Genomic DNA, 111,369 nt, shown 5'->3' with positions numbered 1-111,369 from the left:
TCAATGAGAATCGTCCTTGAGGGGTAAACGCGCTTCATTAAGGCAAACGAAGGCTCGCGTTACGGAACATCACTACTCAGTTCCTGATATCAGCATAGCTCAACGCCGCAGGCCCGCCACATTCATAACATATTGATTTAATGAATGATTATAAACTCTTTTCCGCCGGCGACCATTGTTGTGATAAATGAAGCGACTTTCCATCAGTAATGGTGACAACGATTTTTACCGTATCCCCCGCGTCAATATTTAAACTCAACCGCATTAAATCAATCGTCTGATTAGCGGGTATAAAAAGTGTATTTTGCTGTCGCGAAGAGCTTTGCCCGCCCTGCCCTTCTCGCTCAGAGACTATCTGAACCTGGCAATTGCACGGCTCCGTCAGAGTGACCTGTGGAATAATAGTGGTCATATTTTCCTGCTGTGACGTTTTAAACGTGATTTGGCTGGAAAGTGCGGCGAGGAGAATTAAGGTATTCATGATGAACTCCCGAAAAAAAACAGGGCGGATGCCCTGTTTTTTTGTAGCACAGATTTAAGTATCAGTACTGATGAGCTGTCGCGTGGTTACCAAAACCAATCTGGGTAACGTTGACAGTTGAGTTAGAAGCAGTCTGGTCGACCAATGCGCCGTTAAGGCCACCGTACTGGCTAACATTCATAGTAGATTTTTTACTGTTCCACTGATCAAGTGTTGCACTGTTGCCGAAACCGTTCTGGGTCAGGTTAATTTTACTGTCATCAGACCCCTGACCAACATCAGCACCGTTACCGCCACCGGTCTGGCTAATATTCAGAACTGAATTTCTGGCATCTGTCTGCAAAGCTACAGCAGAGTTACCGCCACCGTTCTGGTAAATATTCAGGGTAGAATTTGGGCCACCGTATCCGCCATGGCCATGTCCATGACCCCATCCGCCCTGATCAATCAGACCAGCCATTGCACTACCAGAAACTACGATTGCTGCGAGTGCTGCCACTTTGATAAATTTCATGGTAAACCCCCATCGGATTGATTAAAGTCGTCGCGAAATAGTTAGCGCTGGATAACGCGAATTGCCATTTGCGACTGTTTCTGCACTACAACTGCGGTTTTCTGTGTACCGTACTGCGTAATGTTTGCTCTATTACCCGACCCTTTCTGGATAATTTTCGCACTATTACCATATCCATCTTGCGTAATACCTGCATCGTTCCCGTTGCCGCTTTGATCGATCCAGGCCATATTGTAACTCCCTGATTGATCAACTTTCGCTCTGTTACCTGCCCCATCCTGGGAAACTATGGATAATAGTTTTGAACCGTCCTGGTGAACCTGAGCGTCATTTAGAATGCCCCGTTGACCAATAATGGCTGCCTGATTTAAAGATGAAAGACTTAATTCGTTAACCGCGAAATTATATTCAGTATTCGCCATATCTGAATTAGCCGCGGTTACAAATCCAGGCGCACCCAGCAATGTAAACATCATAAATAACGATATGTTTTTCATGTTGTCACCCTGGACCTGGCTATTTAAGTACTCCATAACCGTGTAACAATGATATTGTTAAAACGACTCGTGATGTGTTAACGCGTCGTTACGGTGAAGAGTATGTCCGCTGAAACATTTTAAATATCTCACCCACGCGGCTTATTTTTATTTGTCGGATCACCACAAAGTCGTAATTTAAGGAAAAAATTGCTTTAAACAGGACAGCTTATTTTTTTATTAAACATTTCTTCTCGCCAGCTTGTACAACATCGCGAGGGCTGTCCACGCTTCATCCCGCCTTGTTTAAACGGAACGGCAGGATGCCATTTTTCTCATCGCGTGACACGAGGCGTGTTTTCTTAAGACAGAAGCATCGTCATTCCATGACTTAGAAAAAATCGGCACCTCATACCTCTCAGCAATCATTAAAAAATAATAAATAAACAATAAAATCAATTAATTATAAATATTTGTATGATTTTTAAAATCTGTGCACACATATTTGCATGTACAACTTTATTATCAAAATTCGGCATTCAATACCGCCAAATATCACAAATTAATATTGATTTTTACATTTGGTTACATGATTAACACTTGCTTTAAACTTCGTAAAAGCTAGATTGAAATTAGATGCACGAAATTGGTTTTATATTTACCTCCCTGTGGAGGTTATGGTCTGATTCTACACACAGCAGTGCAACATCTGTCAGTACTTCTGGTGTCCTCTTTTTACAGGAGGACAGCTGTCAGGTGCCAAAAAAAAGTGGGGTTTCATCATGTATAATGAAGTCCATAGTTTACATGGTCATACATTACTGTTGATCACAAAACCTTCTTTGCAAGCGACAGCTTTATTACAACATTTAAAGCAATCTTTATCACTGAGCGGGAAATTGCATAATATTCAACGTTCTTTCGATGATATTGCACCTGGCAGCATTATTCTTCTCGATATGATGGAAGCTGATAAAAAGCTTATCCATTACTGGCAGGATATTTTAAGCAGGAAAAACAATAATATCCGCGTGCTATTGTTGAATACGCCTGATGAGTATCCTTTCAGAGATATTGAAAGCTGGCCGCATATCAATGGCGTGTTCTACGTCACGGAAGAAGAGGACCGGGTGGTAGAGGGGCTGCAAGGTATATTGCGCGGAGAGTGTTATTTTTCGCAAAAACTTGCCAGCTACCTCATCACACACTCCGGAAATTATCGCTATAACAGTTCAGAGTCAGCACTGCTAACGCACCGTGAGAAAGAGATCCTGAACAAGTTACGCATTGGTGCTTCAAATATTGAAATCGCCCGTTCGTTATTTATCAGCGAAAATACGGTAAAGACGCACCTTTATAATCTTTTCAAGAAGATAGCTGTGAAAAACCGAACTCAGGCGGTTTCGTGGGCAAACGATAACCTCAGGCGTTAATCACATGAAGCGCACGTTGAGTTGGATCGCCGCAGCGAGTTTCCTGCTCGCTGCCGGGAATCTGAAGGCCGTCGAGGTCGAAGTTCCCGGATTGTTAACAGACCACACCGTCTCATCGATCGGGCACAGTTTTTACCGTGCCTTCAGTGATAAATGGGACAGCACATACACTGGAAATATAACAATCAACGAGCGGCCCAGTGCACGATGGGGAAGTTGGATAACAATAACGGCTAATCAGTACGTTATTTATCAAACGTTTTTATTCCCCACAAAAATGGACTTCGACAAAAACGTATCCTTAGCACTGGCACAATCAGAAGACGCTATTAATCGCCTGCAAATAGATAAAGCCCTATTAAGCACCAGCGATTTAGCAAAAGACGAGTTCTAGCGAACCGATATGCGGAGGCTGTCATGCGTATTGCATATGCAGTTGTTTCGATAATGCTGATCACCCCCATAAGTTGGGCCGGGAACATGACGTTCCAGTTCCGTAACCCTAACTTTGGCGGTAACCCTAACAACGGTGCGTTCCTGCTGAATGAAGCTCAGGCGCAAAACTCTTATAAGGACCCGAGTTATAAGGATTTTAGCGTTGATACCCCGTCTGCTCTGGACAACTTCACACAGGCTATTCAGTCGCAGATTTTAGGTGGGTTACTGACCAACATTAATACCGGTAAACCCGGTCGAATGGTCACCAACGACTTTATTGTCGACATCGCCAACACGGACGGACAGCTCCAGTTGAATGTTACCGATCGTAAATCAGGAAAAACCTCAACGATCCAGGTTTCCGGTCTACAAAGTAATTCAACTGACTTTTAAACAACAGCAAAATAAGGACAATGATCATGCAGCGCTTCCTGATATTTGTTGCAGTGTGCTTATTGAGCGGTTGTTTAACTGCTCCACCTAAAGAAGCTGCAAAACCTACTTTAATGCCTCGGGCCCAAAGTTATCGTGATTTAACACATTTACCGTCACCAACCGGTAAGATATTTGTCTCTGTTTACAACATTCAGGATGAAACCGGGCAATTTAAACCTTACCCGGCAAGTAACTTCTCCACGGCGGTGCCGCAAAGCGCCACAGCCATGCTGGTTACCGCACTCAAGGATTCACACTGGTTTATTCCTCTGGAACGCCAGGGGCTACAGAACCTGTTGAATGAACGAAAAATTATTCGTGCAGCACAGGAAAACGGCACCGTCGCGGACAATAACCGGACGCCTCTGCAATCTCTGGCAGCCGCGAATGTCATGATTGAAGGTTCGATTATCGGTTACGAAAGTAACGTTAAATCGGGTGGTGTAGGAGCACGTTACTTCGGTATCGGCGCTGATACCCAGTATCAGCTCGACCAAATCGCCGTTAACCTGCGTGTGGTTAACGTCAGTACGGGCGAAGTGCTCTCTTCGGTGAACACCAGCAAAACCATTCTGTCTTATGAAGTACAGGCTGGGGTATTCCGCTTCATCGACTACCAGCGTTTGCTGGAGGGTGAAATTGGTTACACCTCTAACGAACCGGTCATGATGTGCCTGATGTCTGCCATTGAAACCGGCGTTATCTTCTTAATTAACGATGGTATCGATCGCGGGTTGTGGGATTTGCAAAACAAAGCAGACGTGCAGAACCCGATACTGGTGAAATACCGCGATATGTCAGTTCCTCCGGAATCCTGACAGGAAGCGCATAAAAAAGGCGAGATGATTATCTCGCCTTTTTTTATTCACTCACCGCAGTGATGCTTTGCGCTTTTTCCCGCCGCGCCGCCAGCCAAAGACCGCTGTTCTTCATGGCGTAGCCAAACAGCAACCCCAGCGCCAGCGAGGGGACAACCAGTTTCCAGTCACCCTGCCCTGCAAAGGTCGCACACGCCCCCATAAAAGTTCCCGGCACGAACGAAAGCAACAGATGTTTTGCCTGGATGCACATCAAAAAAGCAACCACGCCCGTCATGACATACCCCAGCATCTCCAGATGCGGGGCCAGCGCGCTGCCTTTCATAATCACCAGCGCCCAGATAACACCGCTCATCAGGGTGCAGCCTGAAATAAAGAGACCTTTAACACCCCCCTGCGGGCAGGCGAAATAGGCCGTGCAGCCAAGAAACCCAGCCCAGCTGAGCAGCCCGAGAGACACAGCTACCCATCCCCAAAGCCCGGAGAGAATACCTGTGGTTAATGCGATACAAAGTAATATGTTCATGGTGCGCATCTTAGCAGAAGCGCACCATAGAAATGAGATCGCTAGCACATTACGTGCAAGTTGAAATGTATAGTTGCAGAGTTAATGTGATCCAGATCACTCTTCGTGTTCTTCTTCCAGCTCATCCCACATTGCCGCGATGGCGTCTCGAGTCAGCGGAGCCAGCGTTCTCCAGAATGGCGAAGTCGCATGTGCTTCGACTTTGCCAAGGAACGTTCCGACCCATGGCAACAGATACGTTTCGAACAAGGTTTCGATAGCTTCATTCTCATCATCACCTGCGTTGTCTTCGATCCAGGATGCAGCCAACAGCAGCGTACCAATATGGTCGGCTGGTGTATCGCTCAGCGGCATACCGCGAGTGGAGAGGAAAGCACGGACTTCCGCTTCTGTCGCCCCTTCCTGCCAGGCAGAACGGTATGGCGAAACGCGGCATTCATCACCCACGAACAGCGCATTGTAGTCGGTCGCTACCTGCTGCATATCGCAGCTTTTTTGCAGACGCTCCAGTAACTCATCCTGTTCCAGCGGCCAGTTCTGCGCCAGTTTACCTTCACGAATTAACGTAAAGAGTGGAACCAACAGCGGGTCTTGCGGCTGGCGATAATAGAGCGTACCCAGCACGCGACAAAGGATGGAGAACTCGTTCATTTTTATTATTCCATTACACAATTAAAGATCGGCAAATTCGTCAATCGGTTCCATGCCGCGCGACTCGAGGAAATCGAGCAGGCGGCGTGGGGTCACGTTCAGGATTTGCGCTTCCGGGAAGTTAACGTCATTAAGCACCTTCAGGCACTCACTAAAATCACCCAGCGTAAACGCGGTATGGGAGTCAGAGCCCAGCGCCACCATACCTCCGGCATCCCGCACGGCAGCGGCCACTTCACGGCAGTTTGCTTCACTGCCCTTACGCGAGTGAACAAAGGAGGAGTTGTTAATCTCCAGCGCCACGCGGTGTTTCGCTGCCGCCTGGGCGACAGCCTGAATATCAATCGGATATTTTGGATTACCCGGGTGGCTTATAATATGCACATTGCCGCTGGCAATAGTGGCAATCATCGCCGCGGTGTTGGTCTCTTTATCCTGGGGAGGGAAAACCGGCTCATGGAAACCGGCGAGGATAAGGTCAAGAGACGTCAGCATCGGGCCGGTGCAGTCGATCTCACCGTCGGTATTTTTAATATTCGCCTCAATACCACGCAGTATCCCAATGCCGTCAACCAGACGTGGCCAAATCCGCATATTCACAAAATGCCAGTAGTGCGGCGCATCCGCCATGTCCGGGCCATGATCGGTTATCGCGAACAGCTTGATGCCTTTAAGCTTGGCCTGGGCGATATAATCGTGGAGATTGCTATACGCGTGGGTGCTGGCGACGGTGTGCATATGCAGGTCAACGGGATACATCTCTCTCTCCTCTGCGGTTTTTCCAAAGGATAGCAGTTATCAGCGGCGAATATTAGCAAAAACCCGGCGAACGCCGGGTTTCTCTCAGTAGCCGCGCTGCCTGTCGACCTGTCCGGTGACTGCATTACCCTTTTCCATTTCGCTGATGGTATGGGATATATACGCCACCGCTTCTGCCGGACGCGTCACGGCAGCCACGTGCGGGGTCATGGCCACGCGCGGATGCGCCCACAGAGGGCTTTCCGCAGGCAGCGGCTCGCGGCTGTAGACATCCAGCATGGCGCCTTTTAGCTTTCCGCTGTCCAGGGCCTTCAGCAGATCGGGCTCGACCAAATGCACCCCGCGCGCCAGATTCATCAGGTAGCTCTCATCGGCTAACAGGTTGAGCAGGGCCTCATTGATAATACCTACCGTTTCCGCCGTATTAGGCAGCAGGTTAATCAGCACGCGCGTGCCTTTCAGAAAGGCCGGCAGTTCATCTGTTCCGGCAAAGCTCTCTACGCCCGGATAATCTTTGCGGGTGCGGCTCCAGCAGCGCAACGGAAAGCCCCACGGTGCGAGCGCTTCAGCCACTTTTGACCCCAGCACACCAGCACCGAGGATACCAATGGTAAAATCTTCGCGCTGATAATCAGGCAGCGGTTCCCAGTGGGATTGCTGTTTTAATACCTGATAGTCATCAAAGCGACGGAACCAGTGCAGAACCTGGCTCACGGCATACTCCTGCATTTGCTGACCCATACCGGTGTCTTCGAGGCGGAAAAGAGGAATATCTTCCGGCAGCATTTCCGGGTGAGCCTTCAGCTTGCTCAGAATGGAGTCCACACCGGCGCCCAGGGCAAAGACAGCTTTCAGTTTACGCCCCTGCAGCATTTCTACCGGCGGATGCCAGACCAGCGCGTAGTCAGCATGTTCGTTGTCACCCCGCTTCCACTCGCGAACGCGTGCGCCGGGTAACGCCGCGGTAAGCGCCTTGATCCAGTATGCCGCATCAAACGTGGGGTGATAGAAGAGTATATCCATAGTCATTCCTGCCTTTTATTGCGCTGAATTATTTTGATTTTCAACTGGATTGCCAGCATAACAAATTTATTGCGCGACTGTGCTGCTGATAAAAAAGACGCTTTCAGCACATTTAAGAATCAGGTTGCCTGAAGTTTGTCTAAACACGCTAAATTACTGAAAAAGTGAGTTGACGGCAGTTCGGCTTTTCCTTACATTAGCGCCCGTCCCGACAACAACGGGATGACAATATGGTGAGGTGTCCGAGTGGCTGAAGGAGCACGCCTGGAAAGTGTGTATACGGCAACGTATCGGGGGTTCGAATCCCCCCCTCACCGCCATATTTAAAGAAGAGCTCGCATGAAAATGCGGGCTTTTTTTTCGCATGTTGCACTCATGCAGGGGGGATGAGAATCCCCGACCGGGGTTCGACAACTGGCGACAGCCAGTTGGACAGACTGAGAGCGCAGCGAACAGGCTGCCCGCAGGGCGAGCAAAGCGAGTCAATCCCCCCCTCACCGCCATATTTAAAGAAGAGCTCGTACGAAAGTACGGTTTTTTTTTTCGCATATTGCACGCTGCGGGGGGATGAGAATCCAGAGACTCGCTGCGCTCTTTATGTCGGGTGGCGCTGCACTTACCCGACCTACAAAAAACTATTCTTCAACCATCTTCGCATATTCTTCAGTCAGAAAATCCACCAGCGTCCTGACAGAAGGTAACAACCCGCGTCTTGATGGATAAACAGCGTGAATCACTTCCCGTCGGGGTTCCCAGGCCTCAAGTACCCGAATCAGTTCACCTGACGCCAGCTGATCCTTCACCATCAAAATCGGCAGCTGCACCACGCCGATGCCAGCCATGGCAGCTTCACGTAGCGCAAGCATATCGGTGGTGATCAATCGAGGGTGATAATGGATCTCCGCTTTAGCACCTCCAGGCCCGGACAGTGCCCATTTATGAATATGTTTCCCCTCGTTCATGCTTAGCCCGGGCCAGGCACTGAGTTCAGACGGGGCTATCGGTTCTCCCATGCATTGAATCAACGCCGGACTCGCGACCAGACAATGCCCCCTGTCAGCCAGCACCCTTAACACCAGATCGCTGTCATCAAACGGGCGAGGGCGGACGCGGATCGCGATATCCACGCCCTCTCCCACCAGGTCTACCCGTCGATTGGTCGCCTCAAGCTGAAGATTGATGCCGGGATAACGCGCCATAAATCTTGCCAGCATCGGACCAACATGGACATGCAACAGGGTTATCGGGCAGGTGATCCTGACAATGCCGCGCGGTTCTGCCTGCAGTGCCGCCACGGCCTCTTCTGCCGCCTCCGCCTCCACCATCATCGCTTTACAGTGCTGATAGAAGGTCTGCCCGACCTCAGTCACCGTAAATTGCCGGGTTGTTCGGTGGATGAGCCGCACGCCAAGGCGCTCTTCCAACTGCGCGATCCGGCGGCTTAGCCTGGACTTTGGCAGGTCAAGCGCCCTTCCCGCCGCCGCAAAGCCACCGTAATCCACCACCTTCACAAACCAGACGAAGTCATTGAGATCCTGCATAAATCCTCATCGTTCCATTATTAGAACAGTGAATGCCATTTTCACTATCTACCGGGATATTAAACCTGAATATAAGCTAATTGCATCAACAGAACATCAGGAGTTCATCATGAAAAACGTAACAGGTATTTATACCGCTCCCCGACAGCACTGGGTGGGCGACGGTTTCCCGGTCCGTTCAATGTTCTCTTATCAGACGCACGGGGAGCCTCTCAGCCCGTTCCTGCTGCTGGACTACGCGGGCCCATACACCTTTCCGGCAGATGGTGCGAAACGCGGCGTAGGCCAACATCCTCACCGGGGTTTCGAAACGGTCACTATCGTCTATTCCGGTGAAGTCGAGCATCGTGACTCCACGGGCAAAGGCGGTGTAATTGGCCCCGGCGACGTGCAGTGGATGACGGCAGGCGCAGGCATTTTGCACGAGGAGTTCCACTCCAGCGCGTTCTCGCAGAAAGGCGGAGAACTCAAAATGATGCAGCTTTGGGTCAACCTTCCGGCGAAAGACAAGATGGCGGCACCGGGCTACCAGAGCATCACCAAAAGCGACATTCCAGTCGTGACGCTTTTGGATAACAGCGGCACGCTGAGGGTTATTGCCGGTCGCTACCAGGATGTGACCGGCCCGGCTCACACCTTTTCACCGCTGAATGTCTGGGATATGGCGCTGAATCAGGGAAGCCATTTGACGCTCAATCAGCCAGAAGGCTGGAGCACCGCACTGGTGGTACTGGAAGGCAACGTCACGGTAAACGGCACGGCTGAAGCGGGTGAAGCGCAACTGGTCGTCTTAAGCCAGCAAGGCGACAAAGTGCATCTGGAAGTCAGTAGCGATGCAAAAGTGCTGCTGATGGCCGGTGAGCCACTGAACGAACCCATTGTGGGCTACGGCCCGTTTGTCATGAACAGTAAAAGCGAAATCAACGAAGCCATTCGTGATTTCAACTCCGGCCGCTTCGGCCAGATCTGAACGTAATAAAGGAGAAGAAAATGTCCACACCTGCAAATTTCAACGGAGCGCGTCCGGTTATTGATGTGAACGATGCGGTGATGTTGCTTATCGATCACCAGAGCGGTCTGTTCCAGACCGTTGGGGATATGCCAATGCCGGAACTGCGTGCCCGTGCGGCAGCGCTGGCAAAGATCGCTACCCTGGCGAAGATCCCGGTGATCACGACAGCGTCCGTTCCCCAGGGGCCGAACGGCCCGCTTATCCCGGAAATCCACGCCAACGCGCCGCATGCGCAGTACGTACCACGTAAAGGAGAGATTAACGCCTGGGATAACCCGGAATTTGTGGCAGCGGTAAAAGCCACCGGTCGCAACACGCTGATTATCGCGGGTACCATCACCAGCGTTTGCATGGCTTTCCCGTCAATTAGTGCGGTTGCTGATGGTTATAAAGTCTTTGCGGTGATCGATGCGTCTGGTACCTACAGCAAAATGGCGCAAGAGATCACCCTGGCTCGTGTCGTCCAGGCTGGCGTAGTGCCAATGGATACAGCGGCAGTCGCCTCAGAAATCCAGCGAACCTGGAACCGTGAAGACGCGGCCAAGTGGGCCGAGGTGTATACCCACATCTTCCCGGCTTATCAGCTGTTGATCGAAAGCTACGGCAAAGCACAGGAAGTGGTAAAAAACAGCGAAGTGCTCGATTCACAGCGTTAATCCGGCTCTAAGCGACATGAGCTGATTAAGGCTTAACCGAACAGGCACTAAAGCAGAAAATCTGCTTGACCGTTTTAGCGCAACTCCCTATAGTAGCGCCCCGTTGCCCCCCAAGCGGTCAGGCAGCAAAACAATATGGTGAGGTGTCCGAGTGGTTGAAGGAGCACGCCTGGAAAGTGTGTATACGGCAACGTATCGGGGGTTCGAATCCCCCCCTCACCGCCATATTTGATACAAAATCAATTAGTTACGATACATATTTGGTTTTGTCCTGCATAAAATGCTGCATAAAGAAGCTCGTGTAAACGGGCTTTTTTTGTATCTAAACTTCTTGTTTTTGCTGTGATTTTCCTGATGAAAGGTTTGTTTTTGGACCTTTGGTTGCGACACCAAACTTACTATAGATTGTGTAAAAACAGCCCCACTCCCCTACCTGAAACGCTTTAGAAAAGTTTGCATAAGTATCTCTCGGCAGCAAAAGAACACCGGGTTCCTCTATCTGAAGCTGTTGTTGCTCTGTTAAAAGATTTACCACGATTAAAAGATAACAATCATGTATTCCCTGCCCCTCGCGCTGAAACGCTTTCTGATATGTCGTTATTGGCTGTATTGAAACGAATGGGCCATAGTGACTTAACGCAGCATGGCTTCCGTTCTACTTTCCGTGAGTGGGCTGGTGAAACAACGGACTATCAACGTGAGGTTATTGAACATGCGTTGAAAAAAGATTCATTAATTCAAGACACAAGGATATGCCTTGGTGATATCCTTTGTCGCAGGAAATCATTACATAACTACTTGTTGAGGAATCTATGAGTATTAGTGTTTTTTTAAGCCATAATCACAATGACAAACCATTTGTCAGAAAGCTAGCACGAGACCTTGAAAATCATGGTGTTCGTTATTGGCTTGACGAAGCAGAAATGAAAATTGGCGACTCTCTGATTCAAAAAATCAGGGAGGGAATTGATGGTGTTGATTACTTTGCTGTTGTTCTATCACCTGACTCAATTAATGCACCTTGGGTAGTAAATGAACTTGATATAGCAATGAATTATCAAATAAGCGGTAAAAAAATAAAAGTATTACCTATTATGCTGAAAGAATGTGAGCCTCCGGGTTTTCTAATTGGGAAACTGTATGCAGATTTTAGAAATGAAGATAACTATGTTGAGGCGTTTAAAAAGTTAATTCAAAGCATAGGGGTGGTTTTTAATAAAAACGTCATGAGCGACAAGAACACATCTAATAATCTTGGTACCGCTTTAGATAAAGCATCTCATGCAAATATCCCTATGATGTGTAAACCATTTCATAGACCGTTTCAATACATGGGAATGCAAGTTCCACAAGCAGAAAAAATCTTTGAATGTAAAGGCAATGAAGTTGGAAGCATTATTATTGAAGACGATGATTGTCGTATGTACCTTGAAGCAGAAGGTAATTTCATTAGTTATATAGAAGTTGATTTCAAAAAAACCGCCCCACATTATCAAAACAAAGAGTTCGATTCAGAAATTTTCCTTGGCGCGCTGAGCATAGGCTTATCAGAACTAGATCTAGTCGGCAAGAAAACACATAGTCATGCATATTATGATCATCGACGGAAATTAAAAATAACTGTAAGTTGTTTATACGATGAAGCACCAATAACCGTATCCTTTAGTTCTAAATATTATGGAATGTAATATTTAGCATGTAGGCATTCAATTTTGCAATTGGATGCCATTATATTTACATACAAATATTAGAACTCTTATACCTTATGCCCTATAGATTAGATGTTTCATATAATGTATCGTTGAATACTATTTTTAAATACAATAGCGATGAGGTATATTAAATGAGTATTACCATTAGAGGTGAAGATGCAACATGTTTATTTGAAATGTTATCTAATCCTAAAGCGATTTGTATCGAGGGACATACAGGCTCCGGGAAAACAACGGCTGGAAAGAAAATAGCAGAAAAGTTTGGAGCCAAATTTTTCGATACAGATAGCTATATAATTAAAGATCCAGCTTCAGATGTTATTAAACCATATGAAGATATGGTAGACATCGCAAAGCTATCAAAAGAACTAAATGATGAAAAAGGTAAAAAGATCATTGCTGGTATATGTCTTCGGAAAATATTAAGATTAGCTAAAACATCTGAACAACCAATATTTATTTACATAAAATGTATATCAAGAACATCATCTCAATGGATAGAGGAAAATATATTAGAGGATCTTAGGGAGGGAGTCATTGGCATAGACAACATCCCTGAGCCTCATGCAAGTGATTATCGATATATTTTGGAAATGAATCCTCAGCATAATGCAGATATTGTTTTCGAACGATTGGAAGAAAATAGCTAACCGCATATAATACATACTCATGCTTGGAAAGGGGAATATATATCCCCTTTATAACCATCACTAATACATTGATTTAATAGAATATCCACATGTGCGAAGCTCTTTTGAGACACTCATTTTCCAAGCACCATAAGGAGGGAATATTTTGGAAAGATTACTTAGCGCTCTGTTCTTTTATATAGATAACGGATATTAATTAGATATCAACCCCTGTCATAAAATTTTTTTAATCTTTTTTATTTCTGCCTCCCATCCATTTGAGCAAGAAACCACCTCCCTACTTTTATATATTTTATTCTTTCAATATCATTCAACTCAGATACTGAAAGTAAAATCCCCATAACAAGTTCTTTATCCACCTGTTCGATACTACAATTCATAGCCTTAGCTACTTCCGCCCCAAGAATAATCTTGAGCTTTGTTTCGACTTTCTTTTGCTCTGATTTTTCCATTGACTTAAGGCGGTTAAGTTCAAGTTGAGCAAATGCCACTTTTTGCTTTAATGTTTTTTCTGTTCTTGATCTTTTACTTTCATTATCCATACTACCTCCTTCGATTGTTATATCTTATTTTAATTATCACAAAAGTAAATAACGTCAAATTTATACCATTTTGTCAGAGACAATGATTCTGATACGTCTCTTTATAAATACATGCAACACATGTGATAGTATTTAATAACTAAAAACATCTGAAACTCTCCGCGTTACTTATTTTTGTGCATTCGTGTTTTTATTTTCACCTATCAATTTTAAACTCTATTTTTCAATTTCAACCTGTGAATTGTGCAACACATAACACTCTCTGTTTTATTAGCTTTTCTCTTCAATTTTAGCTATCCCGCCTTACGGCGGGAACAATTAATACTTCTTTTGCCCTTACGGGCCTTTTCTTTACTCTTTTTGTCCTACGGACGTGAAACCTACACCTTTAATCCAGTTTGCACCGCTTAATCCGGCGTTTTGTTTTACAACAATCAGTATATTTCGTATTAATTAACTAAGGAGAAGTTTTTACATTGGCTTATTTTTTAAAGACAATGCCCACCTATACACTGCGTAGCAGTGTGGGGTCTACCGACGGTTGCCTGCCGCAGGCTAACACCGTTTCCTTCGGAAACAAGGTCAACGTCAACACCAGAGTTTTTCTTGCGAAAAACTAAAACCAGCATAGTCGCATTAAATATTTATATTTTGGTTTGATATTTAAATTTATATTGAGGTTCTTTTTATTGTATGGCTATTTTTCATCTTGATTTTAAAATTGTGAAACGAAGTGAGGGCAAATCTTCCGTTGCGAAAGCTGCCTATCATGCTCGTTGCAGAATCACAGATGAAAGAACAGGTGATACCTATGATTATAGTCGCCGTACTGATTTGTACGGGCATTTCATATTAGCACCTGTTAATGCTCCAGAACATATTGTTAAAGATTCTACAGCATTGTGGAATGAAGTTGAACGGGTCGAGCGTCAGCAAAATGGTCAAACAGCTCGTTATTTCGATGTTGCCATTCCTGCCGAGTTAAACAATGACGACAAGAAAAAACTTGTCCTTGAGTATTGCCAGAAAAATTTCGTTGATAAAGGTATGATTGCCGACATCGCTTTTCATGATCTTGATAGCGACAACCCACATGCTCACGTTATGTTGACATTAAAAACTATAGGACCAGAAGGTTTTGGTAAAAAGGAAAGGAGCTGGAACGACAGAAAAATGTCTGTTTTATGGCGTGAATCATGGTCAGCTATGGCTAACAGCTACCTTGCTGCCGCTGGTTCGTCAGAACGTATTGATCATCGTTCCCTTCAGGCCCAGCACGAGGAAGCTTTAGAAAAAGCAGCAGTAGCTTTAGATAATGAAGAAAAAGCGCTATGGCTTGCTAAAGCCACTGAAACGAACCGCCCTGCAATGAAACGTATCCACAGTGCCATATGGCGTAGTAAGGCGGCTCAGGAACAAAGAGCCACAGAACAAGCTGTACGTGATGCTGCCAAGCAGGAAGCAGTTGAAGTCTACAAAACATTCAGCGAACTTGATCTTGAAATCGTCGTTGATGTCAGAAGCTTTACGATTACACATCTTGCTGAACCAGAAGAGATTGTATTACCTAAAACACACCCCGGCTCTTCTACTGATGAGAATCAAAGACCTGTATTGGTAGCACCAACTCCTCATACTCGTATGCGTGGCGTTAAATCTTACCGTGATAAAACAAAAGTCAGTAAGGTCGTTGCTGGTAAGAAACCATCAGTCAGTATTTCTGATTCTGGAACAAATACTATCCTGAAAACATCCTCCTCTCAAAACCCAAACAGGGCATCCAGAAGCGCCCCTGAACGTGTTAAGAGGACACAGGCTATTCCACGTCAGGATAATATTTTTAAACGCTTCACAACTCTTGTCATAGATTTTTTCAAGCGAAAGTTTGTATGGGCTAAAGCAAACAAATCCCAAATTGATCTTATCAGTGAAGAACATGATAAACGTATTGCTGAAAACTACGTCTTTGACGAGGTATTAGGCCGTCATATCTCTCGCACTGAATATGAGAAAAAAGCCAAGTTTAACCAAGATGGCTATAAACCAACACCGGATGAAATCAGCCGTTTCCCAAGTCGTCCTAAGCAGGAGCAGGCAGAACACAATCAAAGTGAGAATCTCACCCCGTCTGTACCACTTGAGCAGATGGGAAAAGATAGCTATCCAAAGTTCAGACCACTGTGATTACGAGGTATAGATTCGTAGAGCTATAACAGAATGAAACTATAATATCATTTACCAGTTATAGCTTTGATTAGTTTACCAAAGCTGATAAGCCCACCTCGAGAAGACAAATGATTAGGCAACTCTCTGGTTTTGGGGAATTTACGGTGTTTCGGACCAAAAGATAGTATTATTAGCTTTTTCTTAGTTGTAGGGTCATACCATCTGTAATGAATAACTGCTGCAGATGTTGCCCCAGATATATTTAAATCACGGATCTTTGCTTGAGTAGATGTTGAGTTAGGATCATATGGTCCAATATGATAATGCCAATGACCGCCTGATTTATATCCTATAAGGGTTGATATTTCATCACCATTAGTATCAGTCCAAGACGGCTTATTTTTCCCTCTAAAAAGTTTTCCATCTTCAACATCAAGAACAAATAGTGATAAAAGAACAGCTTCACAATTAGAAGTAAGATCATTAGTTAAGAGAGAGAAATCACAAAATTTCTCTCCTCGATAACTACCACTAATAAAATCAGGATGATAATAAACGATAGCAGGCATAGTTAATTAGCATCTAATCCATTATTTATAAAGAAGGTGAGGGACAGCCTCTTGCTCTTCACCAAGAACTGTTTTTGCAACCTGACGTTGCCACTCTAAAAGAGACTGTAAACGCTCTTCTCTCGTGCCATCACAAACAGGTGCTTTGATCAGGTCAGACTCGTCAATGTGCTCACCACGCTTGAGCAGCATTTCATGTTCTTTGGCCTTTAAACTCAACATAATAACCTCCTATCACTCTTGAAGAAATTTAAGCCAAAAATACCTTTTTGTCAATTATTTATACAGTTTTCATGCTAAGGGAAGATGACACTATATAATTGATTTTAAAGCTATTTCATATGAGAACGCTTGTTCTCAAGTTATACTATGCATGGTTCAGCAAGGCCGTAGTGTGGATCTTACACCATCCATGCCACATTCCAGCAAAGCTCAGTAATCCCCGAGAATGATACCGCCATGATAATCTTTTCATACAAATTGAAATTTTTTTTCATATCCAACCTTGAAAAACGTTTAACTGACCCTATCTGAAATAAATCAGGCACGACCTGTGTGTCCTGATTAAAACATTAAATACCCGGAGGATTTATGGGATTGTTAGTCAAATCAGACCTTCAATACGAAGATGAATATAGCTGGACCGCGATAGATGGTGATAATCCAAAAATAACAGGTATTCCCGATAGCACACTGTTGAACCGTGAAGAAGGCTATGAAGTATTAGCATTCATCAATCGTTTTGCTAAAAAACATTCACTTAAACAAAAAGATAGTGGTCTGAAAGTTGAGAGCATGATTCATGATCACTTACCCGGTGATGTTCGCAGCCATGCTAATGTTGAAAAGTGGCTTGTAGAAAACTGGAAAAAATATTAATAAATTAGTAGGCGGTTATTACATTAACCGCCTTTAATAAATATTGGTCCATCTGAAATTTTCATTTTTAACCGAACTCATTTTATTTAAAAAACATATAGACTGGGATAATTCAAGATAACAACCTCACTGGTACTTTATTTAAATCTTTCTATTCAATGTTGTGGATATTCATCTTTGCATTCGTCAATATATCCAATCTGTTTTAATAATGACAGAGCCACAATCAACTCATCCACAATTGCATAATAAATTCTTTTCCGCTTATCCAGAATATCTATTTTAAGTAGACCAAAAAGATCACAGCTGAAATATCTTCCATTTAATTTATCCACGTCTGGATTTATTATTTTACATAGATACCTCCAGTCCATATGAAAAACGCATACCTAAATAGATTCCGGGATTTCTATCCTATTGAACTCAAGGGAAAAATCAACATCACTCAACTTACAAGAATAAATGTTATTTTTTAAATTATCAAACATACATAAACCCTCATGATTTATATCCTTTTCATTAAATCGTGCACCTAAGTAAACTCCAGTCAAAACACTGGGATTAACCTTAATCATTGGATAAAACACGACGTTATTTTTGACCAATCTATTTAATGCCATCATTGAAAATATAACATTATCATCACTTAATTTAATTTCAAACACTATATTTCCCCCTGAGAAAATAAATGATTCTATACATTCTTCACTCATTATATTAAAAAATACATCTTGGATTTTTTTAGGCCTTAACGATAATTTGTTATCGTCATAATCTTGATAGATAAAACGCACGAAATCATTATCTATCGTGTAATCTACGATAACATCAATGCGAGAGATATAATAGTCAAGAAGAGATTTAATTGGCATTATAAAATAATCCGCTCGCCGAAAGTCAGCAACGTATCGGATCTCTTCTTCTATCTTCCACTCATCACCTTTCTCAAAAAATGATTTTTTAAGAGCAGCTATGTTAGCTGCCGAGTATAATATCCCTCGTTCATTATCGCCAGCGTATATTACTAGTCCACAATTGTAATGATTACTATCTCTCTGATTGAATAAGTTAATTTTATTATTTATACCATCTTTTATTTCATCAGAGACTGTAAACTCCAGAAAACCTCCACGATGATTATTTGCATAATGCGACATCATCATTGAACTACCTTTCCTTGTTGTTAAAGACACAATTCCAGAATACGCGCCATTATTATCCAAATCCTCTCTAAATCTCTTTGAAAAACGTTCTCGATTGTGTTCCTTTAAAATTTTCGCATATGCTGATACAGCATCATCTTTATACTTCCTTGTAAGTTTTGCTTCGAATGGATCATTTAAATAGCATGCGGGAGTAAGTGCCAACGCAGGTTCTTTCAAAAAAAGAGATATATGCGGTGTATATTTGTAAATTTTCATATGCTAAAATTTCATCATTATATATTTATATGTAAAATACCTATTCCAAAAGCATAAGTCAAGAGAATATAAATAGAGCATTAGGAATAAATACACCAAATCAGTCTTATTCAACAATTGCTATTAATTTATAAGTTCATAGCCTAGATGATTAAATCTGCGAACTTTCATATGATAACTGATATTGATTTAAACCATGCCAACTAATTTATATAATAATAAACCCTGTATCAAACAGGGCTATATGAATTAAAAACTACAGATTAATACAGCTTACCAGCTATCATTATTCCGCTTTTCAATAGCATCCCGATAACGCTGTTGTTCCACAATATCCAGATTTGGATCGAATAACACACTTGATCCCTTCACAGCAATATCGGTATCAATCTCAGATTGGGGAGCATAGACTTTATGACAATTCGGCTGCACAGTGGCTGGAGGAATATATGCCCCACAGTTTTTGCTATTCCCGGAACAACCGATATAAGCTAACAGGCAGGCAAGCAGGAAGAAGAATGTCCATACTGTATTGTAGCCGTTAATCGTATATCCACTTCCATTAACATCTGAAAACACGCCATGAAACCTCACGGCATAGACAATCAGGAATGATGAGAGGATAACAGCCCTGCTTTTACCTACGGTTAAATGCTTACGAATGAATTTCACCGTTGGAAGCAGTGTGACCAAAAACAGCCCAATAGCAACAACGACCAGCCATACAGGAAACAGCCCGTATTTTTGCGTGGTGTTCTGCGATAGCGTCACAAGGGACAGCACCAAGGAAGCGTTAAGCAGAGACAGTCTGAATACCAGCGATACCTTCACCTTCTTTGATATCTTATGTAGAAACAGCATCGGAGTCAGTGATGGTATGTTCATCAGCAGACCGATGATAAGCACCCAATAGATAGAGTTCATAGCGTTCTTCCTGTAATTACCGGGCTTGCCAACCGTTATTGGTTTTCACCAGAACAATTTTGGATTCTTCGGGTTCAGCCATCCCCTTAACGCCAGAGAAAGCTTTTTTATCCACCCAGCCCGGAACGTCATCGAGTTTCCACGTATAGGTCACTTGCGTCATTTTAACGCCGTTACCCTCACTCGGTTCAGTCCAGCTTTTAACCTCAGCAAGGCTTTGTTGAATAAATCAGATTTCGGGTAAGTCTCCCCCGTAGCGGGTTGTGTTTTCAGGCAATACGCACGCTTTCAGGCATACCTGCTTTCGTCATTTTGTTCAGCGCTCGTACCAGGGCCATAGCCTCCGCAACCTGACCATCGTAGTCACGCAGCATCAGTGAACCCCCGAACAGCTGTTTTACCCGGTACATTGCCGTTTCCGCTATCGAGCGACGGTTGTAATCTGTTGTCCATTTCCACCGCGCATTACTCCCGGTCATTCGCTGATTAGCCACTGCACGGTTACGGTCTGCATATTCACCGGGCCAGTAACCCGCACCTTTTCGGGGAGGGATAAGCGCGCTGATTTTCTTACGCCGCAGTTCATCGTGACATAGCCGGGTATCGTAAGCGCCATCGGCGGCGGCTGACCTGATTTTCCGGTGGGTTTGCCGGATTAACCCGGGGAAGGCCTCTGAGTCCGTAACGTTGTTCAGCGACAGGTCAGCGCAGATGATTTCATGTGTTTTACTGTCAACGGCGAGATGCAGCTTACGCCAGATACGGCGGCGTTCCTGGCCATGCTTTTTGACTTTCCACTCGCCTTCACCGAAGACCTTCAGCCCGGTGGAATCAATTACCAGGTGTGCGATTTCACCCCGGGTGGGCGTTTTGAAACTGACATTAACCGACTTTGCCCGCCTGCTGACACAGCTGTAATCCGGGCAGCGTAGCGGAACGTTCATCAGAGAAAAAATGGAATCAATAAAGCCCTGCGCAGCGCGCAGGGTCAGCCTGAATACGCGTTTAATGACCAGCACAGTCGTGATGGCAAGGTCAGAATAGCGCTGAGGTCTGCCTCGTGAAGAAGGTGTTGCTGACTCATACCAGGCCTGAATAGCTTCATCATCCAGCCAGAAAGTTATGGAGCCACGGTTGATGAGGGCTTTATTGTAGGTGGGCCAGTTGGTGATTTTGAACTTTTGCTTTGCCACGGAACGGTCTGCGTTGTCGGGAAGATGCGTGATCTGATCCTTCAACTCAGCAAAAGTTCGATTTATTCAACAAAGCCCCTCAGCAATTGCCCGATGACCGACACAGGCACCTTTCTCACGGTCCCAAAACTCAACCTCTTGGCCTTTGTCTGTTACTTCCAGAACATCAACACTACTGAAACCATTAGCTTGTTGAGAAACATCAAGCAGTCCCTGATTAGCCAGACCTTTTAAGATTTCATCACTGGCACTGTATCCAGCAGAACGATAGCCGTGATTAACCCGGATGGGGAAACCTTTATTGAACACAATGTCATTGTCCTGCAGTGAGTAGCACAGCTTTGATTGTGATATTTTCGCGTTGATCGCTTTCTCAAAATCGCCTTTTTCACCGCATCCCGATAAAAGAGCAGCAAGACCTGCCACGAGTAAAAATTTACGCATCGTGTTATCCCAGAGTTAATGGTTAATCGTACCGTTTCTCAGAACAACCAGACGAACTGGCATATCGGCGTTGTTGACGGTAGCGAATCCACGGACTTCGAAATTGTTTACCGTTCCGGTGACGCTGACTTTCTGGCCTTTCTTATAGGTAAGAACTGCATCATCAATACCAGAGTAGTAATCCAGCCAGACTATCCCGCCGCAGTAGCTTGTATCGGCTGTTTTAAAGAGCAGATAATAGTTAGGGGCTGATTTGGGCATTCCCGTCATCATATCGCTGGCACTTCTGCCCTTCGTAACTTCAAGAACAGTGGCATTGGTGATAGAGATCCTTTTGCCAGTCCATTTCTTTTCTGCTGCCATCGCATTTTCTTCATAGTCTTTGCAGACAGCACCAAGGCCAGATACAGACGATACCGGGCCAAGGCTTTGAGTGGTGGCAGTTCCCCCCAGCGCTTTACCTACTGAAGACAACGAAGAACTGATTGCTCCATTAACTGTATTCACGCCATCGTTGAGCTGCTGGCAGCCAGAAAGAAACACCAGAGAGACCGCCAGTGGTAAGAAGTTATGTCCTTTCATTTATTCCTCAAGGATTTAGTCAGATTCGTATACCCCAATCCCGGCGCACTGGCCTATAGATCAGGAGCTATCGTCTAATCAATTGATAGAATTGAATTATTTTTAGTGTTCGTCACATCGTTTAAATCGATCGATACAAAACAAACGATAGCCAAAGACTATCATAATAAAAATATCGATCGATTAAATCAATTAAAAAACCGATCGATAAATCTTATTTAATCGTTAATATCTATCAATATAAATTTATCGATCGATTTTACAGATCATTTTGCTTGAGTATGCTGGCACTGGCGACTATGCTGGGCTGAGATAAAGCAGTAAAACAGCGAGGGATGAGCATGGAAAACAACAACGAGCAAAGCTCTATGGAAATCTTCGAAAAAGATCAAAAAATCGCTTTTGTTGACTCGTTCAGCGATGCTGTTTTGTCTTACGAATACGAACAGGCGGGTTTCACCATAAACTTACTGAAGCGCTCTGTTCTTCTCTTTAACCATAATATGAAGAAAAACGTAATGTCTTCGACATTGCGTAAAAATATGAACAGCATATTTATATATTCATATAGCAACATCAGGGAAATCAACTACTCGCTGCCTGATTGCAGATCCGATGATGCCGAGATCTGTATTATGACTGATGATGTATTAAATTCAGTCTGGACGTTCAGGGTTCCATCTCACGCACATTATATTTGCGAGAAATGGATGGAAGTATTTAATAACCGTATTTTCTTTGACCCATAAACAAAGTATTAAACAAAAGGAAAATAAATATCTGACTAATGATTCTAATTAATAGAATTATTTGCTTTTTAGTAAATTAATGTTTAATTATATACACATAGAATAATTGATATCGAGGTATATTTATGTCTGGAAAAAATCCGTTTTGGAATTATGATTATAATGCGGCGCAACGTAATAGAGAAATTGTAGACTCTTACCAACAGGCAAATGAGGCAAGGCTGGATTCTCAACAGTCGCAGTTTGAAGCGTCTATGGCTAATGACAGGGTTAGTAGAATACAGATGCAGTTGAATAACACAATCAATAGCCATAAGAAGGTTGTCGCTGATTACGAGCAACGTCTGGAAGGGTTTAGGCTTAACTTCTTCAAAATAATGATGCAGTCGAATATTTTCTACAGAACGATAAACAGATTGCAAGAAGAATGGCCTGACCAAAAAGACCATATTCTTGATGAAATTCAACGGCAGCGAGACTACTGTAATCATCCAGAATATCGCGAAAAATGGTGGAACGCCGTATCTAAAAACAATATAGGTGAAAGTGTTTTGGCGTTTCCTTATCCGCAACGCGAGCTAAAAAAGAAACCATAAAAAGAGCTTTGGCTTCTTCATGATTTATAATTATTTCCTATAAGATACTATTCGTTGTGTCTCCTATAGACACGTCTAAATATTAATCATCCATTTTATGGAATACTCACCATGACAGCTATTTTGCATCCAAATTATGTTGTTGTATCAAAGCTAATATCTAAGTTTGACATTACACATGACAGTAGAGATGAAAATATTAATATCTTGATTTCTGTCATTTATGACTTGGATAACGGCAATACAATTGAATACTACATTAATAATCAGGAAGAGGCTGAGAAAAAATGCATTGAGAAAAACAGATTTTCAAGAAAATTTAAAAATCGCATTGATAATATATCATCTGAAGAAACCCGCTCGGCTAAAGATAATCACAAACTCAAATAAAAAATTTGAACTCAGGATGGAACTAATGTCTATACCATATAATGTATTGATTTTGTGCACAGGAACGATTAAAACTATGATGTTATTGCTTGTATTCTTTACCACAAACATTAGGGAAATCGCATGTCTGATGCTTTAAAGATCATCAACAATATTCGCACTCTCCGTGCTCAGGCTCGTGAACTGACACTCGATACTCTGGAAGAGATGTTAGAAAAACTCACTATCGTTGTAGAAGAACGTCGTGAAGAAGTAGCCTCATTTCTCAAACAGCAGGAAGAGAAACAGGCCAAGCTGGAAGCATTCCGTCAAAAGTTGCTGGAAGATGGCATAGACCCGGCAGAGTTGCTTTCAACTGTCAGCCCATCGTCTTCCAAGACCGGAGCGAAACGCACCCCACGTCCAGCTAAGTATAAATACATCGATACCGATGGTTCTGAAAAGACATGGACAGGTCAGGGCCGAACTCCTCGTGCTATCGCTTCTGCACTCGAAAGCGGTAAGACGCTGGAAGATTTCGAGATCAAGTAATCTTCAACAATGATTATCAAATCCGCTCATTTTTCTTGGGCGGGTTTGTTGAACCAACCTACAGGGATTAACATGCCAATAAAAGAGTTCTTAATTATGAAATCAAAAGCCTTTATTAACTTCATGCGCACTGAACTAAAAAACACATTTACAACACCTCCTTGCGAAAATAAATTAAGAAAGGTTATTTTTATTTTTTCTTTATTAAATGCCTTAAATATCATAGGTTATTACATCCTCACATATAGTATGCAAATCCTGTTCTTGTTGCCTATTATTTGGGGAGGGTTATTAGCACACGGAACTTACAAGCGCTATGGAGATTTGCTTAGATCTGGTTCTGATTGTGCTCTTTTTCTGGTGGCTACTATTACATCAGCATATCTCGTCATTAACACAGCAAGTGATGATGTCGATTTTTTTGAAAAGCATATGATAAATGGATTAGGTTTTTTGATTACATATGTTTTTGCTGTAGCTGCATCCGTTCGTTTTTATATCAGTGCAATAGATTTATATAATAGCTCTATTTCTTTTAAAAAATTAAAAGAAAAATGAAATCACTCATCCTTAGAGTCCATATCTGCCCTGAGGATGATATACCAAAATACATATATAAAGGTAAACAATAAATTAAATGCATAAACCTTTTGATTCATTGCTATTAAGTTCACAAAAACACTCACAATAAGAAATAAATAGTTCTTTTTTCTATGTTCTTGTAGATACCTGATGAATGACATAATAACCTCCATATTGAAAACATAGCAATTATTTAACATCTATCATTAATAAGTCAAGGCCGTCTACAGGAATTTATTCACTTGCCTGTGTCGCTCTTGTAGCATTAGTTTTTAAATTATTCAGCATTTGCTTATCAACCGGTTGCAGTTGTTGTCCTAACAGAGCCGCAAGCAAAATATTTGTGTCTTCTGTTCTTTCGATTTGAAGCATTTGTAATCTTAAATCAAGTGCCTGCATTCTTGCCTGCTCATGCGCAGTTTCTTTTTCATCAGCACTACTGATTTTTACCTGCCAAGCGTCAGCACCTGTTGTATCCGCATAGCGTGAATAGATCTCATATCTTAACATTTCCCATTCAGAGGGATTATCCGGGAATGTTGTGCCGGGGAATAGCGTCGCATACTTGCTTTTTACGGAAGCATCTGACCAAGCAAGGTTTGCTCCCTGCGTAGAGCCTAATGTGGATCCTATTTTGGCCCCTCTGGAGTTCACTGATACATTACTTGCTTTTTTCATTGCCAGTACGGAATCAATAGCATTTGTTCCAGCAGTGCTTCTGGAGACAAAGCTCGAAAAGGCGGATAAATATTCTCGACCTTCATTTGTGTCTTCTAATCCTTTGTTCTTCAATGGTTCAACGGGCAAGTTCCCTATAAGATTTCTTTTTGCCGCTTCAGCAACCTCAATCTGCTCAACAGAATAGGACTGATTCGAAACCTTATTAGACAATGCTTCGGATTTAGATAATGGTGGTGTAATTAGGCTTGATGCCGACTTATCTTTATCAGGATACTGACCTATAGTATTGCACCCGCCTCTGTTATATTTCACATCATCTTCAGAGCAAACATTTATTGATACTCTGCCCATGATGTTTTTCTTGGCCTCATTTATTCCGGTATTTGCTTGTGTAAACATCTTAACGCTGTTTTCAGATAAAGCCTCTTTCGCTGAGCTTGTATTTGATCCTGCTGCACCACGACCACCTGCGCTCGTGACTTCTTCACAGGCATTGGCATCAGGTATCCTGTTTAAGATATTTTTCATGCGCTGTTCTTGGATTGCCTGACTGGCATTACTGACAACAGCATTCTTCTGATTCTCATTTGCTGTTATTGTTGCTTGTGCCAGCTTGTCGTTCATTGAAACTAATGTTTCAATTATTCCATTGCCCATAGATTGAGGTGAAGCCCCCATAAGATACGGTGTCAAAATCTCTTCTGTGACGGGCCAGACAGCAAAAGCTGTATTTGTATATAACACAGAAAAACACAAAGCCGAAACCACTGTTATTCTCTTTAATTTAAATTTATTATTCCTCATCACAACACTCCTATCAACTTATTACCTTCTTTATTATTTAACCAATTAAATATAAGCTGTCAATTTTGAAAAAAATAATTTATTGGCATTGGTGCGGAAAAGTAGTATAACCAGAGTGTTATAAATTAAACGGAGTGAGTGTCATGGTTGAGGAAGTTATTTTCCCGCAAGAAAAACAACAGATTCTGGATGAAATAAACGGATGGCTTACCACTGTCTATCCTTATAAAAAATCACCCGCATATCTTTGTGACCCGATTGATAGAGCCAGCAATTTTTTCCGTATTGATACTCACAGGAAAAAGTTCAGTATTTATCTCAGATTTGGGAAGACATGGGCATCCTCTCAGAATAAATCTATCGTCATCGCAAAAATCCGCTTTGAAAAGGAACGTTCAGGTCATGGTTCAACGTTGCTAAATTTATTGGCAGTTATAGCACAAGAATATAATTATGAAACGATTGCCATTGAATCAGTTAATGATAATAGTAGGAATTTTGCTTTGAAATTTGGTTTTTCAGAATATCAAACCGATAATGATTATATCATTACAACTGACAAACTTGCCACTGTACTTAAAAAATCACATGAATCAACGCTTACCTTGGGGTAGAATTCATGAGTCATACAGTGTTATGGCTGTTTCAAATTAGGGTCCTATCCCCCACACGAAATATGATAACATTTCTTATACAATATATTCCCCTGAAAAATAAGGAGTTGCTGATGCTAAGAATTGAAGTAGAAACAGCAAAGTTGATTGTTGGAAACAGTGAATTTTTAATCGAAATACCGAAATCATTATATGAAGTAATTTCAAGTCAAAATAAAAAGGACCAATTAACAACGATAAAAAATAATGAAGCAGAAAAAATAGAGTTTTTTTTAAGAGATAGATTATATTTTGACATAAGGCCACCAAGTAAAAGACAAATGGATTACATAATAGCAATAGCAGAAAAATTAAAAATAAAGATTAATAAAAAAGTATTCGAAAGCACATCCATAGCAAGTTCCTTTATCGATAAGTATAAAGATGCTTTTGATAAAAAAGTAGAAGAAGAACAACAAGCATGGGTTGAGTATCAAAAAAGTGATGAATATAAAATTCTTCAGCAAGTTGAAAAAGCAATAAAACGACATTTTATAAGATATAACACAACAAGAAAAAAATTAATTGCAAAGCAGCTGGTTGAATCTGGTTTATCTATTAATGACGTCGCGGAAAAAATAGGTGTCACAACAACCACCATTAATAAATATTTGTCTGAGGTGGCAGATATAACTGATAAAGCTATCACCAATGTTAGTTCATGGATAACATTCCATTATTTATTATCAGGAATGGTATTCTCTAACAAAGAAAAATTAACCCCTAGCGAATGGAGAGACACTTTTATAAATTTATCAATGAAAAATAGATGGTATGAAGAAGCTTGGTTTTTTACAGAAGAATAAAACCATATCAGAGTAATATCTTTATTAAAACAGGCTGTGGCGATATTTTATTTTCGATGCAGCCATTTCAACTTTGTTTATAAGGGAAAATATAAAGTGAGTTTCATTGCAGATAATAATCAGTTAGAAAGAGGACCGAAGCCCTCTTAATATCACATTATCTGTCATTACTTTCAGTGGGTGATGAACTACCACCGGAAGATCCACTACCGCTCCCTTTCTCTGGAGCCTTAAAGCTTTCAATTGGTGAAGCTTGGGCCTGTAAACTTACAGGCAGCAACGGTCTGTTATGTTCACCAAACGATACCGCTCTGTTAGCAGCCTTTTGAGCTACATTCATATAACCCGCTGCGCCTGTTGTATCACCAACAGCATCTGCTGCCTCAGCCGCATTGTAAGCCGAGTTAGCACTTTCAAGAGACTGATATTCATCCTGCTGATCCAGTGGGCCAGCATTACTCATATGAGTTCTGAATGCAGATCCCGTATCATTGGCTTTATTAGCTGCCTGTGCTTTCCCCTGTTTAGCCTGTTGCTGTTGTTGAAGCTCACGTTGCTGTTCACGGTCTTTGTTGATTTGCGCATTCCTGATCTGATTACCCATCGCATTTGAGGTATGAGAAACCTGATCCAACACGGTTTTGGTGAACATAGCACCTTCAACACCTTTTGATGCCGACTGAGCGTAACCCGACATGCTCTGACCACCATGAACACCAAGCCACTTCATAATTTCATCAGGGATGATGTGAATCAGTGAAAGTGATTTCTTCACTACCGTGAACATCATGGCAATATACACAGCAATGAGGGCCAGTGACTCGATGATACCTATCCCGGCATTGGCTGACATCATGCCAAACGCGCCGGAGAATGTTTCATTGACGATCCCACCAAGGATAGGGAGCATCGTATAGGCTGCTATTAATCCTGTTATCATTAGCGCTGGTCGCATGGTCAACGATAAAACCAGACCATAACCAGCGCCACCACGACCCACTACGCCATCACCATCTGGATGTAAATGTGTTATTACCCATAACGGTGCTGCAACCATTGCTTCAAGGCACAGGATCATCCAGCCTACACAAACACCAAACCACATAACATAAGGTAGCATAGGAATAACGACGGCTAAGGTATCACCTGCTATCCATAAAGGGATAACCAGTGGCATAACAATCCCCATAGCGCCAAATGCACCTGATACCCAGCTTGCAGTCCATGATGTCCATGCGCCAAGGCCCGCGCCAACAACCGCAGAACTCCCTAATAGCGTCCAGCCAGCGGCACTGATCGTATCCCCAAGTCCTTTAACAGCCAGTAACGGGTTTATCGCCTGTAAATTGGCAGCGGTTGTGTCCGTCGAGAATGCGACAATTTTTCCCTGCTTTCTGCCATTAATAACGCTGGAGCTGAGAAAACCCGCCATTGCACCAGAAATGCTCTTATTCGCTTCACTCTGAAGAGACGAAACAATTTTACCGGCATCTGCTGTTTTCGGACCTTTACCACTTTTACCACTGGTATTGGCTTCTGTCTGGTTTTGCGCATCAATCCCATTAGCATATCTTGAAGCTGTCGTTGATCTCGCCATATCCTGAGCCACTTTAGCCATAATCGCATTCAGGGTATTATCGAATATATCGCCGTATTCCATAGTCTGTTGTCCGGCGACAGGAAGGTTATGTGCAGCGCCGTTAATCGCGTCCTGAACACGGATAAGCTTCATACTCCATGCGCCAGCCATAAACCATCCATCTTTCTGGACATTCTCCTTGAAATCATCCCACTGGTCGCCAGTGGAGAAAACTGTTCGTACTGCAGTATCAATAATGGATACATATGAGGCCGTTGCGCTGTTTATTCCGGTCTGAATATCAATATTATTATCGGCCACATACTGTTCAGCCAGCGTTTTCATACTATTATCAAGACCGATGAATGCGGCATTGTGTGCCTCAATAACATCTGAAATATTCGTCTTTATATCCTGTGGCATATAAGCCATATACATGCCGCCAGCAGCAATGGTAGCCTGAGCTTTAGCCTGTTCGTCATAAGAAGCTTTGGCCTTGGGGTCTGTAAGCGTGATGCTTCCACATGCAGCCTTGGATACCAGTAAATTTTTATTCATATCATTACCGGCATTGCTGGCTCCATAACTGTATGTGTATAAATAGGCACCTTTCTCCGGCGTCATTTCAAACGCAGGCGTGACGTGCGGGAAGGGATCGGCTGCTGCTGATTTCTTCCATAATTCACCCGCCTTCAACATACAGACGTTATTGATAAACGCAGTTTTCGCTATACGGTCAAGTTCCTGATAAGACGCTGATGTTGTGATAACAGCCCCATCTGAGGGGTTGGATGCATAGGTATTCCAGACGGTATCTGCCAGACCGACTCCCTGATTAATCATCCACAGAACCATAACCTGAGCGGCACAGAAACCCCCTGCTGCCGGGAGTATCATTGCCGTGCCTAATGCAGTTCTTACGGGCAACCACATGGAAGACCATTTCTTACCCAACATTTCTCCGTCATGTGCCGTTGACATGGTTCCGGCAATCAGCGTATATGCAGCTAAAATGCCTCCAACCAGTAAAACAGCGCTGTTGAGGATTGTCATTGTGCTCGCTAAAGGACTCTGGGCTAAATTGTCAGGAAATAAGATATCCAGAAACCACAACTTTGACTTATCAGTATCCGGGACGGTAAATAAATCTGCGGCATAAGCTGACTGAGTTAAGAACAGGCAAACTAATATTGCTAATAATATCAACACTTCCTTTTTCTTTATATTTATCATTATCATATTCCTTTGTTGCTTACTTCATTGAGTTACTGATGCTGTTCCAAACATCGGTTCCGTTGACAGTTGCTCCCGATCCTGATGAAGAGCTTGTTCCTGTAGAAATACTTCCACTTGCGACATTCCCAAGGACGGGCATATCAATGGAAATGCTTTCGGATATATTTCCGGTCAGTTGACTGACTTTTTCTCTCGCAATCGAACAGGCTTTACTTATTGCCGCTTCCTTAGTTTTTTTAATTATTGAATCCACAGAGGGAAGATTAATGCCGAGGTTTCCGGCGGGCCATGCGTCCGTGCAGCCAATAGTCTCAAGCGACTGATTGATGTTATCCATGAAATTCTTCGCTACCGGCTCTAACTGAGCCGCATCCTGCTTCATTGCGTTATATTGCGCTTGTTTTAATGATGAGCTGACATCCGGGCTACAGACTGCTGAGTTAGCTGTGGTTGCTGAAATTAATATTGTTGCGGGAAGGATTATTTTGAAAATGCGGACACATACATTTGTTCGCCATTTATTTTTACTAAGTTTATTCATTTGATACTCCTTTGATTTATTACATTTTATTCACCATATTTTCTTCTTCTGATTAAATAAAAACACAATGCCTTATTAATATATATTAAATAAAATAGAATTAATCAAGAGAATGATAATTTAATTTGACAATGACTTTATTTTTGATTATTGTTTAAAAGTAAATAAATGACTACTCCAAAAATTTATTACAATACTCTGAAGAGGCCAGTTTATCTGGCTTCTTTTAATTTAATAAGGATTTCATCTTCCACATCCCAACGTTTAAAATATGAATATATGTGTATAAAAAGTTCAGAGAAGTCGCGTTAATGGATCACTAAATATTATCCCAATCTAACGGTTCTTCTGGTGGCACAAGACTTGTGTACTCTACAGAAGGGATTTTATTTATACTTTCACTCTTCACTAACCCTTGAGACTTTTTAGCCTGCAATCTTGCGATTAACAAATCTATGTCATCTTGGTTATTAACTTCTTGTATAACTGCTTCAATTGACCTGTTTTTATCTTTAAGTGTGCTATTGCCGCCGCCATTGACGACTATGCTTTCGGGTTGTTCTTCCATTGCTTCTTTCTTTTTTATAATCTCTGAAACAAAGCGAGCACGATCACCATTGAAGACAATAGCAGGGTTTATGAAATACCAGTTTTTCTCATTGGTTTTAGCAATAATACGTTTTTCGATGAGTTCTTTTATCCCTCTGTAAAAGATAGATTCAGACAAGACAAAGTGATCTATCTTTTCCGCAAGAGACATTGCCTTTTTACAGCTCAGGTAGAAATGATCTTTGCCTATCGCATCCTGATATATTCGTAAAAATATGAAAAACACTTTGTATGCAGTTTTCGTGAGATCAAAGTATGCTTTTATCTGAGAGGTATAGAGTTTAATGAACTCTTCTTTATCGACCTCTTGCGTATGCACGATATTGGCGAAGTAGCTTTTACCTGTATCTTTTTTTTCGATAAGTTCTGTGCCTCTTAAAACGGTCAGATTTTTCTTTCGTATTTCAATCTTTAGCTCTGTCTCAAAGCAAAAAGGATTTAATCCTAAATCCAAGTCAACGTCTATTTCATTCATTTCAGTATTACCTCTTGTTATTTTATTTATAATTAAATACCATGCACAAAATAGATATCAAGTTTTTTGCATATTTTTTTGCGAAAATATTTTAGAAATCGCAAGTATTCCAGTGACTAGAATTTAAAACACAGTCATTTTTAGTTTATAAAATGACATAGAAACTGACTACAGAGTCAGGAAAGCTCACTGTACAGTCAGGAATACTGACTACAGAGTCAGGGACACTGACTGTACGGTCAGTCGTATATTTTCGTTCTAAGCCTTATGCCGTAAGGGCTACAGGCCGTTTTCTTCTTAATTTAATTTTGCAAGAAGTAAGAGATAATACTTAATAGGATTAAAAGAAACCGGGCGATTTTATGATCACCATATGGGGTTTCAAGCTCAAAATGATTAGCCATTTATGAATGAAGTTTATATTTTTATTGTAAAGCGTTCCTCTCTGTTTGATTAAAATCCTTTTTTGATAATATCCACCATCTATGAGCTAACGCTCATGTGCTGACGCACGGCTACGCCCTGACTCTGACATTAATATATTTTCTCTTGATAAAGTAGTTCAATATTTCTAGTAAAGACGTAAAAGATCGGTTTTAGATCGTTTTATCATTCAGTTATAAAAAAATGATCCTATGTTTGAACATAGCATTACTGTGATAAAATATAACATTCACTCTTGATCGTATAGGAAAACTATATTCATAAAAGCAGCACTTAGTGATTGTTCAAGACAATCACATTGCTGGAGCAGGGTTCATCCCTGTTAGTGATGGATTTATCCAAAAAAGATCGCGTCGAAGACGCACACAAAGTAAAAGGCAAATTAATTAATCTCTCACAATAAAAGCAGCGATTCGTGATTGTAGAAAACAATCACTCCGCTGTAATAACAGAATAAGAAAAATAAACAGATTACACCATTGGTGCCATTTTCATAAGGCACAAATAAACTTCATCGCAAAACGTTTCTGGACAGATCAATTAAGAAATATTTCAATACAATTCATCCTTCATTGCTGAAAACCTCCAACGCCATTCATAAAACAGCAGGTGCCATTCAACAGGCACACATTCCCTTTTACTATATTAAACTTATTACTATATTACAGCTGTTATTTCTCATATAAAACAATATATTACAGAATAAAGGTTATAGGTTCCTATAACTATGGTTATCGATATCTATAACTCTGATTATAGTTTACTATAACCATAGTTAGCAAAAACTATAACTATAGTTCCGCACTAAAACTATTATTCAATAACTGGCGGACATTCCACTCTAAGTAAACTTATTCCAGCCAGAAAGTAATAAGCTTTTTATCCATCATACTCAATGGATAGCTCTCCACTATTTTATAACTTTTTCCACTTATTTTTGACTTTGTTATTGACGATAGTGTTTAATCTGTTATGTATTAATAAAAAACAATAAAAGGAAATATACGATGACACAGATAGATTTCAAATCCCTTAACGACTTATCACCTTTTGAGCTAAAGCAGTATATTGATGATCACCATTTCACCAATGAACAGAAAGTACAGATATTCGAACATTATTACAGCACACATAAAGACATTACCAATATCTATTCAAGAAAAGAAAACATTAAATCTATCAAAAAGGATGTTGATTATGTCCATATGTTCACAAAAAACTTTCAGCAACTCGCAGAACTTGATATTTCAAAGAATGAACTGAAAGTTATCGCAAGGATCTTAAATATCATGGAGTTTGGAAACTGCTTTCATATCTCACAAGCAAAGTTATGCCGCGATTTAGACATTAAAAAATCAAATATGTCTCTTGTTTTTAAAAAGCTCAAAAAGAAAGGGATCATTATTGATAAAGATGGTGATCTATTTATGAACTCCAACATATTTCTTAAGGGACAAGCGCATTCTATCAATGCCAAACAACGCCCTAATGTCAAAAAGGCGCAGGGATTTGTTGTTGATGAAAAAGAACAATTTGAAAACGTTTATACTTTTCGAACAGGGACTGATGAAAGTAATAAGATGGACAATAATAGTAAACCGTCCACCGACAATGAGGATTTGATACTACAGTCCCCTGATGAGATGCCCGAATGTCTTTTTGAAGAGATAGAGTAATCGATATTTTACAAAAAATATTATATTAAATATTTCTCTTTAATTTGACACTTACACTACACCTCGTAATATAAATATATCCACTATTTTATAACGAGGTTTTATATGAGAAAAGTAAAAACAGACAACAGTGATTTAATCCAGTATTTAGCGACAATAAAAGAACTAAAAAATCATATTTTGATAGAACAATACAGGAATGAATACCGTAGGCTACGTTCCGATGATGTTCCTTTAATTAAAGCCCAAAAGTTTAAATCTGCACACACCGAACTTCGTAGACTTGAAAAAAAGAGAGAATCTCTTATTGAATACTTTATTGATGAGCTTAACCCAATAAGCAGTTCAAAAGCTAACACATCAGCAAAATCATCAGGTAATCTTGAACTGTTAAACGAACGTGTATTATACCGTAAAGCAATCTCAGAAAAGAGTGATGAAGAAATAATTGCCTTGGTCATAAAACAGCGTACAGAAGCCGCTGTTGAGTTCCAGCGTTCTATTGAACAAAGTCTTGAGCAACTCTCTCACATCTCGTCACAGTTCGAGCCATCAAGCCAAAAGCGTAGGAAAATGTCTCTTTAAAGAACTGCTCTATGTTATTCGTATAAAATGAGATTTATTATATTGCTTAACCGATAATATTTACTATATTATTTACGGGTTGTTTTTTGACTGTTCAACCATACCGCATACATTAGTTTTATTAAACGCCCATTTTAAAACACCGGATGACATACTATGAGTGAAGTTCTCAAGGCACTGAACAATATTCGTACACTTCGCGCGCATGCTCGTGAAACAGATCTGGCAACTATGTTAGGAACTTGATTATGCCTTCATTAAAAATAGAAGGCATTGGATGATTTCTCATTATAACTTTCATGTGAATTCATGATAAATAGTATTCAAACTTTTTGCTGCGTAAATTTCATCTCTGGTTGGTGTAAAATGAAGAGTAAATCGATTACCAACATACATTGGTAATTCTTTGTTTGAATAATAAGATAATTTATCAACGGCCTGAATCAGAATAGCAACCACATCACCTTCATGCAAAGTGTTTTTATTAGAGGAATCCAAAAACCTAATCAGTTCTCTTTCTAAGTATATGATAGCATCATACAATTTTAATTTATGAATATCAGGAATGCTCTTAATCTTTTGTATGTCGTCTAAATCCTCTCTTGCAATTTTAATACAGTATTCTAAAAAGGTTTTATTTGATTGACCGCTTAAAGGGAATTTCAATCCTAAACTGGTGAACATTGAATAATTCACCTGAAAATTATTTTTAAATCTTAATGAACTTAAAATATCCAGATAACTTTGCTTTGTTAGAAATCTATTAGCTGCATCAGAAAAACAATTATCATCGATACCCAGTAGATAAATGACAAGGTTCGCTCTTCTTGCTTTAATCTGACTTATTTCAATATAACAATTTTGGCCCAATCTAAACTTATCATAAATTTCAGGATACAAGTTAAATAAACTATAAAATATAGCTGCTGCTGTAATAGACAGATATAAAGCACCTATATTTGATTGCATATCTTGATAACTAAAAAATAGCATTGGTGATATGATCAATAATACAAGTAAAAATCTTTTATCAATACACATTAAAAACATGGCGGCAATGTGTTTGTTTTTAAACTTATGATCATACCATCTGTCATAAATTAGTTTACTGTATAAATCAAGGGTTTTTATTTTCATACGAGTTACCAATTGTTTTATCGCTATTTGATTATTTTGCATCTTATATACATTTCTATAGTCAATTTTTATTATATGTTTTTTTAACTTACGTGCTAATGTGATTTCCTTTTGTGCCCAAGGAGATAGGTGATAATTATCCGAAATTATAGCCATGAAATAATCAGATGATATTAGTTCATTAAATACCCGCTGTTGCTTGTTTTTACTAGTATTATGCAGTAAATCTATATAACAAGAATAACCCAGTTTCTTTATTTTCGCCTCAATGACCTTCAGGCTATAGATATCTAATTTATTATCTCGTGTCGTATAGCTTACGAATATTCTCTTTTTTTTTTACTTGAAACAAGAAGGACTACAATCGATGAAACGAATATAAATATTGACAGCAGCATTACTTCCATTGATGTTGTTAAATAAGTTAATGCTACATATGCTACAAATGCCATTAAATAAATAGTTATATACATGACCATACTAGAGTTAAAAAAAGAAGATACCCAGTTTGTATCTTTTAATGAAAATAACTCTATATTATTTTCAACGCATAAGAGTTGTTTGAATCTAGATTGACGTTCTCTATTCTTGCGCTGAAAGAAATACGTTGTCGCGTCAGTAATGTGAAATAGTATTGTTATTAATAAGGTTATACAAATCGATGTAAATATTATATCGATATCAGTATTTTTAACATCATTAGAAAAATTTAATTTAGATAAGAAAAAACCATTAAAAATACCTATAGTTGTTATACATAATTTCTTTATTTCAAAAGATGATTTGCTGATTTCTAATATTGAAGCATGAAGCTCTTTCACTTCATTCATTATTATATTGTTTTCTTCTTTATTATTACTCATTTTTCATATTATATATCTGTGTACAATACTATAATTATAATCTTTAAATCTAAAAAGATAAAGATCTTTTTGAATTTAAAAGTTACTGGTTCATCCCCAAAATTAATCGATGCAAACATAAGTAGGGTTTTCTCTTAATCTGAATTACGATACTTTCCATTAACTGCTCACGTTACGACCAATCGGAACACTGCCATTCTTCACGGCTTATTGGATCACTTGCGCTCTCGAACCAATTCTCTGTTCTTACTATGTGAAGCTCCCAGCCCATAACCACCTCCATGTTTTTGATGTAGATACATTATTATACAAAACTCTTATCAGTCAATGAGATCTTCTGGTGAAATTCGGTCACACGCCATTTTCTCAAGCAATCTTTGTGCTCTTTTCATTTTCAACTTATGAGCCTTCTTCTCACGAATCTCCTGATAGTATTCTTCACGACGTTCGTTGACTACGCTCCTGAACTTTTTCAAAAGCTGTTCCAGTGTTTTAATGTCAGTAGTTGCGGCTTCTGCTTGGATTTTTTTATACATATACATCACATGAAATTCATCAATCATTTTGACTCCTTGGATTGGGTATTTTTAACAGGATAATGTTTTCAAATATTTGTCAGAACATTTTCACTGTTAGTTTTTAGCCTTCATATCAGATTTTTTATCAGCCCCATGAAGGGGCAGATAAACGTCAGAACACATCAATATATTGACTCCGCCAGAACGGTGTAGTGCATTTTAGCTAATGCCTGCTTAACCTCTTTAAAATCCACCTCAGACAGTTTTTCAGCAGCATTCTTTTTCCATGCTTTTTTCAGAAGATGCTTCTCAGCATTTCTCATCGCCAGATCGATTAGTTTACAGACAAACTCATGATCCATTACATGTGTCATAATCATATTTGATGTCGTTTTGTCCTTTGAGTTAAAAAGCTCCGCGTAGATATGCAAGGACACAACATAAAAGATTTCAGTAGATTTATTTTTAAATATATTCATTTTTATTTCCTCTTTAGTTTAATGTTGGAATAGCAAAATGTTTGTATGAGTATTAGCGGTATACACACTTATAGACAATCCAAAGCTGACGAAGATGTTGCTTTACTTTCGCATAGTTAACACTCCCGGATATTCGATCTTTTTCTTGTTCACCTTCAGTCCCATAAAAACTTTTCTTTGTTTTATCGATAATATTTTCGATCACTTCGTTCATATCCTTCTTATTCTTCAGCAAGTGGTAGAAATGCACAGGCTGGTTTCGTAGTCGTTTATTCAGATAATGGTTATACAAACATTCGGCTTCACTGATAAACTGCTCTGTCGTATTAAGTTCTATTTTCATATATTGCCCTTTTATTATTTAAGATAATAAGAGTCCCTGAGCGAAAATCATCTATTCGCCCGGAAACGGTATTTATGTTTTATGCTGCGTTCTGGCGTGAGTTCCGAATAGTGGCTTCAATCCATTCATCTATCTCGCTTTCAACAAAAGCGACCGTCCTCGGCCCTATCTTCACCTGCTCAGGAAAGCGGCCCTGCCGGATAAGTTCATACAGCTTGGTTCGACCAAAGCCCACTCGTCTTAATACTTCCGGGACGCGGATAAATCTCTTCGTTGTGTTATTTTTCATCTTTATCTCCTGTTTTGTTTCAACAGGAGCTATGGTAGCCAGAACTGACATCGCCGGATGCAGACATCAGACAACTCTTTTCTTCGGGAAAATAGAAGGGTGCGGTTTTCGGGGAAAAATAAATTTTGTGGATTTCGCTGGGTTTGAAAAACGGGGCCAGCCTTCGTTGCTGACCCGTCGTGAAGCGGGATAAGCTCAGGCCGTCTCCTCCTCATCCATCTTCATCACATCAGCGATTTTCGTGTCCATAAGGTAGTCATTTTTGCTCAGCCAGAGGTTAAACAGACGGTCAAATTCACGCGTCAGCGCCCTTTCAGCAAGCGGCCTGTCGGTATCCTTAATCTGAGCTCCTCCCCTGATCACGTTCGAGTCATCGGGATAGAGCAGCCTCGACATCTGTTCATACGAGATCCGGGCACCATTGCGTTTTTCCCACAGCATCAGATCCAGCATCGGGATAATCCTGTAGTGGATCAGCTTCTTCACCGTACTGAGGCCAAACCGGGACGTGTTAATCGCCGGTTCGCCAGTGCCATACTCTTTTCGCCACTGGGGAAGCATTCTTTTCACATGCTCCACCACTTCCTCATCAGTCAGCAAGGCGATATTCAGCCACAGATACAGCGGGTGATCGGCGTTCAGCTCATCAATATCAGTCAGCCTGCGTCTGCCATCCTCTTTCGATACGGGTCCTGACGAGCCATCACCGCGCCGGAGTATATCCAGTTCACGCAGCCGGGCTTCATAGCGACCAATATCAGCGACCGTGATATGCCGGACATGAAGGCTGGCATCAGTGAGAGGATTGATTTTCCGGGCCGTTGGTGCTTTTGTCGTGGAACTGACCAGAAGGGGATTACCCGCCAGTATCCGGGCTTCATACTCCAGACATCGCAGGCGACGGGTATCATTCCCGTAATCGAAATCATACCGTAGCAGTGAAGCTCGCCGGTTGATTTCATCGCTCAGGTCGCCAGCCGTAATCTCCTGTAAAACATCATAATTGCGCAGGCTGAACCATCGTTTTACCGATACCATCACTTCACTTGCTTTCATTCGCATCCCTTCTGTTTATGCTGCCTTATCGACAGGCTCATATCCGCAATAATCGGTCCAGTCATCCATCAGCGCAACGCGTTTGGGCCACAGAGTGCCGCGCTGGTAGGCTGCTTCTGCTTTATCCGCTAACTGATGGGTCAGCGCATGTTCAATCACTTCCCTTTGGTAGGATGTGGTCTCCCCGGCCCATTCCCTGAACGTGGAGCGAAAACCATGCTGGGTTAAATCACTGCGGCCCATGCGCTTTAATACCGCTGTTAATGACATATCCGACAGTTGCCCGCCGCGCGGAGCAGGGAAAACAAGATTATTGTCCTTAAACCGGGGCAGCATTCTGAGCAATGCCACCGCCGCATCAGACAACGGAACACGATGTTCTTTACTGGCCTTCATCCTTTCTGCCGGAATAATCCACGTTTTTGCCGCCAGATCGATTTCACTCCATTCTGCTCCCCGAATTTCACCGGAGCGGGCCACTGTCAGTATGGAAAATTCCAGTGCTCTGGCCGATACGCCTGTCCGGGTACGAAGTTCAGCCATAAACGCACCAAGTTCACCATACGGCAATGCAGCATGATGTTTTTTGTTCTGCACCTTACTTGGCATTGGCAACAGCGGCTTCAGCATCCCCTTCCACGCAGCGGGATTATCCCCTTCAAGGTATTCTTTCGCTTTAGCGTAATCCAGCACAGTTTCAATACGACCACGCACGCGGCTGGCGGTTTCGTTTTTGGTTAACCAGATGGGTTCCAGTATCGACAGCAGATCGGTCTTGGTAATCTCACCCACCCTTTTCTGACCAATAACCGGATAAGCATAGGTCTCCAGTGAAGAGCGCCACTGTGCGACATGCTTTTTGCTCTTCAGTTCACGCCCCTTAATTTCCAGTACGGCTTCCGCACATTCGTGGAACGTCTTCTGTTTACGGGCTGTTTTTTCCTGATGTGCTTTTTGGGCATGTTTTTCTCTGAGCGGATCAATGCCATTACGGATCTGCCTGCGCAGTTCACGCGCCTTATCACGCGCTTCTGCCAGTGAAACTTCCTGATACGGGCCAAGACCCATATTCAGTCGCCGGGGAACGGTCTTACCTGCCCTGTTTATTCGGGTGCCCATCGCAACGCAAAGGACCCATGCGCGTGAGCGCCCGGCGATCCGCAGATACAATCCGTCAACACCACCCACCGCATAGCGACCTTCCGCTTTAAGTCTGGAAACGGCTAAGGCGGACAGTTCTCTGGCTTTCTTTGGCATAACCCTCACTCTTCTGTAATGCATCCTGTACTGCATAAAATGACGGATTTACGAAAAGATAGCAATACGTCAGCGAACAAAGAATAATGACAACACATTGTATATAAAGAAATAATCATGATTAATGCGAATGATAATGAACGTAAATATGGCAGACCCCCTCACCGCCATATTTAAAGAAGAGCTCGCATGAAAATGCGGGCTTTTTTTTCGCATGTTGCACTCATGCAGGGGGGATGAGAATCCCCGACCGGGGTTCGACAACTGGCGACAGCCAGTTGGACAGACTGAGAGCGCAGCGAACAGGCTGCCCGCAGGGCGAGCAAAGCGAGTCAATCCCCCCCTCACCGCCATATTTAAAGAAGAGCTCGTACGAAAGTACGGGCTTTTTTTTCGCCCAAAAGCAGAGCGAGTTTCAGCTAACTTGCAACCAATCTTAAACAAACATTTCACTCTCCAGACACAGTTTATCACCGCTGATAAACTAGGTGGTATCCCCCCTGGAGAGCGGAAGGTTATTGTCATGCAATATGAAGAACAGCAGCTAATCAACGGCCTTTTCGAACGTCTGAAACAGACCGGACAACAAAACAGCCAACGGGATGCCGATGCAGAGCGTCAGATCGCGGAATTCGTCAGACAGCAGCCTGCGGCCCCCTACTATATGGCGCAATCGATTTTGATTCAGGAAGCGGCGCTGAAACGCCTACAGTCCCGGGTTCAGGAGCTTGAAAGCGAATTAGCCGCGCAAAAAAGCAAACCCTCGACGGGCGGCAGTTTCCTCGGCGGCCTGTTTGGTGGCGGGAAAAGCAACCCGCAGCCGGACAACAGCTGGAATGCCCAGCAGCAACAGCCACCGGCGCAGGATTATTCACGGGCGGCAGCGCCAGCTTCGGCTCCTCGCGGCGGCAGTTTTATGGCAGGCGCGCTGCAAACAGCCGCTGGCGTGGCCGGTGGCGTCGTGCTGGCCGAGATGCTGACCAGTATGTTCCATCAGTCGCGGCCGGAAGAGATCGTGAACATCATCGAAGAACCGACAACGCCCGCCGGTAATGAGCCGTTTATCGGTAATCAATACGGCGACTTTAATAATGTCTCTGACACCCGCTTCCTCAACCAGGACGATCCGTTCGGCAATAATAACGACATCTGGCAGAACGACGATGCAGATGACGACTACAGCGATGATGACGACAGTTTTATTTAACGACGTTAGCTAAAGTGGCTTTAAACATACAAGGGAAAAGAACAAAGCCCGGCTTCCCGGGCTTTGAACAGAACAACAAACTCAATAATACGCTTGCAGCGTGCGCTGACACAGCGCCGATCGCACGCAGTCATCTTTGGTGAAGCGGACCACACCAATCATCTCATCTTCCTCAAAACGTGACATAGCGTCGCTCAGTCCGGATTTCACGCCGGATGGCAGGTCACACTGGGTAATATCGCCGTTAACGATAACCGTCACGTTCTCCCCGAGGCGCGTCAAAAACATCTTCATTTGCGCAGCGGTCACGTTCTGAGCCTCGTCAAGAATGACGACCGCATTTTCAAATGTACGTCCGCGCATATAGGCGAACGGCGCGATTTCCACCTTGCCAATCTCTGGCCGCAGGCAGTACTGCATAAAGGAAGCCCCCAGTCGCTTCACCAGCACGTCATAGACAGGCCTGAAGTATGGGGCAAACTTCTCCGAAATGTCTCCGGGCAAGAAGCCGAGATCTTCATCAGCTTGCAGTACCGGACGGGTGACAATAATCCTCTCCACGTCCTTATGGATCAGCGCTTCCGCCGCTTTGGCTGCACTGATCCAGGTTTTCCCGCATCCGGCTTCACCGGTTGCAAAGATGAGCTGTTTACTCTCGATAGCATTCAGGTAGTGCGCCTGAGCCTCATTGCGCGCCACAATTGGAGAATTGTCACGGCTGTCCCGCGCCATGCCAATTGCTTCTACGCCACTCATCTGCACAAGCGAGGTGACCGATTCTTCTTCACGCTGTTTATGGCTACGTGAATCCCGTCTCAGCACACGTTTTGCTTCGCGACGAGCTTTGATCACTGCTTTTTGTCTTCCCATGGATAGCACCTTGAGTTGTTGGTATTCATCACACGCGCCAGTTTCAGCACGATTATGCGCACGAACATCAGAGGGTTGGCTTCCTTGTAAGCCATTGCTTGCTTTATCGGATGACGATACGGAACAGCTACGCGCACCGTTCTGCACGTCGGTCGAATGAGATTCTTGAGGAAGGGGGGAGAATTTAGTGGTGAGGAAATCGCTGCCGGAGTCTGAGCCTCCGCGCCGGGTGCTGCGGTTGTTGTGTTTACCATGTCCAGTACAGGACGCAACCATTCGCGATCTCCATAGTGATTCAGCATCACTGCCGGGAACTACCGCTGTCTTATCTTAATTACATCAGGTGTTATCATAAATGCAACATTTATTTTACCTGATTGCAACCTTTAAGACTGTCCCTACAGTTGAAATCAGTCTCATACAGAAATATTACAGAAATATAACAACAGAATTGTCATATGAAAAAATAATGTCCCTGCGAACGTGGCGCAGGGACAGCGATCAGGCCTCAATCAGCCCTTGAGCGAGATACGCGTGTTGATCGCGTACGCCTGGCAGGGCAAAGAAATAGCCGCCGCCGATAGGTTTAATGTACTCTTCCAGCGCTTCTCCATTTAGCCGCTTCTGCACGGTCAGGAAGCCTTTTTCCAGATCGTGCTGATAGCAGACGAACAGCAGCCCCATATCAAGCTGGCCGGAGTTGGTTACGCCCAGAGAGTAGCTGTAGCCACGGCGCATCATCAGGCTGGACTGCGTCTCTTTGGTGCGCGGATTAGCCAGACGAATATGGCTGTCCAGCGCAATCACATCGCCATTGGGATCTCTGGCGTAGTCGGGCACGTCATGCTCGTTCTTCATGCCGAGCGGTGCCCCGCTTTGCTTATCGCGACCGAAGATCGTCTGCTGCTCTTTGAGCGGCGTGCGGTCCCAGAACTCCACGTGGAACTGAATAATCCGCACTGCCTGGTAGCTACCGCCAACGGCCCACGCTGGCTCGCCCTGATCGGCAGTGACCCACACCACCTCCTTCATGAGCGCACCATCGTGGCTGTCCGGGTTGGCCGTACCGTCCTTAAAGCCCAGCAGGTTAACCGGCGTCTCTTTCCCTTTACTGCGGGCAGCATGGTCCGAGATAAACCCTTCCCGCTTCCAGCGCACGCTCAACAGATCCGGCGTGTGCTTGATAATATCCCGAAGGGCGTGGATCACCGTGTCCTGGGTATTGGCGCAAATCTGCAGAAGCAGGTCACCGTGACAAAGAGCAGCGTCCAGCGAGTCATTCGGGAAACGCGTCATTTTCTGCAGCGCTTTTGGCTTCTGTTTTGCCAGTCCATAGCGCGCATCAAACAGCGATTCACCGAGCGAAACGGTCATCGTCAGATTATCCGGGGCGATAAACGGCCCCAGGATACCGGAGTCCATGGGCGGAAGACGCGGATTTGGCGTTTCCGGTGCCGGCCCGCCTGCGGTGAGAAACGCGATACGTGTCGTCAGCAGACGGAACAGACGCTCCAGATCGGCTTTATCACTCGCCAGTGAGTCAAATGCCACCAGCATCATCGACGCCTGCTGCGGTGTCAGAATGCCCGACTGATGTTCACCGTAAAACGGCTGCGTCTCCATGCGAGCATTAGGGGACAGCGTGCCGGGCGCGCTTTGCGGTTTCGCCGCATGCGCCACCGGACACCCACCAGCCAGCGCAAGAGCGCCCCCCAGCGCCCCTACCCCTTTTAGCAACCGACGACGTGAAGGCTCAATCACCTCGCTTTCGTTATGCTTATTCATCGTGCTTAGTCCAGACCCAGTACGCCACGCAGCAGGGAGAGATCTTCTGCCAGGGCGGTAATCGGGCCTTTAAGCGCGTTGCGGTCGGCATCGGTCAGCTTATCGTAGGTTTCAAAGCCGTCTTTGGTTCGGTACTTCGCCAGAATGGAGTCGACTTTTTTGAAGTTAGCATCCACTTTAGCCAGCAGTTCGCTGTTCTCTTTCTGCAGTTGAGGACGCAGCAGATCGACAATTTTTTGTGAACCGTCGACGTTGGCCTGGAAATCCCACAGGTCGGTATGGCTGTAGCGATCTTCTTCACCGCTGATTTTGCTCGCGGCCACTTCTTCAATCAGCCCTGCGGCACCGCCCACCACTTTTGACGGTGGGAAAGCCAGCTCGCTGATGCGCTTTTGCAGCTCCAGCACATCACCGTTCAGCTGCTCAGCGTATTTCTCCATCCCTTTGGTGGAGTTGTCGCCAAACAGGGCTTTCTCCAGACGGTGGAAACCGGTGAATTTCGGATCGGCGGCTTTCTGCTCGAAATCGTCTTCGCGGGCATCAATGCTGCCATCAAGGTCAGAGAACAACTCGGCAATCGGCTCGATACGCTCGTAGTGCTGACGGGTTGGCGCATAGAGGGATTTCGCTTTTTCGATATCACCTGCTTTCACCGCATCGGTAAAGGCTTTAGTACCCGCAACCAGGTCGGCCGTCTCTTTGGAGACATACGCTTTATATGCGGTAATCGCCTCACCCAGGCTCAGCACCGCCGCACCTTTCGTCGCATCGGCCGTTGCTTCACCTTTGACGATCAGCTTACCTTTAGGGTTAGTCAGTAGACCGCAGGTCATCTCATACTCGCCCGGCTGCAGGTTGGCGGTCATCTTCTGGCTGAAGCCAGGAGCGATATTTTCGCGCTCTTCCACCACCAGTACACCCTTCAGAATTTCCCACTCCAGCGCCTTCTGGCTGTGGTTCTGGATAATAAACTGGGTCTTGCCGCTGTTAACCGTGAGGGTCATCGGCTCACACTGCTTGTCATTGACGGTGACTTTAACCTGAGGAACATCCGCACCCCAGGCGGAGAATGCAGAAGCGAACAGCGCGGCGATGCCTGCGCATAATGCACTACGACGGAACTGAATTGCCATGGCTCTTCCCTTTAAAAGTATGTTGTAACTAAAGTAAATATTATGGTGTAACGCGCGACGCCTGCGTGCCGGTACGCGGCGGCATTGCGAACAGCACCAGCGCCGGAATGAGATAGATAAAGTACATCGCCACTTCGCTGACGCTCGGGGTTTCCTGATAGCCGAAGATGCCTTCGAGCAGGGTGCCGGTCAGTGAATGGGTGGAAAGAACGTTGCTGAGATCAAACGCCACGTCCTGGAAATGGTTCCACAGGCCCGCTTCATGGAAGGCGCGAATCGCCCCTGCGGCCAGCCCTGCCGCCACCAGCAGAATAAACAGACTCGTCCACTTGAAGAAGGCCCCCAGGTTAAGGCGAATGCCTCCCCAGTAGAGCAGGAAACCCAGCACCACAGCCGTAGCAAGGCCCAGCATCGCACCTAACGGCGGCCAAATGCCGACATCCTGCTGAAACGCCGCCAGCAGGAAGAAAACGGACTCCAGGCCTTCACGCGCGACGGCGAAAAAGACCATCATGATCAGCGCCCAGCCGTGGTTATTGCTCTTTTGCAGGGCGTTATCCACCGCCTGCTCCAGCTGTACCTTTACGTTACGGGAGACTTTACGCATCCAGAACACCATCCAGGTGAGGATCACCACCGCGATCACCGCAACGATACCTTCAAACAGCTCCTGCTCTTTCTGCGGGAATTCACCGGTGGTTTCATTGATCAGGATGCCCAGGCCCAGACAGAGCGCCGCGGCAAGGAACACCCCCACCCACATGACGCCAATCCAGCGTCCACGCTGGGTTCGCTTCAGATAACTGGCGATGAGACTGACGATGAGGGCAGCTTCGAGCCCTTCACGCAACATAATGAGAAATGGAACAAACATGCCGACACCTTAAATGTTTATCGCAGTCAACTGATGCAAAGAAAGGTAAATTCTTGTGATAGTGATTATCATTACGGCGAAGAGAAAAACAAGCGAAATGTGTGTTGTTTTGATGACGAGTTGTAAACGCAAAGTCTGGTAATAGTTGCCGTCGTTATCGTTAAGTTTATAAGTTATAACGAAAATGCCCATTTACGGTTAATCAGGGCTGTGGCTAAATACCTGCCTCAAACACCTGGTGAAAATTAATTATGTTTAAGATTGTCCATTTCCTGCTGGCGCTGGTGATTATTCTTGCGCTGGCCTGGCTGGTGAGTTTCGACCGCCGAAAAGTTCGCATTCGTTTTGTTTTACAGCTGATTGTCATTGAGATTGCTCTGGCGTTCTTTTTCCTGCACGCCGAAAGCGGGTTATTCCTGATTAAATACGTCTCAGGGTTCTTTGAATCACTGCTGAAATTTGCTGCCGAAGGCACCAATTTTGTCTTTGGCGGAATGGGTGAAAAAGGGCTGGCGTTCATTTTCCTCGGCGTACTTTGCCCGATTATTTTTATTTCCGCGCTGATCGGTATTCTGCAACACTGGCGAATTCTGCCGATATTTATTCGGGTGATCGGCACGCTGCTGTCAAAACTGAACGGTATGGGCAAGCTGGAATCCTTTAATGCGGTGAGTTCATTGATCCTCGGCCAGTCTGAAAACTTCATTGCCTACAAAGGCGTGCTGGGCGATCTCTCCTCACGTCGTCTCTTCACGATGGCGGCTACAGCCATGTCGACGGTCTCTTTGTCGATTGTTGGCGCCTATATGACCATGCTCGATGCCAAATTTGTGGTGGCGGCGCTGATTCTGAACATGTTCAGCACTTTTATTATTCTCTCCGTCATCAACCCGGCGCGCCCGGAAGCGGAGCCGGATATCAAACTTGAAAAACTGCATGAATCTCAGAGCTTCTTCGAAATGCTCGGCGAGTATATTCTGGCTGGTTTTAAAGTGGCGATGATTATTCTGGCGATGCTGATTGGCTTTATTGCCCTTATTAGTGCCGTTAACGCCCTCTTCTCCAGCCTGTTTGGCATGAGCTTCCAGCAAATCCTGGGGTATGTATTTTATCCCCTGGCGTGGCTGGTGGGCATTCCTCTGAGCGATGCCTTAAATGCGGGCAGTATTATGGCAACCAAACTGGTGGCGAATGAATTTGTGGCGATGATTGAGCTGCAAAAAATCGCCCATGAGATGTCACCGCGCGGGCTGGGCATTTTGTCCATCTTCCTGGTGTCGTTCGCGAACTTTGCATCCATCGGCATTGTGGCCGGGGCGATTAAAGGCCTGAACGAGCAGCAGGGGAACGTGGTGTCACGTTTTGGTTTGCGTCTGGTGTATGGCGCGACGCTGGTGAGTCTGCTGTCCGCGAGTTTTGCGGGTTTAGTGTTGTAAATGAGAACGGCGGGATATCCCGCCGTTGCGATTAAAACTGCACGCAAACCGGCTGGTCGACACGCATCACCGATTCCTGCGCGAAGCGGGATTTATAAATCCCGCGTAACGCTTCGATGTTCTTTTCACTCTGCGCATCTTTACCGTGGATCAGCATCAATGCTTTACTCGGTTCACGCGCCACTTTCCCGTCGTTCCCCAACCACTGCCCACGCGCATCAAATACCGTCAGACCGTCACGAAAACGCGGTGTAACGTCCTGATCAACAAACTGCTGCCACTCGTTACTGGTGATCTGCGCCCCAGCCGGACGGTTCAGTCCGAAATAGAGCGTGGTTTGCTGCATCTGGTTATCCGCTTTGCAGGTCTCTACCGCCGCGTGTTGCGATGGCGCAGTGCAGCCAGCCAGCATCAATAATGCCGCTGCCATTACCCCTGTTTTGATTGTCATGCTTCGCTATCCTCATTGTTATAAGCACATGGATATCACAGGAAATTACGGATTTTGGCAAGAAAAAAGCCGGGCAGCGCTAGCGCTTGCCCGGCCTTCAGTGTTCCGAGGGAAAAATTATTCCGGCTGCAGCTTAGTCGGTGGTGCAGAGCGGTAATGCGCATCTGCTTCAGCAAAGCGTTTCTGCATGGAGGCGGACGGCGCTTTACCCAGCAGGCTGAAGACCACAATACCAATGCTGCCGAAAATGAAGCCCGGTATGATTTCGTACAAGCCCAGCCATGCGAACTGTTTCCAGACGATAACGGTCAGTGCACCGATAATCATTCCCGCCAGCGCGCCGTTACGGGTCATATGTGACCACATGACGGAGAAGAGCACTACCGGACCAAATGCCGCACCAAAGCCCGCCCATGCGTAGCTCACGAGGCCCAGCACGCGGTTTTCCGGGTTGGCCGCCAGTGCAATCGCCACCAGCGCCACCAGCAGAACCATAAAGCGCCCTACCCACACCAGCTCTTTCTGGCTTGCACCTTTGCGCAGGAAAGCTTTGTACAGGTCTTCGGTGATGGCACTGGAGCAGACCAGCAGCTGACAGCTCAGGGTAGACATCACTGCCGCCAGGATCGCGGAGAGCAGAATACCGGCAATCCACGGGTTAAACAGAATCTGCGCCAGCTCGATAAACACGCGCTCGGCGTTCTGGTTAACGGCTCCCGCCTGCGCCGGGTTGTTATTAAAGTACGCGATACCGAAGAAGCCTACCGCACACGCCCCCGCCAGACACAGGATCATCCACGTCATACTGATACGACGCGCATGCACGATGGTGTGGTGAGAGTCCGCGGCCATAAAGCGCGCCAGGATATGCGGCTGACCGAAGTAACCCAGCCCCCAGCCCATCAGCGACACGATGGCAACGAAGTTCAACCCTTTCAGCATGTCGACGTTTTCAATGCTCTTCTGTTTGATCACTTCCAGCGAATCGGCAAAGCCGCCAACGGTGAAAATAACAATCACCGGGGTCAGGATCAGGGCGAAGATCATCAGGCTCGCCTGCACGGTGTCTGTCCAGCTTACGGCCAGGAAACCGCCCACGAAGGTATACAGGATAGTCGCCGCAGCACCGGCCCAGAGGGCGGTTTCGTAGCTCATGCCGAAGGTGCTTTCGAACAGACGCGCGCCCGCCACAATGCCGGAGGCACAGTAGATGGTGAAGAACAGCAGAATAACCACCGCAGAGATAATGCGCAGGATGCGGCTGTTATCTTCAAAGCGTCCGGTGAAGTAATCCGGCAACGTCAGGGCGTTATTATTGGCCTCGGTATGCACACGCAGACGGCCTGCCACCAGTTTCCAGTTGATCCATGCCCCGACAGTCAGGCCGATGGCAATCCAGCTTTCTGAAATACCGGAGATGAAAATCGCGCCTGGTAACCCCATCAGCAGCCAGCCGCTCATGTCTGATGCCCCCGCAGATAACGCGGTCACCATCGGGCCTAAACTACGTCCGCCCAGAATGTAGTCGTCAAAGTTCTTTGTTGAACGCCATGCCAAAAACCCTATAAGGATCATGCCAAAAATATAAACGAGAAATGTCACCAGCATCGGTGTGCTAATAGCCATTCAAATTCTCCAAAAAGTCGAGCGACAACCGTCCGGGTTGCCTTGTTATATGATCACCGGAACGTGGTGAATGTATCTTGTGTTTCCGTTGGGCGCGCTATCCTGCCGTATGCGCCCCCCGCTGACAAACGATTTAACACTGCATTTACATCAAATTCATCCCTGGCTTGATACAACTTTCCTATAGGTTGCACTCGCTCACACTTATACGGGTTGCACCTTTTAAAAATGTTAAGCGCCGCATAAAAACAGGCCTGCGATGCAGAAGCCAGCTCTTTTTTCCAGCTAACCATTCATTAACAATCCATTCATTTTCTGGGTTGCAAACCAGGTCACATTTAACACGGTTGCACAAAGTTGCAACATGGTGGATATTTCACGCTAACGACAGAACACTATTAAAGAACAACAGGAGTTTTGGCATGGGTATGACCACCATGGGGGTTAAGCTGGATGACGCAACGCGCGAACGGATTAAGTCCGCAGCCACCCGCATTGACCGCACACCACACTGGCTAATCAAGCAGGCAATTTTTAACTATCTGGAAAGACTGGAGAGTGAAGACGGTCTGCCAGAGCTGCCTGCCCTGCTGGCTGGCGCGGCGAATGAAAGTGAGGAAGCCCCGATCGCGGGCGAAGACAGTCATCAGCCGTTCCTTGAATTTGCCGAGCAGATCCTGCCGCAATCCGTCAGCCGTGCCGCCATCACCGGCGCCTGGCGCCGTGCCGAAACCGACGCCGTTCCGATGCTGCTGGAGCAGGCCCGCCTGCCAGAAGCGATTGCCGCGCAGGCACACAGCCTGGCGTATCAATTAGCCGACAAGCTGCGTAACCAGAAAACCGCCACCGGCCGCGCCGGAATGGTTCAGGGTCTGCTGCAGGAGTTTTCCCTCTCGTCACAGGAAGGCGTGGCGCTGATGTGCCTCGCGGAAGCGCTGCTGCGTATTCCGGATAAAGCCACCCGTGACGCGCTGATCCGCGACAAGATCAGCAACGGTAACTGGCAGTCACACATTGGCCGCAGCCCGTCGCTGTTCGTTAACGCCGCCACCTGGGGTCTGCTGTTTACCGGTAAGCTGGTCTCGACCCATAACGAAGCCAATCTCTCCCGCTCCCTGAACCGCATCATCGGCAAGAGCGGCGAGCCGCTGATCCGCAAGGGCGTGGATATGGCGATGCGTCTGATGGGCGAGCAGTTTGTCACGGGTGAAACCATTGCCGAAGCGCTGGCAAACGCCCGCAAGCTGGAAGATAAAGGTTTCCGCTACTCGTACGACATGCTGGGTGAAGCAGCGCTGACCGCCGCCGACGCGCAGGCCTATATGGTTTCTTACCAGCAGGCGATCCACGCCATTGGTAAAGCGTCAAACGGTCGCGGGATTTATGAAGGTCCGGGCATCTCCATTAAGCTGTCCGCGCTGCACCCGCGCTACAGCCGCGCGCAGTACGACCGGGTGATGGAAGAACTCTACCCACGACTGAAAACGCTGACCCTGCTGGCGCGCCAGTATGATATTGGTATTAACATCGATGCCGAAGAGGCCGACCGTCTGGAGATCTCTCTCGATCTGCTGGAAAAACTGTGCTTCGAGCCAGAGCTGGCGGGCTGGAACGGGATTGGTTTCGTTATTCAGGCATACCAGAAGCGCTGTCCGTTCGTCATTGATTATCTGATTGACCTGGCAAGCCGCAGCCGTCGCCGCCTGATGATCCGTCTGGTGAAAGGCGCCTACTGGGACAGCGAAATCAAACGCGCCCAGATGGACGGTCTGGAAGGCTATCCGGTCTATACCCGCAAGGTATACACCGACGTCTCTTACCTCGCCTGCGCGAAAAAGCTGCTCGGCGTGCCGAACCTGATCTATCCGCAGTTTGCTACCCATAACGCCCATACGCTGGCGGCGATCTACAGCCTGGCCGGACAGAACTACTACCCGGGCCAGTATGAATTCCAGTGCCTGCACGGCATGGGTGAACCGCTGTACGAGCAGGTCACCGGTAAAGTGGCGGACGGCAAGTTGAACCGTCCGTGCCGTATCTATGCCCCGGTGGGCACCCACGAAACCCTGCTGGCCTACCTGGTGCGTCGTCTGCTGGAAAACGGCGCGAACACCTCCTTCGTTAACCGCATCGCCGATACCACCCTGCCGCTGGACGAGCTGGTGGCCGACCCGGTACAGGCGGTGGAGAAGATGGCTGCGCAGGAAGGCCAGATTGGCCTGCCGCATCCGAAGATTGCCCTGCCGCGCGAGTTGTACGGCAAAGGCCGCGTGAACTCGGCAGGTCTGGATCTCGCCAACGAACACCGTCTGGCGTCCCTCTCCTCTGCCCTGCTCAATAGCGCGCTGCAGAAATGGCAGGCCAAACCAATGCTGGAGCAACCTGTCGCTGATGGAGAAATGCAGCCAGTGATTAACCCGGCGGAGCCAAAAGATATCGTCGGCTACGTGCGTGAAGCGACTGACGCGGAAGTGGATCAGGCGCTGGACAGCGCAGTAAATAACGCCCCTATCTGGTTCGCCACCCCTCCAGAGGAGCGTGCCGCCATTCTCGAACGCGCTGCGGTGCTGATGGAAGATCAGATGCAACAGCTCATCGGCATTCTGGTGCGCGAAGCGGGTAAAACCTTCAGCAACGCGATTGCCGAAGTGCGCGAGGCGGTCGACTTCCTGCACTACTATGCCGGCCAGGTGCGTGATGATTTCGATAACGAAACCCACCGTCCGCTTGGCCCGGTCGTCTGTATCAGCCCGTGGAACTTCCCACTGGCGATCTTCACCGGCCAGATTGCCGCGGCGCTTGCGGCGGGCAACAGCGTGCTGGCAAAACCGGCAGAACAAACCCCGCTGATTGCCGCCCAGGGCATCAACATTCTTCTGGAGGCCGGCGTTCCGGCGGGCGTGGTTCAGCTGCTGCCTGGCCGGGGGGAAACCGTCGGTGCGAAGCTCACCGCCGATAACCGCGTGCGCGGCGTGATGTTCACCGGCTCGACCGAAGTGGCCTCCCTGCTGCAGCGCAACATCGCCACCCGTCTTGACGCGCAGGGTCGTCCGACGCCGCTCATCGCGGAAACCGGCGGCATGAACGCCATGATCGTTGACTCCTCCGCGCTCACCGAGCAGGTGGTGGTTGACGTTCTGGCTTCCGCCTTCGACAGCGCCGGCCAGCGCTGCTCCGCCCTGCGCGTGCTGTGCCTGCAGGATGACGTGGCCGACCACACGCTGAAGATGCTGCGCGGTGCAATGTCCGAATGCCGTATGGGCAATCCGGGCCGTCTCACCACCGATATCGGGCCGGTGATCGACGCGGAAGCCAAAGCCAACATCGAAAACCACATTCAGACCATGCGTGCCAAAGGCCGTCCGGTGTTCCAGGCCGTACGTGAAACCAGCGAAGATGCCCGCGAATGGCGCACCGGTACCTTTGTGCCGCCAACGCTGATTGAACTGGCGAGCTTCGACGAACTGAAAAAAGAGGTTTTCGGTCCGGTACTCCACGTGGTGCGCTACAACCGTAACAACCTTAACGCGCTGATTGAGCAGATCAACGATTCCGGCTATGGCCTGACGCTGGGTGTCCATACCCGTATTGACGAAACCATCGCTCAGGTGACCGGTAGCGCCAAAGTGGGCAACCTGTATGTCAACCGTAACATGGTTGGCGCGGTCGTGGGCGTGCAGCCGTTCGGCGGCGAAGGCTTGTCCGGTACGGGTCCAAAAGCGGGTGGGCCGCTCTATCTGTACCGTCTGCTGGCGAACCGTCCGGAGAACGCGCTGGGCGTCACCCTGGCACGTCAGGACGCAGACTATCCGGTGGATGCGCAGCTGAAAACCGTGCTGACGCAGCCGCTGGAAGCGCTTATCACGTGGGCGGAAAAACGTCCTGAACTGCGTGCTCTCGCGCAGCAGTATGGCGAGCTGGCGCAGGCAGGTACGCAGCGTCTGCTGCCGGGTCCAACCGGCGAGCGCAACACCTGGACGCTGATGCCGCGTGAGCGCGTGCTGTGCGTGGCGGATAACGAGCAGGATGCGCTGGTGCAGCTGGCTGCTGCCGCGGCGACCGGTTGTGAAGTGCTGTGGCCGGAAGATGCGCTGCATCGCGACCTGGCTAAACAGCTGCCGAAAGCGGTCTCGTCCCGCATTCACTTCGCGAAAGCGGATGCATTGCTGACGCAGCCGTTTGACGCCGTTATCTACCACGGTGATTCTGACCAGCTCCGTGAACTGTGCGAGCAGGTTGCAGCCCGCAGCGGGGCGATTGTTTCGGTGCAGGGCTTCGCCCGCGGTGAAACCAACCTGTTGCTGGAGCGTCTGTACGTTGAGCGCTCACTCAGCGTCAACACCGCCGCCGCAGGGGGTAACGCCAGCCTGATGACAATCGGCTAACGCTGTGCTAATAAGGCTCCGGAGACGGAGCCTTATTTTATTGGGGAGTGTATGAAACGAATTCTTATTGCGGGCGCAGTAATGCTGATGAGCGCCAGCGCATTGGCCGATGAGTGCGACAAAGCGACCACTCAGCTTGAACTAAACACCTGTAGCGCGCAGCAGTATCAGGCTGCCGATAAAAAACTCAACCAGACGTACCAGGCCGTCATCAAACGCGCGGCAGCCCCCCAGCGAGATCTGCTGAAAAAGGCGCAGCAGGCCTGGATTGCCCTGCGCGATGCGGACTGCACATTTATCGGTTCGGGTACAGAAGGAGGCAGCGTTCAGCCCATGATCGTTAATCAGTGTCTGGCGGAAAAAACCGTGGAGCGTGAAGCGTTTCTGGCCTCGCTGATGCAGTGTGAAGAGGGCGACTTAAGCTGCCCTCTCCCGCCGGGAAACTAACGCACGCGGATCCCTTCAATGATCATCTGCTGCACATTTTCCAGCGTGCTCTGGAAAAACGCCTCATCCTGGAGCGTTTTTCCGGTCACCGCCTCAACCTGGGCCGCAAAGTCAGCGTAATGCTGAGTGGAGGCCCAAATCATAAAGATCAGATGATGCGGGTCGACCGGTGCCAGTTTCCCGCTGGCGACCCATCCGGCAATAATGGCCGATTTATCATCAACCAGCTGCTTTAAATCCCCCGTCAGTTCCGCCTGCAACAGCGGCGCGCCCTGCAGCATCTCCAGACAGAACAGCCTTGATGCCTGCGGGTAATCGCGTGACACCTCCAGCTTCAGGCGAATGTACTCTTTGATCGCCACCAGCGGGGCCAGCTCTTCGCGGAAGGCTTTCAGCGGTGCCAGCCAGATATCGAGGATCTGCTGCATCACCGCGACATACAGCGCCTCTTTCGACGGGTAGTAGTAGAGCAGATTGGTTTTGGATACCCCGGACTGCTCCGCCACCTGCTCCAGGCGCGTGCCGTGAATACCAAACTGCGAAAAGGTCTCCAGCGCCGCGCTGAGGATCGCCTGTTTCTTAGCGCTCACCGCCTGCGAACGTTTACCGGGTGTTTTCACTGCGCCTTGTGTCATTCCTGCTCTCCATTTTCTGCATTGCCCTCAGCATAGCAAAACCCCTGTCTCGCCACGACATCCTGCACTCCGATCGCGCATGAGTGCCTGTTTTCTGTGCAATGTTTTTGACCATTTAGTCCACATTTTATCGCATCAAACCACCAACTTCTGGTTAACACATTAATAACACTGCCATTTTCAAAACTGGCACTGCCTTTGCAAAAACACCGTTACACCTGCGACGTAATGAAGAGAGGTTCGTGATGAAAATTGGCGTATTCGTCCCTATCGGCAACAACGGCTGGCTTATCTCGACCACTGCACCGCAATACATGCCGACCTTCGAGCTGAATAAAGCCATCGTGCAGAAAGCGGAGCACTACCATTTCGATTTTGCGCTTTCGATGATCAAGCTGCGCGGCTTTGGCGGCAAAACCGAATTCTGGGATCACAACCTGGAGTCCTTCACTCTGATGGCCGGGCTGGCCGCGGTAACCTCGCGTATTCAGATCTACGCCACCGCCGCCACCCTCACTCTGCCACCTGCAATTGTGGCGCGTATGGCCTCCACCATCGACTCCATCTCCGGCGGGCGCTTTGGCGTCAATCTGGTGACCGGCTGGCAAAAACCGGAGTATGAACAGATGGGACTCTGGCCGGGTGACGATTACTTCTCGCGTCGCTACGAATACCTCACCGAGTATGTGCAGGTGCTGCGCGATCTGTGGGGCACCGGCAAAAGCGATTTCAAAGGTGACTTCTTCACCATGAATGACTGCCGCGTCAGCCCGCAGCCTTCCGTGCCAATGAAAGTGATTTGCGCCGGACAGAGCGACGCTGGGATGGAATTCTCTGCTAAATACGCTGACTTCAACTTCTGCTTCGGGAAAGGCGTAAACACGCCTGCCGCCTTCGCCCCGACCGCCGCACGGATGAAAGAAGCCGCTGACAAAACCGGGCGCGACGTAGGTTCCTACGTGCTGTTTATGGTGATTGCCGACGAGACCGACGACGCCGCTCGCGCCAGATGGGAGCGTTACAAAGATGGCGCAGACGAGGAGGCGCTAAGCTGGCTCACCGAACAGAGCCAGAAAGATACCCGTTCCGGCTCAGATACCAACGTGCGCCAGATGGCCGACCCGACCTCCGCCGTCAATATCAATATGGGCACGCTGGTTGGCTCGTACGCCAGCGTCGCCAGAATGCTGGATGAAGTGGCCGCAGTGCCTGGCGCTGAAGGCGTCCTGCTGACCTTCGATGATTTCCTCACCGGCGTGGAAACCTTCGGCGAGCGTATCCAACCGCTGATGCAGTGCCGCGCCCATATTCCCGCTATCACAAAGGAGGTTGCGTAATGACGACACTTGCTGCACGTCCGGAAACCATCACGTTTGATGCACAGCAGAGCGCCCTGATTGTGGTGGATATGCAAAACGCCTACGCCAGCCAGGGCGGCTATCTGGATCTGGCGGGGTTCGACGTTTCCGCCACCAAACCGGTGATTGAGAACATTAAAACCGCCGTAGCCGCTGCCCGCGCCGCCGGGATGCTCATCATCTGGTTTCAGAACGGCTGGGACGATCAATACGTGGAGGCTGGAGGCCCTGGCTCGCCCAACTTCCACAAATCGAACGCCCTGAAAACCATGCGCAAACAACCCGAGTTACAGGGCAAGCTGCTGGCAAAAGGCGGATGGGATTACCAGCTGGTGGATGAACTGGTTCCTGAGGCAGGCGATATCGTGCTGCCCAAACCACGCTACAGCGGCTTTTTCAACACACCACTCGACAGCCTGCTGCGCAGCCGGGGTATTCGCCACCTGGTCTTCACCGGTATTGCCACCAACGTCTGTGTGGAATCCACGCTGCGTGACGGCTTTTTCCTTGAGTATTTCGGTGTCGTGCTGGAAGACGCGACGCATCAGGCCGGGCCGGAATTCGCCCAGAAAGCGGCTCTGTTTAATATCGAAACCTTTTTTGGCTGGGTGAGTAATGTGGCTGATTTCTGCGAGGCCCTGAATCCCCCACTCGCCCGTATTGCCTGAGGAGAGACATGATGCCGAAATCCGTAATCATCCCCGCTGGCACCAGTACGCCGATTGCCCCGTTTGTTCCCGGCACCCTTGCCGATGGCGTGGTGTATGTCTCCGGCACGCTGCCATTTGATAAAGACAATAACGTGGTGTTTATCAACGACCCAAAGGCGCAAACGCGCCACGTGCTGGAGACGATCAAAAATGTGATCGAAACAGCGGGTGGCACCATGGAGGATGTGACCTTCAACAGCATCTTTATCACCGACTGGAAAAACTACGCCGCGATTAACGAAATCTACGCGGAGTTCTTCCCCGGTGATAAACCGGCCCGGTTCTGCATTCAGTGCGGGCTGGTGAAGCCGGAGGCGCTCGTTGAGATTGCGTCCGTTGCACACATCGCGAAGTGAGGCCGCCATGAAACTCTCTGTCTCACAGCCCCCGTATGAGGGGGCGCCCGTGGTGGTGCTGATTGCCGGACTCGGCGGCAGCGGCAGCTACTGGCTGCCCCAGTTGGCCACACTTGAGAAGGAGTATCAGGTGGTGTGCTATGACCAGCGCGGTACGGGCAATAATCCCGCCACCCTGCCGGAAGGTTATAGCCTTGCTGAGATGGCCGACGAGCTGGCGCAGGCGCTGAATGATGCCGGGATCACGCGCTACTGCGTGGTGGGCCATGCGCTGGGAGCGCTGGTGGGTCTGCAGCTGGCGCTCGATAAACCAGAATCGTTGACTGCGCTGGTGTGCGTCAACGGCTGGCTGACCCTGAACGCCCATACCCGCCGCTGCTTTCAGATCCGCGAGCGTCTGCTGCATGCGGGTGGTGCGCAGGCGTGGGTAGAGGCACAGCCGCTGTTCCTCTACCCGGCTGACTGGATGGCCGCCCGCGCGCCGCGTCTTGAGGCAGAAGACGCCCTGGCGCTGGCCCACTTTCAGGGCAAAGCCAACCTGTTGCGCAGGCTGGACGCACTGAAAAAGGCCGACTTCAGCCGCCACGCCGCACGCATTCGCTGCCCGGTACACATCATCTGTTCCGTTGACGACATGCTGGTGCCCTCGGTGTGTTCCACGGAACTGCAGGTAGCGATCCCACACAGCCACAAGGCGGTGATGCGCCAGGGCGGCCATGCCTGCAACGTCACCGAACCTGACATCTTTAACACCCTGCTGCTGAACGGGCTTGCCAGCCTGCTGCACAGCCCTGAACCCGCTTTATAAGGAGTTTTGATGAGCGAAGCCATTAACCCCACCGCGCTGGAGACGTTATTTACTGGCGCGCGCACTCACAACGGCTGGCAGGACATTCCGGTCAGCGACGAGACGCTGCGCGAGATCTACAACCTGATGAAATGGGGACCCACGTCCGCCAATTGCTCCCCGGCGCGGATTGTGTTTGTAAGAAGTGCAGAGGGAAAAGAGAAGCTGCGCCCGGCCCTCTCCAGCGGCAACCTGGAGAAAACCCTCACCGCCCCGGTTACGGCCATTGTGGCCTGGGACGGGGAATTCTACGAGCGCCTGCCCGAACTGTTCCCGCATGGCGATGCCAGAAGCTGGTTTACCTCAAGCCCGGCACTTGCCGAAGAAACCGCCTTTCGCAACAGCTCAATGCAGGCCGCATACCTTATTTTTGCCTGTCGTGCCCTGGGGCTGGATACCGGCCCAATGTCCGGCTTTGACCGACAAAAAGTCGATGAGGCCTTTTTCACCGGCACAACGCTTAAAAGCAATCTGCTCATCAACATTGGCTATGGTGATACGAACAAACTTTACGGACGCCTGCCGCGTCTGGACTTCGACGATGCCTGCGGGCTGGCGTAAGGAGCGATGATGACAGTACCGGATAAACAAACCTTTCGCGACGCCATGGCCTGCGTCGGGGCAGCAGTCAATATCATCACCACCGACGGCCCGGCAGGGATGGCAGGCTTCACCGCCAGCGCCGTGTGCAGCGTCACGGATTCACCGCCCACTTTGCTGGTGTGCCTGAACCGTGGCGCATCGGTCTGGCCGACCTTTAGCGCAAACCGCACGCTTTGCGTGAATACCCTGAGCGCCGGGCAAGAGCCGCTATCCAACCTGTTTGGTGGTAAAACCCCCATGGAGGAACGTTTTGCCGCCGCCCGCTGGCAGACGGGCGACACGGGTTGTCCGCGTCTGGAAGCGGCACTGGCCTCGTTTGACTGCCGTATCAGCCAGGTGGTCAGCGTGGGTACCCACGACATCCTGTTTTGCGACATTGTTTCGATTATTCGCCACCCCGCGCCGCAAGGGCTGGTGTGGTTCGACCGCGGCTACCACGCGCTTATGCGACCCGCCTGTTAACCCTCCTTAAGGAGATAGCTCATGGCAATGTTCGGATTTCCCCACTGGCAGTTGAAATCGACCTCCACAGAACCTGGCGTGGTCGCGCCGGATGAAAGGCTCCCTCTCGGGCAAACCCTGGTGATGGGCGTCCAGCACGCGGTCGCGATGTTCGGCGCCACGGTGCTGATGCCGATGCTAATGGGGCTTGACCCCAATCTCTCCATTTTGATGTCAGGTATCGGTACGCTGTTGTTCTTTTTTGTCACCGGCGGGCGCGTCCCCAGCTATCTGGGCTCCAGCGCCGCTTTTGTGGGAGTGGTCATCGCCACCACCGGGTTTAACGGCCAGGGGATCAACCCTAACCTGAGCGTGGCCCTCGGCGGCATCATCGCCTGCGGTCTGGTCTACACCCTGATCGGTCTGGTGGTGATGAAGATCGGAACACGCTGGATCGAACGCATGATGCCTCCGGTTGTGACCGGGGCGGTGGTGATGGCGATTGGTCTGAACCTCGCGCCAATTGCGGTCAGAAGTGTTTCCGGCTCGCCGTTTGAAAGCTGGATGGCGGTGATCACCGTGCTCTGTATCGGTCTGGTGGCGGTGTTCACTCGGGGGATGATCCAGCGGCTGCTGATTCTGGTCGGGCTGATTGTCGCCTGCCTGGTCTATGCCCTGCTGGCGAACGTTTTTGGCCTTGGCAAACCGGTCGATTTTACCCTGCTTCATCAGGCTGCCTGGTTCGGCATGCCGCAGATCACCTCTCCCACCTTTAACACCCAGGCGATGATGCTCATCGCGCCCGTGGCGGTGATCCTGGTGGCAGAGAACTTAGGCCACCTGAAAGCAGTGGCGGGGATGACCGGGCGCAGTATGGACCCGTATATGGGCCGCGCATTTGTCGGTGACGGGCTGGCGACTATGCTCTCCGGCTCGGTGGGCGGCAGTGGCGTGACCACCTATGCCGAGAATATCGGCGTGATGGCGGTGACTAAAGTCTATTCGACACTGGTCTTTGTGGCGGCAGCGGTGATGGCCATGCTGCTCGGTTTCTCACCGAAATTCGGGGCTTTGATCCACACCATTCCGTCGCCGGTGATTGGCGGGGCATCCATTGTGGTGTTTGGGCTGATCGCTGTGGCCGGCGCGCGTATCTGGGTACAGCATCGCGTCGATCTCAGCCAGAACAGCAACTTGATTATGGTGGCGGTCACGCTGGTACTGGGCGCGGGCGATTTTGCCCTGACGCTGGGCGGGTTTACGATTGGTGGAATAGGTACGGCGACCTTCGGGGCGATTCTGCTTAACGCCCTGCTGAGCCGCCGGAAAGCGGCCGCACCGCAGGGCGAGGTCGTGCATCAGGAGTCGTGAAACCTGTATGTCGGGTAATGGCTACGCCTTACCCGACCTGCATGTTCAGTAAGAACAACAGGATGTAGCGTAATCACTCTTGCTCAAACAATCGTTCAATAGATTTTGTAGGGAAGAACAGAGAATTACTGTTATCCCCTTGCAGGGGGATAAAACCTTGCTTCAGATAGAACCTTTTTGCCTGCTCATTAAGCGCATCAACAAAAAGGCCATGCACACCCACAGCCTGTGAAGCCAGGTAAACAACCCGCATAGCATGCGTAACGAGTGTTGTCCCCCACTCATTTCCCTGTAGTGTTTTATGAACAGCTAAACGTCCCAGAGTCACACTGGGTACGTTGGTATAGGGGATCCTGCGCTGCTGCGTCTTAGAAGGGAGCATCGCTTTTTCAAAGCAACTTCCAGACAACGTGTAGTAGCCCAGCACGTGTGGATGGTCACGATCTTTTAGCAGATAGCCGCGCAGAATGCGCCCATTGTGCTGGCGCACCAGATGCTCTCTCAGGAAGGCATTTAGCGAGGGCTCACCACAATCGAAATCCTCGAAAGCGTATTCGGTTCCCTCTGAAAACATTTCGATCGTGAGATTTTCCACGACGCTTCACTCCATGTTTTTTAGACGCTTTGCGGCTCGCTTCAGGCGTTCATTCGGCTCGGGTGGATTGTCGATGGCATCCATTACGGCATTCCACGATGCTTCGTTTAATACGAGACGTCGATGCTGATCGATGACTTCTGCAGCACGTTCCGAAGCACTGTTCACCATAAACTGGGTGATCGTTTGATTCGTCATCGCCGCCGCTTCTTCAATCATTGTTTTGTCTTCGTCGGTTAAGCGAAGATCGATACGCTGTTTTTTAAGTGCTGGCATGATTTACTTTTCTATGTACGGTATTTGTCCGTACATATCCTGGAGAAATCTGTGCATTTTTTCAATCAAAACCTTTTTCAACCGTCAAATCACTCACCTCTCTTTGGCGCTTGCGGAGCTTTAGCTCACTCACCAACACCCCAACGACGATAAACGCCGCACCAACCAGCGCCAGCAGCGGTAAACGTTCTCCAGCGAGACGCCCGAAAATCCCGGCCCAGACGGGTTCTCCTGTATAGATCACCGTCGCCCGCGTCGGGGATACGCTGCGCTGCGCCCAGTTCATGGTGACCTGAATAATGGCGCTAAAGATGCCCAGCCCCAGCGCGACCACAATCAACCCGGTGGACATCGGTGGCACGGACTCCCCTGCCGGAACCATCGTCGCAAACGCCACCAGCGATGCCGTAGCGAGCTGCACCACCGTCACGCGCTTAACGTCAACCTTGCCCGCCCAGGCGCTGGTCAGAATAATTTCCGCGGCAATGGCAATGGCTCCCACCAGGGTGATGATCTCCCCCGGCCCCAGTGCCAGCAGGTTGTTTTCCGGCCCGGCAAGTAAAATCAGACCAATAAACGCCAGTACGATGCCAATACAGGACATCAATCCCGGTAGTCGCCCAAGACACAGCCACTGCAGTAACGGCACCAGCGGTACATACATGGCGGTGATAAACGCCGATTTACTGCTGGATATCGTCTGTAACCCCCACGTTTGCAGGCTGTAGCCCATCGCAATTGCCACCCCGATTGCGATGCCCGCCTTAAGCTCTTTAAGCGTCAGTCCACGCAGCGTTTTAAGCGATATCAGCCCCACGGCAATCGCTGCCGTCGCAAAGCGCAGACCAACAAAAAAGAACGGATCGCTGAGGGTCACCGCGTACTGGACGGCCAGAAAAGTCCCGCCCCAGAACATGGTGATAAGAATGAGGATGGCTTCCTGCGGTTTAACGGAGAATTTGAAGCGTGAGACAGACATGCGGCACCAGAAATTAAACTCAATTCTGTAGTGTGCGTTGCCTTTGGTTACAGTTCAATGTTGCAGAAATAAAAAAACCGCCGGGAAACCCCGGCGGCAGGGGTCCAGCCCGGCATATTACTTGTTACTGCCATGGCTGTTTTTACCCCCTTTTTTGCCAGCCTCTGATGCGCGCTGAGGGTCATTTTTGAAGTTACCCCCGCTGGACTGGCCACCTTTACGACCTGCTTCTGATGCTCTTTCACGGTCTTCAGCGAAATTACCTGAACCACCACGATGGTTTGCCATCTCTAACCTCCAGGATGTGAAACATTAGACATCATATTGCATTCAGTAAAAGAGGATTCTTTCACCTCGCGACACCAGGTGAGTACCTTTATCTGTGTCACGTGAGACTAAGCTTAGTGGAGTGAGGCGATCAGGCAAGTCACAGGTAATATCCTGCAACATGATCTCAGCCTTTCGTATGAGATTGCGTAACGGCCATTAATAAGCCTTTCTTATCGTTTCAAAAATCGACCGCCAAAAAGTTGTTTCATTTTGCTACAAAGCGTTTTCTCATCCATTTTGTTATAAATCAAAGAAATGCCGTTCATTTTTGCAGTATGGCTGTGATGGCATATCTTTAAATGAACGCAGCGATCCGCTGCCAGAAAAAACAAACGAGGAGTGATGCAAAATGGCAAAAGTTCTGGTGCTCTATTATTCCATGTATGGACACATCGAAACCATGGCTCACGCGGTAGCAGAAGGTGCAAACAGGGTGGATGGCGTTGAGGTTGTGGTGAAGCGCGTACCGGAAACCATGCAGGCAGAAGCCTTCGCGAAGGCCGGGGGGAAAACGCAAAATGCCCCGGTCGCCACGCCTCAGGAGCTGGCAGATTACGATGCCATTATCTTCGGGACACCTACCCGCTTTGGCAATATGTCCGGCCAGATGCGCACCTTCCTCGATCAAACCGGCGGGTTATGGGCCTCAGGCGCATTGTACGGCAAGCTTGCCAGCGTCTTCAGCTCCACCGGAACCGGTGGCGGCCAGGAACAAACCATCACCTCAACCTGGACGACCCTTGCTCATCACGGAATGGTCATTGTGCCAATTGGCTACGGCGCACAGGAGTTATTTGATGTTTCTCAGGTACGTGGCGGAACACCTTACGGTGCAACCACCATTGCCGGTGGCGATGGCTCCCGACAGCCGAGCAATGAAGAGCTCACTATCGCCCGCTATCAGGGTGAATATGTTGCAGGTCTCGCCAAAAAACTGAACGGCTAACCCAACAGGAGGACAAGTATGCCTACTCAAGAATCAAAAGCCCACCGCGTGGGTGAATGGGCAAGTTTACGCAATACCTCTCCGGAGATTGCCGAAGCCATTTTTGAAGTCGCAAAATATGACGAGAAGCTGGCAGAGCAAATTTGGGAAGAAGGCAGCGATGAAGTGCTAATGCGCGCCTTCGAAAAGACGGACAAAGACGCGCTCTTCTGGGGTGAGCAAACCATCGAACGTAAAAACGTCTGAAACAATCCCCCCGCCAGGGCGGGGGGTATCTTCTATTTCGCCGCGTTGTTGATTACCGCATTGAATTTATCGACCGGACAGAAACCGTTGGCATCAACCGGACATCCCTTCAGTTCCAGCGTCACGCGCTGCGCCGGAGACTGCAGCGACAGCACGCTGGCGTTTCGCAGCTGCTCCGAACTCTGATAGACATACTCAATTTTCATCAGCTCCTGATTGGCATTTTTGTCATGCCAGCGCTGGAAAACAATCTTGCCGCCAATCGGGGTACGTTCCTGCTGGTCGTGCAGCTGATACGGTTTGAAATCCAGCGCGGTGAGCAGCGAAGCAATGTTCGAATCATGCCCCACCAGCACGGTGATTTTTGGCGCTTTGGCCTGATCGGTCACCAGGGCTTTGTCGATATATTTCACCAGCGGTTTCGCCACGTTTTGCGCCACTTCGGTGGAGGTAAACAGCGAATCCTGATAGCCGTTCTTCAGCTTCGACAACACGCGCCACTGCTGGTCGGTTTTGATTTCTCCCCAGGCCACCTTATCGGCCGGGAAACCTTCGTAATACTGCAGCGTAAACGCATCGACCAGCGAGTTCCCCACTTTCAACGGTCCGGATACGCCGGGCTCTTTTTCATAGTCTGCGCTGAAGGTATCTTTCGCGTCCGCCAGCGAGCATATTTTCTTCTCTTTGCAGGACGGCGAATCAGCATAACTGGTCATCTGCTCCAGCAGCTTATAGCTTTCTCCGAGCTGCATTTTCTGCCGTTCCGCTTCCATCGCCTTCAGCGCTTTTTCGCGGAACTCAGGCGAGTTATCGGTAATCACCGGATTAAAGGTCGGATCCATGGTGCCCATTTTTTCCTGGTGATGCACAGGGATATCGCATCCAGGGAAGGCCCCCGTGATGAAGAACTGCGCGGTGGCAACGGTACGTTGCAGGCTGTTGGCATAGGCGTAGACGCTATCCGCTGGCGGACATTCTCCCGTCTTCACCATCCCCTGCTCAGCCAGCCATTCCCGCATGTAATGGCCCATGTAGACTTCAAGCACGCCACCTTTGGTGGTGAGCTGACCGCCTGGTACCTCCCATTCCGGCCACTGCTTCGGCGTCGATTGTTCCAGTACGCTGCCGTTATTGGCGAGCGGCGCGCGTAGGTTATGACGACTCATAATTAAAACTTGCTCCAGCTGATACCCTTCCGGCGTCTCTTGCGCCTGCACGCCAAATGTCGCTGAAATGGAACCGGCGATTGCCAGCGCGAGTAGTGCTTTTCTCATCCCTAATTCCTCACTCGTTTTAAATGTCGCGTTTAGTGTGACAGATTCGTGACACTTTTCCGGGAAGCATTTCTCAAACTGATGAATAACAGACTTACCCGGTAGACAGATTAGTTTTATAATAAAACCATACCCCCGCCGGAGAATTGACTGTGAAACGTACCCGTCTTGAAGAGAGCACCTGCCCTGTAGCCCGTTCGCTGGATATCATCGGCGACTGGTGGTCATTGCTGATTGTTCGCGACGCGTTGCGGGGTATCACGCGCTTCGGTGAGTTCCAGAAAAGCCTCGGTATTGCGAAAAACATGCTGACCACGCGTCTGAAACTGCTGGTCGACGAAGGTATCCTCACGCTCCAGCCGGCATCCGACGGCAGCGCCTGGCAGGAGTATGTCCTCACCGATAAAGGGCGCGCCCTGCAGACGGTACTGGTTGCTCTGTCGCAGTGGGGCAATGAATTTTTGTTTGCTGAAGACGAATTCGGCACCGTGCTGGTCGATACCGAACAGCGTAAACCTCTGCGTAAACTGGCACTTATCGCCGACGATGGCCGCGAACTGACACCTGAAGAGATCGTACCAAAACTTCCTTCCTGACCCGCTTCGCCAGGCAAAAACAAAAAATTGCCAGCAAAATGGTTGCATTATAAAACCAAATGACAGAGAGTAAATTAAGTTTCATATTGAAACCAAATAACCCACTTTGCTCAGAGGTAACACACGATGACTACGCAACTCACTACCGCCCTGATTACGGGCGCCTCTTCCGGAATTGGCGCTGTTTATGCCGATCGCCTGGCTGCACGTGGCACCAATCTGGTGCTGGTCGCCCGACGTGAAGCACGTCTGCAAACGCTGGCCGCGGATCTTCGCAAGCGCTATGGCGTATCTGTCGATATTCTGGTCGCCGATCTGACCGAGGAAACCGGGATCCGCGCCGTGGAAGAGGAACTGCGCAGCAATACCGCTATCGACACGCTGATTAACAACGCAGGCACGGCGCAGATGGCGCCCTTCCTCGCGGGCGATGTGGCGCAGCATCAGGCGATTAATACCCTTAACACCACGGCATTGATGCGTTTGACGTATGCGATCCTGCCGCGTCTGGCGCAAAACAATCGCGGTACGCTGATCAATATCGCCTCGGTATTGTCCCTGCATGTGCGGGCGGGTAGCGCGCTGTACAGTGCCACCAAGGCGTGGGTGCTTAGCTTTACCCGCGGACTACAGGAAGAGTTTGCCGACAGCAATGTGCGTATTCAGGCTGTTTTGCCTGCCGCCACGGCTACAGAGATCTGGAGTCATTCTGGCGTGACGGTTAACGATCTGCCGGAAGGCTCGGTGATGACGACCGACGATATGGTCGACGCATCGCTGGCGGGTCTGGATCAGGGCGAACTGATCACCATTCCACCGATGCATGACGTCAGCCTGTGGGAACGCTACGAAGTCGCACGTCTTGAGCTGTTTAACAGCGCGCGCACCGGTATTCCTGCACCGCGCTATGTCAAACAGTAGTCTATCGTTTGAGCTGGTCGCCGTATTCACGCATCCAGGCGGCCAGCGGCGAGAGCGCGCCCTGTAGGGGTAACCCCAGTTCAGTTATCTGGAACAGGAAACCTGTAGTTCAAAAGGCGCTGATGCCGGTAACAATGCCGACGTACAGCGCCGCCCATACGGCCGCAGAGAACAGACTGACGACGTATACCTTCGCCACGTTAAGCCTGAGCATACCCGCTGCCAGCGGCACGATATAGCGCAGCACCGCCAGAAAACGCGCAGTGAACAGCACCAGCACGCCGTTTTTCTGTAGCTGATGTTGCACCCGTAAAAATTTGCCGGCATGTTTTGCGGTGAAGCGTGCCACCCACCGCGTGTTCCCCATCAACTGACCGATATGGTAATTCAGCACCGAACCCACCGTTGCGCCCATCACCACGGCCAGCCATGCCAGCGCAGGATGCATGCTAGCCTGGCTGACGGTAATGCCCGCCAATAGCATCACCGAGGCAGGAGGCAGCACGGAAGAGATCAGCACCGTCGATTTACTCAGTGCCATGATAAACAACACCGCAAAAAGGTGTGCCGGATAAAGCGCAAAATGATTCAGCAGATTGTCGAGCCATGTCATTTTCCCCTCCTCCATTTTTCTTTTCACTCTCCATTTAAAATGAACAACCTTAAATAAACCTTCAACATTCCATTAATAAGATTCTCCTAAACCATTCTTAAACATTATTTAAAATCCTGAGCGGTAAAATAAAATAAGCGTATTATTTCTTTCGTTTTACAACGATCTCGTTATGGCGAGGCTCCTGTACAAATACACGTTATCGCTCTGGTGGGTTCGAGAGAACCGGCACAGGGTAAAACAGGCACTGTCGAATCAAGGCTTTGTCAGTATAACTTCCCTCGCGGGATACGGTGTACAGTGCTGAAACCAGGACGTGGGGATCTCCTCTTCGACATGCCCTGTCTTGCTCGCCCCTGAGAGATTTTATTATTCAAAGGGAATTCACTATGTCTTACGCTATTCACAACCAAAACCTGGCATTCAATGACAGCGCCATCGCGCAATATATGAATACCGATTTTATTGTCCTCGATATTTCATTATGCGTGGCGCTGGCACGCGAGCAATTCTTTGAGAAATTAAAAGATGATGATATTCCGTCGCATATTTTTATCGAAGATAATGGTCGCCTGGCGGGCATGATTGCGGTGCGCAAATTACTGCAGACCACCGATACGGTACAACCGGTGAGAGCGCTGATGATCTCGCAGTTTCTGCAGGTCAAACCGGAGGATGAACGCGCCGATGTCGCAGGCCTGCTGGCACACGGTGGTGCGGATGTCGTGCCCGTGGTCACCCATGGAAAGCTGGTTGGCTGCCTCACCGAACGCGAAATTGCGCATCTGCTGGAAGATGACGTCACCGAAGATGCTCAGCTTCAGGGGGCGACTCTGCCGCTGGAGAAACCCTATCTGGAAACCAGCGCCTTCAGTCTGTGGAAGAAACGCTCCGTCTGGCTGCTGCTGTTGTTTGTCGCAGAAGCTTATACCAGCTCGGTGATCCAGCATTTTGAAGAGGCGCTGGAATCCGCCATCGCACTGGCGTTCTTTATCCCGCTGCTGATTGGTACCGGTGGTAACAGCGGAACGCAGATCACCTCCACGCTGGTGCGCGCCATGGCGCTGGGGGAAGTGCATCTGCGTGATGTTGGCCGCGTGCTGCGTAAAGAGATGAGCACCTCGCTGATGATAGCCGCCACGCTCGGCCTGGCCGGGTGTATTCGTGCCTGGATGATGGGTATTGGGATGGAAATCACGCTCATCGTCAGCCTGACCCTGGTCTGCATTACGCTGTGGAGTGCGATTGTCTCGTCCGTCATTCCGATGGTGCTTAAGCGCTGTGGCATTGATCCGGCCGTCGTCTCCGCGCCGTTTATCGCCACGCTGATCGACGGTACCGGGCTGATTATCTACTTCAAGATCGCGCAATATACGCTGGGGTTGGAGTAATTTAACGCGCCTTGTCGTCCAGGCTAAGACCGTTAATGTCTGCTTAAGTTATTTCTTCTATAACTCACCTTATAACCCTGTAAGGTGAGTTAAAAATGAAAAACAGCTACGCACGAAGCCAGATAATAATTCACTGGCTGGTCCTACTGGTGATTATCGTCGCCTATGCCACCATGAACCTGAAAGGGTTCGCACCGAAGGGAACACCCGCGCGAACCACTATGGGGCTGATCCACTACACGGCAGGGCTAAGCGTTCTGCTGCTGATGATCCTCAGAGTGGTGCTGAAGCTGCGAAACAGCGATCCGGATATTGTTCCTGCCCCGCCACGCTGGCAGGAGATTGCCTCAAAATCCCTTCACGGATTGATCTACCTGATGTTCATTTCACTTCCTCTGCTGGGCATGGCCTCTCTTTACTTCGGTCAGATTGAGTGGTCGTTTTTCGGGATCGCACTGCCCGTCGCGGCCACACCAGACGTGAACCTGCAACACGGGCTGAAAGAGGTCCATGAGATCATCGCCAATGCCGGTTATTACCTGATTGGTCTGCACGCTGCCGCTGCGCTGTTTCACCATTACGTCATGCATGACAACACCCTGGAAAGGATGCTGCCCGCATTACGAACCCGGAAAAACACTAAATAGACGCCAGCGATGTGACCGCGAGCCCAAACGCCTCAATCGCCAGCGCGACATCTTCAGCCATCACCGACTCCGCCGGATGGTGGCTGATGCCCCCCTTGCAACGCACGAACAGCATCCCGACCGGCCAGCGCTCCGCCAGGGCGATAGTGTCATGCCCGGCACCGCTGGGCAGGGATAACGAGCGCCCTTGTACCGACTCAACGGCCTCCCCCAGCAGACGCTGCAAACGCGTATCGCACGGCGTGGCGGCGATGCGGTAAAACTCTTCGGCAGCAAAATGCATCCCGCGTCGGGCCGCTATCGACTGCGCCTGCAACAGCAGTTCACCGAGCAGCGCATCAAGCGGCGCATCCTGCGGGCCACGAATATCCAGCGAAAGCGCAACCTCGCCGGGGATCACGTTCACCGCACCGGGAAAACAGCGCAGCTCACCGACCGTCGCGACCAGATTACCGCCGTGTTGCAGAGTGGCGTTTTCAACCTGCATCATCCATTCAGCGGCCGCCGCCAGTGCGTCTTTGCGATGATTCATGGGTACGGTCCCGGCATGGCCGGCTTCACCGATGAAGCGACAATTGAGGCGGCGTGCGCCGTTAATGGCTTCCACCACCCCCAGCGCCAGACCTTCCTGCTCCAGACACGGCCCCTGTTCGATATGCAACTCGAGACAGGCGCTGAAATCGTCCTGATGTCGCGCCGCCAGTGCCACACGTGAAGGATCGAGTCCTGCCTGCACCATCGCCTGCGCCACGCTGACGCCACCGGCATCGCACGTCTCCAGCCAGCCCTCCGGCCAGGTTCCCGTCAGACCACGGCTACCTAATAGCGTGATGCCAAAGCGGGTACCTTCTTCATCACCAAAGCCGACAATTTCGATAGCCTGCGCCAGGCGAATCCCCCGCTGATGCAGACTGTCCACCACTTCGATGGCGGTGAGCACCCCGAGCATGCCGTCGTAGCGCCCGGCATTGCGCACGGTGTCCAGGTGCGAACCCAGCAACACCGCCCGGGCGCCCTCTCGCTCGCCTTCGTAACGTCCGCAAATATTACCCACGCTGTCCTGCCAGACGGTCATCCCCGCCTGGCTCATCCACTGCCCAACCAGCTGGTTGGCCTGTAAATGCTGCGCGGAGAGATACACCCGTGTCAGCGCATCCGGGCTTTCGCTGATGGCGGCCAGCGCGTCGGCGCGCGCCATCACCCGTTCTGCCGCCGGGCTCATTCTGGCGTCTCACTGCGATAGTGGTCCCACGCGGCCTGCATCGCCGCGCCCTGCGTAGTGGTAAATTTCAGGTAGTTGAGTACCGACTCCAGCGCGCTCAGGGTGGTCATCACGCAGTCTTTACGCGCGTTGTAGCCCATAGTGCCAATGCGCCACACTTTGCCATGCAGCGGGCCAAATGACGTGCCGATTTCAATCCCGAAATCCTCCAGCATCAGCTTGCGCACCCGATCGCCATTCACGCCCTGAGGGATCACCACCCCCAGCACGTTGTTCATCTTGTGCTGCAGGTCGCCGAAAGTTTCCAGCCCCATCGCCTGAATGCCTTTCAGCAGCGCATCGCCGTGCAGCTTGTGGCGAGCGATGCCGTTATCCAGCCCTTCCTGCAGGATCAGACGCGCACATTCGCGGGCGCCGAACAGCGCGGTGGTCGCTTCGGTGTGGTGGTTGAGACGCTCTGGCCCCCAGTAGTCCATCACCATACCGAGATCGAAGTAGTTGGAGTAGATCATCTCCTCGTCGCCGTCGCGGTGGGCGTCGGTACGAATGCCCTCCTCAACGCACTTGCGGCGGCGGATCGCCTCCTCCATTCGCGCGCTAAGGGTGATCGGCGAAGTGCCCGACGGACCGCCGAGGCACTTCTGCATCCCTGCCGAGACCGCGTCCAGCCCCCAGGCGTCAGTCTCCAGCGCGTTACCGCCGAGCGAGGCCGTGGCATCGGTATAAAACAGCACGTCGTAACGGCGGCAGATGGCACCCAGCTCCGCGAGCGGCTGCAGCATGGTGGTGGAGGTATCGCCCTGCACGGTCAGCAGCAGGCGCGGGCGCACGCGTTTGATGGCATCTTCAACCTGGTCTGGGGTGAACACCTCGCCCCAGGGGACTTCGATGGTGTGTACCTCCGCGCGGCAGCGGCGGGCAATTTCGCACAGCAGATGACCGAAGCGGCCAAAGACCGGTACCAGCACTTTGTCCCCTGGACGAATGGCTGACACCAGAATCGCTTCTATCCCCGCGCGGGATGTGCCGTCCACCAGCATCGTCCAGCGGTTTTCGGTGCGGAATACACCGCGATAGAGCGCCATCACCTCGTTCATGTAGTGGGTCATGGCCGGATCGTACTGGCCAATCAGCTGGCTCGACATGGCGCGCAACACGCGCGGGTCGGCGTTGATCGGGCCCGGCCCCATCAGCAGGCGCTGCGGCGGGTTGATTTGCGGAAAGTGTGCGATGTCCATTTTGGTGTCCTTCATTAGTTGAGACCGCGTACGGAGGAGATAAATTGCTTCAGTTCTGTGGTCTGCGGGTTGGCAAACAGCGTTTTGCTGTCGCCCTGCTCCCACACTTTCCCCTGATGCATAAACACCACGCGGTCGCCCACTTCGCGGGCAAAATTCATTTCATGCGTGACAAGGATCAGCGTCATCCCTTCGGCCGCCAGTTGCTCCAGCACTTTGAGCACTTCGCCCACCAGCTCCGGGTCAAGCGCGGAGGTGATCTCGTCACAGAGTAAAACTTTAGGCGACATCGCCAGGGCGCGGGCAATCGCCACGCGCTGCTGCTGGCCCCCGGAGAGGCTCGACGGGTAGTAATCCAGACGGTCACCTAACCCGACTTTCTCCAGCATGCGCTGCGCCAGCTCTCGACATTCGGCGGCGCTTTTCTTCAGCACCCGACGCGGAGCGAGCATCACGTTTTCCAGCGCCGTCATGTGCGGGAACAGGTTGAAGCTCTGGAACACCATACCGACCGAGCGGCTGATTTCACGCGCCTGGGAATCCCGGTCGGTAATGGTCATGCCGCCGAGTTTGATGCTGCCGTCCTGATACCCTTCCAGACCGTTGATGCAGCGCAGCAACGTGCTTTTCCCCGACCCGCTGCGTCCGATAATCGAAATGACCTGGCCCATGTCGATATCCAGATCGACTCCCTTGAGCACATGGTTATCGCCGTAGTACTTCTGCACCTGATTAATGGTGATGAGAGGCATTGAATTTCGTCTCCAGATAGCGGCTGTAACGGGACAGCGGATAACACAGAATAAAGTAGCCCAGCGCCACCAGCGCAAAGACCTTAAACGGCTGGTACGTGACGTTAGTCAGCATCGTCCCGGCCTTGGTCAGCTCGATAAAGCCGATAATCGACGCCAGCGCAGTACCTTTGATCACCTGCACGGCAAAACCGACCGTTGGGGCGATGCCGATACGTAGCGCCTGCGGGGCGACCACGCGAAACAACGTCTGGCCAAACGTCAGCCCGAGACAGCGCGACGCTTCCCACTGTCCTTTTGGCAGGGCACGAATACTGCCAAACCAGATATCGAGCAAAAAGGCACTGGTGTAGAACGTCAGCGCCAGCGAGGCGGCGGTCCACGGCGAAACGTCGATGCCGAACAGCGCCACGCCAAAGAAGGCCAGGAATAGCTGCATTAGCAGCGGCGTGCCCTGAAACAGCTCGATATAGCCGCGGATGATGCGCTTCACCGTGCGTCCACCAGTGAGGCGCAGCAGCAGGAGCGGCAGCGTCACCACCGCCCCGCCGACAAACGCCACCAGCGACAGCAGCACCGTCCAGCGCCCGGCCAGCAGCAGGTTGCGAATAATGTCCCAGTCGGTAAAGGTGGTCATCATGCCTGCACCCCCAGCCATTTCCGTCCTGCCGCCATCATCAGCTGGCGCAGGGTAATCGACAGCGCTAAGTAAATGCCGGTTGTCACCAGGTAAACCTCAAAGCTCAAAAACGTTCGGGACTGGATGAGGTTGGCGGCGAAGGTCAGCTCTTCATACGAGACCTGCGACACCACCGACGAGCCGAGCATTACGATAATACACTGGCTCACCAGCGCCGGGTAAATGCGCTGCAGCGCGGGCGGCAGCACCACGCGAATAAAGGTCTGCAGGCGGGTCAGCCCCAGCACGCGTCCGGCTTCCCACTGCCCTTTCGGCGTGACCTGAATGCCTGCCCGGATAATTTCGGTGCTGTACGCCCCCAGGTTCACCACCATCGCCAGCAGTGCCGCTTCCCCGGCGGTCATTTTCAGCCCCAGATTAGGCAGGCCGAAAACGATAAAAAACAGCTGTACCACAAACGGCGTGTTACGAATAATCTCCACGTAACCGCCCCAGATCCGGCTGAACCACGTCGCCCGCCCGCTGCGAATGGCCGCCCCAAAAATACCGATTGCCAGGCCGCCGAAAGTTGCCATAACGGTCAGTTGAATGGTGACCCACAACCCCGCCAGCAACTCCGGCCAGTGTGGCCAGAGTTCGGAGAAATGAAGTTGCTCTGTCATCGGCTCAGACGCCAAGGTTTGCCGGCAGCGGAGCTTTCAGCCATTGCTCAGACAGGCCGTTCAGCGTGCCGTCTTTGATGCCTTGTTCAATCAGCGCATCCACTTTTGCTTTCAGCGCCGGTTCATTCTTTTTCAGCCCAATAAAGCACGGTGAGTCCTTCAGCATAAAGCTCGGTACCGGGGCTTTAGCCGCGTTCTGGCGGGAAATGCCCGCCACCACCAGGTTGCCGGTGGCCACATACTGCACCTGCCCGGAAAGGTAGGCAGACAGCGTGGTGTTGTTGTCTTCATAGCGTTTCACGTCAGCGTCTTTCGGTGCCAGGCTGGTCAGCACCATGTCCTCCACCGCCCCGCGCGTCACGCCGATGGTTTTTCCGCTCAGCGCGGCGGCATCTTTCAGCTCTGCTCCTTTCGGGCCAAACACGCCGAGGAAGAACGGTGCGTAGGCGCGGCTAAAATCGATCACCTTCTCGCGCTCCGGGTTTTTACCGAGGCTTGAAATGACCAGATCCACCTTATCGGTTTGCAGGTACGGCACGCGGTTGGCGCTGGTCACGGGTACCAGCTGTAGCTTGAGCTTCATCTGTTTAGCCAGATAACGCGCCATGTCGATGTCATACCCCTGCGGCTGCAGATCGGTCCCCACCGAGCCAAACGGCGGGAAATCCTGCGGAACGGCGATGCGGATGGTGCCGCGTTTCTCAATATCCTGAAGCTGGTCCGCCTTTGCGGGCAGTTGTGTGAAGAGACATACGGCCCCGGTCAGTGCAATCAACAGTTTTTTCATGGTGCTTCCCCGTAACGTTAACATGAAACAAAAGATTCTTTGAATGTGATTTTGCAACTAATGTGCCAGACAAGGCGAAGCGGGAAATATTCTTGTAAAGCCTGATAAAACGCAGGCGGGTCGAAAAAACGCGTGTTTTCCCGACCCGCCAAATGCACCATTTAGATGCAAAGCACCAGCCTGATGCCCCATTATCGTTGTTCGAGTTCGTCCAGTTGCTGGTAGAGGGAGGCAATCTCGTGAATGCGCGGACGGCCTTTATCGAGAATCTCATGCAGGAAGGCATTCGCCAGCAGGTTGATCAGGCTGTTGACCGAGGAGTAGCTGTCATAGGCCGAAACGCTGTCCAGCGGGGCGCAAAGCTGCCAGCTTGCCAGCGGAAACAGGCTGTGCGCCTGCGGCTCGCACATCAGCAGCACCGGAATTCCGCTTTGCTGAAGCTGCTGCATCAGCGGGCGGACAATACGCGGGCGACGGCGAAAAGCCATCATGATAACCAGGTCGTCAGCGGTTAAATCTACCAGCTCCTCGCTCAGGCTCTGCCCGGGCTGCGGCAGCACCAGCACCTGTCCGCGCGCCTGCAGCAGCTGCTGGCGGAGATGCAAGGCTGCCGGATAGGCGTTACGCATACCAATAATGATAATGCGCCGCGCTTTCACCATGCAGGCCATCGCCTCGGCAAACTGCTGCGCGTCGAGGGCATTGACCCACTGGGTCAGGTTCGCCATCTCCTGTTTATAGTGACGTGCCAACAGCGTATTACCCTGCACCGCGTCACGGTTATCGGTAAGCGGCATCCCGCTCTGGCGCAGCGTGCGTAGTTCGTCGCGCATGTCCTTATATTTCTCATAGCCCAGACGCTTAAACAGGCGGCTCACGGTGGCTTTCGACACCCCGCTGAGCTGCGCCAGCTCGGCGCTGTTGTAGCTAATCAGGTCGTCAAAGTGATCGAAAATAAAATCCGCCACCCGCTGTTCCTGCGGCGACAGTGACGGGTATTGTGCTTTCAGACGTTCATCCAGTTGTTCCATAGCGCCTCTGTAACTTTTGTTTCATCACTTTTTACTTTTGATTCTACCTTTCATTATACGTGCCAGTTTACTGAAACTTTTCTTTCAGAACTGGAACAGCTTTTGCAGCACCTTGTGACTTTCAGAGTTACGAGGACGCTTCATGCAAAGTAATGTCTCCACGCACGGCATGGCCGTTGCGCCCCACCATCTTGCCAGCCAGAGCGCGCTGGCAGTACTGCGCGAAGGCGGCAGCGCGATAGAAGCGATGGTCGCAGCGGCAGCCACCGTTGCCGTGGTTTACCCGCACATGAACGGGCTGGGTGGCGATGGCTTCTGGCTTATCGTGCCGCCGGAAGGCGATCCGATCGCCATTGACGCCAGCGGTGCGGCGGGTTCGCTGGCAACGCTCGCCGCCTACGACGGGCTGGCACATATTCCCCATCGCGGACCTCAGGCGGCGCTGACCGTCGCCGGAACGGTCAGCGGCTGGGACGAGGCGCTTAAGGTCTCGCGCGAGATGACCGGCAAGGCGCTGCCGCTGGCTCGCCTGCTGGCCGACGCCATTGATTACGCGCAGAATGGCACGCCGGTCACTGCCTCTCAGGCCAGCGCCACGGCCAGTAAATACGAGGAACTGAAAGAGATCCCAGGATTCGCGGAAACCTGGCTGGTGGACGGCAAACCGCCGCAGGTCGGGAGCCGTTTTTACCAGCCCGCCATGGCCTCAACGCTCAAACGCCTGGTAGAGGACGGTCTGGACAGCTTTTACCGCGGCCCGCTGGCAGAGTGCCTGGCGCGGGGAATGGCGAAACTGGGTCTGCCCGTTACGCTGGCCGATTTACACGCGCATGCCGCCCGGCGCACCACGCCGCTGCGCTTGCAGCATCAGCAGGGGGAGATCTTTAACCACGCCCCGCCGACGCAGGGGCTAGTCTCGCTGGCGATACTCGGCATCACCGATCGCCTGAATATGGCGAAGGCCGACGACGCCGAAACCATTCACCGCATCGTTGAAGCCACCAAGCTGGCCTTTGGCCTGCGCGATGCCCACATCACCGACCCGCGCGAGCTGAAAACCGATATCCAGAGCCTGCTGGAACCCGCTGCCCTTCAGACGCTTGCCGGACAAATTGACGACAGCCGCGCCGCACCGTGGGGCACAGGAAAAGGCCCCGGCGATACGGTGTGGATGGGCGTGATGGATAACAGCGGGCTTGCCGTGTCGTTTATCCAGAGTATTTATCACGAGTTTGGCAGCGGCGTGGTGCTACCCGATACCGGCATCGTCTGGCAGAACCGGGGCGCCTCTTTCAGCCTCGACCCCGATCATCTTCTGTCGCTTGCCCCTGGCAAACAGCCCTTCCATACCCTCAACCCGGCGGCGGCACGGCTGAACGACGGGCGCGTGATGGTCTACGGTTCGATGGGCGGAGACGGGCAACCACAAACCCAGGCCACGCTCTTTACCCGCTACGTCGTTCAGGGCGTTCCGCTGCAGGAGAGCATCTCCCGCCCGCGCTGGCTGTTGGGACGCACCTGGGGACAAACCTCGGACACGTTAAAACTGGAAGGCCGCTTTACCGCTGAGACGGTCTCTCAGCTCCGGACGCTGGGTCATGAGGTGGAAATGTTCCCTGACTTCAGTGAAGCCATGGGCCACGCGGGCGCGATTGTCCGCCACCCGAACGGCCTGTTCGAAGGGGCATTTGACCCGCGCAGCAACGGCGCGGCTGCCGGATTCTGAGGAGAAAACAATGACGACACAACAACCCGACTGGCACGCGTATCTGGCGCAAATGGAAACCGTGCTCGGCGTGACGCTGGACGCCTCCCGTCGCGCCGAGCTGCAATTGCAGTTCAGCCGCATTGCCGCCATGGCCGCGCCGCTGATGGCGCTACCGCTCGACGACCGTCTGGAGATTGCAGGAGTGTATAAAGCATGACGCTACACGAGATGAGTATCAGCGCGATCCAGCAGGCCCTGAGCGCGGGCGAGCTGAGCGCGAGCGAGATTGCCCGCCAGACGCTTGAGGCAATTGCCCGCGTTAACCCGCAGATCAACGCCTGGACCGCCGTAACGGAAGAACGCATGCTGGCCGAGGCAGAAAATATAGACACCCTGCGCCGGGAAAAGCGACCATTGCCGCCGCTGGCAGGCGTGCCCTACGCGGTGAAAAACCTGTTTGACGTTGCCGGACACACCACGCTTGCCGGGGCGGAACTGTTCAGCCAGCGCCCTGCCGCTGCCGCAGACAGCTTTGCGGTACGTCAGTTGCGCAGTGCCGGCGGGTTGCTGACCGGGATGGTTAATATGGATGCCTACGCCTACGGCTTTACCACTGAAAATAGCCACTACGGCGCGACGCATAACCCGCACGATATGGCGCGCATTGCGGGGGGATCGTCCGGCGGATCTGCCGCCGCCGTTGCCGCCGGGCTGGTGCACTTTTCGCTCGGAACCGACACCAACGGCTCCATTCGCGTTCCGGCTTCCCTGTGCGGGATATATGGCCTGAAGCCCACTTTTGGCCGCTTATCGCGCTCCGGTAGCCATCCTTTTGTGGCAAGTCTGGACCATATCGGCCCGTTTGCCCGCCGCGTGAGCGATCTGGCGTCGGTATACGACGCGCTGCAAGGGCGGGATACCAGCGACGGTTTTCAGGCAGAAAGCTCGCGCGAACAGACGCGTCCCTTGCTCGATCGCGGGCTTGATGGTCTGCGCTGCGCCGTGCTTGGCGGCTATTTCACCACCTGGTGCGACGCGGACGCCCGCGACGCCGTAGCGCGGGTGGCAAAAGCGCTCGACGTGCAGGATGAACTGCATTTCCCGGATGCCGAACTGGCACGTTCCGCAGCGTTTATCATCAGCGCCTCCGAAGGAGGAAATCAGTACCTGCCCGCGCTTCGCGGCGAGCCTGAACGATTCGAACCACACTCGCGTGAGCGGCTGCTGGCCGGGGCGATGATCCCCTCCGCCTGGTACATCCAGGCCCAGCGTTTTCGCGCGCACGCCCGGCAGGCGTTCAAAACCTTATTCGCCCAGGCTGATATCCTTATCGCCCCGGCAACGCCACGCAGCGCCACGCTGATTGGCGAGCAATTCATGGAAATCAACGGTCAGCAGCTACCCGTACGCGCCAGCATGGGGATGCTGACGCAGCCGATTTCGTTTCTGGGTTTGCCCGTCACCACCGTTCCGCTACGCACCGCCGTAGGTGCGCCGATTGGCCTGCAGTTGATTGCCGCGCCGTTTAACGAGCAGGCCTGCCTGCGCGTGGCGCGGGTTCTGGAAGAGAGAGGAATAACCGATGCCCGTCCGGCGGAGAGTGCAGCATGATGAATCACGATGACATTAACCTCCCGTGGGTGGTTACAGAGGTGACGGCCGCGTTTTACCGCTATGAAGACGCGCTGGTGAGCAACAACATTGCGGTGCTGGATGAGCTGTTCTGGCATGACAAAAATACGGTGCGGCTGGGTGCGGGTGAAAACCTGTACGGCATTGAGGAAATCCGCGCCTTTCGCGCGGCACGTCCGTCCGCCGGGTTGCAGCGGACGTTGCGTCACACGGTGATCACCACCTTCGGTGAGGATTACGCCGTGTGCAGCACCGAGTTTACCCGCGAAGGCACAGAACGCATTGGACGCCAGCAGCAGACGTGGGTGCGGTTTGCGTGCGGGTGGCGGATCGTGGCGGCACAGGTGAGTGTGATGTCGTAATGAAAAGATGCTTACAGTTTCATCCATAGGCCACCGCTGAGATATTTACTCACGGTTGTTTATCGGGTTGCATAAGTCCCTCTGCTTTATCGAAAAAATGATCGTGGTCATTTTACAAACGAAAGACATGCATCTGGGTGAATAGTTATTCATGACCTCAGAATTCACCAGGCGCGTTTTTCGTTTTTTTTTTTATTGCGGCTCAGAGTGGGAAATCGCTCTGAGCGCTTTTTAGCAGTGCACGTAATGGTACGGAAAAATACAAAACGGATATTGTCGTCATTCTTCAGGCCTGGAAGAGAGAATCGGTGATGTGTTGATGCCACCAGGCATGGAAGGCGGCATCATTCGCCCGTCGTCAATCCGCCGATACCAGGGTGAGATACAATAAAGCACAGTTCCCCGCGCTTCGCGACCCCTGCTAAGCCGTCTTTTCCGTCATATATAGCAATACAGTTGCGTTAATTTCTGCTTCCCTTTTTTTAACTCCCTGCGATGATTAAGGTTTTGAGGGATTTCACTTAAGGAAGGATGATGAACATACGTTATCCGGTACGGAAAGCCGACGGACGGGACTATAAGAACTATGACGAACTGCTGACCGACATCCGCAAAAACGCCCACGGGTGGTGGTTACTTGGCGTAAATCGCTACTGGCACGGGGGGATCCACATCGGGACGTCATCGTCTCCGGCCTCGGTGCTGGATCAGGATATTCCGGAAAAATCGGTGCCGCTCCAGTTCATGATGGACGGCGAGGTGGTGGCATGGCGGGTTAACCGCGATTACGCGGCTATCGAGTGTAATCAGGAACGCCCCCTGCGCCAGTCCGGTACCTTTGTGCTGGTTAAATCAGTTTACAAGCCAGACGAACAGGATGAAGCTACCTGGCTGACGCTGTACCAGCTTTACATGCACATCGCGCCATTGTCAGAATTTCCGAAACGCCCGCTTTACCGGGTCACACCGAAAGGCCACGGCGTGCGGATGCGTAAACATTCCCGCCATGATGACAGCCGTGAAATCGCGCCGGACGTGCTGGCAAATAAACACGGCCACGCCAGAACACTCGTGCAGGGCGACACGCTTGCCCTACTGCAACAGAAATCATTTTTACTGGAACAACGACCGGAGCCGTTCGCCCTGGTGCAGCGTCTTCAGGACGGTAAGCCCGCCGGAGAACTTTTCTGGGTCTCAATGCGCCCGGAATTTCTGGAGCCTGACGGCGAATGTTATGTGTGCCTGCCTGACTGGATGCACAGCGCACTGAATCACGGTGTGTTTGATGATGTGGTAGTGCCACCTGCGCCGCTGAAAGTGGCGGTAAAAGCAGGGGATGCGGTCGGATTCCTCGGCGCTCAGGATCTGGCTGACGAAGATAACTATCCGCAGGTTATCACCACGGAATATAAAGCCCATATCGAGTTGCTGAGCCTTGATGAGCATGTGCCGGATATTGTGGCAAACGTGAAAGGGATTAAAGCGGGCAAACAGTTCATTAAGCTGAAGCTGAAACGCCCGCTGTACCTTAGATGCGGGGAGGACGAGGAAAGTACCTTTGAGCAAATAAGTGCCATTACCCGAGCCGATGCCGGAAAAAATATTCCGCGTGATGCCACGTACCCGTTTACGGATAAAAACGGCGTAACATACTTTCAGATCCGCCCGCATACGTGGATGCACCAGGACGACGTGGAGCAGCTCAGTCAGCATGATTTAGCGGGACTCAACTTTCACTGTATTGAAGCTGAACATACTACCGATTTTACGCGCACGCTGGATGAACGCTGGCTGATTGATGCCCTGAAAAGCATCCGCGCACACTTTGATGGAGAAAAGGGACCGGATAGCTCACAGGCCGGAATGTTTTATGACAGCCTTATCCGTAATACTGAAAACAGAAGACCGCCCAGCCCATATCCCGATAAATCTCAGGATGCGCAGCTGTTTGGAGCACTGCATACGAACCAGATGAACATCCCGGAATATGCTCGACGCCTGATAGTAAAACACGACAGCGACTGGCACAGTACCCGCGATGATACACGCTGGTCATCAGTATTTAAGGCCAGGGATGAAAGCCCGGTTGTTAAGATGGCCAACGGGGGATTTCTGGATGCATCGCGCTGGATGGATAAGGTGCCGCCGTTCGCCAGTCAGCGGTCAGTATGGCATTTTCATCCGCTTGAGTTTCTGGAAATATTACGAAGTGCAGAGTTTCCCAAGACTCCTGTGAATGGGGAGCTAACTCCTATAGAGTTTATTAATTTCTATAATGGAGACAAAATTGACGATACTGATTATGAAGAGGCTGCAAAGGAATTGGGATGTGAAGTCGCAGCAATTAAAGCTGTAGCAAAAACAGAAACCGGCTCCTATGGAGCCTATTTTAAATTTGAAGATAACGATGATTATGTTCCTGCGATATTATTTGAAAGGCATCACTTTCATAAATATACGAATGAAAAGTATGACCAGTTCGACGATATATCAAATCCTGCTGCGGGTGGGTATGGTGCAACATCAATACAGTATGCAAAACTAGTCAAAGCGTATACTCTAGACAAGAAAGCAGCTTTAAAATCAGCCTCTTGGGGTAAGTTTCAGATTTTGGCGTCGAACTATGCCACAGCAGGCTACGCTAGCCCTGAGGATTTCGTTTTTGCATTAAGTAAGTCTGAGAAAAATCAGTTGAAAGCATTCGTTAGTTTCATTAAAGCTGATAGGGTTTTATTGTGTTCCATTCGGACTAAAGATTGGCTTTCGTTTGCACAAAGATATAACGGACCAAGGCAGAAGGGATATAATTTAAAAATGGAGCGAAATTACAATGCATCATTATAAGTTCTTTGCGTTAGTTGCGATTTTTTTGTGTGGTTCATCGTTTGCAAGTGATGAATATTTTGTGTGCAATACTGCAAAAGGAACAATCAAACTAGATGAAAACAAAGGTGTACTTCGGTACACCTTATCGAAAGACCACAAAACTGAATTTAACTATGAGTCGAAAGGTAATGATTATTCAGGATTTAAATACAATCATTACTCACGATTTCAAACTGATTATTTCAACGTGTCGTTTGTAAATGCAGAGTATAAATACACGATATTTAGTAATTATGAGGGTGAGAGTGAAAGTCGTGGGGTTAGTGTTACAAATCTGAATAGCAAGAAGGAATCTGTTTACGATTGCAACTCCGTTGTCATTGATCGTCTTAGTGATTTGTCGGCAAAACTGGCTTGTGATAAAGATTCCGCTTTGGGGTGTGAAGGATGAAAAATCTAAAATATAGCATTGTTTTGCTCTTGTCGTTCATTGCATATTCAGGAGTCAGCACTGCTGCATTTTCTGAGGAGGAAAATAGCCAACTTGCGAGCATTAATCAAAAAAGTTCAGGGGAAATAAAAGCAGCATTAGATAATTTAAACAAATCTGTTGATGCACAAATCAATAATAATCAAGATCATAAATCATTGATTCTTGAGCTAAAAAAATCATGGGGAGAGATGATTGATAAAAAATGCCAATTGGAAACGATTGATTCGAAAGGAACTGATGCTGAAACAGCCGAAGTGAGCAATTGCCTTGTAAGAAGCTACCAGGAGGAAATGAAGTATTTCGATGCGATGCTCCCGTAACATCAGCTCCAGGCACGCATCCTTTTTTTGGTGCGCATAATGTAGCACGCGTTATGTTGAACAGGCCGCTGCGAGAATCGAGCACCGCAGCAGCCTATTTACACATAACGTCATTATGCGAACCAAATCACCAGTAATAACTGTTACATCTGTGGAAATAATAAATGATTCCATACCCGATCTCATTTACTGCCAAGAAGACAATCAACTGCCAGAACGCGCTACCGTACCAGCTAATATCCATCTGAATAGGAAAGTCATCTCGAATGCCTGCGTTATAATCCAGCACCGGAAAAAGGCTGCACCAGAACAGGCTGACCATAAACGGTGCTGTGAATTTGATTACGTTAAAATCAGAGTGGTAGCTCCAGAAAAGAACGCTAGTGGCTGCCAGTCCCCAGACCACTATTTTGAGGCCGGCTTCAGTTGCAACGTCCCATGGAACGTCAAACGTCCTCATGATCTAGACCGCAAAACCGATTGTAAGCACACCCGTTTTAGTTCCACACAGCGACCTGGTCGCCAGCAGCAGACGTGGGTGCGGTTTGCCTGTGGGTGGCGGATCGTGGCGGCACAGCTGAGTGTGATGGCGTAAGATAGCTGGCCGGGTAAGGCGTAACCGCCACCCGGCTAAACACGACACATTACTTCTGAAACGGATGCACCTCCCGCCAGTGGTCGGCAATCTGCTGACGGGTACAGACCCACACCCGCTCATGCTGCTGCACATAATCAAGAAAGCGCTGCAACGCGCGAAAACGCCCCGGACGCCCCAGCAGGCGGCAGTGCATGCCGATGGACATCATCTTCGGCGCGCTTTCCCCCTCTTCATACAGCACATCAAAGCTGTCCTTCAGATACGTATAAAACTGCTCGGCGGTGTTAAACCCCTGCGCGGTCGCAAAGCGCATGTCGTTGGCATCCAGCGTGTACGGCACAATCAGGTGTGGTTTACGGGTGCCGTCGCTGCACGCCACTTCCGTCCAGAAGGGTAAGTCATCGCCATAGTAGTCGCTGTCGTAGTCAAAGCCACCGTGCTCCACCACCAGCTGGCGCGTGTTAGGGCTGTCGCGTCCGGTGTACCAGCCGGTCGGCGGCTTGCCAAACAGATCGGTCAGCACATGCACCGCTTTCTGCAGATGTTCGCGCTCCTGGCTGATGTCCATATTCTGATAATGGATCCAGCGCCAGCCGTGGCTCACCACGTCATAATCCGCCGCCTTGATTGCCTCGACGATCTCCGGGTGACGCGCCAGCGCCATCGCCACGCCAAAGACCGTCAGCGGCAGACCGCGTTTCTGAAATTCATTGTGGATCCGCCAGAACCCGGCGCGGCTGCCGTATTCGTAGAGGGAGTCCATGGACATATGTTTATCGGGATAGCTGGCTGCACCGATGATATCCGACAGGAATTGCTCTGAACCGGCATCGCCGTGCAGAACGTGGTTTTCCGCCCCTTCTTCATAATTGAGCACAAACTGCACGGCGATGCGCGCCTGATTCGGCCACTGCGCGTGCGGCGGGTTACCTGCGTAGCCACGCAGATCCCGCGGGTAATCCTGTTCAAAAAGCGCCATTACGTCTCCCCTCATCTTCAAAATGGATTCAGTGCCTGAAACTGTCCGCTTAACGCTTTTTTCTCCGGGAACGCCAGGTCCCCATGCTTGCTGGTCGACAGCCCTAGCGCCACCAGCGACTCCACCATTTTCACCGCCGCGCTGACGCCGTCGATGACCGGCACACGCAGCTCGCGCGTCAGCTCCTGCGCCAGCGTCGCCATACCTCCGCAGCCCAGCACAATGGCCCCGCAGCCATCTTCTTTCAGTGCCTGTATACAACGCGCGCGCACTTTTTCCTGCGCCAGACCGCTGCCGTCTTCCAGCGCCAGCACCGGGAGATCGATGGCGTGCAGGGCTGCACAATGATCCTGAAAGCCATACTGGTGCAGCAGGTGACGGGCGATGATCAGCGTGCGCGGCAGCGTGGTGACAATAGAAAAGCGTGTCGCCACCAGCGTGGCCATATGCATGGCGGCTTCAGCAATACCGACAACCGGCCCCTGCGCCAGCTCGCGCGCCGCCAGCAGGCCCGGATCGCCAAAGCAGGCAATCACGTGACCCGATACGCCCTGCTCTCTGCCTTTTTTGATCTGCTCAAGGACACCAACGGCGGCAATGGCCTCATCAAAATGGCCTTCTATCGACGGCACGCCTGCAGTCGGACAGACCGCGAGGATCTCCGTACCCGGCGACGCCACCGCCCGGGCCGCCGCGCCGATGGTTTCCGTTATCGCGAGGCTGGTGTTGGGGTTGATCACTTGTATACAGACAGACATTACGACTCCTTGTGGCCGGCAAACAGCCGGGCAAAATCAGGCAGACATTCGCCCGCCCGCTCGAAGCAGAGGCTGGCGACGATATGTTCAAAATGGTGCATCAGGGCATCGCTTAGCGGCTGGAGCGCTTTCTGGCGCAGCAGCTCCACAAGCTGTTCGTGATCGTTACAGCGGCAACCCTGACGCCACGGCGCGCCCCAGGTGGCAATCACCAGCGACGAGCGCTGGCTCAGGCTGGTCACCATCTCCGTCAGCACCTGGTTGCCGGAGATGGCCTGCAGCTGAATGTGAAAATTGGCGGAGTGGCGGATTGCCGCCGGGCCGTCGTACGCCTCGTGCGCCTGCTGCTCCTGACGAATAATGGCTTCCAGTGCCGCCAGATGTGGCGGCTGGCAGTGGGCCAGCACGTCCGGCAGGTTGGCGACCTCCAGCAGAGCACGTGTGCGAAAGATATGTTGCGCCTCTTCTACTGTCGGGCTGGCGACATGTGCACCACGTTTGGGCGTTAACGTGACCATTTGCACAGCCGCGAGTCGTTGCAGCACCTTGCGGATGCCCGTGCGGCTCACGCCGAAGACCTCGGCCAGCGCTTCTTCCGGCAACTTACTCCCCGGCAGCAGCTGATGTTCGACAATCGCAGTCATCAACGCCTGAAAGATGGATTCGTCTTTGTCTTGCAGGTCTGGCGCGGCGTGCAGACTGTTTACGTTGTTCATTACCCACTCCACTTTTTACTTTCCGATATCGAATCGTATACATAAAAATAAAATATTGCATACAAGATTTATTATTTTGGCCTGGATCCTGCAACACCCGTTGCACTCCCACTTAACGGGTTTTCATTCACAGGAGCAGGTTTCATGCCAAACAGACAAAATACGCAGCAAGGTACGGCCGCTGATTCCGGTGCGGTTTACAGCCCACGGCTTTGCAATGAGGATCTGGCACCGACGCGTGACCAGAACTGGAGCTGGTACAACATCTTTTCTTTCTGGATGTCGGACGTTCACAGCATGGGGGGTTATGTTGTCGCCGCGAGCTTCTTTACGCTCGGGCTGGCAAGCTGGCAGGTGTTGCTCTGCCTGCTGGTGGGGATTTGCATTGTACAGCTGTGCGCCAACCTGGTGGCCAAACCGAGCCAGATGGCGGGTGTGCCCTATGCGGTGATCAGCCGTCAGGCATTTGGCGTCTTCGGGGCGAACATTCCGGCGGTGATTCGCGGGCTTATCGCCTTCGCGTGGTACGGCATTCAGACCTATCTGGCCGCCAACGCCCTGATGCTGGTGGCGCTGAAGTTCTGGCCATCGCTCTCTTCGCTCACCGCCGACTCTTTCCTCGGGTTGTCGCACCTGGGTTGGATCTGCTTTGCCATTATGTGGGTATTGCAGGCGATGGTCTTCTGGCACGGCATGAGCGCCATCAAGCGCTTTATTGATATTGCCGGTCCGGCGGTGTACGTGGTGATGCTGGCGTTGGCGGGCTGGATTGTATACAAGACCGGGTTCGACGGGATCTCCTTTACCCTTGCCAGCAAATCCCTGAGCGCGGGCGAGCAGACCTGGCAGATGATCACGGCGACCGCGCTGGTGGTCTCTTACTTCTCCGGCCCGCTGCTCAACTTTGGTGATTTCTCGCGTTACGGCAAAAGCATGGGTGAAATTCGCCGTGGAAACCGCTGGGGACTGCCGTTTAACTTCCTGCTGTTCTCCATCGTTACCGTGGTGATTGTCTCCGGCACCCAGTCGCTGTTTGGCCGCATGATCACCGACCCAATTGAAACCGTCAGCCGCGTGGGCAACGATCTGGCCGTGGCAATTGGTCTGCTGACGATGATCACCGCCACCATCGGGATCAACATCGTGGCGAACTTTGTCTCCCCGGCGTTTGATTTCTCTAACTGCTCGCCGCAGAAAATCAGCTTCCGCACCGGAGGGATGATTGCCGCCGTTGGTTCGATTCTGCTCACTCCGTGGAACCTGTTCAACTCTCCGGAGCTTATCCACTACACCCTGGACGTGCTCGGGGCGTTTATCGGCCCACTGTTCGGTATTCTGATTGCGGACTTCTACCTGATTAAGCGCGGGAAAGTCTCTGTGGACGATCTGTTTGACGACACGCCAAAAGGCAAATACTGGTATCGCAACGGCTTTAACCCGAAAGCCATCGCTGCGCTGCTTCCGTCCGTTGGCATAGGGCTGGTGATAAGCTTCATCCCGGCCCTGCACGAAGTGGCGAACTTTAGCTGGTTTATCGGCGTCTTCCTCGGCGGCGTGACCTACCGCTGGCTCGCGCGGGAAGAGCGCGAAGTGGCTGCTGCCCCGCAATTTAATTCCCGCGTGGCGACGCAAAAAGAGTAACCCTTCCTTCTGGCCGCAGGTTTCCTGCGGCCTTCCTCAAGCTGGCACCCTTTTTGCTCATTCTCATGACTCCGCTACGCAAACATAAAGGCAGGAACCATGATGGAATACCAGACAGCGATCCGCGGTGCATTTTTTGATATTGCCCAGGTCTGCGACAGTGCAGACACTATCGCCCAACACGCACGCTATCTTGAGGACGGATTGCTGTTCATACAGAACGGTAAAATTCAGGCGCAAATGGCGTGGCAGGATGGCGAGCAGTATCTTGATCCTCACAAAGGCTACACCGACCTGCGCGGCAAACTGCTGATGCCCGGTTTTGTCGATACCCACGTCCATTATCCGCAAACGGAGATGATCGGTGCGTTTGGCGAGCAGCTACTGGAGTGGCTGACCACCTATACGTTCCCGGTGGAGAGCCAGTTTTCCGATGAGGTGTATGCGAAAGAGATTGCCGAATTTTTCATTAACCAGCTGGTGAGCCATGGCACCACTACCGCGCTGGTGTTTTGTACGCTGCATCCCGAATCGGTCGAGGCGCTGTTTACCGAAGCCCTGCGCCTCAACATGCGCCTTATCGCCGGCAAGGTGATGATGGACAGGAACACCCCGGACTATCTCAGCGAAGACGCGAAACAGAGCTACCGGCAGACGCGTGAGCTGATCCAGCGCTGGCACCACCGGGGACGGTTGGGGTATGCCATTACCCCGCGTTTTGCACCGACGTCTTCACCCGAGCTGCTCGCGGCGGTGAGTTTACTCAGAGAAGAGTTTCCAGATACGTGGATGCAGACCCATCTGAGCGAAAACCCGAATGAAGTAGCCTGGGTGAGCGATCTCTGGCCAGAGCACGAACGTTATCTGGACGTGTATCACCACTACGGCCTGACCGGCGAGCGCAGCGTGTTTGCCCACGGGATCCATCTGCATGAGAGCGAATGGCGCTGCCTGCATGATACCGGCTCCGCTGTCGCATTTTGCCCCACCTCCAATCTGTTTCTCGGTAGCGGGCTGTTTCGCCTGCCCGCCTGCTGGCAGCACAAGGTGCGGATGGGCATCGGCACTGACGTCGGCGCAGGCACCACCTTCAGCATGCTGCGCACCCTGGGGGAAGCCTACAAAGTCGGTCAATTGCAGAGCTACCGACTGCGCGCCAGCGAAGCGTTTTATCACGCCACGCTGGGTGGCGCGCACGCGCTCAGGCTGGACGACAAAATTGGCAACTTCACACCGGGTAAAGAAGCCGATTTCATCGTGATCGACCCTGACGTGACGCCGTTACAACGCCTGCGCAATCGTCGCTGCAAAGATATCTACGAGCAGCTTTTCGTGCTGATGACTCTGGGCGACGAGCGCAATATCAGCGAGACCTGGGTCAACGGCGAGCGGGTCTGGTCAACTGCCCCGGTAGGTTGACCACCCACCAGGCGCAATCACAAACGGCAGATGGAAGTGCTCCTCTGCCGTTCCTCCCGTCACAAAATCAATTTGCGCGCAGGGATAGAGGGTGTCGCGGCCAGTTTCGCGAAACCATTCACCGATCTCCGCCACCAGCCGATAACGGCCTGCGGGCAGAAAGGGAACGAACGTGGTAATGCGCCCCTGCGCGTTGGTCACGTCCGTAGCCAGCGTTTTTCCTTCCTGTTGCAGATGAACCGTCACCCCCTGTGCCGGTTTTCCCGTCGAAATATCCAGAATATGCGTACTTAAGGTGCTCATTCGTTTATGACTCCTTCCAGCCGTAGTAGCGTAATGTCCCGCAGCTGTTCCAGCGCGGCACGGACTTCCTGCGCATCGCTGTTCTCCAGCCGCGCGTGCAGCGCCTGTAAAATGTCCTCTCCGCTGCGGCCTTTGGCGCGGATCAGAAATACGCGTCCGAAACGGGCTTCATAACGGGCATTACCTTCGCGCAATGCCTGCGCAAGGGCTGCGTCGCTGTCATTCACCGCTCCTTGCTCCTGACGGGACAGCGCTGCCTCGGCCTGTGAACCGGTGGGTTTTTCCCCGATGCGCGGATGCGCGCTCAGGGCCTGCGCTAACGCCGCATCATCCCAGGTTTGCGCCTGTGCCGTGGCCGCGTTGAACAATGCCCCCCGGCTCGGGTAAGGCCGACCGCGAACCAGCGCCTCGGCCCAGGCAGGAATGGCTACGCAGGGGCGTAGCAGCGCAAGTGCATCTTTGTCAGGAAGATGATTAAAGTCGTGCAGTGCGATCATAGTGGCTCCTTTATCACAATCCTTCTGGCTGTTGCACAAATCGCGCCACTTTTACCGCGCCAGCGCACCTTAGCAGTGCAACGTCACCTCTCTCAATGCCCTTTTCGCCGCTCTGCAGCCTGGTACGCAAATTGCTCACTCTCATTACACCCTGCAAAAGGAGAGAAGCATGAGAGCAATCGTCATTGGCGCGGGTATTGGCGGCCTGAGCGCCGCCGTCGCGCTGAAGAAAGCGGGCATCGACTGTACCGTGTTTGAAGCCGTAAAAGAGATCAGGCCCGTCGGGGCGGCCATCTCCATCTGGCCTAATGGGGTGAAATGTATGCAGCACCTCGGCATGGGCGACATCATCGAGACTTACGGCGGTCCGATGCGTTTTATGGCCTACAAGGATTACCGACGCGGCGAGACCCTGACCCGCTTTAGCCTTGCCCCGCTGGTTGAGCGTACCGGAGGGCGTCCCTGCCCCGTCTCGCGCGCTGAACTCCAGCGCGAAATGCTGGACTTCTGGGGGCGCGACAAGGTGCAGTTTGGCAAGCGCGTCGAACATGTCAGTGAAGATGACGCTGGCGTCACGGTGACCTTCACCGATGGCACTACCGCAACCGGGGATTTCCTGATTGCCGCCGACGGCAGCCACTCGGCGGTTCGTCCGTACGTGCTGGGATATACGCCCGAGCGCCGCTATGCGGGCTACGTTAACTGGAACGGGCTGGTGAAGATTGATGAAGAGATAGCTCCCGCTCACCAGTGGACAACCTTCGTGGGCGAAGGCAAACGCGTGTCGCTGATGCCCGTCTCCGGCGGTCGTTTCTACTTCTTTTTTGATGTTCCGCTTCCCCTCGGGCTGGCAGAAGACCGCACGACGGTGCGGGCCGATCTCACCGGCTACTTCCGCGGCTGGGCACCGCCGGTGCAGAAGCTCATCGCGGCGCTGGATCCTGAAACGACCAACCGCATCGAAATTCACGATATCGAACCGTTCGACAGCCTGGTACGCGGCAAGGTGGCGCTGCTCGGCGATGCCGGGCACAGCACCACGCCGGATATCGGCCAGGGCGGTTGCGCCGCCATGGAGGATGCGGTGGTGCTCGGGGACTGTCTGCGTGAAAACCATAACATCATGCTGGCACTGAGACAGTACGAAGCGCTGCGCTGCGACCGGGTTCGTGACCTGGTGCTAAAAGCCCGCAAACGCTGCGACGTCACCCACGGGAAAGATATGGCGCTGACGCAGGCCTGGTATCAGGAGCTCAAAGAGGAGACCGGAGAGCGCATCATCAAGGGTCTGTGCGACACCATTCAGGGCGGACCATTAGGCTGAACACAAGAGGGATAACGATGAAAAGAGAACCGACTCCACCCGCCCATTGTACCTTTGAGCCAGAGGACTGGCTGCGCCTGGCGAAATGCTGGCATCCGGTCGCGCGCGCCTGCGACGTCGGCCCGGCACCGGTCAAAGCGACCCTGCTGGATGAACAGCTGGTGATTTACAGGATTAACGATCGGGTCGTGGTCGCCCGTGACGTTTGTCCTCACCGTGGCGTACCGCTGACGCTCGGCTTTCACGACGAGCACGGGATCATCTGCCCTTACCACGGTTTACGCTTTGGGGAAGACGGGCGCTGCAACCGTATTCCGTCAAGCCCGGACCAACCCGTTCCGGCGAAGCTGAACCTGATTAACTACGCCGTGGAGGAGCGCTTCGGCCTGATCTGGACCTGCCTGGCGTTTGACCCGGACAATCCTGCGCCGCTGCCCACCATGCCGCACTGGGATGACGACGGATTTCAGCAGATCAACTGTCCGGCGTTTGAGGTAAACGGCTTCGCCGGACGCCAGGTGGAGGGTTTTCTGGACGTGGCGCACTTTGCGTGGATCCACACCGATACCTTTGCCGATCCCAATAATCAGCTTGTACCCGCCTATCAGCCGCAGGAGACGCCGTTCGGCTTCGTGGCGGATTACTGGAGTTCTGTGAGTAACTATCCCGCCAGCTCGGACGTGCAGGCGCCGGAAGGGTTTCAGTGGCTACGCCATTTTGAAATGCATCTGCCGTTTACCGCCACCCTGACGATCCATTTCCCGGGAGAATCGAGGCTGGTGATCATGAATGCCGCGTCGCCCGTGTCATCACGCGTCACCCGCATGTTCGCCCCTATCGCGCGTAATTTTGACCTGCATATTCCGGTGGAAGATGTGCATGCCTTCAATCTGCGCATTTTTGAAGAGGATCGTTTGATGGTCGAAACCCAGCGCCCGGAAAGCCTGCCGCTGGACCTGACCCTTGAAGCCCATATTCCGGCGGATAAAAGCTCGATTGCCTACCGCCGGGGACTGAAAAAAATGGGTTTTGGCGAGTTTTTCCTGGTCTGATGGAGGCCGATATGTTGAGCGTGATTGTTGACGGGATATGGCGTGAAGGGGATAAAAGTCTCGCCGTCCGGCTGATCGCTGAAAACGGTGAAGCGCTGCCGGCATGGCAGCCCGGGGCGCATATTGACGTGCACCTGCCCTGCGGGGTGGTGCGCCAGTATTCCCTGACCGGGTCATGTCAGGACGAGAGCTATCTTATCTGCGTGGGCCGGGAAACCGCCTCGCGCGGCGGGTCGCGCTATGTGCACGATACGCTGCGTCCCGGACAGAAATTATTGGTCTCTGCCCCACGCAACCTGTTTCCGCTTCTTCCGGCAGAACGGGTTTTGCTGCTGGCGGCGGGCATTGGCATTACGCCGCTGTATGCGATGGCCCTGCAGCTGAAGGCGGCCGGAACACCGTTTACGCTGCACTATTACGTCAGAAACCGCGAAAGCGCGGCGTTTGCGCGCGAACTCTCGCCGTTTGCTGAGTGCATCATTCATACCGCCAGCCCGCGCACAGCGCTGGCAGAGCATCTCCCGGCGGCTGAGGCGGGACTTCACGCCTGGATCTGCGGTCCGGCAGGATTCATGGAAAAAGTGCGGGAGGTCGCGACGGCAAAGGGTTGGGAGGACGCCCAACTTCACAGCGAGGCGTTCCAGCCTGTTGCCCCTCTCTCCTGCGGTGAAACGGGTGAGATTTTTACGGTCAAACTGGCCTCCACCGGCGAGCGCTGGCCGGTGCCAGCGGATAAAACTATCGCCCAGGTGTTACAGGCAAACGGCGTGGACGTGCCGCTGTCCTGCGAAATGGGGATCTGCGGCGCCTGCCTGACCCCGGTGATTGACGGCGTGGTGGATCACCGGGATAGCGTGCAGTCGGAAGCGGAAAAAAGCGCGGTAAATCAGCATGTGGCGCTATGTTGTTCGCGGAGTCATTCCGGGGAGCTGGTGATCGGGCTGTAAAACGAAATAAATAGCCTCCGGCATAGCCGGAGGTTTTTCAAACAAGTCGTCCGGATAAGGGGTAATTAATATGACTGGCCTGCTCGCGCGCCAATGTCTCATCGCCCTGTAATCGCGCCGCCAGGGTAAAGGGTAAAGGCGAAATCAAATACGTTACCCAGCCCACGGCCACTCAGCAGATTGCCGTCTTCCACCACGTCGGCATCAACGTACATGCCATCGCTAACGGTTTTCCACAAATCGCCGGAACAGACATAGCGACGCCCCTTGAGCAGTCCGTTGCCGCTCAGCACGCGGGCGGCGGCGGAGCAAATCGGGCAGATATATTTGCCCGCTTCATCATGCCGCCGAATGAAGGCGATCGCCTCCGCGCTTTTCCTCATGTTAACGCCGCCTTCCGGGCCGCCCGGTAACACCACGGCGTCAAAGGTCTGATCAACGCAGGCCTTCAGGGTGCTATCCGCCACCATCGAGATGGCGTGATAACTCACCACTTCGCGACTCTCGCCGCAGGCAATCGTCTGAACCGTAATATTCAGGCGGCGCAGGATATCGATAGTGACAATCGCTTCCCCCTCTTCAAAACCGGGGGCTAATAGCACGGCTACGCTTTTCATCTTGCTCTCCATGGCTTAAGGGTTACCAGTACGGATGCCAAATCTGTCGCAGCCGCGCCAGCAGCTCAAGATAGAAATAGTCCCCCCAGCTACAGCACTGATCGACGCCCTTACCGCTGCCCATATGATAAACCGAGTGCTGCAGCAGCCCTTCGGTCGGATCATCGTCACGAGCAAGGTAGTTATCGGTCAGCGACTGCGCAATGCGCAGCGCCATCTCTTCATAATACGCACGGTTTGCGTCGAGCGTCGGCAGCGCCTTGACCAGCTCCAGCAGGCCGCAGGCGGCAATCGCCGCCGCTGAACTGTCGCGCACGGCGTCGGTTCCGAGCAGGGCCAAATCCCAGTGGCAAACATCATCTTCCGGCAGACGGTTGAGGAAGTAATGCGCCAGGCTGCGTGACAGCTCAACCATCTGCTTATCGCCGGTATGCTGATAGCTGAGCAGGAAGCCGTAAATGCCCCACGCCTGGCCGCGCGACCAGCACGAGGTATCGCTGTAGCCCTGATGGGTGTTGCCAAAGCGCGGCGCACCCGTCTGCACATCCATATACCAGGTGTGATACGTCGAGGCATCTTCACGCACGATATAGTTCGCGGCCTGTCCAGCGTGAGCCGTCGCCGCGTGCGCGTAACGTGGGTCGCCGGTCTGTTCGCTGGCCCAGTACAGCAGCGGCAGGTTCATATTACAGTCGATGATCATTCGCCCCTGCTGCTCTGGGTCGTTTAAATCGCCCCATGCCTGAATAATGTTGGCCGTCGGGTTAAAACGCTCCATCAGGCGCTCGGCAGCCAGCAGCGCCGACTGGCGAGCGGCTTCGTTGCCGGTGAGCCGCCAGGCGCTGATGCAGGAGAGCGAATAGAGGAACCCGAGATCGTGCGTTGCGGTGTCGATACGCTGCTCAATGCGCCTGGCGAACGACGGTAAATAGCGCTCGGCAGCTTCGCGATAATGCGCTTTGCCGGTCATCTCCCAGGCCAGCCACAGCTGGCCTGGCCAAAAGCTGGTGGTCCACTCCACGTTATCGGTGCGCGGCCAGACCCCATTCTCACAGGCTTCGCCGGGGAACTTATCGCCGAAGGCGACAATATTGTTGTCGATCTTGCGCGTTACGCGGATTAAGGCCGCTTCCAGCTTCTGGCTCAGCGCCAGACGATCAACCTGATGCAGTTCGATCGGCCGCAGCGCTTCGGTGATAACAGATTTGGTCATAACAACTCCTGAATTAATGTTTGGCCGGTTCAACCGGGGCGGTCTCTAAAGCCGGAGCAAAGGGGCGTGAGGAATCGCGCGTCGACTGGCAGCGCGACAGCGTAAAGGCGGAAATCAGCGTAAATATCAGGGCGCAGCAGCCCATCAGCAGATAGGTATGCTCAAAGCCTATCCTGTCGTACAGGTAGCCGGCAGGCGGAGCGACCACAATCGAGCCAACGTAAATCATCGCCTGGTAGCCCAGCAGGTACATCGTGGCGTTAACCCGACGATGGAAATGTTCGGCGATGTATTTGAAGACCGATATCAGCAGCAGCGCGATCTCGACGCCATAAAACGGTTTGATGATGGAGATAACAATCGGGTCGCTGGTCAGTCCGGAGGCGATCAGCCGTGCTCCTACCACGCAGCCGCAGAACAGCAGGCCGCGCTTAGCGCCGTAGTGGTTCACCAGCCACGGGATAAACATCATCATTACGAACTCCATCCCCGACTGGACGGTGCTCAGGTAGCCGTACCAGGCATTTCCCTGCTCTTTGGTGGCGAAGAACGATACGAAGTAGCGCGGGAACTGCTGTTCGGCGATAAACATCATCCACGCCACCCCGGCGACGTAGAGGCTGAACATCCAGAATTTGCGGTTTTTCAGCAGCATCAACACATCGGCAAAAACGATCTTATTGGCGGAGATGACGCTGTTATTGCGCAGCTGCTCATCGCCGATTTTGAGGCTAATCAGCACCAGCAGCATCAGTACCGAGGTACCGCTGCTGAGCAGAAAGTTGGCCAGCGGCGTGAAGTTAAACAACAGCCCGGAGACCGAAGCCGCCATCGCCCAGCCCAGCGAACCCCACATTCTGATGCGGCCAAACTCCAGCCCGTACAGGCGGCTAAAGCGGTCGGCGTAAGATTCAGACGCCGCCACGCCGGCGTACCAGCCCAGGCTCAGATACAGCGCGCCGATGATAATCCCCGCCATCGCATGGCTTTGCAGCAGCGGCTGATACACCAGCGCAAAGAACGGCGCCATCAGCGCAGAAATGGTGCAGACAAAATAGAGCAGCCACTTGCTCATGCCGATTTTGTCCATGATGTAGCCGTACACCGGCTTCAGGACCACCGCGAAGACGCCATTGATGGCGAACACGCTGCCGATGGTGATGCTATCCAGGCCCACTTTCTGGCTCAGCCACAGGGCGTACAGGCCAAAGCTGGATGACCACGTGAAAAAGTAAAGGAAAATAAAGGTACTCATTTTGCACTGTGCGGCGCGTACGGACGATGATGTGCTCATAGCGATGCCTCCTGGGCCAGAACGAGCGTCATTTCTTGTCGTGCCGTCACGAAGCGTACCGCATCATCGCTAATGATGGCCTGTGGACAGCGTTGCGGATCGAAGTCGGCGGCATTTCCCGCCCACACCGCGCTTATCAACACATGCTTACCGGGGTCGAGTTCGCCGCGCAGCAGCGGCACCGCCGCGCGCTCGGCGAACAACAGATTACTGTTTGGCGGCGTCAACACCGTCTCGCCGCGGCGGGCGTGCGGATGCAGACAGAAAATGGCTGATACATCCTGGGGATTGCGTAACCAGCAGGCGTTGTCGCTCTCGTGTACCTGCGACTGCGGGCGGTTCGCCAGGCTAAAGCCACCCTCCGCACAATCCAGCGCGCGCCGGGTATTGATACGATGGACGCGCAGTTGCCAGTCGCCCAGCGCCAGCAGCCAGCTCTCAATCACCACATCGCGCCACGGCAGCCAGATGCTGTAAATGGTGCCGTCTGCGGTGACCACGTGCTGGCATTCGCGGCGGCCACGCCAGTAGTTATCTTTTTCGGCCAGCAGCAGCATCGAATCGGGCGCGGCGTGGTTCAGGCCGTAGCGCCCGCGTTCGATGGTGAAGCCAAAGCGGGTGGAATAGGCAAATTTGCAGTATTTCGCTTCGGTATTGACGAAGTTGTTCAGCTCGAGCTGGCCGGAAGTCAGCATCCACAAGTGATCGGCCTGACGCACCACCACCTGATCCGCGTGGGCTATCGTGTGCTGGACGGGCAACGGCGGCAGCGGCAGCTCAGCCGCCTGCCAGAAGGCATCGCCCTCTTCTAATGCCAGCACCAGCAGGGTCTTCAGGCCCCAGTACGGCGAACCCGGCGCGTTGTAGTCTTCCGCCATCGCCAGGTTCGGGTAGCTGTAACCGACGCTGAGTACGCCGTCGCGGTCGAACATCGGCTGCTTCAGCCACCAGCGCAGATGACGCAGAACGATGCCCTTTATGACGCCGGGCGAAAAGACCTCCAGCCCGGCGAAGGCCGCCGCACTCCAGAACGCCGCCTCGGCAAAGCGGTAGGTCAGGCTCCGGCCAAACGGGATCGCCGCGCCGTCTTCGGCGAAGAAATGGATGAAGTCAGAGGAGAAACGCGCGGCCCGGTGACGCAACGTTGCGCAACGCTTTGGATCGACATCGACCATGAGCTTCGCGTAAATCAGTCCATAGAAATGAAAGCCCATTGAGATGTAATAGTCGTGCGGCCGCCCCGGACCATCGGCGTACCAGCCATCGCCGAGGTAGTAGTGCTCCATGGCAGCAAAATGATTTTCCAGCACCTGCGAGTTGGCCGGCATGCCGCAATAATGGAAGCCGACCTGCACCAGAATCGGAAAGAAGTGCCAGTTGTTATCGGGGATCTCCTGGGTCTCGCACTGCTTTAGCCAGCGCCATAAATTCTCTTTCTCGGTCTCAGAGAAGTGTGCCAGTACGGTATCGCCCGCCAGCGCCAGCAGCAGCCCGTAGGCCGCCATCTCGACGATTCGCTGATCGTAAGGCGCGACGTCGCCCCAGTAATCGGCATGCTGCGGATTGGTGCCGTTTTTTATCGCCTGTAAATAATAGGAGAAGTGTTGCGGCTCACTGCCGCCAGCCAACAACGGCGTTACGCCCCACAGGAGACGGGAAAACGTTTCCATGCTCGCGACCTGCTGGCCGTAGTGAGCGGTAAAGTTCGCTAAATCAATGCGGCTGGCGTCGTTTTTAAAGTAAGGCGCCACTGCGTTTAGCATATCGTTAACCAGCCGTAGCACCTCTTCACGACTTGTCAGTGGATTATCCAGATTAATATTTTCAGGTTGCACAGGGTCCTCCCGCATTACACGAGGGTAGAGATAACTTATTGTTATTAGGCTTTTTAAAGCCACGAGTGCGACGTCTGGATGAAGAGTAACTGCTTTTATTCCCGGCACTGAGTGAGCAGACTCACAAAATTGAACCACCATTTCATTTTTGCTGGATTTTATCGATCGTGAGGAGGATAAATTACAAATGATGGCCTAAAAATTTAAATCTGTTGTCCTGGAGGTAAAATGGGTGAAACGCAGCTGCTGGAACGCATTACGCTCGATCGGCAGGCCATTTCTTTTAACCGCCTGTACGCCAGCAGCGCGATTTACTACCACTGGCATCAATGCGTTGAATTGCTCTACATTTCCAGCGGCTACGGCATCGTGGTGGTGGATAATCAGCACTACACCGCCCGTCCGGGGCGATTATTTATCTTCCCGCCCTTCCGTTTGCACAAAGTGCAGGTCGATCATAGCGATAAAAACCCCTATCACCGCACCACTATGCACATTGAGCAAGCGGTCGTCGAAAGTGCGCTTAGCGCCTTCCCGCGCCATCAGGCCAGGTTCGCCGCGCTGGCCGCCAGCAATCTGCCCGCGCAAATCTACGATCTCAGCGAGCACGCGGCGTTTATCGAGAGGATCCTTGAGCAGTTCCAGCGCCTGGAGGGCAACGAGCAGACCGAGGCCTGCGAGGTGGCATTTCTGGTGATGCAGCTCATGACATTTCTTCCCGAGCAACCTCAGCCCTACCCGCCGCGCCAGCAGACCGTCGCCTCGCGGATTATGAGCTGGATAGAAGCCCACTATGCCAGCAAGTTTTCGCTCGACCAGCTAGCGCACGACCTGGGGCTTTCGCGCAGCTATACCTCACGCATTTTCCGCCAGCAGACCGGGGGCAGCATCCACGAATATTTGCTGACCCGGCGGATAAAAAGCAGCTGCGATCTGTTACGGTACAGCGATGAGAGTATTGACACTATTGCCCTGGCCGTCGGGTTTAGCGAGGTGACCTATTTCATCACCTGCTTTAAAAAGATGATGCGTCAGACGCCGCTGCAGTATCGACGTCGTATCCTCAGCACCAGAATGCCCTGCTAAGGGGGGGGGGTTGACCGCTGGCCCAAAGCTGGACGCTTTCCGGCGTCCAGTCTGGCGGGGGGTTTTGCCTTTCCGTCATGCCGGAACCGGCAACTCAATGCCGCTTTGCGCCAGTTGCCCCATCTCGCAGTACATTGCGCAGGCCGCACTGACGATAGACATAGCCAGCGCGGCGCCGCTCCCTTCGCCAAGACGCATGTCAAGATGGATAAAGGGCGCCAGCCCAAGGTGCTCCAGCGCACGTCTGGCACCTTTTTCGGCGGAAAAATGAGAGGGAATACAGTAGCTCTTAACCTCTGGTGCAATCTGACAGGCGGCGATGGCCGCTGCATACGAGAGAAAACCGTCTAACACCACGGGCAATCCGCATGCGCCAGCGCCCAATATCACCCCGGTCATGCCCACCAGGTCATAGCCGCCGACTTTGGCCAGAACATCAACCGCATCTCGCGCATCCGGCTGGTTAATGCGTATCGCCTGACGGACAACGGTTTCCTTATGTTGGACCCGATCCTGAGGCAAATTGGCCCCAATCCCCACCACATCATGCGGATCGCTATCGGTCAGTACGCTGATGATTGCCGAGGCCGGTGTCGTGTTGGCAATACCCAGCTCGCCAACGCCAAAGACGGAGATCCCCTCCTGAGCGCGTTTTTTAACGAGGCTGGCGCTCGCCAGCAGCAGGTGCTCGGCATCCTGGCGGCTCATCGCCGGCCCCTGGGCGATATTACCGCTGCCACGCGAGAGTTTAAGGCTGAGCATATTGTCGATAGGCTCACCGTCAATACCGATGTCAACGGGCAGCACCGACGTCTGGCTATTGCGGGCCAGCACGCACACCCCGGTCACCCCCTTTTGCATATTGACGGCCTGAAGCCAGGTCACCACTTGCGGCGTCACGGCCACACCTTCATCAAATACGCCATGGTCGGCGCACATGACGATAATCTCTTTTTGCAGATTATCGAGCCTGTCGAGTCCCCACATTCCCGAAAGCTGTACAGCCAGGCTCTCCAGCCGACCGAGGCTGTTTGTCGGCTTTATTAAGCCATCAACATGCCGTGAGGCCGCCTGAATCTTCTGTTTATCAAGCGGTCTGATGGCCGCCGCCAGCTCCTTCACTGTACCCATCCTCACACCCTCATTCCTCAGTTTGCCAAACGTTTCTGCCATTAAATACGCGTAACACCCAATGCCCGGCCCGATTTTCAACGACCGTGTAGGCATCGTGACTGAACGGGAAATGCCACATTGCCGCCACGGGCATCCCTAACCAGGTTGCCAGCAGCAGGCTCAGCACGCCCTGATGCGCCACAATAAGCGTGTCTTCGCGCTTCTGCAGTTGACTCATCTCATCCGCCGCCGCCCTGACGCGCGCGGCGAAATGCGGGAACGCCTCGCCACCGTCCGGCGTGGCGTTTTGCCAGTCATCCATCCAGCGCTGCCACGACGCGGGATGTTCTTTTTCGATGTCGCTGAAGTGCCGCATCTCCCATTCACCAAAATCCAGCTCATTAAGACGCGCATCAACATGGATATCATGGGCTGTCGGCACGATAAACCGCGCCGTTTGCTGCGAACGCTGGAGCGCGCTGACGCGCGTGTGCCCGAACGCGACCCCGGACAGGTACCCGGCAACACGCTGGCTTTGCGCAATACCCTGCGGCGATAGCGACAGATCGGTGCTCCCGTAAAACACGCCGCTGATGTTAGCGGTTGTTTGACCGTGCCGAACCAGAAAAATACGCATACATCAAACCCACAGAAGCGCCAGAAGGAAGGCCATTTCGCCGATCTCCTCCATCGCGCCCAGGGTATCCCCCGTCAGCCCGTTCAGTCGGCGGCTTAAAAAGGTCTTTACGGCGTTGACGACAATCCAGGTGATAACGCTGGCGACCAGCCCCTGCATCCCCGCCAGCAGCCCCACGAGCGCCACGCCGATGCAGAGGGTGATGAGCGTCTCTTTGCCGCTGATATGGCCGAGATAGGCGTTTGCCATCCCTGCACCTTCGCGCGCGTAGTGCTGCCGGTACATGACCAACACCATTCCCGTTCGCCCGACGATCGGCGCGCACACCAGCAGCGCAAACAGGGTATGAACCGGAAGGTGAGCCAGGGAGATCGCCGCTGCGACCTTGATAAGAATGCAGAATACGATAGCCAGACCACCGTAGGTCCCCAACCGGCTATCGCGCATAATCTCCAGCATCCTTTCGCGGGTGCGGGCAGAAAACACGCCATCACAAGTGTCCGCCAGACCGTCCAGATGAAACCCACCGGTCAGCAGCACCAGCGCCAGTACCCAGGCGACGGCACCGATATAAATCCCCCCGCCGGTCTGGCTCACTGCCAGATAGCCTAAGGCGGCCAAAACCCCAACGATCAGGCCCACCACGGGGAACCAGGGGACGCCACGGCCATACTGTGAAAATTCAACGCCGTCGCTCCATTTTTGCGGCACCGGAATGCGGGTAATAAATCCCAGCGTCGCCCACAACATTTTTAACGGCATTTAATCTTTACTCCAATTCCCGAGACAACCAGCCACACTTCCTGTGCCGCTTGCGCCAGCCTTTGGTTCGCGCGCCCGGCAATATCAACAAAATGACGCGCCAGCCGATTCTCTGGCGTGATGCTCATACCCAGCTCATTGGTCACAATATAAACCGGCCCCGCCGACTGCTGGCAGGCCGCAATCAGGTCGTCCACCTGCTGTTGCAGCACCGCCTCAAGCGCGGAAAAATCGAGGGTCTCCGGCGAAGCGCCGCCGCTGGCGTCATAGAGCAGGTTCGACAACAGAGTGGTGACGCATTCCAGAACCACGCCTTCGCCCGGCTGCACCTGATGGCGAATCACGTCGCCCAGATCGCGATACCCTTCCCAGGTTCGCCAGTGCGCAGGACGCTGTGCGCGGTGCTTGTCAACGCGCAGCGCCATCTCTTCATCGGTAATCACCGACGTCGCGATATACAGCACGCGCTCGCACTGCCGCGCCGCCAGCTGTTCGACGTGCGCACTTTTCCCGCTGCGCGCGCCTCCGGTGACTAAAATCATGCGCCCTCCTCCTGATGCTCCTGCATTATTTGATAGATCTTTTTAATATCAATGTGTTCTCTCATCGCGCTGGCTAAGAGATCAAACTGTTGCGCTTTGTAGCCCGCGTAATCTACCGCAACGTCTAATGGCGCCAGTCCTTTGCGCTGGCGTAAGCCATCCACCATCGCGCGCGTGAAGGCATCGTTATCGAACAACCCGTGGAGATACGTCCCTATCACCTGCCCGTCAGCGCTGATGGCGCCGTCCGCTATGCGCTCGCCCTCTTTTTCCAGAAACAGTGCCGGATAATCGTCGGCTGTCAGCCAGGTCTCTCCCATATGAATCTCATAGCCCTGCACCTTAATGCCCGCCGCCGACTTAAGCCACGCCGGGAGCGCCGACGCCATCTGCGCCGAAACCTGCGTCGTGGTTTTTCGCTGCGCGAAGCGGGTCACGGTATGGAGCAGACCCAGCCCTGGCTGGGTTCCCATACCAGATTCCACCTCATCGATGATGGTGTCGCCAAGCATCTGGTAGCCGCCGCAAATGCCCATGACGGGTACGTTCTGCTGGTGTGACTGGAGCACCGCGTGCGCCATACCGCTTTCCCGCAGCCAGGCCAGATCCCCCAGCGTATTTTTACTGCCGGGTAGAATCACGAGGTCAGCCCTCGCCAGCTCCTGGGGATAACGGACATAGCGCACGCGTACATCGGGCTGCGCCGCCAGCGCGTTAAAATCGGTGAAGTTGGAGATATGCGGTACCTGCACCACGGCGATGTCGATATCGCGCTGCGCGGTTCGCAGGTATTTTCCCTTTTGCAGCGCCACGCCGTCTTCATCTTCCAGATCGACATCCAGCCACGGCATAACGCCCAGTACCGGCACGCCGGTCAGGTTTTCAATCTGCTCAATGCCCGAATAAAGCAGCGCAACATCGCCACGAAATTTATTGATGATGACCCCTTTCACGCGCGCCCGCTCGTGGTCGTGCAGAAGCGCCAGCGTACCGTAGATGGCGGCAAATACGCCGCCTCTGTCAATGTCCGCCACGAGGATCACCGGGCACTGCGCCATTTCGGCCATGCCCATGTTGACGATATCGCGATCGCGCAGGTTGATCTCCGCCGGGCTGCCCGCACCTTCCAGCACCAGCACGTCATACTCCCCGGCCAGGCTGTTATAGACATCGCGGATCTGCTCCCGCAGGCGCGGTTTGTACTCGTGGTAGCTGACCGCGTCCATATCGGTTGCCACCTGTCCCATCAGCACCACCTGCGCTTTACGGTCGCTGGTTGGTTTTAACAATACCGGATTCATCCGTACGTCCGGCGTAATCCCCGCCGCCTGCGCCTGAAGGATCTGCGCGCGACCCATCTCTTTTCCCTCCGGTGTGATACCGGAATTGAGCGCCATATTCTGCGACTTAAACGGCGCGGTACGCAGGCCATCCTGATAAAAAATCCGGCACAGCCCCGCCACCAGGACGCTTTTGCCGACGTCAGAAGCGGTGCCCTGCAACATAATTGCCTGCGTCATGAGGCCTCCTTCATTGCGTTTTGTTTTCGCATGCGGCTGAAAAATTCATCTTCGGTTTTACACAACGGCAGGCCAAGCTGCGCGTGCAGTTTAACGAGCCAGGGCTGCGTTAATCCGACCCGTTCCATCAGCTCGCCGCGAGCGAAGACCTCACCCGGCGCGCCGTGCGCCAGCACTTCTCCCTGGCGCAGCACGTACACGGCATCGCTGACTTCGTAAATCAGGTCAATATCATGGCTGGAGATCACCACGTGGTTCCCCTGTGCCACAATGCGCCTGATGATCTCGATCATCTGCGAGCGTCCTGAAGGATCAAGCCCGGCCGTGGGCTCGTCCAGAAGAAGATAGCGTGCCCCCAGCACCAGCGCCCCGGCAATGGCGACCCGCTTCTTTTGCCCATGGCTCAGGCACTGGATCGGCTGCTGGCGAAAATGCTGCGCGTCGACCAGCGTCAGCGCATCGTCGACGCGCCGCGCAATCTCCGCTTCCGCTACGCCCAGGTTACGCAGGCTGAAGGCAATGTCGCTATCGATATCGGTATAGAAGATCTGCTGATCGGGGTCCTGAAACACCGTTGTGACCTGCTGACGGAGCGCCAGCAGTCCGCGCTTGCTGTAGTCCAGCGGCTTCCCCTGCCACAGCACCGCCCCCTGCTGCGGCTTCAGCAGACCGCTCAGGTTCATAAATAACGTCGACTTTCCGCAGCCATTAGCTCCCACTAGCCCGGTGACGGCATGCGTCGAAAAATCCAGCGTCAGCCCTTTGAGTACATGCGTCTCCTGATAGCGAAACCAGAGATCGGCGGTGGTCAGCATGGTGCGATTCCTTACAGGGGAAAATCACCCTGGTAGAGTTTAATATCCAGCGTGGTCGCCATCTGCTGATAGCGAATCAGCACCCGGGTAAACAGCAAACCGACCAGCATCGCCAGCGAGCGATAACTTTTTGGCAGGCTACGATAGCCAAAACGCAGCGTCTGCGCGCGGTGAATCGCCAGCGCTTCGTCTAACAGAATAAAAATAAAGCGCCAGGTCAGCAGGATCTGCTCGGTAAGCAGGCGCGGCACGCGCGCCCGCTTAAGCAGCACAATCAGCTGCGGAAACGGCAAGTTCAGCACCAGCCAGAAAGTTGCCGCCAGCGCGGTAAGGCTGCGCCAGAAGGTTTCATTCGCGGCGGTCAGCCCGGAAGCGGTTATCCCCAGCCAGTAATGCCCCACCGGAACGCTCATCGCCAGCGTATGCGGATCACGGGTGACGCTAAAGAGGATCGTCAGTACCCCGACCAGCAGAAAGCCAAACGGCAGCGACATCCAGCGACACCAGCGCCAGAAGGTCATCCGCAGCAGCCAGCAGGTCAGTCCCGCCGTCAGCGCCAGGACGATCCCCTGCCCCAGCGGCGGCAGCGCAAACGCCAGCGTCATCAGCGCCAGCCAGAGCAGAAACTTGCGTTCCGGCGCAACCTGAGCCCAGCGGCTCTGGTAGCTCAGCCTGTCAAGCCCGGTCATCACGGCGCTGTCTGCCTTTGGTGTAGCCCAAAATATAGAAAATCACCGCTGCGCCAATGGATCCCTGGAGCGTAAACAGCAGACTTTCAATTTCGCCGCTGGCGGGTTCATAGAGCGGCGTGAACCATGGCGTGTAATGAGGTGCCACAACCTGGATTTGATTTTCGGCTTCACCATCCGAGCCACCAAATTCGCCACCGTGATCGATAAAAAATGGCATTACGATCAGGGCGAGCACCATCGCCAACAGCATCAGTGTCTTTTTCATCTCAGTATCCTTGCACGGTAATCAGCCGACGTTTGGTCAACTGGTCATAAATCATGACGGTTAACAAGCCCTCCGCGATGGCAATGGGGATTTGCGTCAGGCAGAAAATGCCCATGAATTTCACCATCGAGCCCGCAGCGCCCGTCGCCGGGTCCGGGAACGCCGCGCCAAGCTGGACCGAGGTGACAAAATAGGTCACCAGATCCGCCAGCATGGCGCACAAAAAGACCCCGACATCACGGCGAAGCCCGGCACGGCAGGCCATCTTCCACACCATGTACCCGACAACCGGCCCAATCACCGCCATCGACATGCCGTTCGCACCGAGCGTGGTTAACCCGCCGTGCGCCAGCAGCAGCGCCTGAAACAGCAGCACGATGGCACCGAGAATGGCGACGACGCCCGGCCCGAACAGAATCACGGCGAGCCCCACGCCGGTCGGATGCGAGCAACTGCCGGTTACCGATGGGATCTTCAGCGCCGACAGCACGAAAATAAACGCCCCGCACAGCGCCAGCAGAACTTTCTGGTGATTATCCTCCTGCACGATACGACGCAGGCGCACCAGCCCGTACCACAGGCACGGTAAGAAGAGCAGCCACCACGCCAGCGCCCACATCGGCGGTAAAAACCCTTCCATGATATGCATCGCGAACGCCTGCTCCGGCACCACCATCAGCAATAGCGCCGCCGCCAGGCCACTTAATGACAGCTGTTTAAGCTGTTGTTCGAGTTTCATTGCGCATACTCCCACTGTTTGTTGACCAGAATGGTCGAGAAATAGGGTAACGGCTGGTCATCAGCAACCTCATCCAGATGCCGCCAGCACTGCTCGCCAGGGAGCGTGGCCTCTGACATCATCAGTGCACAGTTCAGCAGCCCGGCCTGCGTCAGTAGCGCTTTGATGCGCGCAAACCGGCCATAGACCTTCATCAGCACCAGACTGTCGTGTTGCTGCAGCGCCAGTGCAATTTCTGCTTCCGGCGCAGTACAGGAAATCACCGCCAGCGACTGCTGTTCCATCGCCAGCGGCATTTTTGAACGCGCGGCAATCGCGGCAAACGACGTCACGCCTGGCACAATCTCCAGCCAGTCCGGGCTGCCAATGCGCTGAAGTAAGAACACCCAGGTGCTGAACAGCATGGCATCACCAAGGGTGATAAAACCAACCTGTTTCCCGTCGTTCACCTCACGCACTAACGCGTCGGCCACCGCATCCCACACCGCCTCCTTTTCAGCACTGTCGGCGCTCATAGGAAAGTGGCAGCAGCGGATTTCGGTCTGTTCGCCGATAAACGCCCGGACGATAGAAAGCGCCAGGCTATCGCCGCCTTTGCGGCCCGCCGGGGCGTAGAGAATATCCAGCGAACCAAGGATCCGTGAGGCACGCACGGTGATAAGATCCGACGCGCCCGGCCCGGTACTCAGGGCGTACAGTTTGCCGCTCATGCCGCCTCCTCCAGCGCCATACTTAGCGCCTGCTGTAAATGGGCGACGAACATTGCGCGTACCGCCGGGTTTTCACCCAGCCCGCTCAGCCACGGCGTCGCCGGGATCCCGGCGGCGTTAAACAACGTCTTCCAGGAGTCCTCGTCATCAGAGGCCATATCGTTGATGGCGTGATCGCCGGCCACCAGCATCAGCGGCATCAGATGCACGGCGGTGACGCCTTCTTTACCGAGGCTCTCAATCAGGATGTCGACTTCCGGATAGCTCTCCACCGCGCCGACGCGGGCCGGGAAGCCCTGGGCCATCATCATGTGGTCGAGGCAGGCATAGGCCGCAAAGGCGTGATGGCTGGCGCCGTGGCCCATAAACACCACTTTTTCCTTTGCCCCAAGCGTCGGCATCTGCTGTTGCAACGCGCGCATCAGCTGCGCGTAATCGTCGTGGCTGCTCAGTAGCGGTACCCCCAGCGTCAGGCGGGTAAACAGCGGGCGCAGGCTCTGCACTTCACGGACGATTTTCTCGTACTCATCGCCGTTGATGATGTGCAGAGACTGAATCGCCACATCCTGATATCCCTGAGCCGCAAGCTTTTTCAGTGCCTGCAGCGGCGTGTCGATCTCAATGCCATCACGCTGTTTGAGCTTGCGAATGATCATCCCGGAGGTGAATGCCCGAAACAGCTCGCGGTCAGGGCAGCTTTCCGCCAGCGCGCGCTCGCACGCCACAATGTTCTTCTCGCAGGTATCGTGGTAGCTGGTACCAAAGCTGACCACCAGAAGCGCCTTTTTCATCTCTAACTCCTTAATCAGCGGCCAGCCAGCGCGCTAAACGCCCGGCGAATGCGGCCTGACTTTCCAGTAATTCCTCTCCCGTCACCAGCGGTGCCGGGCGTGTAATCACGATGCAGGGGATGCCCGCATCCAGACAGGGTTGAACCTTCTCCTGATAGCCACCCTCTGCGCCGGAGGCTTTGGTAATCATCACATCAGCCCGGCAATGACGATAAAATGCCGCGTTAAATTCAGCGCTGAAGGGCCCGCACATAGCGAAGATCTCGGTGACGCCAAAGCCAAACCCGGTGCATTGCTCAAGGACCTCGGACACTGGCAAAACCCGGGCCAGCAGCGTTTTCTCCGGCAGACCGGCGCACCAGCGCGCCAGATCTTTACTGCCGGTGGTCAACAGCACCCGTTCGCCCAGCCGCCGCGCGATCTCGCAGGCCTCTTCAATTCCCGGCACGCTGTAGAGCAGCGGATGCGTCAGCTCGCTGAGCTGTTCGGGGCGCTGATAGCGGCTAAGTAACACGCCCACCGTTTCACAGGCCGTCAGGATGTTGCGGCTGACCACCTCAGCGTAGGGATGCGAAGCGTCAATCACCCAGCGGGTCCTGTTTTCCGCCAGCCAGTCAACCATCTGTTGTGGCTCCAGGCGGCCACAGCGCACCTGACCGTTAATATCGCCCGCCAGCCGCTGCCCGGTGGGTGTTGCCACCGACAGGGTGTAGGCCACGCCCGCCGCATCCAGTTGCTGGCAGATCGCGCGGGCATCGCTGGTGCCGCCCATGACCAGCACGTCGCCATAGTTCACAGCACATAACCCCGGGGGGTGATCATCAGCCCCTCCTGAACGAAGGTGGCTTTATTTCCGACGATCACCAGGCTTGTCATATCGACCGGCTCAAAGTCCATATCGCCCAGGGTGGTCAGCCACTTCTCCTGCTTTTTACGCCCGGCAGACTTCACTACCCCTACCGGCGTTTGCGGGCTTTTGCTGGCGGACAGCAGCTCAAACGCCCGTGCCAGATGGCCCTCGCGACCCCGGCTGCGCGGGTTATAGAAACAGATGACAAAGTCCGCCTCTCCCGCAGCGACAATACGTTTTTCGATGACCGGCCACGGCGTCAGCAGATCGCTTAAGCTGATGTGGCAAAAATCGTGCATCAGCGGTGCGCCAAGCAGAGATGCGGCGGCGATACTGGCTGTCATTCCGGGGATCAGGCGAACCTCAACGTCCAGTTTCTGTTTGCTGACCAACTCCAGCACCAGCCCCGCCATCCCATAAATCCCGGCATCGCCGCTGCTGATAAGCGCGACGTTATGCCCGGCCTGCGCCAGCTCGATCGCCGCCTGACAGCGTTCAATCTCTTTGCACATACCGGTTTTGATCACCTGTTTGTCGCCGGTGAAGGCCTTCACCAGATGGGTGTAGGTTTTGTAGCCAACGATGATTTCTGCCGCCTGCAGCGCGTCTACAGCTTCCATGGTCATCATGGCCTGCGAGCCAGGGCCGATTCCAATTACGGTTAACATCAGTGTGAAACTCCCAAAGTGATAGTGACGCCCTGTTCGCGCAGGGTTTCGCCTCGTAGTTGCCCATGGCTCAGCAGCCACGCTGCCGGACCAGAGACGCTCCCCACTCCAACCGTCTGGCGTACAAACGGTGAGGCCGGAAAGCGATGTTCGTGCTCACGCAGCGCGTCAGCGGTAAAGGTTTCAAACGGCACACCCCAGCAGGCGGCAAGCTGGAGCAGGCCCGCTTCGTCTTTTTTAAGGGAGACGCTGCCAATCGCTTTTAGGGCCAGCGGGTCGAACCGTTGCGCCTCAAGCTGACGCGCCAGCAGCGTCGCCAGCAGCGGAAACGGCGTGTCGCGCCGACAGCCGATGCCCGCCACGACCCGCTGAGGGACCAGCTTCCAGTGCGGCAATGGCAGTTCCGGCAGCGTGTTTCGCAGCGTAATACACACCAGCGCATCCAGTTCCGGCAGGTGCTGCAGGTTGCTCACGGTGATAAACCCGCGCCGATCGCATTGACTGACGTCGTCATCGAGTTCCGCATCCCACCACAGCCCTACCCGCTGGTGGCTCACCAGCATCTGGTTGACGATTTTTACCGTCGCCCGGAAATCGCTCATTCGGGCGTTCAGCTGAAAGGCCAGGGTATCCAGCGCGGCCATCTCGTTGACGTCCGTGGCGGTGGTAATCACCGGGTCAGCCCCCAGTATTCCCGCCAGGTGGCGGGTTAACGCATTCGCACCACCAGCATGGCCGGAAAGCAGGCTAATCACGTGCTGCCCGCGTTCATCGATCACCACCACCGCCGGGTCGCTCAGTTTGTCGTGGATTAACGGTGCCAGGACGCGCACCGCAATGCCGGTTGCGCCGATAAAAATCAGCGACGGGTAGCGCATGAACGCCTCGCGAACCGCCGGGGCAAAGCCGCCGTCGAAGGGAACAAAGCCCTCTTCCTGCAAACGCTCGCTGGTAAAGCAGGTTACCGGCAGCATCGCCGCCAGCCGCTTCGCCAGCCGCACGCCGCCCGGGGTCAGGCAAAAAAGCGCGATGGACTCAGGCTTTACGGTATTCATGGCTAAAATCCGCGGCATAGAGTTTTGAGTAGTGATACTCCTCGCCCAGGAATTTCCCGACCAGAATGAGCGCCGTTTTGCGGATCCCCGCCTCGCGTACCTTGTCGGCGATGTCCGCCAGCGTGCCGCGTACGGTCTGGCTTTCCGGCCAGGTCGCTTTATAAATGACGGCAACGGGCGTGGTG

At 51.4% G+C, this 111,369-nt stretch carries 119 protein-coding genes, 2 tRNA genes, 2 other RNA genes, 8 pseudogenes and 1 riboswitch (1 of these 132 cut by a window edge); of the genes and pseudogenes, 56 read left to right on the top strand and 75 right to left on the bottom strand.

Going from position 1 to position 111,369, the window contains the following annotated elements:
• Positions 1–148: 148 nt before the first annotated feature.
• The 3 genes from csgC to csgB form a co-directional block, all read right to left on the bottom strand.
• Positions 149–481, bottom strand: coding sequence for a curli assembly chaperone CsgC (gene csgC, locus AAHF05_RS08385; RefSeq protein WP_032666989.1), 333 nt, complete (start codon positions 479–481; stop codon positions 149–151).
• Positions 482–542: 61 nt separating this feature from the next.
• Complete coding sequence (gene csgA / locus AAHF05_RS08380; RefSeq protein ID WP_129325042.1) at positions 543–995, bottom strand: curli major subunit CsgA; 453 nt, start codon at positions 993–995, stop codon at positions 543–545.
• A gap of 41 nt (positions 996–1,036) precedes the next feature.
• Positions 1,037–1,492: a curli minor subunit CsgB gene (csgB, locus tag AAHF05_RS08375; protein WP_028019089.1), complete on the bottom strand. Its 456-nt coding sequence runs from the start codon at positions 1,490–1,492 to the stop codon at positions 1,037–1,039.
• A 761-nt stretch (positions 1,493–2,253) separates the two neighbouring features.
• Between csgB and csgD the strand changes: the two genes are divergently transcribed.
• Genes csgD through csgG form a run of 4 tightly spaced genes read left to right on the top strand, consistent with a single transcriptional unit; the run spans position 2,254 to position 4,595 of the window.
• Positions 2,254–2,904 (top strand): biofilm master transcriptional regulator CsgD, encoded by a 651-nt coding sequence (gene csgD / locus AAHF05_RS08370; protein ID WP_028019090.1) that lies wholly within the window; start codon positions 2,254–2,256, stop codon positions 2,902–2,904.
• A 4-nt stretch (positions 2,905–2,908) separates the two neighbouring features.
• On the top strand, positions 2,909–3,298 hold the full coding sequence (gene csgE / locus AAHF05_RS08365; RefSeq protein ID WP_028019091.1) for a curli production assembly/transport protein CsgE: 390 nt from the start codon (positions 2,909–2,911) through the stop codon (positions 3,296–3,298).
• Between the two features lie 23 nt (positions 3,299–3,321).
• The gene (gene csgF / locus AAHF05_RS08360; protein WP_028019092.1) at positions 3,322–3,735 is read left to right on the top strand and encodes a curli production assembly/transport protein CsgF; all 414 of its coding nucleotides are present in this window, start codon (positions 3,322–3,324) and stop codon (positions 3,733–3,735) included.
• Positions 3,736–3,761: 26 nt separating this feature from the next.
• Entirely contained in the window at positions 3,762–4,595 is an 834-nt protein-coding gene (csgG, locus tag AAHF05_RS08355) for a curli production assembly/transport protein CsgG (protein ID WP_028019093.1), read from the top strand.
• 43 nt (positions 4,596–4,638) lie between these two features.
• Here csgG and AAHF05_RS08350 read toward each other — a convergent pair whose 3' ends face one another.
• The 4 genes from AAHF05_RS08350 to ghrA all read right to left on the bottom strand — a co-directional run bounded on the left by AAHF05_RS08350 (position 4,639) and on the right by ghrA (position 7,554).
• Positions 4,639–5,121, bottom strand: a complete 483-nt coding sequence (locus AAHF05_RS08350) for a DUF1097 domain-containing protein (RefSeq protein ID WP_075204560.1) — start codon at positions 5,119–5,121, stop codon at positions 4,639–4,641.
• A 96-nt stretch (positions 5,122–5,217) separates the two neighbouring features.
• Positions 5,218–5,772: a molecular chaperone gene (locus AAHF05_RS08345; protein ID WP_028019095.1), complete on the bottom strand. Its 555-nt coding sequence runs from the start codon at positions 5,770–5,772 to the stop codon at positions 5,218–5,220.
• A gap of 21 nt (positions 5,773–5,793) precedes the next feature.
• Positions 5,794–6,531 (bottom strand): phosphatase, encoded by a 738-nt coding sequence (locus AAHF05_RS08340; protein ID WP_028019096.1) that lies wholly within the window; start codon positions 6,529–6,531, stop codon positions 5,794–5,796.
• 84 nt (positions 6,532–6,615) lie between these two features.
• Positions 6,616–7,554: a glyoxylate/hydroxypyruvate reductase GhrA gene (gene ghrA / locus AAHF05_RS08335; RefSeq protein WP_129325041.1), complete on the bottom strand. Its 939-nt coding sequence runs from the start codon at positions 7,552–7,554 to the stop codon at positions 6,616–6,618.
• 232 nt (positions 7,555–7,786) lie between these two features.
• On the opposite strand from ghrA, the gene AAHF05_RS08330 reads away from it, so the two are divergent.
• Together AAHF05_RS08330 and AAHF05_RS08325 are read left to right on the top strand one after the other, a co-directional pair.
• Positions 7,787–7,874: transfer RNA gene (locus tag AAHF05_RS08330), tRNA-Ser, on the top strand.
• Between the two features lie 46 nt (positions 7,875–7,920).
• Positions 7,921–8,057, top strand: a non-coding RNA gene (locus AAHF05_RS08325) — RtT sRNA.
• 132 nt (positions 8,058–8,189) lie between these two features.
• Here AAHF05_RS08325 and AAHF05_RS08320 read toward each other — a convergent pair.
• The gene (locus AAHF05_RS08320) at positions 8,190–9,095 is read right to left on the bottom strand and encodes a LysR family transcriptional regulator (RefSeq protein WP_129325040.1); all 906 of its coding nucleotides are present in this window, start codon (positions 9,093–9,095) and stop codon (positions 8,190–8,192) included.
• A gap of 109 nt (positions 9,096–9,204) precedes the next feature.
• On the opposite strand from AAHF05_RS08320, the gene AAHF05_RS08315 reads away from it, so the two are divergent.
• The 6 genes and pseudogenes from AAHF05_RS08315 (at position 9,205) to AAHF05_RS08290 (ending at position 13,125) form a co-directional block, all read left to right on the top strand.
• Complete coding sequence (locus AAHF05_RS08315; RefSeq protein ID WP_129325039.1) at positions 9,205–10,065, top strand: pirin family protein; 861 nt, start codon at positions 9,205–9,207, stop codon at positions 10,063–10,065.
• 20 nt (positions 10,066–10,085) lie between these two features.
• Positions 10,086–10,763: an isochorismatase family protein gene (locus AAHF05_RS08310; protein ID WP_129325038.1), complete on the top strand. Its 678-nt coding sequence runs from the start codon at positions 10,086–10,088 to the stop codon at positions 10,761–10,763.
• A gap of 137 nt (positions 10,764–10,900) precedes the next feature.
• Positions 10,901–10,988: transfer RNA gene (locus tag AAHF05_RS08305), tRNA-Ser, on the top strand.
• 240 nt (positions 10,989–11,228) lie between these two features.
• A pseudogene (locus AAHF05_RS08300) lies at positions 11,229–11,483 on the top strand (integrase); the annotation flags it as partial.
• Between the two features lie 92 nt (positions 11,484–11,575).
• Positions 11,576–12,451: a toll/interleukin-1 receptor domain-containing protein gene (locus tag AAHF05_RS08295; protein ID WP_129325036.1), complete on the top strand. Its 876-nt coding sequence runs from the start codon at positions 11,576–11,578 to the stop codon at positions 12,449–12,451.
• 155 nt (positions 12,452–12,606) lie between these two features.
• Entirely contained in the window at positions 12,607–13,125 is a 519-nt protein-coding gene (locus AAHF05_RS08290; RefSeq protein WP_332617365.1) for a shikimate kinase, read from the top strand.
• A gap of 236 nt (positions 13,126–13,361) precedes the next feature.
• Here AAHF05_RS08290 and AAHF05_RS08285 read toward each other — a convergent pair whose 3' ends face one another.
• Complete coding sequence (locus tag AAHF05_RS08285) at positions 13,362–13,667, bottom strand: conjugal transfer protein TraD (RefSeq protein WP_332617368.1); 306 nt, start codon at positions 13,665–13,667, stop codon at positions 13,362–13,364.
• A 693-nt stretch (positions 13,668–14,360) separates the two neighbouring features.
• Here AAHF05_RS08285 and mobQ point away from each other — a divergent pair.
• Positions 14,361–15,851, top strand: coding sequence for a MobQ family relaxase (mobQ, locus tag AAHF05_RS08280; protein ID WP_332617371.1), 1,491 nt, complete (start codon positions 14,361–14,363; stop codon positions 15,849–15,851).
• 47 nt (positions 15,852–15,898) lie between these two features.
• On the opposite strand, the gene AAHF05_RS08275 is transcribed toward mobQ, so the two are convergent.
• Together AAHF05_RS08275 and AAHF05_RS08270 are read right to left on the bottom strand one after the other, a co-directional pair.
• A complete protein-coding gene (locus AAHF05_RS08275) occupies positions 15,899–16,402 on the bottom strand; it encodes a hypothetical protein (protein ID WP_332617374.1) in 504 nt (167 codons plus the stop codon).
• A gap of 21 nt (positions 16,403–16,423) precedes the next feature.
• Positions 16,424–16,624 (bottom strand): hypothetical protein, encoded by a 201-nt coding sequence (locus AAHF05_RS08270; RefSeq protein ID WP_129325506.1) that lies wholly within the window; start codon positions 16,622–16,624, stop codon positions 16,424–16,426.
• Between the two features lie 369 nt (positions 16,625–16,993).
• On the opposite strand from AAHF05_RS08270, the gene AAHF05_RS08265 reads away from it, so the two are divergent.
• Complete coding sequence (locus AAHF05_RS08265; RefSeq protein ID WP_042079587.1) at positions 16,994–17,281, top strand: hypothetical protein; 288 nt, start codon at positions 16,994–16,996, stop codon at positions 17,279–17,281.
• Positions 17,282–17,436: 155 nt separating this feature from the next.
• On the opposite strand, the gene AAHF05_RS08260 is transcribed toward AAHF05_RS08265, so the two are convergent.
• The 7 genes and pseudogenes from AAHF05_RS08260 to AAHF05_RS08230 all read right to left on the bottom strand — a co-directional run bounded on the left by AAHF05_RS08260 (position 17,437) and on the right by AAHF05_RS08230 (position 21,845).
• Entirely contained in the window at positions 17,437–17,616 is a 180-nt protein-coding gene (locus AAHF05_RS08260; protein WP_129325507.1) for a hypothetical protein, read from the bottom strand.
• A 54-nt stretch (positions 17,617–17,670) separates the two neighbouring features.
• Entirely contained in the window at positions 17,671–18,702 is a 1,032-nt protein-coding gene (locus AAHF05_RS08255; protein ID WP_332617380.1) for a hypothetical protein, read from the bottom strand.
• A gap of 273 nt (positions 18,703–18,975) precedes the next feature.
• Positions 18,976–19,626 (bottom strand): hypothetical protein, encoded by a 651-nt coding sequence (locus AAHF05_RS08250; protein ID WP_129325509.1) that lies wholly within the window; start codon positions 19,624–19,626, stop codon positions 18,976–18,978.
• A gap of 16 nt (positions 19,627–19,642) precedes the next feature.
• Positions 19,643–19,846, bottom strand: a pseudogene (locus AAHF05_RS08245) (DNA-directed RNA polymerase subunit beta); the annotation flags it as partial.
• 49 nt (positions 19,847–19,895) lie between these two features.
• The gene (locus AAHF05_RS08240; RefSeq protein WP_165356696.1) at positions 19,896–20,864 is read right to left on the bottom strand and encodes an IS5-like element IS903B family transposase; all 969 of its coding nucleotides are present in this window, start codon (positions 20,862–20,864) and stop codon (positions 19,896–19,898) included.
• 33 nt (positions 20,865–20,897) lie between these two features.
• Positions 20,898–21,263, bottom strand: a pseudogene (locus AAHF05_RS08235) (lipoprotein); the annotation flags it as partial.
• A gap of 15 nt (positions 21,264–21,278) precedes the next feature.
• Positions 21,279–21,845, bottom strand: coding sequence for a hypothetical protein (locus AAHF05_RS08230; protein WP_374936450.1), 567 nt, complete (start codon positions 21,843–21,845; stop codon positions 21,279–21,281).
• Positions 21,846–22,186: 341 nt separating this feature from the next.
• Between AAHF05_RS08230 and AAHF05_RS08225 the strand changes: the two genes are divergently transcribed.
• The 5 genes from AAHF05_RS08225 (at position 22,187) to AAHF05_RS08205 (ending at position 24,669) form a co-directional block, all read left to right on the top strand.
• The gene (locus AAHF05_RS08225) at positions 22,187–22,594 is read left to right on the top strand and encodes a hypothetical protein (protein WP_129325526.1); all 408 of its coding nucleotides are present in this window, start codon (positions 22,187–22,189) and stop codon (positions 22,592–22,594) included.
• A 125-nt stretch (positions 22,595–22,719) separates the two neighbouring features.
• Positions 22,720–23,190, top strand: a complete 471-nt coding sequence (locus AAHF05_RS08220; protein ID WP_000014601.1) for a hypothetical protein — start codon at positions 22,720–22,722, stop codon at positions 23,188–23,190.
• Positions 23,191–23,301: 111 nt separating this feature from the next.
• Complete coding sequence (locus AAHF05_RS08215; RefSeq protein WP_239670095.1) at positions 23,302–23,580, top strand: hypothetical protein; 279 nt, start codon at positions 23,302–23,304, stop codon at positions 23,578–23,580.
• A 123-nt stretch (positions 23,581–23,703) separates the two neighbouring features.
• Positions 23,704–24,111 carry an H-NS family nucleoid-associated regulatory protein gene (locus AAHF05_RS08210; RefSeq protein ID WP_129325518.1) on the top strand — a complete coding sequence of 136 codons (408 nt, stop codon included), beginning with the start codon at positions 23,704–23,706 and terminating at the stop codon, positions 24,109–24,111.
• A 9-nt stretch (positions 24,112–24,120) separates the two neighbouring features.
• Entirely contained in the window at positions 24,121–24,669 is a 549-nt protein-coding gene (locus tag AAHF05_RS08205) for a hypothetical protein (protein ID WP_129325517.1), read from the top strand.
• A gap of 258 nt (positions 24,670–24,927) precedes the next feature.
• Here the strand turns inward: AAHF05_RS08205 and AAHF05_RS08200 are convergent, their stop codons facing one another.
• A complete protein-coding gene (locus tag AAHF05_RS08200; RefSeq protein WP_129325514.1) occupies positions 24,928–26,178 on the bottom strand; it encodes a hypothetical protein in 1,251 nt (416 codons plus the stop codon).
• Positions 26,179–26,321: 143 nt separating this feature from the next.
• Here AAHF05_RS08200 and AAHF05_RS08195 point away from each other — a divergent pair, with 143 nt between their 5' ends.
• Positions 26,322–26,792 (top strand): GNAT family N-acetyltransferase, encoded by a 471-nt coding sequence (locus tag AAHF05_RS08195; protein WP_332617400.1) that lies wholly within the window; start codon positions 26,322–26,324, stop codon positions 26,790–26,792.
• A gap of 113 nt (positions 26,793–26,905) precedes the next feature.
• On the top strand, positions 26,906–27,637 hold the full coding sequence (locus tag AAHF05_RS08190) for a helix-turn-helix transcriptional regulator (RefSeq protein WP_282915899.1): 732 nt from the start codon (positions 26,906–26,908) through the stop codon (positions 27,635–27,637).
• 157 nt (positions 27,638–27,794) lie between these two features.
• On the opposite strand, the gene AAHF05_RS08185 is transcribed toward AAHF05_RS08190, so the two are convergent.
• The 3 genes from AAHF05_RS08185 to AAHF05_RS08175 form a co-directional block, all read right to left on the bottom strand.
• The gene (locus AAHF05_RS08185; RefSeq protein WP_241697913.1) at positions 27,795–30,449 is read right to left on the bottom strand and encodes a DotA/TraY family protein; all 2,655 of its coding nucleotides are present in this window, start codon (positions 30,447–30,449) and stop codon (positions 27,795–27,797) included.
• A gap of 19 nt (positions 30,450–30,468) precedes the next feature.
• On the bottom strand, positions 30,469–30,993 hold the full coding sequence (locus tag AAHF05_RS08180; RefSeq protein ID WP_129325501.1) for a hypothetical protein: 525 nt from the start codon (positions 30,991–30,993) through the stop codon (positions 30,469–30,471).
• 319 nt (positions 30,994–31,312) lie between these two features.
• Entirely contained in the window at positions 31,313–32,077 is a 765-nt protein-coding gene (locus AAHF05_RS08175) for a hypothetical protein (protein WP_129325523.1), read from the bottom strand.
• Between the two features lie 1,451 nt (positions 32,078–33,528).
• Between AAHF05_RS08175 and AAHF05_RS08170 the strand changes: the two genes are divergently transcribed.
• From AAHF05_RS08170 to AAHF05_RS08160, 3 genes and pseudogenes are all read left to right on the top strand, one after another.
• Positions 33,529–34,197, top strand: coding sequence for a DNA-binding protein (locus tag AAHF05_RS08170; RefSeq protein ID WP_129325512.1), 669 nt, complete (start codon positions 33,529–33,531; stop codon positions 34,195–34,197).
• Between the two features lie 105 nt (positions 34,198–34,302).
• Entirely contained in the window at positions 34,303–34,782 is a 480-nt protein-coding gene (locus AAHF05_RS08165; protein ID WP_129325513.1) for a DUF4756 family protein, read from the top strand.
• 156 nt (positions 34,783–34,938) lie between these two features.
• A pseudogene (locus tag AAHF05_RS08160) lies at positions 34,939–35,016 on the top strand (DNA-binding protein); the annotation flags it as partial.
• 63 nt (positions 35,017–35,079) lie between these two features.
• On the opposite strand, the gene AAHF05_RS08155 reads toward AAHF05_RS08160, so the two are convergent.
• The 8 genes from AAHF05_RS08155 to AAHF05_RS08120 form a co-directional block, all read right to left on the bottom strand.
• Complete coding sequence (locus AAHF05_RS08155) at positions 35,080–36,189, bottom strand: hypothetical protein (protein ID WP_374936468.1); 1,110 nt, start codon at positions 36,187–36,189, stop codon at positions 35,080–35,082.
• A gap of 47 nt (positions 36,190–36,236) precedes the next feature.
• On the bottom strand, positions 36,237–36,782 hold the full coding sequence (locus AAHF05_RS08150) for a hypothetical protein (protein ID WP_332617410.1): 546 nt from the start codon (positions 36,780–36,782) through the stop codon (positions 36,237–36,239).
• Positions 36,783–37,102: 320 nt separating this feature from the next.
• Positions 37,103–37,345, bottom strand: coding sequence for a DNA-binding protein (locus AAHF05_RS08145; protein ID WP_129324476.1), 243 nt, complete (start codon positions 37,343–37,345; stop codon positions 37,103–37,105).
• A gap of 137 nt (positions 37,346–37,482) precedes the next feature.
• Positions 37,483–37,779, bottom strand: a complete 297-nt coding sequence (locus AAHF05_RS08140) for a hypothetical protein (RefSeq protein WP_129324475.1) — start codon at positions 37,777–37,779, stop codon at positions 37,483–37,485.
• Between the two features lie 52 nt (positions 37,780–37,831).
• Positions 37,832–38,122 (bottom strand): hypothetical protein, encoded by a 291-nt coding sequence (locus AAHF05_RS08135; protein ID WP_129324474.1) that lies wholly within the window; start codon positions 38,120–38,122, stop codon positions 37,832–37,834.
• A gap of 79 nt (positions 38,123–38,201) precedes the next feature.
• Positions 38,202–38,411 carry an AlpA family transcriptional regulator gene (locus AAHF05_RS08130; protein WP_079811380.1) on the bottom strand — a complete coding sequence of 70 codons (210 nt, stop codon included), beginning with the start codon at positions 38,409–38,411 and terminating at the stop codon, positions 38,202–38,204.
• Between the two features lie 195 nt (positions 38,412–38,606).
• Positions 38,607–39,467 (bottom strand): DUF6387 family protein, encoded by an 861-nt coding sequence (locus AAHF05_RS08125; protein WP_129324473.1) that lies wholly within the window; start codon positions 39,465–39,467, stop codon positions 38,607–38,609.
• 15 nt (positions 39,468–39,482) lie between these two features.
• Positions 39,483–40,724, bottom strand: coding sequence for a site-specific integrase (locus AAHF05_RS08120; RefSeq protein WP_129324472.1), 1,242 nt, complete (start codon positions 40,722–40,724; stop codon positions 39,483–39,485).
• Between the two features lie 216 nt (positions 40,725–40,940).
• Between AAHF05_RS08120 and AAHF05_RS08115 the strand changes: the two genes are divergently transcribed.
• Together AAHF05_RS08115 and AAHF05_RS08110 are read left to right on the top strand one after the other, a co-directional pair.
• Positions 40,941–41,077, top strand: a non-coding RNA gene (locus AAHF05_RS08115) — RtT sRNA.
• Positions 41,078–41,247: 170 nt separating this feature from the next.
• Positions 41,248–41,931: a DUF2076 domain-containing protein gene (locus AAHF05_RS08110; protein WP_129324471.1), complete on the top strand. Its 684-nt coding sequence runs from the start codon at positions 41,248–41,250 to the stop codon at positions 41,929–41,931.
• Between the two features lie 81 nt (positions 41,932–42,012).
• Here the strand turns inward: AAHF05_RS08110 and phoH are convergent, their stop codons facing one another.
• The 4 genes from phoH to efeU all read right to left on the bottom strand — a co-directional run bounded on the left by phoH (position 42,013) and on the right by efeU (position 46,593).
• Entirely contained in the window at positions 42,013–42,801 is a 789-nt protein-coding gene (gene phoH / locus AAHF05_RS08105; RefSeq protein WP_008503509.1) for a phosphate starvation-inducible protein PhoH, read from the bottom strand.
• A 501-nt stretch (positions 42,802–43,302) separates the two neighbouring features.
• On the bottom strand, positions 43,303–44,586 hold the full coding sequence (gene efeB, locus AAHF05_RS08100; protein ID WP_129324470.1) for an iron uptake transporter deferrochelatase/peroxidase subunit: 1,284 nt from the start codon (positions 44,584–44,586) through the stop codon (positions 43,303–43,305).
• Positions 44,587–44,591: 5 nt separating this feature from the next.
• Positions 44,592–45,719, bottom strand: coding sequence for an iron uptake system protein EfeO (efeO, locus tag AAHF05_RS08095; protein WP_128348386.1), 1,128 nt, complete (start codon positions 45,717–45,719; stop codon positions 44,592–44,594).
• A 40-nt stretch (positions 45,720–45,759) separates the two neighbouring features.
• Complete coding sequence (gene efeU / locus AAHF05_RS08090; RefSeq protein ID WP_129324469.1) at positions 45,760–46,593, bottom strand: iron uptake transporter permease EfeU; 834 nt, start codon at positions 46,591–46,593, stop codon at positions 45,760–45,762.
• A gap of 251 nt (positions 46,594–46,844) precedes the next feature.
• Between efeU and AAHF05_RS08085 the strand changes: the two genes are divergently transcribed.
• The gene (locus tag AAHF05_RS08085) at positions 46,845–48,029 is read left to right on the top strand and encodes a NupC/NupG family nucleoside CNT transporter (RefSeq protein WP_028019106.1); all 1,185 of its coding nucleotides are present in this window, start codon (positions 46,845–46,847) and stop codon (positions 48,027–48,029) included.
• Positions 48,030–48,060: 31 nt separating this feature from the next.
• Here AAHF05_RS08085 and AAHF05_RS08080 read toward each other — a convergent pair whose 3' ends face one another.
• Positions 48,061–48,480 (bottom strand): DUF3574 domain-containing protein, encoded by a 420-nt coding sequence (locus AAHF05_RS08080; RefSeq protein WP_028019107.1) that lies wholly within the window; start codon positions 48,478–48,480, stop codon positions 48,061–48,063.
• A gap of 117 nt (positions 48,481–48,597) precedes the next feature.
• Positions 48,598–50,106, bottom strand: coding sequence for a sodium/proline symporter PutP (gene putP / locus AAHF05_RS08075; protein ID WP_129324468.1), 1,509 nt, complete (start codon positions 50,104–50,106; stop codon positions 48,598–48,600).
• Between the two features lie 422 nt (positions 50,107–50,528).
• Here putP and putA point away from each other — a divergent pair, with 422 nt between their 5' ends.
• Positions 50,529–54,491, top strand: coding sequence for a trifunctional transcriptional regulator/proline dehydrogenase/L-glutamate gamma-semialdehyde dehydrogenase (gene putA / locus AAHF05_RS08070; protein ID WP_332617437.1), 3,963 nt, complete (start codon positions 50,529–50,531; stop codon positions 54,489–54,491).
• Positions 54,492–54,542: 51 nt separating this feature from the next.
• Positions 54,543–54,938 carry a lysozyme inhibitor LprI family protein gene (locus AAHF05_RS08065; protein ID WP_208594896.1) on the top strand — a complete coding sequence of 132 codons (396 nt, stop codon included), beginning with the start codon at positions 54,543–54,545 and terminating at the stop codon, positions 54,936–54,938.
• On the opposite strand, the gene rutR is transcribed toward AAHF05_RS08065, so the two are convergent.
• Entirely contained in the window at positions 54,935–55,573 is a 639-nt protein-coding gene (rutR, locus tag AAHF05_RS08060; RefSeq protein WP_028019111.1) for an HTH-type transcriptional regulator RutR, read from the bottom strand. The two genes, AAHF05_RS08065 and rutR, sit on opposite strands and share 4 nt — an antisense overlap.
• Positions 55,574–55,818: 245 nt before the next feature.
• Between rutR and rutA the strand changes: the two genes are divergently transcribed.
• Genes rutA through rutG form a run of 7 tightly spaced genes read left to right on the top strand, consistent with a single transcriptional unit; the run spans position 55,819 to position 61,259 of the window.
• Positions 55,819–56,910, top strand: a complete 1,092-nt coding sequence (rutA, locus tag AAHF05_RS08055) for a pyrimidine utilization protein A (RefSeq protein ID WP_129324466.1) — start codon at positions 55,819–55,821, stop codon at positions 56,908–56,910.
• The gene (gene rutB / locus AAHF05_RS08050) at positions 56,910–57,599 is read left to right on the top strand and encodes a pyrimidine utilization protein B (protein WP_128348151.1); all 690 of its coding nucleotides are present in this window, start codon (positions 56,910–56,912) and stop codon (positions 57,597–57,599) included. The genes rutA and rutB overlap by 1 nt, the downstream gene beginning before the upstream one ends.
• An 11-nt stretch (positions 57,600–57,610) precedes the next feature.
• The gene (rutC, locus tag AAHF05_RS08045) at positions 57,611–57,997 is read left to right on the top strand and encodes a pyrimidine utilization protein C (protein ID WP_028019115.1); all 387 of its coding nucleotides are present in this window, start codon (positions 57,611–57,613) and stop codon (positions 57,995–57,997) included.
• Between the two features lie 7 nt (positions 57,998–58,004).
• The gene (rutD, locus tag AAHF05_RS08040) at positions 58,005–58,805 is read left to right on the top strand and encodes a pyrimidine utilization protein D (protein WP_129324465.1); all 801 of its coding nucleotides are present in this window, start codon (positions 58,005–58,007) and stop codon (positions 58,803–58,805) included.
• A 9-nt stretch (positions 58,806–58,814) separates the two neighbouring features.
• Positions 58,815–59,405 carry a malonic semialdehyde reductase gene (locus tag AAHF05_RS08035; RefSeq protein WP_028019117.1) on the top strand — a complete coding sequence of 197 codons (591 nt, stop codon included), beginning with the start codon at positions 58,815–58,817 and terminating at the stop codon, positions 59,403–59,405.
• Between the two features lie 9 nt (positions 59,406–59,414).
• The gene (gene rutF, locus AAHF05_RS08030) at positions 59,415–59,909 is read left to right on the top strand and encodes an NADH-dependent FMN reductase RutF (RefSeq protein ID WP_028019118.1); all 495 of its coding nucleotides are present in this window, start codon (positions 59,415–59,417) and stop codon (positions 59,907–59,909) included.
• 21 nt (positions 59,910–59,930) lie between these two features.
• Entirely contained in the window at positions 59,931–61,259 is a 1,329-nt protein-coding gene (gene rutG, locus AAHF05_RS08025) for a pyrimidine utilization transport protein G (RefSeq protein ID WP_129324464.1), read from the top strand.
• Positions 61,260–61,332: 73 nt separating this feature from the next.
• Here the strand turns inward: rutG and AAHF05_RS08020 are convergent, their stop codons facing one another.
• The 4 genes from AAHF05_RS08020 to AAHF05_RS08005 all read right to left on the bottom strand — a co-directional run bounded on the left by AAHF05_RS08020 (position 61,333) and on the right by AAHF05_RS08005 (position 63,397).
• Positions 61,333–61,854: a GNAT family N-acetyltransferase gene (locus AAHF05_RS08020; protein ID WP_108090257.1), complete on the bottom strand. Its 522-nt coding sequence runs from the start codon at positions 61,852–61,854 to the stop codon at positions 61,333–61,335.
• A gap of 6 nt (positions 61,855–61,860) precedes the next feature.
• Positions 61,861–62,130 (bottom strand): DUF1778 domain-containing protein, encoded by a 270-nt coding sequence (locus AAHF05_RS08015; protein ID WP_028019121.1) that lies wholly within the window; start codon positions 62,128–62,130, stop codon positions 61,861–61,863.
• A 61-nt stretch (positions 62,131–62,191) separates the two neighbouring features.
• Positions 62,192–63,109 (bottom strand): DMT family transporter, encoded by a 918-nt coding sequence (locus AAHF05_RS08010; RefSeq protein WP_129324463.1) that lies wholly within the window; start codon positions 63,107–63,109, stop codon positions 62,192–62,194.
• A gap of 117 nt (positions 63,110–63,226) precedes the next feature.
• Positions 63,227–63,397, bottom strand: a complete 171-nt coding sequence (locus AAHF05_RS08005) for a general stress protein (protein WP_001273664.1) — start codon at positions 63,395–63,397, stop codon at positions 63,227–63,229.
• A gap of 391 nt (positions 63,398–63,788) precedes the next feature.
• Here AAHF05_RS08005 and wrbA point away from each other — a divergent pair, with 391 nt between their 5' ends.
• Together wrbA and AAHF05_RS07995 are read left to right on the top strand one after the other, a co-directional pair.
• Positions 63,789–64,385: an NAD(P)H:quinone oxidoreductase gene (wrbA, locus tag AAHF05_RS08000; RefSeq protein WP_028019123.1), complete on the top strand. Its 597-nt coding sequence runs from the start codon at positions 63,789–63,791 to the stop codon at positions 64,383–64,385.
• A gap of 18 nt (positions 64,386–64,403) precedes the next feature.
• Complete coding sequence (locus tag AAHF05_RS07995; protein WP_028019124.1) at positions 64,404–64,631, top strand: YccJ family protein; 228 nt, start codon at positions 64,404–64,406, stop codon at positions 64,629–64,631.
• Between the two features lie 32 nt (positions 64,632–64,663).
• Here the strand turns inward: AAHF05_RS07995 and agp are convergent, their stop codons facing one another.
• The gene (gene agp, locus AAHF05_RS07990; protein ID WP_049008444.1) at positions 64,664–65,905 is read right to left on the bottom strand and encodes a bifunctional glucose-1-phosphatase/inositol phosphatase; all 1,242 of its coding nucleotides are present in this window, start codon (positions 65,903–65,905) and stop codon (positions 64,664–64,666) included.
• Between the two features lie 152 nt (positions 65,906–66,057).
• Between agp and AAHF05_RS07985 the strand changes: the two genes are divergently transcribed.
• Both AAHF05_RS07985 and AAHF05_RS07980 read left to right on the top strand, forming a co-directional pair.
• Positions 66,058–66,501: a helix-turn-helix domain-containing protein gene (locus AAHF05_RS07985; protein ID WP_114978276.1), complete on the top strand. Its 444-nt coding sequence runs from the start codon at positions 66,058–66,060 to the stop codon at positions 66,499–66,501.
• 126 nt (positions 66,502–66,627) lie between these two features.
• On the top strand, positions 66,628–67,422 hold the full coding sequence (locus AAHF05_RS07980) for an SDR family oxidoreductase (RefSeq protein WP_028019127.1): 795 nt from the start codon (positions 66,628–66,630) through the stop codon (positions 67,420–67,422).
• A gap of 109 nt (positions 67,423–67,531) precedes the next feature.
• Here AAHF05_RS07980 and AAHF05_RS07975 read toward each other — a convergent pair whose 3' ends face one another.
• On the bottom strand, positions 67,532–68,035 hold the full coding sequence (locus AAHF05_RS07975) for a DedA family protein (RefSeq protein ID WP_049008442.1): 504 nt from the start codon (positions 68,033–68,035) through the stop codon (positions 67,532–67,534).
• Between the two features lie 159 nt (positions 68,036–68,194).
• Positions 68,195–68,364, top strand: a riboswitch (M-box (ykoK) riboswitch).
• Positions 68,365–68,424: 60 nt separating this feature from the next.
• On the opposite strand from AAHF05_RS07975, the gene AAHF05_RS07970 reads away from it, so the two are divergent.
• Positions 68,425–69,426 (top strand): magnesium transporter, encoded by a 1,002-nt coding sequence (locus tag AAHF05_RS07970; RefSeq protein ID WP_028019131.1) that lies wholly within the window; start codon positions 68,425–68,427, stop codon positions 69,424–69,426.
• A 95-nt stretch (positions 69,427–69,521) separates the two neighbouring features.
• Positions 69,522–70,073, top strand: coding sequence for a cytochrome b561 (gene cybB / locus AAHF05_RS07965; RefSeq protein WP_049008441.1), 552 nt, complete (start codon positions 69,522–69,524; stop codon positions 70,071–70,073).
• Here cybB and hpxK read toward each other — a convergent pair.
• From hpxK to hpxU, 7 genes are all read right to left on the bottom strand, one after another.
• Positions 70,066–71,295: an allantoate amidohydrolase gene (gene hpxK / locus AAHF05_RS07960; RefSeq protein ID WP_129324462.1), complete on the bottom strand. Its 1,230-nt coding sequence runs from the start codon at positions 71,293–71,295 to the stop codon at positions 70,066–70,068. The genes cybB and hpxK overlap by 8 nt on opposite strands.
• A complete protein-coding gene (locus AAHF05_RS07955) occupies positions 71,292–72,533 on the bottom strand; it encodes an alanine--glyoxylate aminotransferase family protein (RefSeq protein WP_028019134.1) in 1,242 nt (413 codons plus the stop codon). The genes hpxK and AAHF05_RS07955 overlap by 4 nt, the downstream gene beginning before the upstream one ends.
• Positions 72,534–72,547: 14 nt before the next feature.
• Positions 72,548–73,285: an amino acid ABC transporter ATP-binding protein gene (locus tag AAHF05_RS07950; protein WP_008499843.1), complete on the bottom strand. Its 738-nt coding sequence runs from the start codon at positions 73,283–73,285 to the stop codon at positions 72,548–72,550.
• A complete protein-coding gene (locus tag AAHF05_RS07945) occupies positions 73,266–73,922 on the bottom strand; it encodes an amino acid ABC transporter permease (RefSeq protein ID WP_049008460.1) in 657 nt (218 codons plus the stop codon). The genes AAHF05_RS07950 and AAHF05_RS07945 overlap by 20 nt, the downstream gene beginning before the upstream one ends.
• Positions 73,922–74,587 (bottom strand): amino acid ABC transporter permease, encoded by a 666-nt coding sequence (locus AAHF05_RS07940; protein WP_129324461.1) that lies wholly within the window; start codon positions 74,585–74,587, stop codon positions 73,922–73,924. The genes AAHF05_RS07945 and AAHF05_RS07940 overlap by 1 nt, the downstream gene beginning before the upstream one ends.
• 4 nt (positions 74,588–74,591) lie before the next feature.
• The gene (locus tag AAHF05_RS07935) at positions 74,592–75,374 is read right to left on the bottom strand and encodes a transporter substrate-binding domain-containing protein (RefSeq protein ID WP_374936449.1); all 783 of its coding nucleotides are present in this window, start codon (positions 75,372–75,374) and stop codon (positions 74,592–74,594) included.
• Between the two features lie 191 nt (positions 75,375–75,565).
• On the bottom strand, positions 75,566–76,405 hold the full coding sequence (gene hpxU, locus AAHF05_RS07930; protein WP_049008433.1) for a MurR/RpiR family transcriptional regulator HpxU: 840 nt from the start codon (positions 76,403–76,405) through the stop codon (positions 75,566–75,568).
• 142 nt (positions 76,406–76,547) lie between these two features.
• On the opposite strand from hpxU, the gene hpxW reads away from it, so the two are divergent.
• From hpxW to AAHF05_RS07895, 7 genes are all read left to right on the top strand, one after another.
• Entirely contained in the window at positions 76,548–78,131 is a 1,584-nt protein-coding gene (hpxW, locus tag AAHF05_RS07925) for an oxamate amidohydrolase (RefSeq protein ID WP_129324460.1), read from the top strand.
• A 10-nt stretch (positions 78,132–78,141) separates the two neighbouring features.
• On the top strand, positions 78,142–78,330 hold the full coding sequence (gene hpxX, locus AAHF05_RS07920; protein WP_129324459.1) for an oxalurate catabolism protein HpxX: 189 nt from the start codon (positions 78,142–78,144) through the stop codon (positions 78,328–78,330).
• Positions 78,327–79,724 (top strand): AtzE family amidohydrolase, encoded by a 1,398-nt coding sequence (locus AAHF05_RS07915; RefSeq protein WP_332617483.1) that lies wholly within the window; start codon positions 78,327–78,329, stop codon positions 79,722–79,724. The genes hpxX and AAHF05_RS07915 overlap by 4 nt, the downstream gene beginning before the upstream one ends.
• A complete protein-coding gene (hpxZ, locus tag AAHF05_RS07910) occupies positions 79,721–80,107 on the top strand; it encodes an oxalurate catabolism protein HpxZ (RefSeq protein WP_129324457.1) in 387 nt (128 codons plus the stop codon). The genes AAHF05_RS07915 and hpxZ overlap by 4 nt, the downstream gene beginning before the upstream one ends.
• A gap of 531 nt (positions 80,108–80,638) precedes the next feature.
• Entirely contained in the window at positions 80,639–82,951 is a 2,313-nt protein-coding gene (locus tag AAHF05_RS07905; protein ID WP_129324456.1) for an N-acetylmuramidase family protein, read from the top strand.
• Positions 82,938–83,384: a hypothetical protein gene (locus AAHF05_RS07900; RefSeq protein ID WP_129324455.1), complete on the top strand. Its 447-nt coding sequence runs from the start codon at positions 82,938–82,940 to the stop codon at positions 83,382–83,384. Before AAHF05_RS07905 ends, AAHF05_RS07900 begins: the two co-directional genes overlap by 14 nt.
• Positions 83,381–83,746, top strand: a complete 366-nt coding sequence (locus tag AAHF05_RS07895; protein ID WP_028019145.1) for a hypothetical protein — start codon at positions 83,381–83,383, stop codon at positions 83,744–83,746. Before AAHF05_RS07900 ends, AAHF05_RS07895 begins: the two co-directional genes overlap by 4 nt.
• Positions 83,747–83,873: 127 nt before the next feature.
• On the opposite strand, the gene AAHF05_RS07890 is transcribed toward AAHF05_RS07895, so the two are convergent.
• Complete coding sequence (locus AAHF05_RS07890; protein WP_032666991.1) at positions 83,874–84,206, bottom strand: hypothetical protein; 333 nt, start codon at positions 84,204–84,206, stop codon at positions 83,874–83,876.
• Between the two features lie 45 nt (positions 84,207–84,251).
• On the opposite strand from AAHF05_RS07890, the pseudogene AAHF05_RS07885 reads away from it, so the two are divergent.
• Positions 84,252–84,341 (top strand): annotated as a pseudogene (locus tag AAHF05_RS07885) (AtzH-like domain-containing protein); the annotation flags it as partial.
• Between the two features lie 49 nt (positions 84,342–84,390).
• Here AAHF05_RS07885 and puuE read toward each other — a convergent pair.
• From puuE to AAHF05_RS07870, 3 genes and pseudogenes are all read right to left on the bottom strand, one after another.
• Positions 84,391–85,242, bottom strand: a pseudogene (puuE, locus tag AAHF05_RS07880) (allantoinase PuuE); the annotation flags it as partial.
• Positions 85,208–86,081, bottom strand: a pseudogene (hpxA, locus tag AAHF05_RS07875) (allantoin racemase). The pseudogenes hpxA and puuE, both read right to left, overlap by 35 nt.
• Positions 86,081–86,797 carry a GntR family transcriptional regulator gene (locus AAHF05_RS07870; protein ID WP_049008408.1) on the bottom strand — a complete coding sequence of 239 codons (717 nt, stop codon included), beginning with the start codon at positions 86,795–86,797 and terminating at the stop codon, positions 86,081–86,083. Before AAHF05_RS07870 ends, hpxA begins: the two are co-directional and overlap by 1 nt.
• Positions 86,798–86,941: 144 nt before the next feature.
• Between AAHF05_RS07870 and AAHF05_RS07865 the strand changes: the two genes are divergently transcribed.
• Together AAHF05_RS07865 and guaD are read left to right on the top strand one after the other, a co-directional pair.
• A complete protein-coding gene (locus tag AAHF05_RS07865) occupies positions 86,942–88,438 on the top strand; it encodes an NCS1 family nucleobase:cation symporter-1 (protein ID WP_028019149.1) in 1,497 nt (498 codons plus the stop codon).
• A 102-nt stretch (positions 88,439–88,540) separates the two neighbouring features.
• A complete protein-coding gene (guaD, locus tag AAHF05_RS07860) occupies positions 88,541–89,857 on the top strand; it encodes a guanine deaminase (RefSeq protein ID WP_129324478.1) in 1,317 nt (438 codons plus the stop codon).
• Here the strand turns inward: guaD and uraH are convergent.
• Positions 89,837–90,160 (bottom strand): hydroxyisourate hydrolase, encoded by a 324-nt coding sequence (gene uraH, locus AAHF05_RS07855; protein ID WP_114978294.1) that lies wholly within the window; start codon positions 90,158–90,160, stop codon positions 89,837–89,839. The two genes, guaD and uraH, sit on opposite strands and share 21 nt — an antisense overlap.
• Positions 90,157–90,657 carry a 2-oxo-4-hydroxy-4-carboxy-5-ureidoimidazoline decarboxylase gene (gene uraD, locus AAHF05_RS07850; protein WP_129324452.1) on the bottom strand — a complete coding sequence of 167 codons (501 nt, stop codon included), beginning with the start codon at positions 90,655–90,657 and terminating at the stop codon, positions 90,157–90,159. Before uraD ends, uraH begins: the two co-directional genes overlap by 4 nt.
• A gap of 169 nt (positions 90,658–90,826) precedes the next feature.
• On the opposite strand from uraD, the gene hpxO reads away from it, so the two are divergent.
• From hpxO to AAHF05_RS07835, 3 genes are read left to right on the top strand one after another with little or no spacing between them, the layout of a single operon-like run.
• Positions 90,827–91,981: an FAD-dependent urate hydroxylase HpxO gene (gene hpxO, locus AAHF05_RS07845; protein WP_129324451.1), complete on the top strand. Its 1,155-nt coding sequence runs from the start codon at positions 90,827–90,829 to the stop codon at positions 91,979–91,981.
• A 17-nt stretch (positions 91,982–91,998) separates the two neighbouring features.
• Entirely contained in the window at positions 91,999–93,033 is a 1,035-nt protein-coding gene (gene hpxD / locus AAHF05_RS07840) for a molybdenum cofactor-independent xanthine hydroxylase subunit HpxD (protein ID WP_129324450.1), read from the top strand.
• Positions 93,034–93,044: 11 nt separating this feature from the next.
• Positions 93,045–93,980, top strand: coding sequence for a PDR/VanB family oxidoreductase (locus AAHF05_RS07835; protein WP_129324449.1), 936 nt, complete (start codon positions 93,045–93,047; stop codon positions 93,978–93,980).
• Between the two features lie 37 nt (positions 93,981–94,017).
• Here AAHF05_RS07835 and AAHF05_RS07830 read toward each other — a convergent pair.
• The 4 genes and pseudogenes from AAHF05_RS07830 to AAHF05_RS07815 form a co-directional block, all read right to left on the bottom strand.
• A pseudogene (locus AAHF05_RS07830) lies at positions 94,018–94,597 on the bottom strand (DJ-1/PfpI family protein).
• Between the two features lie 22 nt (positions 94,598–94,619).
• Positions 94,620–95,810, bottom strand: coding sequence for a glycoside hydrolase family 88 protein (locus AAHF05_RS07825; RefSeq protein WP_129324448.1), 1,191 nt, complete (start codon positions 95,808–95,810; stop codon positions 94,620–94,622).
• Positions 95,811–95,823: 13 nt separating this feature from the next.
• Entirely contained in the window at positions 95,824–97,104 is a 1,281-nt protein-coding gene (locus AAHF05_RS07820) for an oligosaccharide MFS transporter (RefSeq protein WP_129324447.1), read from the bottom strand.
• Complete coding sequence (locus AAHF05_RS07815) at positions 97,101–98,939, bottom strand: DUF2264 domain-containing protein (RefSeq protein WP_332617503.1); 1,839 nt, start codon at positions 98,937–98,939, stop codon at positions 97,101–97,103. The genes AAHF05_RS07820 and AAHF05_RS07815 overlap by 4 nt, the downstream gene beginning before the upstream one ends.
• A gap of 228 nt (positions 98,940–99,167) precedes the next feature.
• Between AAHF05_RS07815 and AAHF05_RS07810 the strand changes: the two genes are divergently transcribed.
• Positions 99,168–100,025 (top strand): AraC family transcriptional regulator, encoded by an 858-nt coding sequence (locus AAHF05_RS07810; RefSeq protein WP_028019160.1) that lies wholly within the window; start codon positions 99,168–99,170, stop codon positions 100,023–100,025.
• 75 nt (positions 100,026–100,100) lie between these two features.
• On the opposite strand, the gene cobT is transcribed toward AAHF05_RS07810, so the two are convergent.
• The 15 genes in view from cobT to AAHF05_RS07735 are tightly spaced (at most 11 nt apart) and all read right to left on the bottom strand, a layout consistent with a single transcriptional unit that may run on beyond the window.
• Positions 100,101–101,156 carry a nicotinate-nucleotide--dimethylbenzimidazole phosphoribosyltransferase gene (gene cobT / locus AAHF05_RS07805; protein ID WP_129324446.1) on the bottom strand — a complete coding sequence of 352 codons (1,056 nt, stop codon included), beginning with the start codon at positions 101,154–101,156 and terminating at the stop codon, positions 100,101–100,103.
• Between the two features lie 10 nt (positions 101,157–101,166).
• The gene (cobC, locus tag AAHF05_RS07800; RefSeq protein WP_129324445.1) at positions 101,167–101,775 is read right to left on the bottom strand and encodes an alpha-ribazole phosphatase; all 609 of its coding nucleotides are present in this window, start codon (positions 101,773–101,775) and stop codon (positions 101,167–101,169) included.
• A gap of 3 nt (positions 101,776–101,778) precedes the next feature.
• Positions 101,779–102,537, bottom strand: a complete 759-nt coding sequence (gene cobS / locus AAHF05_RS07795; RefSeq protein ID WP_129324444.1) for an adenosylcobinamide-GDP ribazoletransferase — start codon at positions 102,535–102,537, stop codon at positions 101,779–101,781.
• Positions 102,528–103,079 carry a bifunctional adenosylcobinamide kinase/adenosylcobinamide-phosphate guanylyltransferase gene (gene cobU, locus AAHF05_RS07790; RefSeq protein ID WP_129324443.1) on the bottom strand — a complete coding sequence of 184 codons (552 nt, stop codon included), beginning with the start codon at positions 103,077–103,079 and terminating at the stop codon, positions 102,528–102,530. Before cobU ends, cobS begins: the two co-directional genes overlap by 10 nt.
• Complete coding sequence (locus AAHF05_RS07785) at positions 103,076–104,599, bottom strand: cobyric acid synthase (RefSeq protein ID WP_129324442.1); 1,524 nt, start codon at positions 104,597–104,599, stop codon at positions 103,076–103,078. The genes cobU and AAHF05_RS07785 overlap by 4 nt, the downstream gene beginning before the upstream one ends.
• On the bottom strand, positions 104,596–105,414 hold the full coding sequence (locus tag AAHF05_RS07780; protein WP_129324441.1) for an energy-coupling factor ABC transporter ATP-binding protein: 819 nt from the start codon (positions 105,412–105,414) through the stop codon (positions 104,596–104,598). Before AAHF05_RS07780 ends, AAHF05_RS07785 begins: the two co-directional genes overlap by 4 nt.
• 11 nt (positions 105,415–105,425) lie before the next feature.
• Positions 105,426–106,103, bottom strand: coding sequence for an energy-coupling factor ABC transporter transmembrane protein (locus AAHF05_RS07775; RefSeq protein WP_108090290.1), 678 nt, complete (start codon positions 106,101–106,103; stop codon positions 105,426–105,428).
• Complete coding sequence (locus AAHF05_RS07770) at positions 106,090–106,371, bottom strand: energy-coupling factor ABC transporter substrate-binding protein (protein ID WP_028019167.1); 282 nt, start codon at positions 106,369–106,371, stop codon at positions 106,090–106,092. The genes AAHF05_RS07775 and AAHF05_RS07770 overlap by 14 nt, the downstream gene beginning before the upstream one ends.
• Position 106,372: 1 nt before the next feature.
• Complete coding sequence (cbiM, locus tag AAHF05_RS07765; RefSeq protein ID WP_128348122.1) at positions 106,373–107,110, bottom strand: cobalt ECF transporter S component CbiM; 738 nt, start codon at positions 107,108–107,110, stop codon at positions 106,373–106,375.
• On the bottom strand, positions 107,107–107,820 hold the full coding sequence (locus AAHF05_RS07760; protein WP_108090293.1) for a cobalt-factor II C(20)-methyltransferase: 714 nt from the start codon (positions 107,818–107,820) through the stop codon (positions 107,107–107,109). The genes cbiM and AAHF05_RS07760 overlap by 4 nt, the downstream gene beginning before the upstream one ends.
• A complete protein-coding gene (locus AAHF05_RS07755; protein WP_129324440.1) occupies positions 107,817–108,611 on the bottom strand; it encodes a sirohydrochlorin cobaltochelatase in 795 nt (264 codons plus the stop codon). Before AAHF05_RS07755 ends, AAHF05_RS07760 begins: the two co-directional genes overlap by 4 nt.
• Before the next feature lie 10 nt (positions 108,612–108,621).
• Complete coding sequence (locus AAHF05_RS07750) at positions 108,622–109,407, bottom strand: cobalt-precorrin-6A reductase (protein ID WP_129324439.1); 786 nt, start codon at positions 109,405–109,407, stop codon at positions 108,622–108,624.
• On the bottom strand, positions 109,404–110,129 hold the full coding sequence (locus tag AAHF05_RS07745; protein WP_028019172.1) for a precorrin-3B C(17)-methyltransferase: 726 nt from the start codon (positions 110,127–110,129) through the stop codon (positions 109,404–109,406). The genes AAHF05_RS07750 and AAHF05_RS07745 overlap by 4 nt, the downstream gene beginning before the upstream one ends.
• On the bottom strand, positions 110,129–111,184 hold the full coding sequence (gene cbiG / locus AAHF05_RS07740) for a cobalt-precorrin 5A hydrolase (protein ID WP_129324438.1): 1,056 nt from the start codon (positions 111,182–111,184) through the stop codon (positions 110,129–110,131). The genes AAHF05_RS07745 and cbiG overlap by 1 nt, the downstream gene beginning before the upstream one ends.
• Positions 111,165–111,369: the final stretch of a cobalt-precorrin-4 methyltransferase gene (locus tag AAHF05_RS07735; RefSeq protein ID WP_129324437.1), read on the bottom strand. It continues 569 nt past the right edge of the window; the window shows 205 of its 774 coding nt (coding positions 570–774); its start codon lies beyond the right edge, outside the window; the stop codon is at positions 111,165–111,167. The genes cbiG and AAHF05_RS07735 overlap by 20 nt, the downstream gene beginning before the upstream one ends.

The sequence above is a fragment of the Enterobacter adelaidei genome (assembly GCF_041937165.1).
GTDB lineage: Bacteria > Pseudomonadota > Gammaproteobacteria > Enterobacterales > Enterobacteriaceae > Enterobacter > Enterobacter adelaidei.
Note: the sequence above shows the minus strand (reverse complement) of the source record. Positions and strands in the feature narration are given on the sequence as shown.

Excerpts from the sequence above, each read along its gene's own strand:
- AAHF05_RS08130 (WP_079811380.1), bottom strand. The coding sequence starts at position 38,411 with ATGAAAAATAACACAACGAAGAGATTTATCCGCGTCCCGGAAGTATTA.
- AAHF05_RS07915 (WP_332617483.1), top strand. The coding sequence starts at position 78,327 with ATGACGCTACACGAGATGAGTATCAGCGCGATCCAGCAGGCCCTGAGC.
- hpxU (WP_049008433.1), bottom strand. The coding sequence starts at position 76,405 with ATGGAACAACTGGATGAACGTCTGAAAGCACAATACCCGTCACTGTCG.
- AAHF05_RS07950 (WP_008499843.1), bottom strand. The coding sequence starts at position 73,285 with ATGCCTCTCATCACCATTAATCAGGTGCAGAAGTACTACGGCGATAAC.
- AAHF05_RS08185 (WP_241697913.1), bottom strand. The coding sequence starts at position 30,449 with ATGATAAATATAAAGAAAAAGGAAGTGTTGATATTATTAGCAATATTA.
- AAHF05_RS08175 (WP_129325523.1), bottom strand. The coding sequence starts at position 32,077 with ATGAATGAAATAGACGTTGACTTGGATTTAGGATTAAATCCTTTTTGC.
- cobT (WP_129324446.1), bottom strand. The coding sequence starts at position 101,156 with ATGGGTACAGTGAAGGAGCTGGCGGCGGCCATCAGACCGCTTGATAAA.
- AAHF05_RS07870 (WP_049008408.1), bottom strand. The coding sequence starts at position 86,797 with ATGAACAACGTAAACAGTCTGCACGCCGCGCCAGACCTGCAAGACAAA.
- cbiM (WP_128348122.1), bottom strand. The coding sequence starts at position 107,110 with ATGAAACTCGAACAACAGCTTAAACAGCTGTCATTAAGTGGCCTGGCG.
- cobU (WP_129324443.1), bottom strand. The coding sequence starts at position 103,079 with ATGATTTTAGTCACCGGAGGCGCGCGCAGCGGGAAAAGTGCGCACGTC.
- AAHF05_RS07755 (WP_129324440.1), bottom strand. The coding sequence starts at position 108,611 with ATGAAAAAGGCGCTTCTGGTGGTCAGCTTTGGTACCAGCTACCACGAT.
- AAHF05_RS08120 (WP_129324472.1), bottom strand. The coding sequence starts at position 40,724 with ATGCCAAAGAAAGCCAGAGAACTGTCCGCCTTAGCCGTTTCCAGACTT.
- AAHF05_RS08010 (WP_129324463.1), bottom strand. The coding sequence starts at position 63,109 with ATGTCTGTCTCACGCTTCAAATTCTCCGTTAAACCGCAGGAAGCCATC.
- csgD (WP_028019090.1), top strand. The coding sequence starts at position 2,254 with ATGTATAATGAAGTCCATAGTTTACATGGTCATACATTACTGTTGATC.
- AAHF05_RS08005 (WP_001273664.1), bottom strand. The coding sequence starts at position 63,397 with ATGGCAAACCATCGTGGTGGTTCAGGTAATTTCGCTGAAGACCGTGAA.
- efeB (WP_129324470.1), bottom strand. The coding sequence starts at position 44,586 with ATGAATAAGCATAACGAAAGCGAGGTGATTGAGCCTTCACGTCGTCGG.
- wrbA (WP_028019123.1), top strand. The coding sequence starts at position 63,789 with ATGGCAAAAGTTCTGGTGCTCTATTATTCCATGTATGGACACATCGAA.
- phoH (WP_008503509.1), bottom strand. The coding sequence starts at position 42,801 with ATGGGAAGACAAAAAGCAGTGATCAAAGCTCGTCGCGAAGCAAAACGT.
- AAHF05_RS07940 (WP_129324461.1), bottom strand. The coding sequence starts at position 74,587 with ATGACAGAGCAACTTCATTTCTCCGAACTCTGGCCACACTGGCCGGAG.
- hpxD (WP_129324450.1), top strand. The coding sequence starts at position 91,999 with ATGAAAAGAGAACCGACTCCACCCGCCCATTGTACCTTTGAGCCAGAG.
- efeO (WP_128348386.1), bottom strand. The coding sequence starts at position 45,719 with ATGGCAATTCAGTTCCGTCGTAGTGCATTATGCGCAGGCATCGCCGCG.
- AAHF05_RS08285 (WP_332617368.1), bottom strand. The coding sequence starts at position 13,667 with ATGGATAATGAAAGTAAAAGATCAAGAACAGAAAAAACATTAAAGCAA.
- AAHF05_RS08290 (WP_332617365.1), top strand. The coding sequence starts at position 12,607 with ATGAGTATTACCATTAGAGGTGAAGATGCAACATGTTTATTTGAAATG.
- AAHF05_RS08295 (WP_129325036.1), top strand. The coding sequence starts at position 11,576 with ATGAGTATTAGTGTTTTTTTAAGCCATAATCACAATGACAAACCATTT.
- AAHF05_RS08195 (WP_332617400.1), top strand. The coding sequence starts at position 26,322 with ATGGTTGAGGAAGTTATTTTCCCGCAAGAAAAACAACAGATTCTGGAT.
- AAHF05_RS07820 (WP_129324447.1), bottom strand. The coding sequence starts at position 97,104 with ATGAGCACATCATCGTCCGTACGCGCCGCACAGTGCAAAATGAGTACC.
- AAHF05_RS07975 (WP_049008442.1), bottom strand. The coding sequence starts at position 68,035 with ATGACATGGCTCGACAATCTGCTGAATCATTTTGCGCTTTATCCGGCA.
- rutG (WP_129324464.1), top strand. The coding sequence starts at position 59,931 with ATGGCAATGTTCGGATTTCCCCACTGGCAGTTGAAATCGACCTCCACA.
- AAHF05_RS08220 (WP_000014601.1), top strand. The coding sequence starts at position 22,720 with ATGTCTGGAAAAAATCCGTTTTGGAATTATGATTATAATGCGGCGCAA.
- AAHF05_RS08165 (WP_129325513.1), top strand. The coding sequence starts at position 34,303 with ATGAGAAAAGTAAAAACAGACAACAGTGATTTAATCCAGTATTTAGCG.
- hpxW (WP_129324460.1), top strand. The coding sequence starts at position 76,548 with ATGCAAAGTAATGTCTCCACGCACGGCATGGCCGTTGCGCCCCACCAT.
- AAHF05_RS08230 (WP_374936450.1), bottom strand. The coding sequence starts at position 21,845 with ATGAAAGGACATAACTTCTTACCACTGGCGGTCTCTCTGGTGTTTCTT.
- AAHF05_RS08270 (WP_129325506.1), bottom strand. The coding sequence starts at position 16,624 with ATGTTGAGTTTAAAGGCCAAAGAACATGAAATGCTGCTCAAGCGTGGT.
- AAHF05_RS08135 (WP_129324474.1), bottom strand. The coding sequence starts at position 38,122 with ATGAAAATAGAACTTAATACGACAGAGCAGTTTATCAGTGAAGCCGAA.
- AAHF05_RS07810 (WP_028019160.1), top strand. The coding sequence starts at position 99,168 with ATGGGTGAAACGCAGCTGCTGGAACGCATTACGCTCGATCGGCAGGCC.
- csgF (WP_028019092.1), top strand. The coding sequence starts at position 3,322 with ATGCGTATTGCATATGCAGTTGTTTCGATAATGCTGATCACCCCCATA.
- hpxO (WP_129324451.1), top strand. The coding sequence starts at position 90,827 with ATGAGAGCAATCGTCATTGGCGCGGGTATTGGCGGCCTGAGCGCCGCC.
- AAHF05_RS08065 (WP_208594896.1), top strand. The coding sequence starts at position 54,543 with ATGAAACGAATTCTTATTGCGGGCGCAGTAATGCTGATGAGCGCCAGC.
- cobC (WP_129324445.1), bottom strand. The coding sequence starts at position 101,775 with ATGCGTATTTTTCTGGTTCGGCACGGTCAAACAACCGCTAACATCAGC.
- putA (WP_332617437.1), top strand. The coding sequence starts at position 50,529 with ATGGGTATGACCACCATGGGGGTTAAGCTGGATGACGCAACGCGCGAA.
- AAHF05_RS07835 (WP_129324449.1), top strand. The coding sequence starts at position 93,045 with ATGTTGAGCGTGATTGTTGACGGGATATGGCGTGAAGGGGATAAAAGT.
- AAHF05_RS07945 (WP_049008460.1), bottom strand. The coding sequence starts at position 73,922 with ATGACCACCTTTACCGACTGGGACATTATTCGCAACCTGCTGCTGGCC.
- AAHF05_RS08215 (WP_239670095.1), top strand. The coding sequence starts at position 23,302 with ATGACAGCTATTTTGCATCCAAATTATGTTGTTGTATCAAAGCTAATA.
- AAHF05_RS08210 (WP_129325518.1), top strand. The coding sequence starts at position 23,704 with ATGTCTGATGCTTTAAAGATCATCAACAATATTCGCACTCTCCGTGCT.
- AAHF05_RS07895 (WP_028019145.1), top strand. The coding sequence starts at position 83,381 with ATGAAAAATCTAAAATATAGCATTGTTTTGCTCTTGTCGTTCATTGCA.
- putP (WP_129324468.1), bottom strand. The coding sequence starts at position 50,106 with ATGGCTATTAGCACACCGATGCTGGTGACATTTCTCGTTTATATTTTT.
- AAHF05_RS08275 (WP_332617374.1), bottom strand. The coding sequence starts at position 16,402 with ATGCCTGCTATCGTTTATTATCATCCTGATTTTATTAGTGGTAGTTAT.
- AAHF05_RS08125 (WP_129324473.1), bottom strand. The coding sequence starts at position 39,467 with ATGAAAGCAAGTGAAGTGATGGTATCGGTAAAACGATGGTTCAGCCTG.
- AAHF05_RS08110 (WP_129324471.1), top strand. The coding sequence starts at position 41,248 with ATGCAATATGAAGAACAGCAGCTAATCAACGGCCTTTTCGAACGTCTG.
- rutC (WP_028019115.1), top strand. The coding sequence starts at position 57,611 with ATGCCGAAATCCGTAATCATCCCCGCTGGCACCAGTACGCCGATTGCC.
- AAHF05_RS08080 (WP_028019107.1), bottom strand. The coding sequence starts at position 48,480 with ATGACAATCAAAACAGGGGTAATGGCAGCGGCATTATTGATGCTGGCT.
- AAHF05_RS07995 (WP_028019124.1), top strand. The coding sequence starts at position 64,404 with ATGCCTACTCAAGAATCAAAAGCCCACCGCGTGGGTGAATGGGCAAGT.
- rutA (WP_129324466.1), top strand. The coding sequence starts at position 55,819 with ATGAAAATTGGCGTATTCGTCCCTATCGGCAACAACGGCTGGCTTATC.
- AAHF05_RS07980 (WP_028019127.1), top strand. The coding sequence starts at position 66,628 with ATGACTACGCAACTCACTACCGCCCTGATTACGGGCGCCTCTTCCGGA.
- csgB (WP_028019089.1), bottom strand. The coding sequence starts at position 1,492 with ATGAAAAACATATCGTTATTTATGATGTTTACATTGCTGGGTGCGCCT.
- AAHF05_RS08320 (WP_129325040.1), bottom strand. The coding sequence starts at position 9,095 with ATGCAGGATCTCAATGACTTCGTCTGGTTTGTGAAGGTGGTGGATTAC.
- csgA (WP_129325042.1), bottom strand. The coding sequence starts at position 995 with ATGAAATTTATCAAAGTGGCAGCACTCGCAGCAATCGTAGTTTCTGGT.
- AAHF05_RS08315 (WP_129325039.1), top strand. The coding sequence starts at position 9,205 with ATGAAAAACGTAACAGGTATTTATACCGCTCCCCGACAGCACTGGGTG.
- AAHF05_RS07970 (WP_028019131.1), top strand. The coding sequence starts at position 68,425 with ATGTCTTACGCTATTCACAACCAAAACCTGGCATTCAATGACAGCGCC.
- guaD (WP_129324478.1), top strand. The coding sequence starts at position 88,541 with ATGGAATACCAGACAGCGATCCGCGGTGCATTTTTTGATATTGCCCAG.
- hpxX (WP_129324459.1), top strand. The coding sequence starts at position 78,142 with ATGACGACACAACAACCCGACTGGCACGCGTATCTGGCGCAAATGGAA.
- AAHF05_RS08265 (WP_042079587.1), top strand. The coding sequence starts at position 16,994 with ATGGGATTGTTAGTCAAATCAGACCTTCAATACGAAGATGAATATAGC.
- rutD (WP_129324465.1), top strand. The coding sequence starts at position 58,005 with ATGAAACTCTCTGTCTCACAGCCCCCGTATGAGGGGGCGCCCGTGGTG.
- AAHF05_RS07905 (WP_129324456.1), top strand. The coding sequence starts at position 80,639 with ATGATGAACATACGTTATCCGGTACGGAAAGCCGACGGACGGGACTAT.
- csgE (WP_028019091.1), top strand. The coding sequence starts at position 2,909 with ATGAAGCGCACGTTGAGTTGGATCGCCGCAGCGAGTTTCCTGCTCGCT.
- AAHF05_RS07890 (WP_032666991.1), bottom strand. The coding sequence starts at position 84,206 with ATGAGGACGTTTGACGTTCCATGGGACGTTGCAACTGAAGCCGGCCTC.
- ghrA (WP_129325041.1), bottom strand. The coding sequence starts at position 7,554 with ATGGATATACTCTTCTATCACCCCACGTTTGATGCGGCATACTGGATC.
- AAHF05_RS07785 (WP_129324442.1), bottom strand. The coding sequence starts at position 104,599 with ATGACGCAGGCAATTATGTTGCAGGGCACCGCTTCTGACGTCGGCAAA.
- efeU (WP_129324469.1), bottom strand. The coding sequence starts at position 46,593 with ATGTTTGTTCCATTTCTCATTATGTTGCGTGAAGGGCTCGAAGCTGCC.
- csgG (WP_028019093.1), top strand. The coding sequence starts at position 3,762 with ATGCAGCGCTTCCTGATATTTGTTGCAGTGTGCTTATTGAGCGGTTGT.
- AAHF05_RS08180 (WP_129325501.1), bottom strand. The coding sequence starts at position 30,993 with ATGAATAAACTTAGTAAAAATAAATGGCGAACAAATGTATGTGTCCGC.
- AAHF05_RS07760 (WP_108090293.1), bottom strand. The coding sequence starts at position 107,820 with ATGAGCGGCAAACTGTACGCCCTGAGTACCGGGCCGGGCGCGTCGGAT.
- AAHF05_RS08200 (WP_129325514.1), bottom strand. The coding sequence starts at position 26,178 with ATGAGGAATAATAAATTTAAATTAAAGAGAATAACAGTGGTTTCGGCT.
- cobS (WP_129324444.1), bottom strand. The coding sequence starts at position 102,537 with ATGCCGTTAAAAATGTTGTGGGCGACGCTGGGATTTATTACCCGCATT.
- rutR (WP_028019111.1), bottom strand. The coding sequence starts at position 55,573 with ATGACACAAGGCGCAGTGAAAACACCCGGTAAACGTTCGCAGGCGGTG.
- AAHF05_RS07900 (WP_129324455.1), top strand. The coding sequence starts at position 82,938 with ATGCATCATTATAAGTTCTTTGCGTTAGTTGCGATTTTTTTGTGTGGT.
- AAHF05_RS08345 (WP_028019095.1), bottom strand. The coding sequence starts at position 5,772 with ATGAACGAGTTCTCCATCCTTTGTCGCGTGCTGGGTACGCTCTATTAT.
- AAHF05_RS07935 (WP_374936449.1), bottom strand. The coding sequence starts at position 75,374 with ATGAAAAAACTGTTGATTGCACTGACCGGGGCCGTATGTCTCTTCACA.
- AAHF05_RS08350 (WP_075204560.1), bottom strand. The coding sequence starts at position 5,121 with ATGAACATATTACTTTGTATCGCATTAACCACAGGTATTCTCTCCGGG.
- AAHF05_RS08225 (WP_129325526.1), top strand. The coding sequence starts at position 22,187 with ATGGAAAACAACAACGAGCAAAGCTCTATGGAAATCTTCGAAAAAGAT.
- AAHF05_RS08170 (WP_129325512.1), top strand. The coding sequence starts at position 33,529 with ATGACACAGATAGATTTCAAATCCCTTAACGACTTATCACCTTTTGAG.
- cybB (WP_049008441.1), top strand. The coding sequence starts at position 69,522 with ATGAAAAACAGCTACGCACGAAGCCAGATAATAATTCACTGGCTGGTC.
- AAHF05_RS08035 (WP_028019117.1), top strand. The coding sequence starts at position 58,815 with ATGAGCGAAGCCATTAACCCCACCGCGCTGGAGACGTTATTTACTGGC.
- AAHF05_RS07780 (WP_129324441.1), bottom strand. The coding sequence starts at position 105,414 with ATGCTGACCACCGCCGATCTCTGGTTTCGCTATCAGGAGACGCATGTA.
- rutF (WP_028019118.1), top strand. The coding sequence starts at position 59,415 with ATGACAGTACCGGATAAACAAACCTTTCGCGACGCCATGGCCTGCGTC.
- AAHF05_RS08150 (WP_332617410.1), bottom strand. The coding sequence starts at position 36,782 with ATGAGTAATAATAAAGAAGAAAACAATATAATAATGAATGAAGTGAAA.
- uraD (WP_129324452.1), bottom strand. The coding sequence starts at position 90,657 with ATGATCGCACTGCACGACTTTAATCATCTTCCTGACAAAGATGCACTT.
- AAHF05_RS08140 (WP_129324475.1), bottom strand. The coding sequence starts at position 37,779 with ATGAATATATTTAAAAATAAATCTACTGAAATCTTTTATGTTGTGTCC.
- AAHF05_RS07745 (WP_028019172.1), bottom strand. The coding sequence starts at position 110,129 with ATGTTAACCGTAATTGGAATCGGCCCTGGCTCGCAGGCCATGATGACC.
- cbiG (WP_129324438.1), bottom strand. The coding sequence starts at position 111,184 with ATGAATACCGTAAAGCCTGAGTCCATCGCGCTTTTTTGCCTGACCCCG.
- AAHF05_RS08340 (WP_028019096.1), bottom strand. The coding sequence starts at position 6,531 with ATGTATCCCGTTGACCTGCATATGCACACCGTCGCCAGCACCCACGCG.
- AAHF05_RS07865 (WP_028019149.1), top strand. The coding sequence starts at position 86,942 with ATGCCAAACAGACAAAATACGCAGCAAGGTACGGCCGCTGATTCCGGT.
- rutB (WP_128348151.1), top strand. The coding sequence starts at position 56,910 with ATGACGACACTTGCTGCACGTCCGGAAACCATCACGTTTGATGCACAG.
- AAHF05_RS08145 (WP_129324476.1), bottom strand. The coding sequence starts at position 37,345 with ATGATTGATGAATTTCATGTGATGTATATGTATAAAAAAATCCAAGCA.
- AAHF05_RS07770 (WP_028019167.1), bottom strand. The coding sequence starts at position 106,371 with ATGAAAAAGACACTGATGCTGTTGGCGATGGTGCTCGCCCTGATCGTA.
- AAHF05_RS08015 (WP_028019121.1), bottom strand. The coding sequence starts at position 62,130 with ATGCCAGCACTTAAAAAACAGCGTATCGATCTTCGCTTAACCGACGAA.
- AAHF05_RS08255 (WP_332617380.1), bottom strand. The coding sequence starts at position 18,702 with ATGAAAATTTACAAATATACACCGCATATATCTCTTTTTTTGAAAGAA.
- AAHF05_RS08205 (WP_129325517.1), top strand. The coding sequence starts at position 24,121 with ATGATTATCAAATCCGCTCATTTTTCTTGGGCGGGTTTGTTGAACCAA.
- agp (WP_049008444.1), bottom strand. The coding sequence starts at position 65,905 with ATGAGAAAAGCACTACTCGCGCTGGCAATCGCCGGTTCCATTTCAGCG.
- hpxZ (WP_129324457.1), top strand. The coding sequence starts at position 79,721 with ATGATGAATCACGATGACATTAACCTCCCGTGGGTGGTTACAGAGGTG.
- csgC (WP_032666989.1), bottom strand. The coding sequence starts at position 481 with ATGAATACCTTAATTCTCCTCGCCGCACTTTCCAGCCAAATCACGTTT.
- uraH (WP_114978294.1), bottom strand. The coding sequence starts at position 90,160 with ATGAGCACCTTAAGTACGCATATTCTGGATATTTCGACGGGAAAACCG.
- hpxK (WP_129324462.1), bottom strand. The coding sequence starts at position 71,295 with ATGAGCCCGGCGGCAGAACGGGTGATGGCGCGCGCCGACGCGCTGGCC.
- AAHF05_RS08250 (WP_129325509.1), bottom strand. The coding sequence starts at position 19,626 with ATGAACTCTATCTATTGGGTGCTTATCATCGGTCTGCTGATGAACATA.
- mobQ (WP_332617371.1), top strand. The coding sequence starts at position 14,361 with ATGGCTATTTTTCATCTTGATTTTAAAATTGTGAAACGAAGTGAGGGC.
- AAHF05_RS07825 (WP_129324448.1), bottom strand. The coding sequence starts at position 95,810 with ATGACCAAATCTGTTATCACCGAAGCGCTGCGGCCGATCGAACTGCAT.
- AAHF05_RS08310 (WP_129325038.1), top strand. The coding sequence starts at position 10,086 with ATGTCCACACCTGCAAATTTCAACGGAGCGCGTCCGGTTATTGATGTG.
- AAHF05_RS08085 (WP_028019106.1), top strand. The coding sequence starts at position 46,845 with ATGTTTAAGATTGTCCATTTCCTGCTGGCGCTGGTGATTATTCTTGCG.
- AAHF05_RS07955 (WP_028019134.1), bottom strand. The coding sequence starts at position 72,533 with ATGGACATCGCACACTTTCCGCAAATCAACCCGCCGCAGCGCCTGCTG.
- AAHF05_RS08190 (WP_282915899.1), top strand. The coding sequence starts at position 26,906 with ATGCTAAGAATTGAAGTAGAAACAGCAAAGTTGATTGTTGGAAACAGT.
- AAHF05_RS07775 (WP_108090290.1), bottom strand. The coding sequence starts at position 106,103 with ATGACCGGGCTTGACAGGCTGAGCTACCAGAGCCGCTGGGCTCAGGTT.